The sequence below is a fragment of the Flammeovirgaceae bacterium genome (genome assembly GCA_015180985.1).
In the GTDB taxonomy this organism is placed as follows: domain Bacteria; phylum Bacteroidota; class Bacteroidia; order Cytophagales; family Cyclobacteriaceae; genus UBA2336.
Genome location: CP054185.1, coordinates 1,095,620 through 1,210,962 on the forward strand (window position 1 = coordinate 1,095,620; position 115,343 = coordinate 1,210,962).

At 46.8% G+C, this 115,343-nt stretch carries 107 protein-coding genes and 1 tRNA gene (1 of these 108 cut by a window edge); 55 read left to right on the plus strand and 53 right to left on the minus strand.

The annotated features are described in order from the left end of the window. The first annotated feature begins 3 nt into the window (after window positions 1-3). From HRU69_05220 to HRU69_05235, 4 genes are read left to right on the plus strand one after another with little or no spacing between them, the layout of a single operon-like run. On the plus strand, window positions 4-234 hold the full coding sequence (locus HRU69_05220) for a helix-turn-helix transcriptional regulator (protein ID QOI98830.1): 231 nt from the start codon (window positions 4-6) through the stop codon (window positions 232-234). Beyond that, the gene (locus HRU69_05225) at window positions 221-532 is read left to right on the plus strand and encodes a HipA N-terminal domain-containing protein (GenBank protein ID QOI98831.1); all 312 of its coding nucleotides are present in this window, start codon (window positions 221-223) and stop codon (window positions 530-532) included. The genes HRU69_05220 and HRU69_05225 overlap by 14 nt, the downstream gene beginning before the upstream one ends. Continuing rightward, complete coding sequence (locus HRU69_05230; protein ID QOI96930.1) at window positions 529-1,461, plus strand: HipA domain-containing protein; 933 nt, start codon at window positions 529-531, stop codon at window positions 1,459-1,461. The genes HRU69_05225 and HRU69_05230 overlap by 4 nt, the downstream gene beginning before the upstream one ends. After that, window positions 1,454-1,639 (plus strand): hypothetical protein, encoded by a 186-nt coding sequence (locus HRU69_05235; GenBank protein QOI96931.1) that lies wholly within the window; start codon window positions 1,454-1,456, stop codon window positions 1,637-1,639. Before HRU69_05230 ends, HRU69_05235 begins: the two co-directional genes overlap by 8 nt. Before the next feature lies 1 nt (window position 1,640). On the opposite strand, the gene HRU69_05240 is transcribed toward HRU69_05235, so the two are convergent. From HRU69_05240 to HRU69_05250, 3 genes are all read right to left on the minus strand, one after another. Beyond that, complete coding sequence (locus tag HRU69_05240; protein QOI96932.1) at window positions 1,641-3,074, minus strand: hypothetical protein; 1,434 nt, start codon at window positions 3,072-3,074, stop codon at window positions 1,641-1,643. Between the two features lie 76 nt (window positions 3,075-3,150). Continuing rightward, window positions 3,151-5,988: an excinuclease ABC subunit UvrA gene (uvrA, locus tag HRU69_05245; GenBank protein ID QOI96933.1), complete on the minus strand. Its 2,838-nt coding sequence runs from the start codon at window positions 5,986-5,988 to the stop codon at window positions 3,151-3,153. 89 nt (window positions 5,989-6,077) lie between these two features. Continuing rightward, window positions 6,078-6,464, minus strand: a complete 387-nt coding sequence (locus tag HRU69_05250; protein QOI96934.1) for a hypothetical protein — start codon at window positions 6,462-6,464, stop codon at window positions 6,078-6,080. Window positions 6,465-6,640: 176 nt separating this feature from the next. Between HRU69_05250 and HRU69_05255 the strand changes: the two genes are divergently transcribed. Both HRU69_05255 and HRU69_05260 read left to right on the plus strand, forming a co-directional pair. Further along, the gene (locus HRU69_05255; GenBank protein ID QOI96935.1) at window positions 6,641-7,294 is read left to right on the plus strand and encodes a sigma-70 family RNA polymerase sigma factor; all 654 of its coding nucleotides are present in this window, start codon (window positions 6,641-6,643) and stop codon (window positions 7,292-7,294) included. Continuing rightward, window positions 7,215-7,460, plus strand: coding sequence for a hypothetical protein (locus HRU69_05260; protein QOI96936.1), 246 nt, complete (start codon window positions 7,215-7,217; stop codon window positions 7,458-7,460). Before HRU69_05255 ends, HRU69_05260 begins: the two co-directional genes overlap by 80 nt. Before the next feature lie 6 nt (window positions 7,461-7,466). Here HRU69_05260 and HRU69_05265 read toward each other — a convergent pair whose 3' ends face one another. From HRU69_05265 to HRU69_05275, 3 genes are all read right to left on the minus strand, one after another. Next, window positions 7,467-8,906: a gliding motility-associated C-terminal domain-containing protein gene (locus HRU69_05265; GenBank protein QOI96937.1), complete on the minus strand. Its 1,440-nt coding sequence runs from the start codon at window positions 8,904-8,906 to the stop codon at window positions 7,467-7,469. A gap of 62 nt (window positions 8,907-8,968) precedes the next feature. Next, window positions 8,969-10,915, minus strand: coding sequence for a hypothetical protein (locus HRU69_05270; GenBank protein ID QOI96938.1), 1,947 nt, complete (start codon window positions 10,913-10,915; stop codon window positions 8,969-8,971). 24 nt (window positions 10,916-10,939) lie between these two features. Continuing rightward, window positions 10,940-11,284, minus strand: a complete 345-nt coding sequence (locus tag HRU69_05275) for a hypothetical protein (GenBank protein QOI96939.1) — start codon at window positions 11,282-11,284, stop codon at window positions 10,940-10,942. Between HRU69_05275 and HRU69_05280 the strand changes: the two genes are divergently transcribed. Beyond that, on the plus strand, window positions 11,271-12,449 hold the full coding sequence (locus HRU69_05280) for a glycosyltransferase family 4 protein (protein ID QOI96940.1): 1,179 nt from the start codon (window positions 11,271-11,273) through the stop codon (window positions 12,447-12,449). The two genes, HRU69_05275 and HRU69_05280, sit on opposite strands and share 14 nt — an antisense overlap. 8 nt (window positions 12,450-12,457) lie before the next feature. Then, complete coding sequence (locus tag HRU69_05285) at window positions 12,458-12,952, plus strand: hypothetical protein (GenBank protein QOI96941.1); 495 nt, start codon at window positions 12,458-12,460, stop codon at window positions 12,950-12,952. Between the two features lie 98 nt (window positions 12,953-13,050). Here the strand turns inward: HRU69_05285 and HRU69_05290 are convergent, their stop codons facing one another. Genes HRU69_05290 through HRU69_05325 form a run of 8 tightly spaced genes read right to left on the minus strand, consistent with a single transcriptional unit; the run spans window position 13,051 to window position 19,710 of the window. Continuing rightward, entirely contained in the window at window positions 13,051-14,028 is a 978-nt protein-coding gene (locus HRU69_05290) for a polyprenyl synthetase family protein (protein QOI96942.1), read from the minus strand. A gap of 23 nt (window positions 14,029-14,051) precedes the next feature. Further along, on the minus strand, window positions 14,052-16,256 hold the full coding sequence (rnr, locus tag HRU69_05295; protein ID QOI96943.1) for a ribonuclease R: 2,205 nt from the start codon (window positions 16,254-16,256) through the stop codon (window positions 14,052-14,054). Between the two features lie 4 nt (window positions 16,257-16,260). Continuing rightward, window positions 16,261-16,980, minus strand: a complete 720-nt coding sequence (locus HRU69_05300; GenBank protein ID QOI96944.1) for a 3'-5' exonuclease — start codon at window positions 16,978-16,980, stop codon at window positions 16,261-16,263. Then, window positions 16,977-17,381 (minus strand): hypothetical protein, encoded by a 405-nt coding sequence (locus tag HRU69_05305; protein ID QOI96945.1) that lies wholly within the window; start codon window positions 17,379-17,381, stop codon window positions 16,977-16,979. Before HRU69_05305 ends, HRU69_05300 begins: the two co-directional genes overlap by 4 nt. Then, window positions 17,378-18,097, minus strand: a complete 720-nt coding sequence (gene lipB / locus HRU69_05310; protein ID QOI96946.1) for a lipoyl(octanoyl) transferase LipB — start codon at window positions 18,095-18,097, stop codon at window positions 17,378-17,380. Before lipB ends, HRU69_05305 begins: the two co-directional genes overlap by 4 nt. Beyond that, a complete protein-coding gene (locus HRU69_05315; protein ID QOI96947.1) occupies window positions 18,098-18,433 on the minus strand; it encodes a DUF5615 family PIN-like protein in 336 nt (111 codons plus the stop codon). Then, on the minus strand, window positions 18,430-18,666 hold the full coding sequence (locus HRU69_05320; GenBank protein ID QOI96948.1) for a DUF433 domain-containing protein: 237 nt from the start codon (window positions 18,664-18,666) through the stop codon (window positions 18,430-18,432). The genes HRU69_05315 and HRU69_05320 overlap by 4 nt, the downstream gene beginning before the upstream one ends. A gap of 36 nt (window positions 18,667-18,702) precedes the next feature. Next, on the minus strand, window positions 18,703-19,710 hold the full coding sequence (locus tag HRU69_05325; GenBank protein ID QOI96949.1) for a bifunctional phosphoglucose/phosphomannose isomerase: 1,008 nt from the start codon (window positions 19,708-19,710) through the stop codon (window positions 18,703-18,705). Window positions 19,711-19,765: 55 nt separating this feature from the next. Here HRU69_05325 and HRU69_05330 point away from each other — a divergent pair, with 55 nt between their 5' ends. Continuing rightward, complete coding sequence (locus HRU69_05330) at window positions 19,766-20,122, plus strand: YraN family protein (GenBank protein ID QOI98832.1); 357 nt, start codon at window positions 19,766-19,768, stop codon at window positions 20,120-20,122. Between the two features lie 10 nt (window positions 20,123-20,132). Here the strand turns inward: HRU69_05330 and HRU69_05335 are convergent, their stop codons facing one another. Then, window positions 20,133-20,897, minus strand: coding sequence for a hypothetical protein (locus tag HRU69_05335; protein ID QOI98833.1), 765 nt, complete (start codon window positions 20,895-20,897; stop codon window positions 20,133-20,135). A gap of 336 nt (window positions 20,898-21,233) precedes the next feature. Here HRU69_05335 and HRU69_05340 point away from each other — a divergent pair, with 336 nt between their 5' ends. Beyond that, entirely contained in the window at window positions 21,234-22,706 is a 1,473-nt protein-coding gene (locus HRU69_05340) for an ATP-binding protein (GenBank protein ID QOI96950.1), read from the plus strand. A 12-nt stretch (window positions 22,707-22,718) separates the two neighbouring features. Here the strand turns inward: HRU69_05340 and htpG are convergent, their stop codons facing one another. Then, window positions 22,719-24,620 (minus strand): molecular chaperone HtpG, encoded by a 1,902-nt coding sequence (htpG, locus tag HRU69_05345; GenBank protein QOI96951.1) that lies wholly within the window; start codon window positions 24,618-24,620, stop codon window positions 22,719-22,721. An 85-nt stretch (window positions 24,621-24,705) separates the two neighbouring features. Next, on the minus strand, window positions 24,706-25,155 hold the full coding sequence (locus tag HRU69_05350) for a DUF4293 domain-containing protein (protein QOI96952.1): 450 nt from the start codon (window positions 25,153-25,155) through the stop codon (window positions 24,706-24,708). 71 nt (window positions 25,156-25,226) lie between these two features. Between HRU69_05350 and HRU69_05355 the strand changes: the two genes are divergently transcribed. From HRU69_05355 to HRU69_05375, 5 genes are read left to right on the plus strand one after another with little or no spacing between them, the layout of a single operon-like run. After that, the gene (locus HRU69_05355) at window positions 25,227-26,426 is read left to right on the plus strand and encodes an acetyl-CoA C-acyltransferase (protein QOI96953.1); all 1,200 of its coding nucleotides are present in this window, start codon (window positions 25,227-25,229) and stop codon (window positions 26,424-26,426) included. Between the two features lie 53 nt (window positions 26,427-26,479). Next, window positions 26,480-26,830 (plus strand): four helix bundle protein, encoded by a 351-nt coding sequence (locus HRU69_05360; protein QOI96954.1) that lies wholly within the window; start codon window positions 26,480-26,482, stop codon window positions 26,828-26,830. Between the two features lie 33 nt (window positions 26,831-26,863). Then, window positions 26,864-27,610, plus strand: coding sequence for a tRNA pseudouridine(38-40) synthase TruA (truA, locus tag HRU69_05365; GenBank protein QOI96955.1), 747 nt, complete (start codon window positions 26,864-26,866; stop codon window positions 27,608-27,610). A 46-nt stretch (window positions 27,611-27,656) separates the two neighbouring features. Continuing rightward, window positions 27,657-29,432: an ABC transporter ATP-binding protein gene (locus HRU69_05370; GenBank protein ID QOI96956.1), complete on the plus strand. Its 1,776-nt coding sequence runs from the start codon at window positions 27,657-27,659 to the stop codon at window positions 29,430-29,432. Between the two features lie 40 nt (window positions 29,433-29,472). Continuing rightward, complete coding sequence (locus HRU69_05375) at window positions 29,473-30,201, plus strand: hypothetical protein (protein ID QOI96957.1); 729 nt, start codon at window positions 29,473-29,475, stop codon at window positions 30,199-30,201. Here the strand turns inward: HRU69_05375 and HRU69_05380 are convergent. Beyond that, window positions 30,189-32,006, minus strand: a complete 1,818-nt coding sequence (locus HRU69_05380) for an ABC transporter ATP-binding protein (protein ID QOI96958.1) — start codon at window positions 32,004-32,006, stop codon at window positions 30,189-30,191. The genes HRU69_05375 and HRU69_05380 overlap by 13 nt on opposite strands. A 162-nt stretch (window positions 32,007-32,168) precedes the next feature. On the opposite strand from HRU69_05380, the gene HRU69_05385 reads away from it, so the two are divergent. The 10 genes from HRU69_05385 (at window position 32,169) to HRU69_05430 (ending at window position 43,028) form a co-directional block, all read left to right on the plus strand. Then, entirely contained in the window at window positions 32,169-33,269 is a 1,101-nt protein-coding gene (locus tag HRU69_05385; protein QOI96959.1) for a Glu/Leu/Phe/Val dehydrogenase, read from the plus strand. A 26-nt stretch (window positions 33,270-33,295) separates the two neighbouring features. After that, window positions 33,296-34,492 (plus strand): transcription antitermination factor NusB, encoded by a 1,197-nt coding sequence (nusB, locus tag HRU69_05390; GenBank protein QOI96960.1) that lies wholly within the window; start codon window positions 33,296-33,298, stop codon window positions 34,490-34,492. A 133-nt stretch (window positions 34,493-34,625) separates the two neighbouring features. After that, window positions 34,626-34,940 (plus strand): YtxH domain-containing protein, encoded by a 315-nt coding sequence (locus tag HRU69_05395; protein QOI96961.1) that lies wholly within the window; start codon window positions 34,626-34,628, stop codon window positions 34,938-34,940. A gap of 16 nt (window positions 34,941-34,956) precedes the next feature. Further along, a complete protein-coding gene (locus HRU69_05400) occupies window positions 34,957-35,484 on the plus strand; it encodes a DUF1573 domain-containing protein (GenBank protein QOI96962.1) in 528 nt (175 codons plus the stop codon). A gap of 99 nt (window positions 35,485-35,583) precedes the next feature. Beyond that, on the plus strand, window positions 35,584-35,892 hold the full coding sequence (gene yajC / locus HRU69_05405) for a preprotein translocase subunit YajC (GenBank protein QOI96963.1): 309 nt from the start codon (window positions 35,584-35,586) through the stop codon (window positions 35,890-35,892). Window positions 35,893-35,900: 8 nt separating this feature from the next. Further along, window positions 35,901-36,842: a hypothetical protein gene (locus tag HRU69_05410; GenBank protein QOI96964.1), complete on the plus strand. Its 942-nt coding sequence runs from the start codon at window positions 35,901-35,903 to the stop codon at window positions 36,840-36,842. 6 nt (window positions 36,843-36,848) lie between these two features. Next, window positions 36,849-37,448 carry a dephospho-CoA kinase gene (locus HRU69_05415; GenBank protein ID QOI96965.1) on the plus strand — a complete coding sequence of 200 codons (600 nt, stop codon included), beginning with the start codon at window positions 36,849-36,851 and terminating at the stop codon, window positions 37,446-37,448. A 15-nt stretch (window positions 37,449-37,463) separates the two neighbouring features. Further along, window positions 37,464-38,534, plus strand: coding sequence for an efflux RND transporter periplasmic adaptor subunit (locus HRU69_05420; protein QOI96966.1), 1,071 nt, complete (start codon window positions 37,464-37,466; stop codon window positions 38,532-38,534). Between the two features lie 10 nt (window positions 38,535-38,544). Then, entirely contained in the window at window positions 38,545-41,601 is a 3,057-nt protein-coding gene (locus HRU69_05425; protein ID QOI96967.1) for an efflux RND transporter permease subunit, read from the plus strand. Window positions 41,602-41,603: 2 nt separating this feature from the next. Then, window positions 41,604-43,028: a TolC family protein gene (locus tag HRU69_05430; GenBank protein ID QOI96968.1), complete on the plus strand. Its 1,425-nt coding sequence runs from the start codon at window positions 41,604-41,606 to the stop codon at window positions 43,026-43,028. 14 nt (window positions 43,029-43,042) lie between these two features. Here HRU69_05430 and HRU69_05435 read toward each other — a convergent pair whose 3' ends face one another. Continuing rightward, window positions 43,043-44,200, minus strand: coding sequence for an ATP-binding protein (locus tag HRU69_05435; GenBank protein ID QOI96969.1), 1,158 nt, complete (start codon window positions 44,198-44,200; stop codon window positions 43,043-43,045). Window positions 44,201-44,252: 52 nt separating this feature from the next. After that, on the minus strand, window positions 44,253-45,014 hold the full coding sequence (locus tag HRU69_05440; GenBank protein QOI96970.1) for a segregation/condensation protein A: 762 nt from the start codon (window positions 45,012-45,014) through the stop codon (window positions 44,253-44,255). Between the two features lie 150 nt (window positions 45,015-45,164). Between HRU69_05440 and HRU69_05445 the strand changes: the two genes are divergently transcribed. From HRU69_05445 to HRU69_05455, 3 genes are all read left to right on the plus strand, one after another. Then, window positions 45,165-47,093 (plus strand): 1-deoxy-D-xylulose-5-phosphate synthase, encoded by a 1,929-nt coding sequence (locus HRU69_05445; protein QOI96971.1) that lies wholly within the window; start codon window positions 45,165-45,167, stop codon window positions 47,091-47,093. Continuing rightward, complete coding sequence (locus HRU69_05450) at window positions 47,093-47,860, plus strand: alpha/beta hydrolase (GenBank protein ID QOI96972.1); 768 nt, start codon at window positions 47,093-47,095, stop codon at window positions 47,858-47,860. Before HRU69_05445 ends, HRU69_05450 begins: the two co-directional genes overlap by 1 nt. A gap of 159 nt (window positions 47,861-48,019) precedes the next feature. Next, entirely contained in the window at window positions 48,020-48,769 is a 750-nt protein-coding gene (locus HRU69_05455) for a hypothetical protein (protein ID QOI96973.1), read from the plus strand. 61 nt (window positions 48,770-48,830) lie between these two features. On the opposite strand, the gene HRU69_05460 is transcribed toward HRU69_05455, so the two are convergent. The 4 genes from HRU69_05460 to HRU69_05475 form a co-directional block, all read right to left on the minus strand. After that, entirely contained in the window at window positions 48,831-49,034 is a 204-nt protein-coding gene (locus HRU69_05460) for a hypothetical protein (protein QOI98834.1), read from the minus strand. Between the two features lie 97 nt (window positions 49,035-49,131). Then, window positions 49,132-49,992: a dienelactone hydrolase family protein gene (locus HRU69_05465; GenBank protein QOI96974.1), complete on the minus strand. Its 861-nt coding sequence runs from the start codon at window positions 49,990-49,992 to the stop codon at window positions 49,132-49,134. A gap of 125 nt (window positions 49,993-50,117) precedes the next feature. Continuing rightward, window positions 50,118-50,193 (minus strand) — tRNA-His (locus HRU69_05470). Between the two features lie 59 nt (window positions 50,194-50,252). Beyond that, entirely contained in the window at window positions 50,253-51,587 is a 1,335-nt protein-coding gene (locus tag HRU69_05475; protein ID QOI96975.1) for a dihydroorotase, read from the minus strand. Between the two features lie 13 nt (window positions 51,588-51,600). On the opposite strand from HRU69_05475, the gene HRU69_05480 reads away from it, so the two are divergent. Then, window positions 51,601-52,848, plus strand: coding sequence for a DEAD/DEAH box helicase (locus tag HRU69_05480; protein QOI98835.1), 1,248 nt, complete (start codon window positions 51,601-51,603; stop codon window positions 52,846-52,848). Between the two features lie 2 nt (window positions 52,849-52,850). Here HRU69_05480 and HRU69_05485 read toward each other — a convergent pair whose 3' ends face one another. The 6 genes from HRU69_05485 to HRU69_05510 form a co-directional block, all read right to left on the minus strand. Then, window positions 52,851-54,314, minus strand: coding sequence for a TolC family protein (locus tag HRU69_05485; GenBank protein QOI96976.1), 1,464 nt, complete (start codon window positions 54,312-54,314; stop codon window positions 52,851-52,853). Further along, window positions 54,301-55,605: an HlyD family efflux transporter periplasmic adaptor subunit gene (locus HRU69_05490; GenBank protein ID QOI96977.1), complete on the minus strand. Its 1,305-nt coding sequence runs from the start codon at window positions 55,603-55,605 to the stop codon at window positions 54,301-54,303. The genes HRU69_05485 and HRU69_05490 overlap by 14 nt, the downstream gene beginning before the upstream one ends. Window positions 55,606-55,607: 2 nt before the next feature. Further along, on the minus strand, window positions 55,608-57,785 hold the full coding sequence (locus tag HRU69_05495; GenBank protein ID QOI96978.1) for an ATP-binding cassette domain-containing protein: 2,178 nt from the start codon (window positions 57,783-57,785) through the stop codon (window positions 55,608-55,610). An 8-nt stretch (window positions 57,786-57,793) separates the two neighbouring features. After that, on the minus strand, window positions 57,794-58,471 hold the full coding sequence (locus HRU69_05500; protein QOI96979.1) for a TetR/AcrR family transcriptional regulator: 678 nt from the start codon (window positions 58,469-58,471) through the stop codon (window positions 57,794-57,796). 70 nt (window positions 58,472-58,541) lie between these two features. Further along, a complete protein-coding gene (trxA, locus tag HRU69_05505) occupies window positions 58,542-58,850 on the minus strand; it encodes a thioredoxin (protein QOI96980.1) in 309 nt (102 codons plus the stop codon). 58 nt (window positions 58,851-58,908) lie between these two features. Continuing rightward, entirely contained in the window at window positions 58,909-59,592 is a 684-nt protein-coding gene (locus HRU69_05510; GenBank protein QOI96981.1) for a septal ring lytic transglycosylase RlpA family protein, read from the minus strand. Between the two features lie 111 nt (window positions 59,593-59,703). Between HRU69_05510 and guaB the strand changes: the two genes are divergently transcribed. From guaB to HRU69_05555, 9 genes are all read left to right on the plus strand, one after another. Further along, window positions 59,704-61,176, plus strand: a complete 1,473-nt coding sequence (gene guaB, locus HRU69_05515) for an IMP dehydrogenase (GenBank protein ID QOI96982.1) — start codon at window positions 59,704-59,706, stop codon at window positions 61,174-61,176. 60 nt (window positions 61,177-61,236) lie between these two features. Further along, window positions 61,237-62,214, plus strand: coding sequence for a hypothetical protein (locus HRU69_05520; protein QOI96983.1), 978 nt, complete (start codon window positions 61,237-61,239; stop codon window positions 62,212-62,214). Window positions 62,215-62,289: 75 nt separating this feature from the next. After that, the gene (locus HRU69_05525) at window positions 62,290-64,383 is read left to right on the plus strand and encodes a SpoIIE family protein phosphatase (GenBank protein ID QOI98836.1); all 2,094 of its coding nucleotides are present in this window, start codon (window positions 62,290-62,292) and stop codon (window positions 64,381-64,383) included. Window positions 64,384-64,426: 43 nt separating this feature from the next. Then, window positions 64,427-64,765: an STAS domain-containing protein gene (locus tag HRU69_05530; GenBank protein ID QOI96984.1), complete on the plus strand. Its 339-nt coding sequence runs from the start codon at window positions 64,427-64,429 to the stop codon at window positions 64,763-64,765. After that, entirely contained in the window at window positions 64,762-65,181 is a 420-nt protein-coding gene (locus tag HRU69_05535; GenBank protein ID QOI96985.1) for an ATP-binding protein, read from the plus strand. Before HRU69_05530 ends, HRU69_05535 begins: the two co-directional genes overlap by 4 nt. Before the next feature lie 25 nt (window positions 65,182-65,206). Then, the gene (locus tag HRU69_05540) at window positions 65,207-67,147 is read left to right on the plus strand and encodes a peptidylprolyl isomerase (protein ID QOI96986.1); all 1,941 of its coding nucleotides are present in this window, start codon (window positions 65,207-65,209) and stop codon (window positions 67,145-67,147) included. 67 nt (window positions 67,148-67,214) lie between these two features. Next, window positions 67,215-68,027, plus strand: coding sequence for a peptidyl-prolyl cis-trans isomerase (locus HRU69_05545; protein ID QOI98837.1), 813 nt, complete (start codon window positions 67,215-67,217; stop codon window positions 68,025-68,027). A 7-nt stretch (window positions 68,028-68,034) separates the two neighbouring features. After that, the gene (locus HRU69_05550) at window positions 68,035-69,369 is read left to right on the plus strand and encodes a peptidylprolyl isomerase (GenBank protein ID QOI96987.1); all 1,335 of its coding nucleotides are present in this window, start codon (window positions 68,035-68,037) and stop codon (window positions 69,367-69,369) included. Window positions 69,370-69,441: 72 nt separating this feature from the next. Next, window positions 69,442-70,410 (plus strand): AAA family ATPase, encoded by a 969-nt coding sequence (locus tag HRU69_05555; GenBank protein QOI96988.1) that lies wholly within the window; start codon window positions 69,442-69,444, stop codon window positions 70,408-70,410. Between the two features lie 2 nt (window positions 70,411-70,412). Here HRU69_05555 and HRU69_05560 read toward each other — a convergent pair whose 3' ends face one another. From HRU69_05560 to HRU69_05595, 8 genes are read right to left on the minus strand one after another with little or no spacing between them, the layout of a single operon-like run. Next, on the minus strand, window positions 70,413-70,874 hold the full coding sequence (locus tag HRU69_05560) for a hypothetical protein (protein QOI96989.1): 462 nt from the start codon (window positions 70,872-70,874) through the stop codon (window positions 70,413-70,415). After that, the gene (locus HRU69_05565; GenBank protein QOI96990.1) at window positions 70,858-71,715 is read right to left on the minus strand and encodes a 3-hydroxybutyryl-CoA dehydrogenase; all 858 of its coding nucleotides are present in this window, start codon (window positions 71,713-71,715) and stop codon (window positions 70,858-70,860) included. Before HRU69_05565 ends, HRU69_05560 begins: the two co-directional genes overlap by 17 nt. Beyond that, window positions 71,712-72,734 carry a phenylalanine--tRNA ligase subunit alpha gene (gene pheS, locus HRU69_05570; protein ID QOI96991.1) on the minus strand — a complete coding sequence of 341 codons (1,023 nt, stop codon included), beginning with the start codon at window positions 72,732-72,734 and terminating at the stop codon, window positions 71,712-71,714. The genes HRU69_05565 and pheS overlap by 4 nt, the downstream gene beginning before the upstream one ends. 31 nt (window positions 72,735-72,765) lie before the next feature. Beyond that, window positions 72,766-73,845 carry an undecaprenyl/decaprenyl-phosphate alpha-N-acetylglucosaminyl 1-phosphate transferase gene (locus tag HRU69_05575; GenBank protein ID QOI96992.1) on the minus strand — a complete coding sequence of 360 codons (1,080 nt, stop codon included), beginning with the start codon at window positions 73,843-73,845 and terminating at the stop codon, window positions 72,766-72,768. Between the two features lie 49 nt (window positions 73,846-73,894). Then, window positions 73,895-75,010 carry a DegT/DnrJ/EryC1/StrS family aminotransferase gene (locus HRU69_05580; protein ID QOI96993.1) on the minus strand — a complete coding sequence of 372 codons (1,116 nt, stop codon included), beginning with the start codon at window positions 75,008-75,010 and terminating at the stop codon, window positions 73,895-73,897. Between the two features lies 1 nt (window position 75,011). Then, entirely contained in the window at window positions 75,012-76,031 is a 1,020-nt protein-coding gene (galE, locus tag HRU69_05585) for a UDP-glucose 4-epimerase GalE (GenBank protein ID QOI96994.1), read from the minus strand. Window position 76,032: 1 nt separating this feature from the next. Beyond that, window positions 76,033-77,283 carry a nucleotide sugar dehydrogenase gene (locus tag HRU69_05590; protein QOI96995.1) on the minus strand — a complete coding sequence of 417 codons (1,251 nt, stop codon included), beginning with the start codon at window positions 77,281-77,283 and terminating at the stop codon, window positions 76,033-76,035. 2 nt (window positions 77,284-77,285) lie between these two features. Beyond that, the gene (locus HRU69_05595; protein QOI96996.1) at window positions 77,286-78,308 is read right to left on the minus strand and encodes an NAD-dependent epimerase; all 1,023 of its coding nucleotides are present in this window, start codon (window positions 78,306-78,308) and stop codon (window positions 77,286-77,288) included. A gap of 89 nt (window positions 78,309-78,397) precedes the next feature. Here HRU69_05595 and HRU69_05600 point away from each other — a divergent pair, with 89 nt between their 5' ends. The 5 genes from HRU69_05600 to HRU69_05620 are packed head-to-tail and all read left to right on the plus strand — an operon-like array spanning window position 78,398 to window position 80,639. Continuing rightward, window positions 78,398-79,060 (plus strand): heme exporter protein CcmB, encoded by a 663-nt coding sequence (locus HRU69_05600; protein QOI96997.1) that lies wholly within the window; start codon window positions 78,398-78,400, stop codon window positions 79,058-79,060. Window positions 79,061-79,105: 45 nt separating this feature from the next. Further along, window positions 79,106-79,762, plus strand: coding sequence for a cytochrome c biogenesis protein CcsA (gene ccsA, locus HRU69_05605; protein QOI96998.1), 657 nt, complete (start codon window positions 79,106-79,108; stop codon window positions 79,760-79,762). 42 nt (window positions 79,763-79,804) lie between these two features. Continuing rightward, on the plus strand, window positions 79,805-80,035 hold the full coding sequence (locus tag HRU69_05610) for a hypothetical protein (protein ID QOI96999.1): 231 nt from the start codon (window positions 79,805-79,807) through the stop codon (window positions 80,033-80,035). Then, window positions 80,032-80,409: a type II toxin-antitoxin system VapC family toxin gene (locus HRU69_05615; protein QOI98838.1), complete on the plus strand. Its 378-nt coding sequence runs from the start codon at window positions 80,032-80,034 to the stop codon at window positions 80,407-80,409. The genes HRU69_05610 and HRU69_05615 overlap by 4 nt, the downstream gene beginning before the upstream one ends. Before the next feature lie 11 nt (window positions 80,410-80,420). Continuing rightward, window positions 80,421-80,639, plus strand: coding sequence for a CcmD family protein (locus HRU69_05620; GenBank protein ID QOI97000.1), 219 nt, complete (start codon window positions 80,421-80,423; stop codon window positions 80,637-80,639). Between the two features lie 13 nt (window positions 80,640-80,652). On the opposite strand, the gene HRU69_05625 is transcribed toward HRU69_05620, so the two are convergent. The 3 genes from HRU69_05625 to HRU69_05635 all read right to left on the minus strand — a co-directional run bounded on the left by HRU69_05625 (window position 80,653) and on the right by HRU69_05635 (window position 84,236). Next, window positions 80,653-81,117, minus strand: a complete 465-nt coding sequence (locus HRU69_05625; protein ID QOI97001.1) for a gliding motility-associated C-terminal domain-containing protein — start codon at window positions 81,115-81,117, stop codon at window positions 80,653-80,655. Window positions 81,118-81,341: 224 nt separating this feature from the next. After that, the gene (locus HRU69_05630; GenBank protein ID QOI97002.1) at window positions 81,342-82,112 is read right to left on the minus strand and encodes a hypothetical protein; all 771 of its coding nucleotides are present in this window, start codon (window positions 82,110-82,112) and stop codon (window positions 81,342-81,344) included. Between the two features lie 63 nt (window positions 82,113-82,175). After that, window positions 82,176-84,236 carry an SBBP repeat-containing protein gene (locus HRU69_05635; protein ID QOI97003.1) on the minus strand — a complete coding sequence of 687 codons (2,061 nt, stop codon included), beginning with the start codon at window positions 84,234-84,236 and terminating at the stop codon, window positions 82,176-82,178. Between the two features lie 305 nt (window positions 84,237-84,541). Here HRU69_05635 and HRU69_05640 point away from each other — a divergent pair, with 305 nt between their 5' ends. Together HRU69_05640 and ccsA (HRU69_05645) are read left to right on the plus strand one after the other, a co-directional pair. Then, the gene (locus tag HRU69_05640; GenBank protein QOI97004.1) at window positions 84,542-84,946 is read left to right on the plus strand and encodes a cytochrome c maturation protein CcmE; all 405 of its coding nucleotides are present in this window, start codon (window positions 84,542-84,544) and stop codon (window positions 84,944-84,946) included. A gap of 100 nt (window positions 84,947-85,046) precedes the next feature. Beyond that, on the plus strand, window positions 85,047-87,581 hold the full coding sequence (gene ccsA, locus HRU69_05645; protein QOI97005.1) for a cytochrome c biogenesis protein CcsA: 2,535 nt from the start codon (window positions 85,047-85,049) through the stop codon (window positions 87,579-87,581). 396 nt (window positions 87,582-87,977) lie between these two features. Here ccsA (HRU69_05645) and HRU69_05650 read toward each other — a convergent pair whose 3' ends face one another. The 7 genes from HRU69_05650 to HRU69_05680 form a co-directional block, all read right to left on the minus strand. Next, window positions 87,978-89,423, minus strand: coding sequence for an amino acid permease (locus HRU69_05650; protein ID QOI97006.1), 1,446 nt, complete (start codon window positions 89,421-89,423; stop codon window positions 87,978-87,980). Between the two features lie 98 nt (window positions 89,424-89,521). Next, window positions 89,522-90,187, minus strand: coding sequence for a lipoprotein signal peptidase (locus HRU69_05655; GenBank protein QOI97007.1), 666 nt, complete (start codon window positions 90,185-90,187; stop codon window positions 89,522-89,524). Next, entirely contained in the window at window positions 90,187-93,681 is a 3,495-nt protein-coding gene (locus HRU69_05660; protein QOI97008.1) for an isoleucine--tRNA ligase, read from the minus strand. The genes HRU69_05655 and HRU69_05660 overlap by 1 nt, the downstream gene beginning before the upstream one ends. 85 nt (window positions 93,682-93,766) lie before the next feature. Continuing rightward, window positions 93,767-96,184, minus strand: coding sequence for an MMPL family transporter (locus HRU69_05665; GenBank protein QOI97009.1), 2,418 nt, complete (start codon window positions 96,182-96,184; stop codon window positions 93,767-93,769). 52 nt (window positions 96,185-96,236) lie between these two features. Next, window positions 96,237-97,046 carry a zinc-dependent peptidase gene (locus HRU69_05670; protein ID QOI97010.1) on the minus strand — a complete coding sequence of 270 codons (810 nt, stop codon included), beginning with the start codon at window positions 97,044-97,046 and terminating at the stop codon, window positions 96,237-96,239. Between the two features lie 8 nt (window positions 97,047-97,054). After that, on the minus strand, window positions 97,055-98,611 hold the full coding sequence (locus HRU69_05675) for a glycine--tRNA ligase (GenBank protein QOI97011.1): 1,557 nt from the start codon (window positions 98,609-98,611) through the stop codon (window positions 97,055-97,057). Between the two features lie 41 nt (window positions 98,612-98,652). Then, window positions 98,653-99,939: a HAMP domain-containing histidine kinase gene (locus HRU69_05680; GenBank protein QOI97012.1), complete on the minus strand. Its 1,287-nt coding sequence runs from the start codon at window positions 99,937-99,939 to the stop codon at window positions 98,653-98,655. 162 nt (window positions 99,940-100,101) lie between these two features. On the opposite strand from HRU69_05680, the gene HRU69_05685 reads away from it, so the two are divergent. Together HRU69_05685 and HRU69_05690 are read left to right on the plus strand one after the other, a co-directional pair. Beyond that, on the plus strand, window positions 100,102-100,965 hold the full coding sequence (locus HRU69_05685) for a universal stress protein (GenBank protein QOI97013.1): 864 nt from the start codon (window positions 100,102-100,104) through the stop codon (window positions 100,963-100,965). Further along, window positions 100,958-102,196 carry a cation:proton antiporter gene (locus HRU69_05690; GenBank protein QOI97014.1) on the plus strand — a complete coding sequence of 413 codons (1,239 nt, stop codon included), beginning with the start codon at window positions 100,958-100,960 and terminating at the stop codon, window positions 102,194-102,196. The genes HRU69_05685 and HRU69_05690 overlap by 8 nt, the downstream gene beginning before the upstream one ends. A 3-nt stretch (window positions 102,197-102,199) precedes the next feature. Here the strand turns inward: HRU69_05690 and HRU69_05695 are convergent, their stop codons facing one another. Beyond that, window positions 102,200-102,535 carry an SdpI family protein gene (locus tag HRU69_05695; protein ID QOI97015.1) on the minus strand — a complete coding sequence of 112 codons (336 nt, stop codon included), beginning with the start codon at window positions 102,533-102,535 and terminating at the stop codon, window positions 102,200-102,202. 209 nt (window positions 102,536-102,744) lie between these two features. After that, window positions 102,745-103,557: a nucleoside triphosphate pyrophosphohydrolase gene (gene mazG, locus HRU69_05700; protein QOI97016.1), complete on the minus strand. Its 813-nt coding sequence runs from the start codon at window positions 103,555-103,557 to the stop codon at window positions 102,745-102,747. Between the two features lie 79 nt (window positions 103,558-103,636). Between mazG and HRU69_05705 the strand changes: the two genes are divergently transcribed. Genes HRU69_05705 through HRU69_05715 form a run of 3 tightly spaced genes read left to right on the plus strand, consistent with a single transcriptional unit; the run spans window position 103,637 to window position 106,479 of the window. After that, the gene (locus tag HRU69_05705; GenBank protein ID QOI97017.1) at window positions 103,637-103,873 is read left to right on the plus strand and encodes a hypothetical protein; all 237 of its coding nucleotides are present in this window, start codon (window positions 103,637-103,639) and stop codon (window positions 103,871-103,873) included. Between the two features lie 45 nt (window positions 103,874-103,918). After that, window positions 103,919-105,307: a phosphoglucosamine mutase gene (gene glmM, locus HRU69_05710; protein ID QOI97018.1), complete on the plus strand. Its 1,389-nt coding sequence runs from the start codon at window positions 103,919-103,921 to the stop codon at window positions 105,305-105,307. Between the two features lie 32 nt (window positions 105,308-105,339). Next, window positions 105,340-106,479, plus strand: coding sequence for a cysteine desulfurase (locus tag HRU69_05715; protein ID QOI97019.1), 1,140 nt, complete (start codon window positions 105,340-105,342; stop codon window positions 106,477-106,479). Here HRU69_05715 and HRU69_05720 read toward each other — a convergent pair whose 3' ends face one another. Then, complete coding sequence (locus HRU69_05720; protein ID QOI97020.1) at window positions 106,480-107,775, minus strand: acetyl-CoA hydrolase/transferase family protein; 1,296 nt, start codon at window positions 107,773-107,775, stop codon at window positions 106,480-106,482. 83 nt (window positions 107,776-107,858) lie between these two features. Between HRU69_05720 and HRU69_05725 the strand changes: the two genes are divergently transcribed. The 3 genes from HRU69_05725 (at window position 107,859) to HRU69_05735 (ending at window position 109,798) form a co-directional block, all read left to right on the plus strand. Beyond that, entirely contained in the window at window positions 107,859-108,653 is a 795-nt protein-coding gene (locus tag HRU69_05725) for a DUF2520 domain-containing protein (protein QOI97021.1), read from the plus strand. A 259-nt stretch (window positions 108,654-108,912) separates the two neighbouring features. Then, window positions 108,913-109,086, plus strand: a complete 174-nt coding sequence (locus HRU69_05730) for a hypothetical protein (protein QOI97022.1) — start codon at window positions 108,913-108,915, stop codon at window positions 109,084-109,086. 79 nt (window positions 109,087-109,165) lie between these two features. Then, entirely contained in the window at window positions 109,166-109,798 is a 633-nt protein-coding gene (locus tag HRU69_05735; protein QOI97023.1) for a hypothetical protein, read from the plus strand. Window positions 109,799-109,916: 118 nt separating this feature from the next. Here the strand turns inward: HRU69_05735 and HRU69_05740 are convergent, their stop codons facing one another. Together HRU69_05740 and rho are read right to left on the minus strand one after the other, a co-directional pair. Further along, window positions 109,917-111,068: an ATP-binding protein gene (locus HRU69_05740; GenBank protein QOI97024.1), complete on the minus strand. Its 1,152-nt coding sequence runs from the start codon at window positions 111,066-111,068 to the stop codon at window positions 109,917-109,919. A 215-nt stretch (window positions 111,069-111,283) separates the two neighbouring features. Beyond that, window positions 111,284-112,834 carry a transcription termination factor Rho gene (rho, locus tag HRU69_05745; protein ID QOI97025.1) on the minus strand — a complete coding sequence of 517 codons (1,551 nt, stop codon included), beginning with the start codon at window positions 112,832-112,834 and terminating at the stop codon, window positions 111,284-111,286. Between the two features lie 275 nt (window positions 112,835-113,109). On the opposite strand from rho, the gene serS reads away from it, so the two are divergent. Together serS and HRU69_05755 are read left to right on the plus strand one after the other, a co-directional pair. Then, window positions 113,110-114,384 carry a serine--tRNA ligase gene (gene serS, locus HRU69_05750; GenBank protein ID QOI97026.1) on the plus strand — a complete coding sequence of 425 codons (1,275 nt, stop codon included), beginning with the start codon at window positions 113,110-113,112 and terminating at the stop codon, window positions 114,382-114,384. 90 nt (window positions 114,385-114,474) lie between these two features. Next, a protein-coding gene (locus HRU69_05755) for a S9 family peptidase (protein QOI97027.1) crosses the window boundary here: on the plus strand, window positions 114,475-115,343 show its 5' end (the start). The gene runs 1,267 nt beyond the window's last position; the window shows 869 of its 2,136 coding nt (coding positions 1-869); its start codon is at window positions 114,475-114,477; the stop codon falls past the right edge of the window.

Genomic DNA, 115,343 nt, shown 5'->3' on the forward strand with positions numbered 1-115,343 from the left:
ATGATAAAACAGCCGGAATTAGGGAAGATAATTCGTTTTCATCGAAAGAAATCAGGGCTCTCTCAGGCTGACTTCGCCCGGATGATTGGTGTTGGAAAAACGGTGATATACGATTTGGAGAAAGGGAAAGAAACGATTCAGCTGAACACCCTGAATAAAGTTCTGATAGGATTAAATATTTCCGTGCAGTTAAACAGTCAATTGATGGATGAGTACAGGAATGCGAGCCGTTAACGTCTATATAAACGATCAATTAGCCGGGCGTTTACAGGAGACGGACGACCATCAATATATTTTTGAATATGAACCAAATTATACCGGCCTGCCCGTTTCGTTAACCTTGCCGCTTTCGCAGCGCGTTTTTCACTTCAACTCATTTCCTGCATTTTTTGATGGGCTGCTACCTGAAGGCCCGCAACTGGAAGGCTTGCTGAAGCAACGTAAACTCGATCGCGATGATTATCTGTCGCAATTGACTGCTGTAGGCAACGATATGGCCGGGGTGGTAACGGTTAAAGAAAGTGAACCATGAATCGTTGTCCGATTACGTATGTTCTATGTGGTGATTTGAAATATTCGCCAGAAGGACTCCGGATGTTATCGCCCCGCCTCACTCAACTGAACGATTTTCCTTATACAAAAGAAGAGCAAGTTCGTGAAGCAATTGCGCGTGCATCGAAGATATCAATTCAGGGAGTGCAACCTAAACTGAGTGCAAAACTTAATGTTTCAAAGGCCGTATTTGAGGTGGTTGATGTTGGTGGCATGTTTATTATTAAACCGCAACAGGATTATTACCCGGAACTCCCTGAAAATGAAGATCTGACCATGCGCCTGGCGGCAATTGCAGGCATTGATACCCCTTTGCATGGAATGGTATATTGTGCGGATGGCTCACGCTCATATTTCATCAAACGCTTCGATCGGTTACCGAGAGGTAAAAAAGTGCCTGTTGAGGATTTTGCACAACTGAGCGGCAATACGCGCGAAACTAAGTACCGGGCTTCTATGGAAAAGGTCGCTGGGTTGATTGATCAATTTTGCACCTTTCCGATTGTGGAGAAATTGAAACTTTTCCGGATTACGTTGTTCAGTTTTTTGTGCGGCAACGAGGACATGCATTTAAAAAACTTTTCGCTAATCAGGCGCAATGGAAAAATTGAATTGTCACCAGCTTACGATTTGGTTAACTCCACCATCGCCTTGCCAAATGCAACAGAAGAATTGGCCTTGCCCCTTGCGGGCAAAAAAAGCAAAATTGACCTAAAGCTGCTGGCCGATTTTTATGGAAAAGAAAAACTTGCCTTGAACAATAAGATAGTTGAAGAGGAGTTGGAAAAATTTAGAAGTGTACGCAAAAAATGGGAGGACATGATTACCATCAGTTTTCTCTCAGAACCCATGAAAGGAAAATATCAGGCGGTTGTAGACGAACGCTTTAAGCGACTTTTTAATGATTAGTAATACCGGAAGAGACAGCACCCACATGAAGCTGCCCTGCTGCGCCATTTCAGTACTCACCGATGACTGCGACCCGGATAATTTACAGCCGGTTGACCTGGCCACCATTGTGAAGGTAGCCGGCAAGGCTGAACCGAAACTGACGGAATTGTATGTGGAGTTGATTCCGTTGTTGTAAGTCAGTTCTTGATTACTTCTTTAAGATACTCCATCACCGGGTCGCGGCCCGAAACCTTATCAGCTGGTTCCGAAACGATTTCCACATCGGGTTTGACACCGCGAAGGGTGTCATCGCTGCACGGATGAATAAATTTTTTATAGCTGCAACCGGCAGCTAACCCGGTATTGGGCAATTGAATAGGAATAACATCGCCAAATGCGATAAGAACTCCGCCCGTTTCTTCACCAATAACGGTACCCATGTTGTAACATTTAAACGCATCGGCAAGCATATTGGCGCTTGAGAAGGTGTAATGGCTCACCAGTAAATATGTTTGGCCTTTGAATTTTAGCGACTCGTTTTTTGGTTTGATCAGTTTTTTCATTTCAACCACCTGGATTTTACCCGGTTTTCCGAACGCATAAAGGCGGGCTTGCTTATTAAAAACAGCAACGGGCATAAGCGGGTACATATACCATTTAACATAGCGCTGGCGAAAATAGTGTTTCATTTCTTTGCTGGCTTTTACTTCCATCCGGTCAACCTGGCGGTATGGTTTATCGGTTATGTAATTAAAGAGCAGGTCGCCCAATTGCGAGTTGCCGCCACCGTTGTTGCGAATGTCGATGGCCAGGTGCTGAATGGTTTCGTTGCGGATAACCTGAAAAGCCGAATCCAGAAACCGGGCGAAACGTTTTTTATCCGTCATCGAACGAAAATCAATAATTGCAAACCTTTCCGGAGTAATGGTGAGGGAATAGGGTTTGGCATTTTGGTTTACCAATCGATGAAGAGCCGCAGCCTGAAATTGTGCTGAGGTAATTCCCTCAACGTATTTCCTAACGGGCAGATCATTTATAACCAATTCAAGATCATAGCTATCAGCATATCCCAAAACATACCACAGCAGGCTTCTGAACGATCGCTGGATGCGTATATCCCGGTAAAAATCCAGTTCAGCACTTACATACGGCCGCAGTTGATTGAGTAATTCAGGTGTGCGCAATCCGTTTATCGAAATAACTTCAACTACTCCCGTTAAGGTTGAGTCGCTGCTGTAATTAGTCGTGATATACAGCCGGTTGTTGCGAATGAGCACGTCAAACGGAAATACCTTGCCGCCTTGTTTCAAAAATTCACTGCGTTCCTCCTGCGGAAAATAAACTGATGTGTGTCCATCGCCCAAGGCCGTTGTTAACGGAATGAGTTTTCTTGCAAATTCAAGACGGGTAATCGGCTCAGTGAGCCCCAGTTCCAGTGCTTCAACATCCTGGTAAAATTTTTCCTTTGAAGTAGCGGCATACAGGTTGGGATGGATGTTCTCCAGTGTGCTAACCAAAAAGCGGAGGTCGGTTTTCAGTTCATCCGGAGAGTAAAGTTTTTGGGTAATATCAACCTGACCAGGTAGCAGGGTTGAATTCAGCAGTAAACACAGGGTTAAGGCTCTCTGCATAAAACCAATTTTAAACCCTACAGACTTACGCCTGAACGGATGGTTGCTTCTGGGGTTAATGCTTTTGGTGATACAGTCAACCGCCAATCTTTTTTCGCAAAAATTCAGCGGTATAGCTGCCTTTAGCTTTCTTTATCATATCCTCGGGCGTTCCGGCAAACAGCAAGTGCCCGCCTTTTTTCTCGCCTCCTTCCGGCCCCAGGTCAATAATCCAGTCGGCACATTTTATTACTTCCAGGTTGTGCTCAATAACAAGTACCGTGTGCCCCTGATCCACAAGGGCATTGATGGCTTTTAACAATTTGGCGATGTCATGAAAATGGAGGCCGGTGGTGGGTTCATCGAAGATGAACAGGATCTGGCCGTCCGGTGAATTTTTGCCTAAAAAAGAAGCCAGCTTTACGCGCTGCGCCTCGCCACCGCTCAGCGTATTGGACGACTGACCGAGTTTTACATAGCCCATGCCCACATCGAAGAGCGGCTGAATTTTTTCGTGGATCGACTTTTTGTCTTTAAAGAATTCAAGCGCTTCTTCCACCGTCATATCCAGCACATCGGCTATGCTTTTGCCGTTGTAATCAACCTCCAGTATTTCCTGTTTAAAGCGCTTGCCCTGGCACGATTCGCATTTCAGAAAAATGTCGGCCATGAACTGCATCTCTACTTTTATTTCGCCTTCGCCTTCGCAGGTTTCGCACCGGCCACCCTCTACGTTAAATGAAAAGTGTGCGGGTTTGTAGCCACGCTGTTTCGATAACGGTTGCTCCGAATACAACTGGCGGATGGCATCGTAGGCCTTAACATAGGAGATGGGATTAGAACGGGAAGATTTTCCAATCGGGTCCTGGTCAACAAATTCAACCTGGGTGACGCGGGTTATATCGCCTTCCAGTTTATCGTATTTACCGGGTGTTTCGGCAACTGATCCGTTCATCCTGCCCAGGGCGGGGTAGAGTATCTTTTTCACCAGCGTTGATTTACCGGAACCGCTTACACCGGTAACCACAGTAAGCACGCCAAGCGGAAATTTTACCGTCAGGTTTTTCAGGTTATTTTCGCGAGCGCCAACAACGCTGATCGAATCTTTCCATTTTCTGCGCCTGGCCGGCACTTCAATTTTATCTTTTCCGGTTAAGTAGTTGGTAGTGTGCGAGACCACTTTTCCATTAAGTTCCTTCAGCGATCCCTGAAAAACGAGTTGCCCGCCATGCGTACCTGCATCGGGCCCGATGTCAATAAGCTGATCGGCTGCACGCATGATTTCTTCCTCGTGTTCAACCACAATTACGGTGTTGCCCAGGTTGCGCAGCGATTTGAGTACTTCTACCATCCGGCTGGTGTCGCGCGGGTGCAGGCCGATGCTGGGCTCGTCCATAATGTACATGGAGCCCACCAGTGCACTACCCAGCGAGGTGGCCAGTTTTATCCGTTGGTACTCGCCACCTGAAAGCGTTGAGCTTAAACGGTTTAACGTCAAGTAGCCGAGACCGACCTTTACCAAATAGTCCAGGCGCGTTTTTATTTCAGTAAGAATTCTATCCGAAATCTTCTGTTCAAAATCTGAGAGTTTTAGTTTGTCAAAAAAAACGGCAACATCCTCAACGGGCATCAGCACCAGATCGGTAATGGAGGTGCCGGCAATTTTTACATACTGGGCGTCTTTGCGAAGGCGGGTGCCTTTGCAGTCGGGGCAGGTGGTTCTTCCGCGGTAGCGCGACAGCATAACCCGGTATTGGATTTTATGAAGTTTGGATTCAACGTATCTGAAAAAACCGTTAATGCCATCGAAATATTCGTTGCCGGTCCAAAGAAGTTCCTGTTCCTTTTTGGTTAATTCATTATAGGGCCGGTGTATCGGAAAATTGAATTTGATACCGTGTTTCAGCAAAGGTTTTACCCATTCGCTCATGGCTTCGCTGCGCCAGGGGGCTACGGCCCCCTCATAAACCGAAAGTGATTTATCGGGTATAACCAGGTCTTCGTCAATGCCGAGGATTTTACCAAACCCCTCGCAGGTGCGGCAGGCGCCATACGGGTTATTGAAACTGAAAAAATTAACCGAAGGCTCAGTGAATTTTATACCGTCCAGTTCAAAACGATCGGAAAAATGCAGTGGGTTTTGTCCTTCGACATGTATCACGCACTCGTCATGTCCTTCGTAAAAAGCCGTTTGAACCGAATCGCCCAGGCGATACACAGTGTCATCATCATTGGGGTTTACGGCCAGGCGATCAATGAGGATGTGAAGATTCCCCTCACCCCCGGCCCCTCTCCCCAGGGAGAGGGGAGCTTTGATTAGATCTTCAATGAAGTTGGGTTCGCCATCAATCAACACCCTTGCAAAGCCTTTGCTCAACAGCAGGTTTAGTTCTTCTTTTAGTTTTTTGCCCTTCTTCAACGGCAGCGGTGCAGCAATCATCACCCGCGTTCCGGGTGCCAGGGCGTTAATGGTGTTCACCACATCAGTAACCGAATCGCGCTTCACTTCTTTTCCGCTAACGGGCGAATATGTTTTGCCAATGCGGGCAAAGAGCAGTTTCAGGTAATCGTACACCTCGGTAGTGGTGCCTACGGTTGATCGCGGATTGCGGGTATTTACCTTTTGTTCGATGGCAATGGCGGGCGAAACGCCACGGATGTAATCCACATCGGGTTTTTCCATCCGGCCGAGAAACTGGCGGGCGTAGGCGCTGAGGCTTTCCACGTACATCCGTTGCCCTTCGGCAAACAGCGTATCAAAAGCCAGCGAAGATTTGCCGGAGCCCGATAAGCCGGTAATAACCACCAGCTTGTTTCGTGGAATAGCAACACTCAGGTTTTTCAGGTTATTTACGCGTGCCCGTTTGATGATGATGTAATCCCTGGGATCGAGGGAATCAAGTTCAGAATCGGATAAAACAGGCTTCGGGGGCACAGGGCAATTTAACGGGTTTTACATTTCTGCCGAAAGCAAAACACCATCGCAACGGATGGTGTTTCGGCAGGTATTAAATTCTTTATGTATTAATTGTCAAAGTCGGGGTCATAGCTGGCTTCGCGGCCGCTTTTTCGGCTACTGCCTTCATCATCAAACGAATCGGCCTCCTCACCGGTTGAAAATTCGTCATCCGATGAGAAGTCGTCATCATCGTCTCCGGAATTATCAAATTCCTGCGGCCCGGTGGGCTCCATTTCGTATTCGCCCTCGCTGTTTTTCGTAATGGGAATTTTTACCAGGTAGGTAGCATCTTCCGTTTCGAGCGGGAAAACAAAAATGGGTTCCTTTTTGGCATTTGAGATGCGTGTTATGCTGGACTCGTAGCCGTTGGGATACTGCTTTTTGAGCAATTCTTTCAAATCATCGCTCAGGGTTTCAAGGCTTTTAATCAGGCGCTTTTTACTTACGGCCATAGGGGTTACAAACTCAAAAAATCGGGAACAAATACCAAAATAAAATCCCGATCAGGCAAGAATTTTAAAGATTTTTTTGCGCTGAATCGGAATCTGGTTATCTTTTCAACCTAATTATTAACCAAAACCCCCGCAATATCGAGCAGCACGTCTACGTTACCTAAATGTGAGACAGAATGATAGAGAACAAGTGCACCGACAGCGAGTTGCTGTCGCGCTATCAACAAGGTAACGAAGAGGCTTTCGCCATGCTGCTTCAACGCCACAAGTCGAGATTGTACACCGCCATTTACCTGATTGTAAAAGACCGGTATGTGGCCGAGGATTTATTGCAGGATACCTTCATTAAGGCGATCAACACCATCCGGGAAGGCCGCTATAATGAGGAAGGCAAATTTCTGCCGTGGATAAGCCGCATTGCGCATAACCTGGCCATCGACCATTTCCGTAAGGAGAAACGGTACCCCGAGATTGTTCTGGAGGATGGGAGCCGGTTGATGAACTCGCTGCAGTTTGCTGCCGAATCAATTGAAGATAAGCAGGTATGGCAGGACAACCGCAGCCGGTTGAGGACTTACATCAAAGAATTGCCCGTTGAGCAGAAGCAGGTGCTGATTATGCGCCATTACCTGAAGATGAGTTTTCAGGAAATAGCCGAACGTACCGGGGTGAGCATTAACACCGCGCTGGGCCGCATGCGCTACGCACTCATTAACCTGAGGAAAAAAATGAACATTAACCATAATGCCTATGACAAAGACCTTTACCCAAACCGATCTGATCAGGTTTCTGTACCACGAGATTACGGAGGAGGAGGAGCGCCAGATTAACCAGGCGCTGCTCACCGATGCCGGCCTTCGCCAGCAGTATGCCACACTGGTGGCCCTGAAAAAAGAAATGGACCAGGCCATGCTGGAACCTTCGAAGGAAACCGAAGAGTTCATTCTGAATTATGCCAAAAGCGGTGTAGCCGTGAAGAGTTCAACTGGTGTGTAAGGCCGCTCATCGAAGCAAATGTACCCAGCCTTTGGCTGTACCTTTTTTGCCGTTTTTGCCTTCGTAACGCAGTAGCCAATAATAGACCCCTTCCGATGCATTGTCCCCATCCCAACCGGACTTTACCTCGCGAGTGTAATATACTTGCTGACCCCACCGGTTAAAAATCGTTAAATCGGCATCCACCATGTGGTCAAACACAATTGGTTTAAACACGGGGTTATAAACATCTCCATTGGGGGTAAAAATATTGGGCATATCGATAACGGGATCTTCAAAACGAAAGTAAGACGCAATAAAGTTGGGCAGGCCTGATCGACTTCTTCCTGTAGTAGAAATCGCTTTTGATTGAAAGTTACAAGAATTTCCGTGGCGGTTCGGGTAATTAATAACAGCAATGGAGCCCGATTCACCGGCAATATCATTACAACTGGCTACATAGATCTTGCCATCCGGCCCAAGTTGCATTGCTCCGAGCTTTCCAATATAGTGTCCGACTTGTTTGAGGGTTTTATTTTCAAATGAGTATTGCCAGACAGTGCTTGGTTGATCGGGATCGTTCACTCCGCAGAAAGTATATGAAACAGTAAAATAAACAAACCTGGAATCAGGTGAGAATTCAGTTCCGTAGTGAGTCAAAACCTGTAGGCCCAGATTAATTCGGTCTATCAAATTGGTTACCATGCCCGATGAGGAATCAAATTCAAACAATTCAATAATACCACCTGCAGGAAAATCAGGGGTTGCATTCACAACCTTGGTTCCATCGGGCAAAATTTTTAACTGGCCTGCTGCATTAGCATTGGTACCATTCTTCTTTTGAAGAATAGACCCTTTGATGCTTGCAACTGGGCTGGTATTAATCCCGGTTTCAGTAATGAGGTATGCCAAGAAGCGGTTGCTGTTCCATTCGTGAGTGAGTACCCAGATGTCAGTACCGTTGGTGTGAAACACGGCCGCCATTTTTTCAGTAGTGTTTCTGTGCAACAAAATGTTTTTTTGAACGACTTCGCCCGCTCCACCTCTCAGGGCTTTGTTAACCACCGAATAATGAAACCCGACCGAATCAGAACCCGGCCCAAACCAAGTATCAAAAGAGGGAGAAGCGGTAAATATATAGTAAATGGAGTTGTCATTAGGCCTTTGAACTACTAGTGTTTGTGTGGTTGAAAAGTGTCCCCACAAATTTGTGCCGTTAGTCATTACTTCATGAAATTGATTGTAAACGGTAACACCATCTGTATATAAAAGCAAATTACCTTGGGCGTCACTAATTGTTGCTGTACCTTCTTCTGTTTTAAGGGCACCGTTGGGTAATAGTCTGGGCGATCCTTGGCGAAAATCAAGGCCTGCGTTTTCGCCAAAGTACCATATGGCGGCTTGTTTTTGAGCTGCAACCGGGTTAAGTATTACACAACAAAAAAAGGCAATCAGCAATGATTTCATCAATAAATAACGCCTGACTCCCTAAAAGATTGAGAGGGGCAACAGCCCCTCTCAAAGATACGCTAATCAATAACAATACGTTGCTCAATACGCTGGGTGGGCAACTGGACTTTAAAAAAGTAGGTGTCTTTCTTCAGGTTACCAACGTCTATAACAAGTGAGTTTTTATTGGTTGTTCCACTCCTTACGGCCACCGCGTTTTTGTCCAGCAACGCATACGAATAAGTAAATTCAACGGTTTCTTTACCACCAGGTTCTAACACGAAATTAATTTGCTGTTGTGTAGGGTTGGGGTACCCCATAGCAAATTGCTGTGACCCGCTGCAGTCGCTTGTGTAAAAAGTAGTACAGGCCATTGGACTCTCACCGCAGGAGTTGGCAACTGTTACACATAACGAGTGCTGTCCCGCTTGCAAGGAGTTAAGTATTAATGAAATATAGGCATTGTTTATTTCGGTAGTCATCGCCAGATTTCCATCAATATACCAATTGTAAGTTGGTCCGCTAATGCAGGTTTCTGCATACAGCGTTGCACACGGTTCAAGAATCAGGTTTGCCGGGGCACAAGGTGTTTCATCAGGTATACCTATAGTAAAACTGCGGTAAGCTGTTCCGGCACATTCACCACCATTTGCGGAGACACTGACAACACCATAGCCGGCTCCAGAAAGAACGTTGGTTGTAAATTGGAGACCGACACCGGTTACAGGTGATACCAATGTTTCGGGAGTGGCTGTCCAGTTAACCGATGCGCCTAACGGTACATTAAAAGCGCTGAATGTTACCGGACCTGAGTCACAGGCTTCTGAGGGGCCAGTAATATAGAAAGGCAACTCGGAAGTGTTGTAACCAACAAGGTACCCGTCTAACTGGGTAGAAGTAAATACAGTATGGTTTCCGCACGTAGTAAAGTCACCCGAACCGAATAAATTTCCAGCCAATACAAGTTTGTTATTTACTACCCTGATACCATTCATTTCAGGATCGATGTTTTCAAAAACAAAATCAACTCTTCTGGCCCACTGGCATGAAAGGTCAGTAAGAGAGTATTTGGCATAGAAAAAATCAATATTAAATGCAGTAAGTGGAATTGGTGGATTTTCTTGTGAATTGAAATTAACAGTGCCACTAAAAAGCCCCGTCAGATATAGGCTGCCTGAACCATCAAGGGTAAGTGCATGTCCGGCATCTTCAAAGGGACTTCCAATTGATTTTAATGCTACCTGGTTGCCCGATGAGCTAAACTTTGCAAGCATCGTATTACCGTTGCTGACATTTAATGTACCGGTTACGTACACATTGTTGGCGTTGTCAACTATAAGGCGCCTTCCAACATCTCCACTTTGCCCGCTAACCTGCGAAGACCAAACGAAATTACCATTACTGTTGAATTTACACACATAGGTACTGCCTGCAGAACTGTTCAGCACCGGAGAATTTGAAGAGGGATTAAAATCTGCTGAACCGCTAAAGAAGCCTGTTATATGAATATTATTTGAAGCATCTAAGGCCAGGTCGTTGCATATTGTGGTAATGCTATTTCCTGGTCCGACATTTTTCACCCAAGATAACGTGCCGGCACTGTTGTATTTCGCATAAAAGATCGAACCGTTAAATGTATTAACCACACCTGTTCCACTAAAAATTACATTCTCGGATTGAAAAGATAAAATTGTTCCTGCTACGTATACATTACCAGAACCATCTACTGCAACAGCGCTTGCCTTAGTTTCAAAAATTAAATTTGACCCACCAAATCTAACCCATTGAAACGCTCCGCTACTATTGTACTTGGCTACAAACATACTTTGCGGAGAATTGGTTGGAGGCGTTGCTACTCCAGTGCCTGGATTGAAGTCAACTGTGCTTTCAGATTGTATGAATCCTGAAATGTAAACATTACCGGCATTATCAACAGCAACATCTGTTCCTTTCTCATCTTTAAACAGTCCATTTAAAGCGTGTGCCCAAATAAGATTCCCTGTGCTTGAATACTTGCCGAACCACACATCGAACGATGAAGAATTTCTTATTTATGTGCCAGGTCCTGGATCAAGATCTATAGTGCCTTCGAAGTGTCCAACCATAAAGATGTTGCCACTACCATCTGAAGTCATCCCTTTAAGGTGATGCATGCCAGTTTGACCTGCGATACGCTTTACCCAGTTTAAATTTTGCGAAAAAACGAGTGGAGATTTTGAAAAATAAAATACACTCGCTAATAGTAATGAAACGTAATGAAACGTAATGAATTTTTCATAAGCTTGAGGGTTTAGGTAATAAAATCCGAAGTTAATTAAAACCCCTCTAAACTTTTTTAGCAGTTTTGAGACATTTATTACGCGGTTCTTACATAATTGATTAGTGACAATCCTCATCCTGCACCAGTTTTTTAACACGCCCCAGCACGGAGGTTCGCTCCGATCGTATTACCTCGCCAACGCCCTGCAGGATGCCGGACATAAGGTAGTGGTAATTACCACGCACAACCAGGCCAATGAATTGGTTGAGGAGGCAGAAGGTATTGAAATCCATTACCTGCCGGTAGCGTACAGTAACCATTATGGTTTTTTCAAACGGATTTATTCGTTCATCCAGTTTGTTTTGCGCATCGTGAATAAAGCGGGGCAGTTTAAAAATGCCGATGTATGCTACGCCATATCCGCTCCGCTCACTACCGGCCTGGCGGCCATCTGGATTAAAAGGCGATACACCATTCCTTACTACTTTGAAGTGGGCGACCTGTGGCCCGAGGCGCCCATTCAGGTAGGCATTGTTCGCAATTATTTTCTGAAGCGTCTACTCTATCGCCTGGAAGCATCCATTTATAAACGGGCTGTTATCGTGGTGGCGCTTTCTGCTGCCATTAAACAAAATATTCTTCAGCGTTTCCCAATGCTAACGGTTCAGGTTATACCCAATATGGCCGACACAGAATTTTTTAAACACGCTCATAAAAATCAGGAACTGCAAAAAGCATTCGATGTTTCCGGCCGGTTTGTGATTGCGTATATCGGCACATTAGGACTGGCCAACGGATTGCACTATATGCTGGATTGCGCAGCGGCTACACTACAGGAAAAATTGCCTGTTTCATTTTTATTGTGTGGTGATGGCGCCATGCGCGAAGAACTGAGGCATTCAGCAAAAGTCCGTAACCTCAGTAATGTAAGGTTTATTCCTCACCAAAACCGCGAAGGCGTTAATGCAATAATAAACGTAACCGATGCTGTTTTTGTGAGTTACCTGCCGCTGCCGGTTTTGGAAACCGGCTCGCCAAACAAATACTTTGATGGACTTGCGGCTGGAAAATTAATTGTAGTGAATACCGGTGGCTGGATGAAGGGAGAAGTTGAACACGAACAATGCGGAATAGCGGTTGATCCGAACGATGCCCGGGATTTTGTAAAAAAAATCACTCCGTTTGTTCGTGATTCGGGATTGCTGGCTGCTTATCAGGCAAGAGCGCGCCAGTTGGCTGAAACTTCTTATTCAAGGCAAATACTTGGAAGAGCATTTACCGGATTGTTCGAGAAATTGTAATTTTAGTCATGTTAAAATTCGTTACTTTTTTACTGATGGTGTTCGTGGCCTGTTCACCTTCTGCCAGGAAGGAACAGCCGGAAGAGAACCGATCGCAGGTAGTAACCGATTTACAGGGCGGGTGGGAGCGCCTTACCCGCTGGGAAGACGGCCAGTGGGTTGTCTTTCGTCCGTGCGATGCGGATAACATGTCAATGGAGATTTCGGGCGACACGCTGGTTATCGGGTGGGGGCAGGATGCTTCCTTTGGCATCATCCGGTCGGTGGCACAAAGCGAAGTGCCGGAAATTTATATACTTACCGTTGAACAGGATGAACAACAGGTTACCTACCGGATGCGGTGGGACGATGAGATGTACAACCGGGCTGAATGGTGGCTGTGGGAGGATGATGAATCGGTGATTCTGGTGCGCAGCGAGTTGCTTGACGACTATACACTTATTGAGCAACCCTGCCATGAGTGTTGGGAAGATTGTGAAGAAGAAGTAGAAGATATTGAATAAAAGGTCCTTCGCTAACGCTCAGGACAACAAGGTAGAGTTTTGATATGCTGAGCCACGTTTTGAGCGTGCCGAAGCATCTTTTGGTTGTTACAACTAATTTAATGTTGCCGGGCAATCAGGTCTTCGGCAAACTTTCGGAGAGTTTCAATAGCGGCTTTATTTGCCCTTACTTTATCAAGCGATCGGAATCCTTTGCGAAAGTATGAACTGATTTTTTTTTCGGTCTCCTGCCGGATGAGAAGTTGATCCCAGATGGTTTTAACCGCATCCACTTTTTCGGAAGGATTAAAATTTACTACCGAAAGCCAGTTGTCGAGTTCGTTGCGCTGTTCAGCGTTAGCAGCCTGAAGGGCCTTGATCATCAGGTAGGTTTTCTTATTCGCAATAATATCGCCCCCCGGTTGTTTACCGAATTTTTCCGGATCGCCATAAGCATCGAGCAAGTCGTCCATCAACTGAAATCCGAGGCCGATGTTGGTGCCGAAATCGCGCAAGGCTTTGCAGTTGGCCGGAGTAGCTTCAGCCAGTATGCCACCCAGCTCAAGGCTGAACCCAAGCAGTACTGCCGTTTTTTGCCGGATCATCTGCAGGTACTGCTTTTCGGTAACGTTTTGCATGGTTTCAAATTCCATGTCCCACTGCTGTCCCTCGCACACTTCGGCTGCACATTGATTGAAAAGCGCTAAAACCTTATTCAATTTTTTTGATGGTAAGCTCAGAAACAAATTGTACACATGCACCAGCATCACATCGCCTGAAAGGATGGCGGTGTTTACGTTCCATTTTCTGTGTACCGTTGCTTTCCCCCTGCGTAAGGGGGCGTTGTCCATAATATCATCGTGCATCAGCGTGAAGTTGTGAAAGGCTTCAACAGCAACGGCAAAGCGAACAACATTTTTAACATCGCGTTTAAACAGACTATACGCCAGCAACACCAGCAGCGGGCGTAAGCGTTTGCCGCCAAGGCCCATGATGTAGCGGATGGGCTCATACAGCGAAGCGGGCCGGCTGCCGAATTTAAGCCGCCTGATTTCGGATTCTATTAACGAGCGATACGCGGTTGTAGAATTTTTCATCAAATGCAAGTAAGCAGAAATTTTTACACCCCCTTAAATCGTTCTCCTTTGGCAGGTTTTTTTTTGAGTAGTTCTGATTTGGTATTGTCTTTTGCCAGTACCAGGTCAATCAGCCTGCGGTCGATATCGGTTTTCTTTACCTTCACCCGCACCTGGTCACCGAGGGTGTAAATTTTCCGGTTCCTTCTTCCGATGATGCAGTAGTTCTTTTCATCGTATTCATAGTAATCATCGTCCAGGTCGGCCATGCGAATCATGCCCTCGCACTTGGTTTCAATAATTTCCACGTAAATGCCCCACTCGGTTACTCCGGATATCAGGCCATCGTACACCGTATCCGCGGCCATCGTTGCCATGAATTCAACCTGTTTGTATTTGATGGACGCCCGCTCGGCATCGGCTGCCCGTTTTTCCCGCTCCGATGAGTGCACGCATTTTTCTTCATAGTCTTTTTTATTCACCGGTTTTCCTTCATCCAGGTAGTGCTGCAGCAGGCGGTGCACCATCATGTCGGGGTACCTGCGGATGGGTGAGGTAAAGTGTGTGTAGTGATCGAAAGCCAGCCCGAAATGACCTTTCGGGTCGGTGGAGTATTTTGCCTTGGCCATGGCCCGCACGGCAATCTGCTGAAGCACGTTTTGTTCGGGTTTGCCTTCAATCTCATCCATCAGTTTATTGAGCGAGCGCGAAATGGATTTTTCATCAACGCTTATGCGGTGGCCGAATTGCCGCGCAAACAGGGCAAAGTCTTTTACCTTTTCCGGGTCGGGGTAATCGTGGATGCGGTACACAAACGTATTTTTATCGGTGCCCTTTCGCTGGTTGTAAACAAACGTAGCCACCCGCTTGTTGGCCAGCAGCATAAATTCTTCAATAAGTTTGTGGGCATCTTTACGCACCTTGGGCACAACAGCCAGCGGCCGGCCTTTCTCATCGAGTTTGAATTTTACCTCGGTGGTTTCGAAGTTAACCGCGCCTTTGGCAAAGCGATCTTTGCGCAGCTTGTGTGCGAGTTCATTCAGTGTTTTCAATTCTTCGGCAAACAAGCCCGTGCCACTTTCCAGTACCTGCTGGGCTTCTTCATATGTAAACCGGTGGTCAGAATGAATAACGGTACGGCCGAACCACTCCTTTAGTATTTGTGCGTGTTTATCCAGTTCAAAAACGGCTGCAAAGGTAAGTTTGTCTTCTTTGGGTCGCAGCGAGCACAATTCGTTCGACAGCCTTTCAGGCAACATGGGGATGGTGCGGTCCACCAGGTACACCGAGGTGGCGCGGTCAAGCGCTTCTTTTTCCAGGTTTGACTGTTCGCTTACATAGTGCGTAACATCGGCAATGTGAACGCCCACCCGGTAATTGTCGTTGGGCAATACTTCAAACGAAAGGGCATCGTCAAAATCTTTGGCGTCTTCCGGGTCAATGGTAAAGGTGGTAACCTGGCGGAAATCCCACCGCTTTTTAATTTCGGCCGGTGTAATGCCTTCGTCTATTTTTTTAGCTTCCTTTTCTATCTGCGGAGGGAAGCGGAAGGGCAGCCCGAACTCAGCCATGATGGAGTGAATCTCGGCTTCGTTTTCACCGGCTTTACCCAGAATTTCAACAATGCGGCCTACCGGGTTGCGGTCGCCTTCGGCCCAGTCGATCACCTCAACAATTACTTTGTCGTTGGTTTTGGCGCCATTAATGTCTTCTGGGTACACGTAAAAATCCTGGTGTATTTTCCGGAAGTCGGGAACCACGAAAGCGTAGTTTTTCGAAAGTTCAACTTTGCCCACAAAGCGTGTGCGGTTGCGTTTAACAACCTCCACCACCTTGCCTTCGGGGTGCTGGCCGTGCCGCGAGGGAAAGATCACCAGTTTTACGGTATCGCCATCTACAGCCGATTTCAGATCAGCCGTGCGCACGTACACATCGGGCCGGCCTTCGCCAATGGCCACATAGGCAAAGCGTGAGCTAACATGGTCAACAATGCCGGTAAGCGTTTCTTCCTTGGTTACGCTGGTGTAAGTGCCGTTGCTCAGTTGCTTGATAAGCTCTTTCTCTTCGAGGTCGTAAATGGTAAATGTGGCCGCCTTAATGTCATCACGTTTTTTCAGGCCGATTTTTTTGGCGATTTGTTTGACGCTGTAGGCGCGGCCGGGGTGCTGATTTAAAAATGCAAGGATAGCCTCCCTGAATTTGGCCTCGTACGGATTTGCTTTCGATTTGTTTTTATTGCGTTTGCTCATGCACTTAGCCGGCCGGCAGGATTTGTTTTTCACTGAGCAGCGGGTTCCCTTTTAAGCGAAGGTAAAGCTGCGTAAGTACCACTACATCGCTGAGGCAATAGTTTTTAATGCGCTCCAGGTCTTTGTCTTTATAATACACAGCATTTACCTGGCTGCCGTCCATCCCGTTTTTACTGGAAGGAATGTTGAAGATGGCTGCCAGCAAATCCAATGACGTGTAATGTTTGTAGTCGCCAAATTTCCACATCTCCAGTGTATCGAGGTGAGGCACTTCCCAGGATTTGCGGCCGGATAGGTTGAGCAGGGCGGGTAGTTGAATACTGTTTACCAGCATCCTGCGGCTCAGGTAAGGAAAGTCGAACTCCTTGCCATTGTGGGCGCAGAGTTTTGTTGAAGTCGGATCAAGCCGTTCGAGCATGGTTTTGAATTCGGTTAATACGGCATGCTCATCGTGGCCGTAGTAGGCTTTTGTTTTTAATGCAGGTTCACCCGTTTCGGTGGCGATGATTTTTCCAACGGCTATGCAGATGATCTTTCCGAACTCGGCATAAATGCCGGCCCGCTGGTGGAAGAGTTGTTCATCGGTTACGCCTTCTTCGCGTTTCAGGAAAGAAGCTTTGCGCGACCATTGTACCTTCAGCCGTTCATCGAGCGTTGAAAAATTATCGGTGCATGCAACCGTTTCAATATCCAGAAACAAAATGTCTTTCAGTTCGGCTGTCATGAGTGCAGTATTCCTTCCATGTCAATTTCCCTGATAAAAGTTATGTTGTCTTCGCAGATAGAGTCGGGTACAAAAACAAATCGCTTATCAAAGATGGTAGTGCCAATGTAATAGCTTACCCAGTATTCGTTGGTGAGGTGGAAAACGGCCGGATCAATGGGCTCAACCAGTGCCGCGCTTTGCGGAGGCACGGTTTCCAGATAATGGCGCAGGACAGACGTACGTTGCTCCTCACCGTTTTTTGTACCATACCCCTTGCTGGCCACCAGCGTGTTTTCAATCGGAAAGGCGTTGTTGTTAATCAGGTACACGTTCCAGGTATCTTGTTCACCGGGTTGTTTTTTTCGCACCACGGCCAGCGTTACATTTTTAACTTCCGGTATTTCAATGTCGCGCATCATACCCACTCCAGTTCAAAAAGTTGTTTCAGTTTATCTTTCAGCACCGCTTCAACCTGCTTCATATCCTGTTGTGCGTTCATTTCTGCGGCCATGGAAGTAACGGCTTTGTCGTGAATGCCGCACGGTACAATATAGTTGAAATACTTCAGGTTTGTGTTAACGTTAAAGGCAAAGCCGTGCATGGTAACCCAGCGGCTGGTCTTAACGCCCAGCGCACAGATTTTACGCGCCTTATCGGGATGGTTTTCATCCAGCCACACCCCGGTAAGTCCGGGGATCCGGCCCGCCTGTATTCCATACTCCTGTAACGTCAGGATAACGGCTTCTTCCAGCGTGCGCATGTAGCGGTGGATATCGGTAAAAAAATTTTCAAGGTCCAATACCGGATAGCCTACAAGTTGCCCGGGGCCGTGGTAGGTGATGTCGCCCCCGCGGTTGGTGTGGATGTAGGAAGCGTTGATGGTGGGCAGGTCTTCTTTTTTTATTTTCAGGTTTGCTTCATCACCGCTTTTTCCGAGGGTAAATACGTGGGGGTGTTCACAAAAAATCAAAAAGTTTTCGGTAGCCTTTTGCCTGTCAGCCGGCAACTCGCGGTTTTCTTTTTTAACCTCCAGGGTTTTTGAAAACAGCGAAGCCTGGTAATCCCAGGCTTTTTGGTAATCGATGAGGCCGAGGTGGATGAATCGGGTTTTTTTGCTGTGTGCGTAAGGAGCCATTTAAAATTCCCGTTGCCTGAACTTTGTTTCTGATAAAATGGAAATCTTTTTCCTGAAATTCCATCCCGACCGGAGTGTATTTACAAGTAAGGTCCCGGTTTCTTTAGGCGTAAGATGACTGATCCCTTCAACCGGTATGATGTTGTTCTTAAAAATAAGTTTGCCAAAGTCGCGATCGAATGTAATAATGAGTCGTCTTTCGCTGTTGGCTATATGAATGACAGCTGCATCGGAAATACCCGGTGAACTTATTAAAATGGATCGGATGTCATGTCCGGCCTGTTCAAGAATTCGAATAATACCCAAGCCTATGTTTTCATCAAGCAGCAGGTTCATTTGCGGGGCGGTAGTTCAAACAGAAAATCATCCTGTACACTTTCCTTTGCGTAAGCAAAAAGTGCCTGGAGATCTTCTTTTTTGAGCGTAGGGTAATTCTCGAGTATTTGGGTTTCAGACCAACCGGAAGCAAATAAATCCAACAGGAATTCAACAGAAAGGCGGGTGCCTTTAATTACCGGCTTGCCTCCCAGAATTTCTTTATCCGAAACAATATGGTTTCTCCAATCCATAGCTTAAGGTATTCAATCCATATTGCTTTAACAACATTACTTTGTCTTCTCCAGTTCTTCCTTCAGTTGTACGATGGGCTCAACCGGATCAGGATCGATGCCGTTTTCTTTGGCCAGGTAGTACGACACCCAGTCGGTAAGGTGGATGAGGTAATAGTATTGCTCCAGCAGCGAGGCGCCCTCACCGATGATGTCGATTATCGGGTTGGACCTGCGTTCAAAAAACTCGCGGCATATTTCCATGCGCTTCTCCACGCGCTCGTGGTCGTGGTCGGAATACATGTATACCACCTGCAGCAGCGGTAAAATATTCTCCGGGAACCGCCAGCCCACAATTTCGTTGTGGTTCATTTCGGGGAAGGTGTTTACGTGCGCCAGTTGCTTGGCATTTTCGTTAAGTTGTTGCTGAAAACGCAGCGCCATGGCATGCAGGCGGCTGTCGCAGTAAATTACCGGCAGCTTGCCTTTTAACTTTTTGGCAATCAGTTCGGCCTCGCTTTGTATTCCCTTTTCACCGCGATCCAGAAACTGGATAGCGTTTTCGGTTTCTTTAATGAAAGCCGCGCCTATCAGGTTGGTGTGGTACAGTACTGAGAGCAGCGCAATCATGTTGTAGGCCAGCATGGCCCGCGGGCTTTCGGAGCCGGCCGGCAACTGAATGTAGAACAGGTTATACTCTTTGGCGATCTCGAGCAGTTTGCCGCCCGAGGCGATGGCAATAACATGCGAACGCTTGAGCATGGCCTTGTTCAATGCGGCAATGGTTTCTTCGGTGTTGCCGCTGTACGAGCAGGCGATAAACAGTGTATGCGGACTGACAAACTGGGGGATGCTGTAGCTCTTGCACACCGTAATGGGGATGGGTATGCGCCCGAAGGTGAGCGACTCCACCAGGTTGGCACCAATGCCTGAGCCGCCCATGCCGGCAATTACAATGTTGCGGATGTCGCTGCCGGGGCGCACCAAATCAAGCGATTCGCCCAGGCGCAGCGCCTCGGCCAGCTGGCGTGTAAAGCCTTCGATGTATTTTTTGGTTGTAGACATAGTGGTAATTTCCGGTGCAAAGGTATTACAAATACCCGCCAATTACGATACGCGCATGGCCCCGGAAAACAAACAGACCATCGGCAAACAAGGCGAGGAACTGGCTGCGGCTTTCCTGGAACGCAAAGGCTTTACCGTGGTGGCCAGGAACTACCGGCATAAAAAGGCCGAGGTGGACCTGATTGTGAAGAAGGATGACTTCCTTGTATTTGTTGAAGTGAAAACCCGGACGTCATCGGCTTTTGGCGAGCCGGAGGCCTTTGTGGACGGCAAGAAAGCCCGGATGATCCTGAGCGCGGCCGAGGAATTTGTTTTTGCCAATAACTGGCATGGCCATGTTCGGTTTGATGTGGTTTCGGTTAAGCTGGGGCGCGAAACTGAAATTGAGCACTTTGAGGATGCGATTAATTAATTGGCAGTAATCATGTGCCCGCCATCTTATTATTCCGGTAAATCTCCTTGCCCTTGTCGTTCCACTCGGTTTTAACATAGGGCTTTCCGTTTTTATCGAACGGTTCTTTGGGGTAAGCGATTAACTTTTTTCTGCGGCCGTTGGGGTAGTACTCGTACCAGTCGCCCACGCGCTGGTTCCAGTGGTACTCACCGGTAACGGCCACCTGCCCGTTTTCATGAAACATGTAGTAGTTGCCTTCCTTTTCGCCATATTCAATGGGGATGATTTCTTTCGGTTTGGTTTTTTCAACCGGATCCCAGTAGCTGATGAGCGATTCTTTCGGCCAACCGCGGAAGTATTTTTCTTTATCCACCAGCACGCTGTCGCGGTTGTATTTCATCCAGCGGCCGTGTTTAAGGCCTTTGTAAAAGATGCCGGTTTCGAGCGTAATGCCGTTTTGAATTTTCTGGTACGGCCCGTGCACGAGCACGCCTTTTTTGGGGTCGAACCGGCTGGTGCGCATCACTTCCCTGCGGGCGTAGTCGTAATAATAAATGTCGCGCACCAGGGTTTGCGTGGTTTCGGGTTTCTTCAGGTAGTGAAAGAGTTCGTAGGTGGTGCGTTCGCCAACGCCTTTGCGCACAAATCCTTTTTTGGTTTTAACGCCATAGAAAACGTTCTTCTTCGGCTTTTTCTTTTTAGGCGTATTGATGGGTTCTTCCTCGCGCAGAAAGTCCAGGCTGGCCGGTGTATCAATGGTAAAGAGCTGGTCGGGCTGTTCTTCCTGCGCCAGCAACGGAAAACAACCGACAATGACCAGTAACGTGATTATCAAGCCCGGCTTCATACTACCTGAAACGAACCGAAAGTTCAAAAATTATGGATGTACTTTCAAGGTGGGTGGTAATATGCAGGAGGAAATTATTCCGGGTATCTGGCTGGGTATTTTCTGTTGTCCGCTATTGGGTTAAGCAAGGAGTGGGCTACAGGAAAATATCCTGGTGCCAACCCATCCTGATTAGTAAGGTTCATTTTTACTAATTATTTCATTATTTACTAAAATAATACGAATATAATATTAGTATAGTAATCTTATTTATAATAAATTAGTATAATAAAATTAATTAAAATGGCTTTATTACGATATTCTGAAGAGCAGGTTCTGGACCGGCTAAGGTTTGAGAATCCCTGGTGGGTGACAGGAACAGTGGAAGATTATTATAACTCCATGCAAAGGCGATTGTATTTTGACTTGTTCATGCCACTTGTTACAGAGACAGGCGTTAGGCGTGCTGTTGTTCTTATGGGACCCCGAAGAGTTGGGAAAACCGTAATGATGTATCATGCGGTTCAAAATCTTCTTGAAAGCGAAATTGACCCGCTGAAGGTAGCTTTCATATCTGTTGAAACGCCCATTTACAACAGTATCAGCTTAGAGCAACTTTTTAGTTTTTGCAGAAAAGCAACAAAACAGGGAAACCCCAAAGGGTGGTATATCTTCTTTGACGAAATACAGTACTTAAAAGATTGGGAGGTGCATCTAAAGTCTTTGGTTGATAGTTATCCTCACACCCGTTTTGTCGCTTCGGGCTCTGCCGCAGCTGCTTTGCGGCTAAAAAGTAATGAGAGCGGAGCAGGACGCTTTACAGATTTTATGCTGCCACCGTTGACGTTTAATGAGTTTCTTCATTTGAAGCAATTAAACAGACTCATCACAGAAACCAACATGGAGTGGCATGGTAGTTTGACAAAATTTTACGGCACCAATAATATCAACGAGCTTAACAAGCATTTTCTTGATTACATTAATTATGGTGGTTATCCCGAAGTTATTTTTTCGGAGAAAATTCAGAGTAATCCCGGACGATATATCAGAAGTGACATTATTGACAAAGTATTGTTGCGCGACCTGCCCAGCCTATACGGTATCAGGGATGTGCAAGAACTCAATTCGCTATTTACAGCAATAGCATACAATAGCGCAGGTGAAGTCAGCCTTGAAGAATTAAGTAAAAATTCAGGCGTTCAGAAGAATACAATTAAACGTTACATTGAATATTTAGAAGCAGCCTTTTTAATAAGGGTTGTTCATAAAATTTCAAACAAACCCAAACAGTTTCAACGGGCGACACAGTTCAAGGTTTACTTAACCAATCCTTCGCTGAGAAGTGCACTATTTGCTCCGTTACAACCGACTGACCCTTTCGTAGGAAACATGGTTGAGACGGCAATTTATGCTCAATGGCTGCACAGAGGTTGGTTCACTCCGTACTATGCAAGATGGCAGAAAGGAGAAGTGGATATGGTAAAACTTGACGACAAAAATTTTAAACCGCTATGGGCTGTGGAAATCAAGTGGACTAATCAGTTTTATGAAAAACCAGGAGACTTAAAACCGCTATTAAGATTTCTTAGAGACAATAACCTGCAAACCGCTCTAATTACAACAATTGATAAAGAAGGAACGAAGGAAATAGATGATTTAAAACTGAAATTTATTCCTGCTTCAGTTTATGCGTACACGGTTGGCAAGAACACAATCTTACAATCAAAGACGGAACCTATGAGAGCAGTACGGCAGCCACCAGCATCAAGACGGTGATTGGTATTCCGCCTATGAAACAAACTCCAGGCTCCGCCTGATGAAGTTGGTGAGGTCAGGCCCGGTGAGCATGTTTTGCGAAAGCAAGGCCAGGTCGAACGCCTGCTTGGCCAGTTTCAGTTTCTCCTCTTCCGTGCCGGCTTTTACAATGCGTTGTATCAGCGCGTGGTTGCCGTTAACGGCTACGCTGTACGCATCGGGCATGGCGCCCATAAACGGATAACCACCACCGCCCACTTTGGCCATGTCTTTCATCCTGCGCATGAACTCGCTCATGGTTATCACCACCGGAAACTCATCGGGCGACATGGGCTCAACCGCCACCGTCATGCTTTTGTTGTTGATGGCCTTTTCAAAAACGGATTTCAGTTGTTCCTGTTCGTCCTTGCTCAGCACGCTTTCCATTTTCTCATCTTTGTGGATGAGCTTGTCAATCGGGTCGCTGTCCACGCGCTTGATGTGCACTTTGTCGAGTTTCTGTTCCAGCGCGTTAATGAAGTGGCTGTCGAGTATGCCGTCCAGCACCAGCACATCGTAGGCTTTGTTTCTGGCAGCCTGGATGAAGCTGTCCTGCTTGCCGGCATCGGTGGTGTAGAGGTAAATAACTTGTTTGTTTTTGTCTTGCTGGGTTTCTTTTACTTTGTCTTTGTACTCATCCAGCGTAAAGCAGTTGCCTTCGGTGTTTTTAAGCAGGGTAAACTCTTTGGCGCGGTCGTAAAACTTTTCATCGCTGATGATGCCGTACTTCACGAAGATGTTGATGTCGTCCCACTTCTTTTCAAAATCAGCGCGGTCTTTCTTAAACATTTCCTGCAGCTTGTCGGCTACTTTTTTGGTAATGTGCTGGCTGATCTTCTTTACGTTCGAGTCGCTTTGCAGGTAGCTGCGCGAAACGTTCAGCGGGATGTCGGGCGAATCGAGCACGCCATGCAGCAGCATGAGGAAGTCGGGAACCACATCCTTTACCTCATCGGTAATGAACACCTGGCGCGAGTAGAGCTGGATTTTGTTTTTCTGAAGCTCAAAGTCATTTTTTACTTTCGGGAAGTACAGGATGCCGGTAAGGTTAAAAGGATAATCTACATTGAGGTGAATCCAGAAGAGCGGGTCCTCGCTGAACGGGTAGAGCTCCTTGTAAAACGTCAGGTAGTCTTCATCCTTTAAGTCGCTGGGCGATTTGGTCCACAGCGGCTGCGTGTTATTGATGATGCGGTCAACGGTAACGGTTTTGTATTTTTTCTTGCCGTCTTTGTCTTCACCGTCTTCAACGCTTTCTTCTTTGGTGCCGAACTTGATTTCAACCGGCAGGAATTTGCAGTACTTTTCCAAAATTCCTTTCAGGCGCCATTCATCCAGAAATTCTTCACTGTCTTTGTTGATGTGCAGAATCACATCGGTACCCCGTTGCTTTTTTACAGCCGGGGCCAGTTCAAATTCGGTAGAGCCATCGCACGCCCAGCGGGCAGCTTCTTTTTCAGCGGCTTTGTACGAACGCGAGATCAGTTCAACCTTATCGGCCACCATAAAGGCCGAGTAAAAACCGAGGCCGAATTTCCCGATGATGTCTTTCGCATCGGTTTTGTCTTTGAATTTTTCGATGAACTCAGTAGCGCCTGAAAAAGCTATCTGGTTGATGTATTTTTTGATTTCATCGGCTGTCATGCCGATGCCTTTATCGGAAACGGTGATGGTTTTCTTCTTCTTGTCAAAGCTTACTTCAATTTTCAGGTCGCCCAGTTCTTCGGAGTACTCGCCCAGCGAAGCCAGCTTTTTGAGTTTCTGGGTGGCATCCACCGCGTTGGATACCAGTTCACGCAAAAAGATTTCGTGATCGGAATAGAGAAATTTTTTGATAATGGGAAAGATGTTCTCGGTATTGATGGAGATGGTGCCTTTTTCCTGTACTTCTGCCATGACTGTCCGGTTTAAAAACAAAAAAATCCTGCAGGCGGCAGGATTCAAGTTTTATTCCAAAACACTTTTTATGACAGGTTGGCAGTTATCGAAGTCTATCAGAATCCCGTACCAGCCGTTCATCGCGCCTGATAAACCGGATGGCCAGCCAGTTGGCGATTACGGCCACAAAAATCATGTACAGTCCCCAGCCGTACTTAAAGTTACCCGGGTTTTGTTCGGTTACCTTGTTGGCAAACCACACCGCGCAAATCATCATGCCTGCAAGCAGCACCGAGTTCAGGGCACCCAGCTTTATCTGAAGCATCCGGTTGTCGTACCGCTTTATTTCCATTACTGTTACAGTTATTGAGGCAATGCCTATTACCGCTGTGATGGAGTACGGCATGTATAAAAAAGTATCACCATTCACATAATAAAAGGGGGTAAGCGCCCTAACAATGTTGTCGGTGCTCAGCCATATCGGCTGTACCAGCGATATGACCAGCGCTATCACGGTGATTACAAGAAATACGGTTTGGATTCTTTGCCACATAGGGGGGTTCGCGTAACTTGCCTCAAAACTACTAATTTATTTTCAGCAGGAAGCTGTTTGTAAATACGCCCATGAAACCCACCTTCATCGTTGATATTCTCCGAACTCCCATAGGCAAGTACGGGGGTGCATTGGCCTCTGTACGACCGGATGACCTGGCTGCCCATGTTATTAAAAAATTAATGGAGCGAAATCCTTCGGTTGATGGTAACCGGATTGAAGATGTTGTGTTTGGCGCAGCCAACCAAAGCGGTGAAGACAACCGCAATGTGGCGCGCATGGCCTTGTTGTTGGCCGGCCTTCCGAAAGAAGTGGGCGGTGTTACCGTTAACCGGTTGTGCGCCTCCGGCCTGCAGGCCATTATGGATGCTTCGCGTGCGGTGATGCTCGGTGAAGGTGACCTGTATGTAGCCGGTGGCGTTGAAAGCATGAGTCGTGCACCGTTTGTCATGGCTAAAGCACAGGAAGCGTATTCGCGCAAAGCCGAAGTGTATGACACCACCATGGGCTGGCGGTTTATTAATTCAAAACTTTCCAAATTGTATTACCCATACTCTATGGGGGAGACTGCGGAAAATGTTGCGGAGAAATGGAAGATAAGCCGGCAAGAGCAGGATCAGTTCGGACTGGCCTCCCAGGAAAAATACCAGCGTGCGCACGAGGCCGGAAAATTTAAAGATGAGTTGGTTACGGTGCCTGTTCAGCAAGGAAAAGAGATCATCGAATTCGCAAAAGATGAACACCCTCGGGCAACCACGCTTGAAAAGCTTGCTGCACTTAAACCCGCATTTAAGGAAGGCGGAACTGTTACGGCCGGCAATTCATCGGGCATTAACGATGGCGCTGCAGCCTGTTTGCTGGCTGGCGAAGATGCTATAAAGCGGATGAACCTGAAGCCCATGGCACGCGTAGTTTCGTTTGCGGTAGCAGGCGTTGACCCGGCTTACATGGGTGTGGGCCCGGTGCCGGCTGTGCAAAAAGCACTGAAGCGTGCAGGATTAAAAATTGCCGACATTGATTTAGTGGAGTTGAATGAGGCTTTTGCTTCGCAGTCGCTGGCCTGCATCCGCGATCTTCAACTTGATCCGCAGATCGTGAACGTTAACGGGGGCGCAATTGCCATAGGTCATCCGTTGGGGTGCAGCGGGGTGCGGATTAGCGCTACGTTGCTGCATGAAATGGTTAAACGTAACGCACGCTACGGTGTAGCAACCATGTGCATTGGTGTGGGACAGGGGGCGGCTGTGGTTTTTGAGAATATGAGAATTTGAGAAGATGAGGAGGTAAGGAGATAAGTAATTATCTAAATACCAAAGTATTGTTTATGGAAAAGACAAAAAGTTTTGAAGAATTGATTGTTTGGCAGAAAGCCCATCAGTTTGTATTGAGTGTTTATGAAGTGACTAAATTTTTTCCAAAAGAGGAGCAATTTGGTTTATCCAGTCAATTCAGACGGGCATCCGTTTCCATAGCCTCCAATATAGCAGAAGGTTATTCCAAGCGAGGCATTAAGGACAAGCTCCGGTTTTTCAATATTTCGCAAGGGTCAGCCTCGGAATGTCGGTATTACCTTAGGCTTACAAAGGACCTGAAGTTTGCCGATGTTACCCAACTCGAAATCGATTTGGAAGTAAACTTCTCAATGCTTACTCACGCGGAGCATCAAGAAATGTAAAACTTCTTAACTCCTAACCCCCGATCTCCTCAAATGCCCCGCTACTTCTTCGAAATAACCTACAACGGCTCAAACTATGCCGGCTGGCAAAGCCAGGCCAATGCGTTGGGCGTGCAAACTGTTGTGGAAAATGCGTTGACGAAACTATTCCGCACACCGGTTAAGATCATCGGGAGCGGAAGAACCGACACGGGTGTGCACTGCCTGCAGCAGTTTTTTCATGCCGATATAGAAAAGCCGTTTACGAAGGAAGATCTGATTCACCGGCTCAATTCATTTCTTCCGAACGACATTGCCATACGGTCTATTTGTAAAGTAAAGCCCGATGCCAGCGCGCGGTATGATGCCGTTGAGCGAACGTACGCGTATCATATTACTACCGTTAAGGATCCGCTGCTCATCGGGCTGGCGCTTCATTATTTTAAACCGCTTGATATGCAAACCATGAATCGGGCCGCTGCGTTACTATGCGGGGAACAGGATTTTACCTGTTTCAGCAAAGTGAAGACAGACGTAAATCATTTCATTTGTCACGTGAAGAAAGCCAGGTGGAGAAGACAAGGTGCACGGTTGGTTTTTACCATTACGGCCAACCGGTTTTTACGGGGCATGGTGCGGGCTATTGTAGGCACCCTGCTGGATGTTGGAACCGGTAAACTTTCGGTGAAATACGTTGAGCAGATTATTAAGAGTAAAGACCGCAGGAAGGCTGGCGCCAATGTTGATCCGCACGGCCTGTACCTGGTACATGTGAAATACCCCAAATCGATATTCTTATAAAAATGAACCCCACCTCTCCTTTGGTGAGGGGATGGGGGTGAGGTCTATGGAAAAGGAACAAGTAAGCAGCGGTAACATCATCGACTTTAAAGTACTCAGGCGCCTGATGGAGTTTGTGCGCCCGTACAAAGCGCGGTTTTATTTTCTGGTTTTCCTCACGTTGGCAATAGGTATTCTTTCGCCTTTGCGTCCACTGCTCATTCAACACACACTGGATAATGAGGTAGCCTCCGGTGATTACAACGGAATGGTGTGGATGATGCTTATACTTTTGCTCCTGCTGTTCGCCCAATCAGCCCTGCAATATGTACACACGTACCTTTCCGGTTGGATGGGCCAGCAGGTTATCCGCGACATCCGCACTAAACTGTACCAGCACCTGGTCAATCTGCGGCTGCGGTTTTTTGACAAAACACCTATCGGCCGGTTGGTTACCCGCACCATTTCGGATGTGGAGACCCTGGCTGATGTTTTTAGTGAAGGATTGGCGGCCATGGTAAGCGACCTGCTGCAGTTGATTTTCATTCTCGCTTTCATGTTTTACCAGGATTGGCGGCTGGCCCTGCTGAGCCTGGCCACCCTGCCCCTGTTGCTTATCTCTACGTATATCTTCAAAGAAAAAATCAAAGTGGCCTTTAACGATGTACGCAATGCAGTGGCCAACCTCAACACGTTTGTGCAGGAACATATCACCGGCATGAACATCGTACAGATCTTTGCCAGCGAAAAGCGCGAGTTCGAAAAATTCAAGGCTATTAATGAAGAGCACAAGCAGGCCAACCTGCGTTCGGTGCTGTATTACTCTATTTATTTTCCGGTGGCCGAAATCATCGCGGCTGCCGGCATCGGCTTACTGGTATGGTATGGTGCAAAGGGGGCCATCAATTTTGAAGAAACAGGTATTACCATTGGCAAACTCATAGCCTTTATCATGTATATCCAGATGTTCTTCCGGCCCATTCGCATGATAGCCGACCGGTACAACACCTTGCAGATGGGTATTGTGAGTTCCTCACGCATCATCAACTTGCTTGATAACACCGAACATGTGCAGGAAACCGGAACCCACAAACCCACCCATATTGAAGGCAAGGTGGAATTTGATCACGTTTGGTTTGCGTATACCGATGAGCAATATGTTATAAAGGATATCAGTTTTTCTGTAAAGCCGGGTGAGATGATTGCCCTGGTGGGCGCCACCGGTGCCGGTAAGTCCTCTATCATTAATTTATTAACCCGCTTTTATGAACTAAACAAAGGATCAATCCGGATTGACGGTACCGATATTCGTGATTTTGATTTAGGGAATCTCAGAAGAAACATCGGTGTGGTCTTGCAGGACGTTTTCCTTTTTTCCGACACTATTTTCAATAACATTACACTAGGTAATACTGACGTGACCGAAGACATGGTGTGGCACGCGGCCGACCTGGTGGGGGCCAGGAAGTTTATTGAGCGATTGCCGGGGCAATTCAATTACAATGTAATGGAGCGGGGCGCCACCTTATCGGTAGGACAACGCCAACTGATTTCATTTATTCGCGCAATGGTGTACGACCCGAAAATTCTGGTATTGGATGAGGCCACCTCTTCGGTTGACAGCGAAACAGAAGAGATGATACAACTTGCGATTGATAAGATGATGAAAGGGCGTACCTCTATCGTAATCGCTCACCGCCTTTCAACTATCCAACGAGCCGATAAAATTCTGGTGCTTGACCACGGCCACATCATTGAATCGGGCCGGCACGAGGAACTTCTTCAACACCAGGGCGCATACGCCCAACTGCATAAAATGCAGTACAAAGAGATTGCCTTATAGGGCCGTGGGGCGCTCCGGTTAAAGCATTATATTTGCCTTAATGCGCCTGAACCTCACAGTTTGTTTTGCCCTGCTTTTACTTACCCCGGCTGTTTTTGCCCAACAACCCAGGGTGCATCATGGCGGCCGTGTGGTACACCATCGCACCAACCATAATTATAACGTCATTAAAATTTCCCGCTCCAAAGCCAAAACGGTTTGCCCCATTTTTGAAGATACCGGCTACCCTTACCATGGACTGGGTATTAAACTCGGAGATCCTTTTGCTGTTTCGTATAAGTTCTATGCCAACAAACATTTCTCAATTGGTGCTGATGCAGGCACATCAGCCAGCGGTTTGTACAGCAAGTATTACCGTGAAATTTTTCCGGAGTACATCAATACCGATACCCTGAGCCCGACACAAAGTTTGGAGTACATGACACATAAGGTTAACTCCGACTGGGTAGCTGAAATAAGGGCGCTTTACCATATTAAGGCCGACCGGCTGAGCCGCGGGCTTCAGCTCTATGCCGGACTTGGTTGGGAGTTCAGAAAACTGAATATTTCATATGACTTTTTTGTTAATGACGGGCCGTTGGAAAATAAAATCGAACGAATAACGGTTAACCGAGCCACTTACGGCATTCAGGCCACCTTTGGCATCGAGTACTCTTACTTTAGTTTGCCCATTTCGGCTTTTATGGAATTGGACCTGTATAACGACCTGCTCAAAGATCCGGGTTACAGGCGTATTCAGGGCGGGGTGGGCCTCCGCTATGTGTTCTGAACGGTGTTTCCCTCGCTAACCTGCGCCTCATCGCCAAGAATTTGTTTTTCATACAGTTCGCGGTACACACCGTTGTTCTTTAAAAGTGTTTCGTGGGTGCCCTGCTCAACAATACGGCCATCAACCAGCACAATGATTTTAGTAGCCAGTTTGGCTGAAGAAACCCGGTGCGAAACAATAATGGTGGTACGGTCTTTCATAATCCGCTTCAGGCTGTTGAGAATATTGTTCTCTGTTTTTGTATCCACAGCCGAGAGGGCATCATCCAGAATGAGGATGCGTGGCTCATGAACAATGGCCCGCGCAATACTTACGCGCTGTTTCTGCCCGCCCGAAAGGGTAATGCCCCGCTCGCCCACTCGGGTGTCCAACCCTTGCGGAAACGCCAGAATATTGTGGTATACATCAGCATCTTTGGCGGCCTGAATAATTTGTTCTTCGCTAAGGTGTTTTGTTCCGCCAAAGGCAATGTTATTGCGGATGCTTTCGCTGAACAGGAATACATCCTGAGGAACGTAGCCAATCTGGCTTCGCAAACTGGTCAGGTCATAATCAGCAATCGGAATATCGTCAATTCTGATTTCACCTTCACGCACATCGTACAGGCGGGCGATAAGGTTGGAAACGGTGCTTTTACCCGAACCGGTGGTGCCGATAATGGCCAGTGACTCACCTGGGTTGATCACGAACGAAACATCAGTTAAAGCTTTTATGCCCGTGTCGGGGTAGGTAAAGCTAACATGGTCGAACTCAACTTTACCTTTTATCTCACGCTGCAGGTTTTTTGCCGAAACAATAGTAGGCTGTGTGTTTAAAAATTCGTTTATCCGTTTCTGGCTTGCTTCGGCCCGTTGCACCAGGCTGCTGGTGTAGCCCAATGATGTAACCGGCCAGGTAAGCAGGTTAACATAAATGATGAACTCGGCAATATGACCGAAGGATAAGTTCCCTTTGATGACTTCGGTACTGCCTGCATAAACCGTGAGGATAGTGCTTAGCCCGATAAGCCCCATGATAAGCGGAAAGAAGAGCGCCTGAACACGGGTAAGTCCGAGTGACTGCGTTTTATATTGATCGCTTGCTTTGGCGAAACGGGCTATTGATTCCGCTTCGCGATTGAACGATTTAAGCACCCGGATGCCGCTAAATGCCTCCTGCACAAAAGTGGATAACCGGGATTGGCTTTGCTGAATTCGCTCCGACCGCCTTTCAATGGTATTGTTCACCAGGTAAATACTGAGCGATAGCAGAGGTAATGGAAGGAGTGCATACCAAGTCAACTTAGCGCTGATGGTAAACATTACCGGAATTAGAATAAGAAACAGGGTAATAAGCTGCAGGCCATACATAATAGCGGGCCCCAGATACATCCGCACACGGCTCACATCTTCTGAAATACGATTCATCAAATCGCCTGTATTATTCCTTCGGTAGAAACTTAATGGCAGTGCCTGGTAGTGTGCGAAAATTTCATTCTTCAAATCGAACTCAATCAGGCGTGACATGACAATTAAGGTTTGCCTGACCAGGTATAGAAATAATCCGCGAAGCAGCGCCATCAATAATATGAGCCCGGCATATAGCAATATGCCCCGGGCAAAAATTCCGTAAAAATTTTCTTGCAGTGAAAGATTAGCAAAGGAGCGGTAGATACGGACGTTATCAATAACCAAATCGATAGCATGACGCACCAATTGTGCAGGAATAATCTGGAAGATGTTGGAAATAATTACGAACACAATACCCCACAGCAGGTAGTACTTGTATTTGAACAGGTATTTATTGAGGTATTTGAGTTCTTTCATTCAAAAAAATTTTGCCAATGCACCTAAAAACGAAAGAAACACGTTAAAGTTCATGCAACCGTTTGTTTTACATGGAAAAGCCGGTCAAAGCAAGTAATTTTGTGCCGTTCCGGGCGAACCAAAATTTAAAAGTACTATCAATCATCCCTAAAACAAATCCCGATGGAAGTAAAGGAACTGAAAAAAGCCGCTCAACCTGATTTATTCACTTCGCTCTCAACTCTTGGTCATGAACAGGTAGTGTTTTGCCATGACGAGGCCACCGGCTTGAAGGCCATTATCGGTATTCACAACACAACCCTTGGGCCGGCACTTGGCGGAACGCGCATGTGGAATTATTCAACCGAACAGGAAGCGCTTACCGATGTGCTGCGCCTGAGCCGGGGGATGACGTTCAAAGCGTCCATCAGCGGATTAAATCTCGGTGGTGGCAAGGCAGTAATCATTGGCGATGCGAAAACCATGAAGACCGAGGCGTTTTTGCGCAGGTTCGGCAAATTCGTAAACAGCCTGGGGGGTAAATACATAACAGCCGAAGATGTGAATATGAAAACGGCTGATATGGAGTACATTGCCATGGAAACCAAACATGTTACCGGCTTACCCGAATCCGCTGGCGGTGGAGGAGACCCTTCTCCGGTTACAGCTTATGGAACCTACCTGGGCATGAAGGCCAGCGTTAAAAAAGTGTTTGGTTCCGACAGTCTTTCCGGAAAAAAGGTGGCTGTTCAAGGTGTGGGTCAGGTAGGTATGCACCTGGTAGAATACCTTACCAAAGAAAATGCAGTCGTTTATATCACCGATATTTCGGAAGAGAAAGTAAAACAGGTGGCCACAAAATACGGAGCAACCGCTGTTTCACAGGATGCGATCTATGATTTGGATGTGGATATTTATGCGCCCTGTGCATTAGGGGCTACGCTCAATGACAACACCATTCCCCGGTTAAAATGCAGCATCATTGCCGGTGCCGCCAACAACCAGTTGAAAGATGAAGTGAAGCACGGGTATATGCTGATAGACCGCAGCATTACCTATGCGCCCGATTTTCTGATCAATGCCGGTGGCTTGATTAATGTGTATAATGAATTTCTGGGCAACTATAATCGTAATCGTGTTTTCGAACAAGCTGAACGAATTTACAGCACGTGCCTGAATATTTTTGATTTGGCTTCGAAAGAAAAAATAAACACCCAGGAAGCAGCCATTAAAATTGCCGAGAAACGGATTGAAGACGTAGGCCGGGTACGAATACCCCGGTAAGGTACCGCAAAAGCCCGCATACCAGCATGCGGGTTTTTTATTTTAACCGAATCAACCTGTATCTTTGGCCGTTCTTTGAAACCATGCTCAACCGCAGAAGCCTACGGATAAAAGTAATGCAGAATCTCTTTGCACTCCAGCAAAGCAAGGATGCCAACCTGCAGCTTTGTTACGACCGGATTGAAGAAGCCTTTACCCCCGACCTCAATTCAATGGAAGTGCAGGACAAGAAACTTCTTAATCAGCAAAAAATGCAGGCATTAAAAGTTTTTAAAAAGGCTTTTGAAAAAAAGGAAGATTTACCAGCTGATCTGGACGACAAAATCAAAAAAGCCGTAGCTGATTCACTTGATTTTTACATAAAAAATGAGCGTAAAGATTTTACTTACTTTAAAAAAAATCTGGTTACCGAAGTTGAGTGCATCTATGATCAGTACCTGGCCGTATTAAACCTGGCCGTTGCCCTGGCTGATGCAGCCGCAGACGACAAAAAGATCAACCACAAAAATTTTCTGAACAACGCCTGGATAACAGCCTTTCGTGAAAGCGAAGATCTGAAAGCCCGAAACTCAAAAGCAGCTAGCCAGTGGGCATCGCGCGCAAACCTGGTTAAACTTTGGCTTCGCGATGTGGTTAAACAGGATGCCGACTACATGGACTATCTGGATAAGAAAAATCCATCGGTTGACGAGCAGAAAAAACTAATCAACCATTTATTTAGAAAGGTCATCCTCGGTAAAACCGTGATTAACGAATTCTTTGAATCGGAAATATTACGGTGGGCTGAGGATCGGGATATTGTGAAAGGCATGGTAGAGAAAACAGTTAAATCATTCGACCCGCAATCGCAAAAACCACTTCATCTGCACGAACTTTCTCTAAACTGGGATGATGACCGGGAGTTCATCGAAAAACTGTTTACCGATTCGGCTAACCTGCCCGAAGCTCTTAAACAGCAGATAGCCAAAAACACCCGCAACTGGGAAGTGGACCGCCTGCCGCTTACCGACCGGATAATCCTTGAAATGGCCCTGGCCGAACTTACCGGCTTTCCAAGCATACCCGTTAAAGTAACCATTAACGAGTACATCGAACTGGCCAAAAACTACAGCACCCCCAAAAGCCGGCAGTTCGTTAACGGCATCCTGGATGTCATTTCAAAAGAGTTGAAATCGGCCGGAACACTGAAGAAGAGCGGCCGCGGCCTGATTGACAATAAGTAATCCGTTTTAAATGTGTAAACTTGTAGCCCCTTGGGTTACAATAAACCGTACAGTGGTATTTTTACGCGGTTTTCGAACCGATTTAGCCCCCACACGTTGTAATCGTGAGGTTTGTTTAGAAATTTGTACAATTATGAGTAAACGCGGAGGAAATACACTACTGGCCTTTCTGGCGGGCGCAGCAGCCGGGGCGATCATCGGCATTTTGTACGCGCCCGATAAGGGAATTAACACCCGGCAGAAATTGTCGTTCCAACTGGAAAAGTACAGAAACATGCTTCAAAATCTGGTTAACGACCTGATTGACGGTAAAGAAACACCGCTTACCAGCGAGGCCAAATCGCAAGGCCAGCGCGTGGTGGACGATGCCAAATTAAAAGCCGAAAAACTACTGGAAGATGTGGATGAACTTTTGGGGCAGATTAAAGGTAAAAAAGGAAAAGGTTAATAAACGTTATAGCGATATGAAAACACGATGGATAGTATTTGTTGCAATAGCCGGTGCGGCCGTGGCTTGTAAAGACAAAGACGCTGAGAAAAAGATAGCCGCGCTCGAAGCCAGGCTTTCGCAACTGGAGGGAGGCAAGAGTCAATCGCCTACCTTTACGCCAACTGAACAGGCGGCCCAGCCCGAACAAAAACCGGAAGGCCCGCTGCCGGTAATCACCTTCGAGAAAACCGAACACGACTTTGGTACCATTAACGAAGGACAAAAAGTAACCTATACGTACAAGTTTAAAAACACAGGCGAAGCCCCGCTCATCATCCAAAGCGCCCAGCCGTCATGCGGTTGTACCGTGCCGGAGTGGTCGAAAGATCCGATACCGGTAGGAGGCGAAGGCTTTGTGAAGGCCGAGTTTGACAGCAATGGCAAGCCCAACATTCAGAATAAAACCATTACGGTAACGGCCAACACCTGGCCTAAAACAACAACGCTTCGGTTTAAAGCCATGGTTACCCCCAAAGATCAGGCAACCGGTCCGAAGCAGTAATTTTTATTAATATCATCAGGTAAGCATCCCAGGCCCTGCAGGTTTGGGATGCTTGCTTTTATGGCCTAACTTTGCCAGCCTGAATTTTAACGATAATCCATGAACGCCATTATTCTTCAAGCAACGGCCCAGGGTAGTAACTACAGTTTCTACATTATGATGGGCCTGATGATCCTGATCTTTTATTTCTTTATGATCAGGCCGCAACAGAAAAAAGCAAAAGAGCAGAAAAAATTTATTGATGAGATTAAAAAGGGCGATTATGTGGTAACCATTGGCGGTGCCCATGGCCGGGTGGCTGAACTCGAAGGCGATACCTTTATCCTCGAAGTTGAAAAGGGCGGACGCATCCGGTTCAACAAGTCGGCCATTTCGCTGGAAGCCAGCCGTGCAGCCAACAAGAAGTAAAAACCCGGATGGGATTTGTAAACTCGATATTCAACCTGTTTCGATTCAACAAAAAAAACTGGAAGGCGATTTTATTGTGCGTTTTTGCCGCCACGGTATTTTGGTTCTTTAATGCACTCAATAAAAATTATTCGGCTAACATCGGGTTTCCTATCGTGTTCGATTATGATCACGGTAAGTACATTCCGGTAAAGGATCTCCCTGAAAAAATCCGACTCAATGTGAGTGGCAACGGATGGGACCTCTTTCGGAGAAGCTCCGGTCTTAAAGTTCCACCACTCGTAATCCCATTGGAGCGACCGGCCGAAGTGAAAAAAATAGTTGGATCCAGCTTACCACCGTTGTTCTCCACCCAGTTGGAGGGACTTCAGATTAACTATGTGTTAACCGACACCATTTACCTGGATATAAACCATAAATCCAAACGGATTATAAAACTGGCAGTTGATTCAGCCGATAAATTTATTCAACGAAATTACGGAATAGCCGGCCCCATTACAATTATTCCGGACTCGGTGCTGGTTGAAGGCCCTGAAAGCGCCATCAATGCCTTGCCTGCCACCTTGTCGTTGGTATTGCCCGATGAACGGATAAAGACTGATTTTGATGATCTTATAGAAGTTGATACCGGCACGGAATTTATTACGCGTACTCCGCCTGTTGTACGTGTAGCGTTTCGGGTTGAGAATATGGAGGAAGTAACGCATACCTGCCCGCTTAAGTTGATTCATGTGCCTGACCGGTTACGTGTGGCAGCAGAAGCCAGCCAGGTTAGTGTTACTTTTTTAACACCGGCATCGCTGGTAAAATTAATGCGTGCCGATTCGATGTATGCAGTAATTGACTTACAGTCAGTACCTCCGGGCCATCATAAAATTGCGCCACGCATTGCCGGCCTGCCTAAGTACAGCCGGGTAGTAAGGGTTGATACAGTTTCCGTATCCTATTAAGTAATTATGCCCCTGCAAATTGGTATAACAGGTGGAATCGGGTCGGGTAAAAGCCTTGTATGCCGGATCTTTAACTTGTTGGGTGTGCCCGTTTACGAGGCCGACAGCCGTGCGAAATCCGTAATGACCTCCGATGGAATACTCATCGCAGCCATTAAGAAAGAATTCGGAAGTTTGTCGTACCGGCAGGATGGCAGCTTAAACAATGAGTACCTGGCTCAAACCGTTTTTGGTAATGCCGACAGGTTATCCTTGTTGAACAGCCTGGTTCATCCTGCGGTTGGTGCCGATTATAGGAGGTGGGTTGAGCAACAACGAAACAGCCGATATGTTATCAAAGAAGCTGCGCTGTTGTTTGAGGCCGGTTCATACACCGCGCTGGACAAGGTTGTAGTGGTTTATGCGCCTGAAGAGGTAAGGATTAAACGCGTGCTTAAACGCGACCCGCACCGAAGCCGGCAGCAAATTTTAAATATTATCGCAAGCCAACTTAGCGATGAAGAGAAACGAAAACGTGCTGATTTTGTTATTGTGAATGACGAAACACAATTGGTTGTTCCGCAAGTGATAGCCTTGCATGAGCACTTTCAGAAGTTGAATGGATAGATTCCCTGTGAGTTAATGAAGAAGAAAATCCTTACTATAGTAATTGTACTGGCCATTATTTTTCTGGTGGCGCTTCCTAAACTGAATTTATTCAGCGAAAAAGAAAAAGTGCCCCAGGCAGGCGGCCCGTCCCAGGGTCCGGTGGCGCTTCAGGTGAATGCAGTTATACTTAAACCCGAAAAACTGGATAACAAGCTGGTTTTTACCGGTTCAGTCTTGCCGAATGAGTCGCTTGAATTGCGGGTTGAATCGTCAGGTAAAATATCAAAAATTTATTTTGAAGAGGGAAAGCCTGTAAAAAAAGGACAGTTGTTGCTTGAAATAAATGATGATGAACTCGTTGCTCAACTTCAAAAACAACGCTACAACCAAAAGTTAAATCAGGATAATGAATACCGGCAGCGCAAGCTGCTGGAGAAAGATGCCATTAGCCAGGAAGAGTACGACAACGCGTTAAACAGACTCAACACCACCATTGCCGATATTAAACTGCTCGAGGCCCAACTTGCCAAAACCCGCATCATTGCACCGTTTGATGGTGTTATCGGGTTACGGTTTGTGAGCGAAGGAGCTTATGTTAACTCCAACACCACGGTAGCTACATTATATAGCCTCACTCCGGCAAAAATTGATTTCAGCGTTCCGGGCCGGTACAGTACCCAGGTGCGCAGCGGGAAAAAAATAAGGTTTACCATCGAAAACGATCCACGTGTGCTGGAAGGCGAGGTGTATGCCGTTGAGCCACAAATTGATTTAAATACCCGTACGCTGAAAGTGCGGGCACTGGCCGATAACCCCGAGGGCCTGCTGTTGCCGGGGCAGTTTGTTCGGGTTGAGTTGATTTTGGAAACGATTGATAACGCATTGCTGGTGCCGTCAGAAGCACTGGTGCCCGAAATGCAGGGACATAAAGTTTTTGTTGCTGCTTCGGGCAAGGCCAACGAATCAAAAGTTGAAATTGGTTTGCGAACTGATCGGTATGTAGAAATTGTTAACGGCCTGAGAGAAGGCGATACGTTGATTACTACCGGCATCCTGCAATTACGTCAGGGGCTTCCGGTACAGGTAAATTTAATCAACCAGTAGTGTAATAGCAGTGGCAAGTCTGTCAACCATAAGCATTAACCGCCCGGTGTTATCCATTGTGATGTCACTGGTTATCATCCTTTTCGGATTGATTGGGTTTTCTTACCTGGGTGTGCGCGAGTTTCCCAGCGTTGACCCGCCCGTAATATCCGTTTCAACAACGTATGTCGGGGCAAATGCCGATATCATCGAGTCGCAAATAACCGAGCCGCTCGAAGAAGCCATCAACGGCATTCAGGGTATTAAAATGATAACATCAACCAGCCGGGAGGGCAGAAGCAATATTTCGGTTGAGTTTGAACTGGGCATTGACCTGGAGGCTGCGGCAAACGATGTACGCAACAAGGTTTCAGGCGCATTAAACCGCCTGCCACCCGATGTGAACCCACCTGTGGTTGAAAAGGCCGATGCCGATTCAAGCCCGATTATGTTTTTAACAGTAATGAGTGACAAGCGCGACCCGCTGGAACTTTCGCGTATCACCGAAAATATTTTCAAAGAGCGGTTACAGACTATTCCGGGTATCAGCTCGGTTCAAATCTGGGGGCAGAAGCGTTACTCCATGCGGCTGTGGATGGATCCGATAAAACTGGCTTCGCTTAAGTTGGCCCCGTCTGATGTACTTCAGGCGGTGAACCGCGAAAACGTTGAACTTCCCTCAGGCCGCGTAGAGGGCCAGGCTACCGAATTAACCGTACGTACCATGGGGCGCCTCACAACGGTTGAAGATTTCGATAACCTTATTATTAAGGAAAGCGGAGACCAGGTTGTGCGCTTCCGCGATGTGGGCTATGCGCAACTTTACCCTGAAAATGAACGGACTATCTTGCGCAGAGACGGGGTACCCGGTGTGGCCCTGGCCGTAGTAGCCCAACCCGGTGCCAACAATATTGATATTGCACAACGGTTGTATAAAAAACTGGATGAAATCAAACGCGACTTACCGGGTGACATTACTTACCAGATGAGCTATGACTCAACCCAATACATACTTGCATCAATCGCTGAAGTACAGGAGACTATCCTTATTGCCTTCATTCTTGTGCTTTCCATTATCTTTATTTTCCTTCGCGACTGGCGCACCACGTTAATCCCTGTAGTTACCATTCCCATTTCGCTTATCGGTGCATTCTTTGTTATGTACCTGCTTGGGTTTACCATTAACGTGCTTACGTTGCTGGGTATCGTGCTGGCCATCGGATTGGTGGTTGACGATGCCATTGTGGTGCTTGAGAATATTTACACCAAAGTGGAGGAAGGTGAGGATCCGGTGAATGCCGCAAAACGGGGCTCCACGGAAATTTATTTTGCAGTAATTTCAACAACTGTAGCCGTGGTGGCCGTGTTTTTGCCGGTTATCTTTCTGCAAGGTTTAACCGGCCGGTTGTTCCGTGAATTCGGACTTGTGGTGGCGAGTGCTGTTGTTATCTCGTCCTTTGTTTCGCTTACACTTACGCCCATGATGAGCTCAAAACTGCTCAAAAAACGCGAAAAGCAAACATGGCTGTATGTGGTTACTGAACCCTTCTTTAACTGGCTTACCAACGGATACAGCAATGCACTGAAATCATTTATGAAATTCCGCTGGCTGGCCTTTGTCATCATCCTCATCGCGGGCGGGCTGATTTACTACTTCGGCATGATACTCCCCTCTGAACTGGCCCCGATGGAAGACCGCAGTGAATTCCGCCTTCAGGCACAAGCTCCCGAAGGCGCCACCTTTGAATACATGGATACCTATGTGCGTGAACTAACCAGCTTTGTTCAACAGGAAGTGCCCGAGTACCAGGGACTGGTGAGCGTTACGGCTCCAGGCTTTGGCGGCTCAGGTGTAAATTCCGGATTTGTGCGGGTAATCTTAAAAGATCCACAGGAACGTACCCGCACCCAGCAAGCCATTGTTGACGAAGTAACCAAAAAGGTGCGCAAATACAGTGGCGTGCGCACATTTGTAACCCAGGCCCAAACCATAGGCGACAGGCGCGGAGGATTTCCGGTGCAGTTTGTTATCCAGGCTGCTGAACTGGAAAAGCTAAAGGCCGTACTGCCCGAGTTTATGGCGAAAGCAAGCGCCAGCCCGAAGTTTGCTTTTGTTGACCTCGATTTGAAATTCAACAAGCCTGAGATCAACATCAACATTAACCGCGAAAAAGCCCGTAACCTTGGTGTAAACATTATTGATATAGCGCAAACGCTGCAATTAGGACTGAGCGGCTCACGCTTTGGTTATTTTATTATGGATGGCAAACAATACCAAATCATCGGCCAGGTTGAACGTGCCAACCGGGATGAGCCACTGGATTTAAAAACATTGTACGTAAAAAACAGGCGTGGAGAACTGGTGCAGTTGGATAACCTGGTTACCATGCAGGAGAGCAGCAACCCGCCCCAGTTATACCGGTTTAACCGATACTCTTCAGCCAAAGTTAGTGCACAGTTGGCCAATGGGGTGGCGTTGGGAGATGGTATTAAAGAAATGGAGCGCATTGCCGGTGAAGTGCTGGATGAGACCTATACCACAAGTTTGGATGGCGCTTCCCGGCAGTTTGTAGAAAGTTCATCAACTATATACCAGGCGTTTTTTATTGCGCTTGCAATTATTTACCTGGTATTGGCGGGGCAATTCGAAAGTTTTCGCGACCCGTTTATCATTATGTTTACTGTGCCGCTGGCGCTGGCGGGAGCTTTGTTATCGCTTTGGTATTTTAACCAAACACTCAACATTTTCAGTCAGATTGGAATCATCATGCTGATTGGGCTGGTTACCAAAAACGGTATTCTTATCGTTGAGTTCGCCAATCAGCGCAAGGAGCAAGGCATGAATCGGTTCGATGCGGTAATTGATGCGGCTGAATCGCGCTTTCGGCCCATCATCATGACAAGCCTGTCAACCATCCTTGGTATTTTGCCAATAGCCTTGGCCCTGGGTGCCGGTTCAGAAAGCCGGGTATCCATGGGCCTTGCGGTTATCGGTGGAATGTTGTTTGCAACCGTGCTCACCTTATTTATCATTCCGGCCATTTATTCCTACTTCAGCAGCAAACAAGGAAGAGTTTCAATTGCATGATCATGAGAAGCATTTTTGTTGCACAACTGCTTGCCTGGAGTTTGATGGTAAATGCGCAAGAGCAACTAAGTCTTGCCCGGGCTATTGAACTGGGCTTACAAAATAACCTCGATGTTCAGATTCAAAAACTGGAGATTGATATTGCTGATCGGAACAACAACTGGGGTCAGGCGGGCGCTTTGCCTGCAATAAACCTGAACGTGAACCAGAACAACAGCGTTACCGAGCGAAAGCCGGCCAACCCGTTTGCTGTTCCTGGCCGGAATATTTCAGATAACGTGAATGGCCAGCTGGATGTACAATTTGTGCTGTTCGATGGATTTTTCATCCGGTTGTCAAAGCGAAGGCTGGAGCAACTGGAACAACTCAGCTACGGAAATGCAACGCTGGTCATTGAGCAGGTTATTCAGTCCATTATACTATCATACTACCAATCGTTGCTGGAGCGCGAACGTACCTTGGTGCGTAAGCGTGTAATGGATTTTTCGCGCGAGCGGCTGGAATATGTTAAACTGAGAAAGGACCTTGGCGGAGCTATTACCTTCGATGTTTTACAGGAGCAGAACAATTACCTAACCGACTCGACCAATTACCTGTTGCAGGAGCAGGTATATGTCAATTCGCTGCGCAACCTTAACCTGTTGTTAAACGAGCCCATCACGAAAGAATACATGCTCACCGACTCGCTGCAGTTTATTGATGAAACGTACGACCTGCCCACCATGACCGCCAAGATGAGCAGCACCAATACAAATTTGCGTAATCAATACATTAACCAGGAGTTGCTGCGCATCGCAACCGGTTCGGCTCTTTCTGACAGATATCCCACCATATCGCTGAATGTGGGTGCTAACGGATCGCTCGATCGATTGAACGCTAATTTCGGTTCAAACACAGGCCCGCTGGTTACCAACACGGTAGGGTATGTTAATGGCGATCCGGCCTTTCCGGTAACGAACACCGTACCTTCCCGTATACTGGTCAACCAAACCAACGATGGTTATTCGTATGGTGCTTATGGCAACTTTAGTTTGCGTTATACTTTGTTTAATGGAGGCCAGATTCATCGCAACGTAGAGAATGCACGGGTACGGGAGCGAATTGCCCAATTAAGTGTTGACCAACTCAAGCTGTCCCTGCAAAATGATTTGCTGATCACCTATGATAACTACAACCTGTTGCGCCAGTTGGCGCAGATTGCCCGGATAAAACTGCAGGCGGCCGAACTCAACCTGTCCCTTGCCAACGAACGGTACAAAAATGGCGCCCTCAGCGCCATTGACCTTCGGATTGTACAAGAAAATTACCAGAACGCTGCGCTGGAAAATTACCTGGCCGTGTTTTCGGTATTGGCCAGGCGTACCGACCTGGTGCGCTTAACAGGGGGGTTGGTTGATGAATACAATGCCCGGCCGGGTAAAGAGTAAAAACTGCAAGGTCATCAGCCTTTAAGTTGGTTGAGGGTATGCCAATTCAACACTGTGGTGCCGTTAAATTGAGCCGGCTTGCCTGTGTAAATCAGGTAGCTGTCTTTGGTTTTGGGGTTGATATTTTTCCAATAACGGATTCCCTTTAAGAAATCGGTATGAAAAGTAGACGCGGTTTTTATTTCAACCGGAATAACCTGGGTGGGTTGATCGATGAGGACATCAATCTCATTTCCGGTGCGGTCTCGCCAGTAATACAAATTACTGCGCAGTCCATTATTAAACCGTTGTTTTAATAACTCCAGGATTACGGCATTCTCAACTAAAGCACCGGTAAGCGGATGATTAGCAACTTGTTTTACATTTTCAATTTCAAGCAGCGAACAGCAAATCCCGGTATCGTAAAAATATAATTTAGGCATTTGCAACAGGCGCTTCCCAAGGTTATTATAAAACGGTTGAAGCCTGAAAGCGATGAAACTAGCTTCCAGAATACCCATCCAGTTTAGAGCAGTTTTTTGATCAATGCCGCAATCGTTACTGATGGATGCGTAGTTTACAACCTGCCCCACCCGGGTGGCGCATACTTTGAGAAAGCGCTGAAAAACACCAAGATTATTAATGTTCTTAATCTGGCGTACATCCCGCTCCACATAGGTTAGCAGGTAGTTTGGGTAATAGTCCGAAGGCTTTATTTTCTTATCGTATAAACGCGGGTAACCACCATTTAAAATAAATTGATACAACTCTTGACGGGCAAATGGTGTTGTTCCAAGTTCAGTCTGGCTAAAAGGCAGCAGGTTAATAAAGGCTACCCGTCCAGCCAGGGTTTGAGTTACTTTTTCGAGCAGCAGCAAGTTGTGTGAACCAGTTAATACAAACCGGCCCGTTGTTGCCGACTCATCAATTACTTGTTGCAGGTAAGCCAACAGCGAAGGAACCCGTTGTACTTCATCGAAGATGGCACCGGTTTTAAATTGCCGGAGGAAGGCGCGTGGATCACCGGTGGCAAATAGTACGTTATCCTGGTTTTCAAAACTGATGTACGGTTTTTTTGGAAACAATGATTTAGCCAACGTTGTTTTGCCGGATTGACGTGGACCCAATAAACCTACCGCAGGAAATTTACGGGCAAGGGCCTTTAGTTTTTTTTGTGCAGCGCGGGGGATCATGGCCTTGATACTACTTGTCAAATATGGAATTAAATTCCGTATTTGACAAGCATTAGCCCACGCCCCCTTCGGCCCGCGAAATCCAGAAATTATTATAGCCTTCGCCTACCTGGATGTTCAGGTCACCCAAAGCAAGCAATTCCAATATGGCCAGGAAGTTAAAGATCAGCGCTATGCGGGTGTTGTAGGCGGCAATAATATCAGTAAACGAAACGCGCTCCTTGCGTGTAACTTCATTAAGGATATACTCCTTTTGTCCTTCCAGTGTATACGGGTACTGAATAACCTGGTGTACAGGCCGGTTTTTTTCGTACTCGTACCGCCTGAGCACTTTTTCAAACACCGTCATCAATTTAAAGAGGTCCACATCCTGCAGTTCGGCCTCCACATTGCTGCTGGCAGCCAGCGATTTGATTTCTTTCATCAGGTTGCCGCGCTTTTCTTTGGCCAGTTCGGCTTCTTCCATTTTCTGGAAGGAGTCGATTACGGATTTGTATTTTTTATATTCCAGCAGATGTTTTACCAGTTCTTCGCGAGGGTCAATTTCATTTCCCTGTTCATCAAGTTGCGGGCGTGGTAACAGCATTTTCGATTTAATGCGCATGAGGGTAGCCGCAACCAAAATAAACTCACTGGCTACTTCAATATTAAGGTTCTCCATGTGGTGGAGATAACTCAGAAAATCGGTAGTGATTTTGGAAATCGGGATGTCATAAATATCCAGTTCGTCCCGTTCAATAAAGAATAGCAGCAGGTCAAAAGGCCCCTCAAAAAGCGGGAGTTTAATCTCAAAATTCTCGGCAGTGGTCGTCATGCGTAGCAAAGGTATTGATAAAATAGGCCCGAAGCGCAGCATCCGGCTAATTATCTATCTTTGCAGGCTGAATCGGAACTTTTTGTTGCTTAAAATCAAACACTTACCTTCATTCTGTTGTTTTAACCGGTAAATCGAACCCAAACCTGTATGCTGATAACACCCGGACCGCTGCTGGCCAAAATCAACAGTCCTGATGATCTGAAAAAACTCGATCAGGAAAAACTCGTTCAGCTTTGTGATGAGCTTCGGCACTTTATCATTGATAATGTATCTATTTACGGAGGTCATTTCGGTGCCAGTCTTGGTGTAGTGGAGCTAACCGTTGCCCTTCATTATGTTTTCAATGCACCGTATGATCAGTTGGTATGGGATGTGGGCCACCAGGCCTACGGCCATAAAATACTTACAGGCAGGCGCAATGTATTTCATACAAACCGCTTTTATGGAGGTATATCGGGTTTTCCAAAGCGATCAGAGAGCATCTATGATGCGTTTGGCGTGGGTCATTCATCTACTTCGGTTTCGGCAGCGTTGGGCATGGCCGAAGCTTCAAAATACCTGAAACTCGATAACAAACAACACATTGCGGTTATTGGTGATGGTGCTTTAACCGGTGGCATTGCCTTCGAAGGACTAAACAATGCAGGGGTTTCCAACACGAACCTGCTCATCATCCTGAACGACAATTGCATGTCGATTGACCCGAATGTGGGTGCACTTAAAGATTACCTTACCGATATCACAACCTCGAGAGCATACAACAAATTAAAGGACGAAGTTTGGAACCTGCTGGGAAAACTATCAACCTTCGGAAAAAGCGCACAGGAGATTGTCTCCAAAGTGGAGAACGGAATTAAGTCAACGGTGCTGAGCCAGAGCAACCTGTTTGAATCACTTAACCTGCGGTACTTCGGCCCGGTTGACGGACACGATGTGAACCACCTGGTAGGTGTGCTCAACGATCTGAAAGAAATAAAAGGCCCTAAAATACTCCATTGTATAACCGTAAAGGGTAAAGGCTATGGTCCGGCCGAGAAAGGTAATGCAACTACCTGGCATGCCCCGGGCACGTTCGATAAAATTACCGGTGAAATCCATAAGAAAGTTCACGATTCACCGCAGCCCCCCAAGTACCAGGACGTGTTCGGCCACACCTTAGTTGAACTGGCCAGGGCCAACGATAAAATTATGGGTATCACCCCGGCTATGCCATCAGGGTCATCCATGAACATCATGATGAAGGAAATGCCCAACCGGGCATTTGATGTGGGCATTGCCGAGCAACATGCGGTTACATTTTCGGCCGGGCTTGCTACGCAGGGCCTGATACCGTTCTGTAATATCTACAGCTCGTTTATGCAACGAGCGTATGATCAGGTGGTGCATGATGTATGCATTCAGAACCTGCCCGTTAATTTCTGCCTCGACCGCGCAGGATTTGCCGGTGCAGATGGCCCTACTCACCACGGTGCCTATGATATTGCCTACCTGCGGTGCTTACCCAACATCATCGTATCTGCTCCGATGAACGAAGCAGAACTCCGTAACCTGATGTACACCGCATCGTTGCCGCGAAGCAAACAGGCCTTTGCCATCCGGTATCCGCGTGGGCAAGGGGTTATGCCCAACTGGAAAACACCTTTTGAAGAAGTGAAGATCGGAACCGGGCGAAAGATCCGTGACGGAAAAGATCTGGCCATCCTTACCATTGGGCACATCGGCAATTATGCGGTAACAGTATGCGAAAACCTGGCGAAGCAGGGGCTGGATATAGCGCATTATGATTTGCGTTTTGTAAAGCCTTTAGACGAAGCGATGTTGCATGAAGTATTCACCACCTTCAAAAAAGTTGTTACCGTTGAAGATGGCTGCATTCAGGGAGGGTTTGGAAGCGCGGTACTTGAATTTATGGCCGACCATCAGTACCAGGCGGAAGTTAAGCGCCTGGGTATACCCGACAGGGTTGTTGAACACGGTGAACAACTTGAATTGCATAATGAGTGCGGCTTCGGACCAGAGGGTATCCGGCAGGCTGTACTCCACATGCTTGAGCGCGTCAATACGCCTGTTGGATAATGTTGCCTGTTTATTTCACCGATCAGGGTAAAGGGTTTCCGGTTGTATTTCTTCATGGCTTTTGTGAGACTAATCAGATCTGGCAAGGTGTTGTAGCTCACCTGCAGGATTCATGGCGCCTGCTGGCCGTTGATCTGCCTGGCTTTGGGAACAGCAAACTTTCAGCCGTGCCGGAATCACTTGATGAAATTGCTGATGCAATCATCCAGTGGTTAGAATCAATCCGGGTTTCCAGGTGCATCGTATTTGGCCATAGCCTTGGTGGCTACATTACACTGGCTATTGCCCAAAAAAGACCAGACTTGCTGGCAGCATTTGGATTAGTACACTCCACAGCATATGCCGATACGGAAGAGAAAAAAGCTAACCGTAACCGCGTTGTTGAATTTGTTAAAGAGCATGGGGTTAATCCTTTCATTGAGTCATTTATCCCTCCGTTATTTGCCAATCTCCAACACCCCCGGATTGCCGAAGTTGTAAGCATGGGTAAGACAACTCCGCTGCAAACCCTTATTGCTTACACACATGCTATGCGCGACCGGCCCGACCGGACCGATCTGCTGGCTGACTTTAAGGGCAAGGTATTGCTGCTTGCCGGTGAACACGACCGCCTGATTTCGGTAGAGAGTATTGCCGAACAGGCTCAACGTTGTCAGCAACCTGTGTTTACTGTGCTTCAGGGTGTTGCGCACATGGGCATGCTGGAAGATGAGGCCGGAATCATTCGTGTGCTTAGGCTTTTTTTAGATAGCGTGGAGGATATTTAGCCCGCAAGGCTCAAATAGGCCGGAAAAGAGGCTGTTTTTTTGATTTTTTTACTAAAAGTGTATTAAATTGTGATGCTTTTGGCCTTTTGGAGGCTTGTCCTACTTGTGAAGTGACGTGGCAATTCTATATTTGTAAGATATACTAAAACCAATACCCTTATGGTGGAAGAACTTGTACGAGAATACGAACCATGGAACAGACTGGCACAAAACATCGCGTTTGGATGCTGGGCGCTTGCTTTACTGATTGTTCTCGGTCATATCGTTAAGCTGGGGATAACGAAGGACCCGAAGCTTAAATATGATTACATCAACAAGAGCGAGATTAATCTGCTGTGGATTGCCTCCATTATTCTTATTGTGGGTTGCTGCTTTTACGCCAACTCAAATATTGAGGAACTGAATGCCCTCTGGATATTTGTTAGGGTATTTACTACGGTTTCCATGGGGCTGATTGTTGCCCTGATTATTCAGAACCTGCTTAAGTTTTACTATCCCTTCTTTATTGAAAAACGCCTTAAAGCGCTGCGGTACCAACCGCGTATTTCGCCTAAAACCGGTAAGGCCATGAAGCTGCTCAGCGAAGAAGAAGAGGATGCTTACCTGGATGAAGGTATGCAGGCTGAAGAAAATGTTTTCTCCATTGATTATGATGTATGGAAAGATGAAGAAACAGGGTACATTAAAATTGAAAAATACGCAGGCCACCTACATGCTTTGGAATGCCCCGAGTGCAATTACCAGACATTTAAAGTGGTAAAAGAAGAGATTTTAAAAACACCTACGCCTACCGAAGAAGGTGAATTGTTAAAGCATTACCAGTGCACCTACTGCGGATACAAAGCCAAGAAAACAGTTACCCTTAAAACCTCCACCAAGTTTGAAGAGTCAACTGCGGCCACCGCTTAAAGCATAGATAAACACAAAGTCAGTTAGTAGAACCCCGATGGAATCATCGGGGTTTCTTTTTTTATTGAATTTCAACCGGCAGTTTAATCTGGTCCGAATAAAATTTCATCCGGCTGTGGGAGGTGTCCAGTAGCGTAACCTTTTCAATACAGGCGTGCTTGTGGTTAACAAACACCTCTACAAAAAAATTATTAAGCAGGTATAAGTTTACCTTATAACCGTAGTAGCGAATGGCCATAACAAATGACCCATGCTCATAGAGCATTTTTACTTTCCGGTCAACCGGCCAGGTGTCAAATTCTGTGCAGGTAATCACCGAATAAACTTACAGAAAAAAAGTACGGGGTCAAATCAAACGGAGATTACTTCAGTTTTTCTTTCAAGAATGCAATGGTTCTTGACCAGGCCAGTTGGGCCGCTTCGGCATTGTAGCGTGTAGGAGCCGTGTCGTTATTAAAAGCATGTTGCGCACCTTTGTATATGTGGATGGTGTAGCTGACACCGGCCGTTTTTAACGCTTCTTCGAATGCCGGTATGCCGGCATTAACCCGCTCATCCATTTCGGCATAGTGCAACAGTAAAGCCGCTTTAATTCTGGGAACATCGGTAACTTCAGGCTGGCGCCCGTAGTAGGGCACGGCTGCCCGCAGCGTGGGTACATGCACCGCCATGTTGTTGGTCATGGCACCGCCCCAGCAAAAACCAATGCACCCGAATTTACCGTTGCAGTCTTTACGGGTTTTCAGGTAATCAAAGCCCTTGGCAAAGTTGGTAATGGTTTTTTTTGCGTCCAGTTTTTGAAAAAGTTCACGGGCTTTGTCGGCATCTTCGGGCGTTCCGCCAAGGGGCGCCAGGGCATTGGGCGCAAAAGCTAAAAACCCTTCCAGTGCCATCCTGCGGGTTACATCTTCAATATGCGGGTTGAGGCCCCGGTTTTCATGAATAACCATTACTGCGGCATATTTTCCTTTCTTTTTTGGCCGGGCCACATAAGCCTGCATTACATCGGTATCAGCCCCTGCATAGTTAACATATTCGGTAAAGAGCCGGTCGTCCTGCAACGGAACGGTAGCGGCATGGGCATAATTCACTTCCAGCAGCGGCAGGGTAGCCATGGCGGCAGCCGTGCTGCCCGTAAGCAGGGTTAGTTTTTTAATGAATTCTTCGCGCGTAAGCGGTTTGTGCGTGTATTCATCAAACAGGTTAATGATGCGTTGATCCATAAAATCTCGGGCTAGTACACGAGGTTATGTTTTTTTTGTTTACTCAGCTATTAAAATGTTTTGAGTGGCAGAAGAGTAAACTAATAGGTGCAAATCGTAATTATGCACCACTGGTTTGAATAGAAGGGTGGAAGATGGGACTCGAACCCACGACCCTCAGAACCACAATCTGATGCTCTAACCAACTGAGCTACGTCCACCATCATCCCGCCAAGGCGGGAAGGACGGCAAAGTTAGCCAGCTTGCTCAGAATTACAAAGTCACCGGTTAAAGGTAAGCCGCATGCCCTTCTGCGATTCGTTAAACGTACCCTGTGCATAAGCCAAATGTCCCGATACCCACGTATGCGTTACCTCTGAGCGAAAAGTGGTTCCTTCGAAAGGCGACCAGCCGCATTTAGCCAAAATATTGCTCTTTTCAACTTTCCAGGGGGCATCCGGATTAACCAGTACCAGGTCGGCAAAATAACCCTCCTTGATAAAGCCACGCTTTTCAACAGCAAATAGTAAAGCCGGGGCGTGGCACATTTTGTTCACGATCCAATCCAGCGAAACTTTCCGCTGATGATAAAATTCCAGCATGGCCACCAGGCTGTGTTGAACTAAGGGGCCACCGGAAGGTGCATTGAAATAAGAATTGTTTTTTTCTTCTATGGTATGCGGGGCATGGTCGGTAGCGATTACATCAATCCGGTTTTCAAGCAGGGCCTGCCAAATAGCTTGCTGGTCGGCCACAGTTTTGATTGCCGGGTTCCACTTAATGAACATGCCCAGCCGATCGTAATCAGAATCATTAAACCATAAGTGATGAATGCAGGCTTCGGCTGTTATTTTTTTACCGGTTATTGGGCCGGCATCAAACATCCTGGCTTCCTGGGCTGTAGAAATATGCAGGATGTGCAGACGGGTGCCGTGCTTGCGGGCCAGTTCCATAGCAAGTGTTGATGATTTAATGCAACCTTCAGTGCTGCGAATTTTCGGGTGCAGGTTAACGGGAACCTGCTCACCATATTTTGCACGGTAATCTTCTGAATTTTTTCTGATAGTTGGCTCGTCCTCGCAATGCGTGGCAATGAGCAACGGCACATTGGCAAAGAACTGCTCCAATACCTTTGGATCATCTACCAACAAGTTGCCGGTTGATGAGCCCATAAAAATTTTCAACCCGCATACATTAGCCGGATTTGTGTTTAGAACTTCTTCCAGGTTGCTATCAGAGGCACCGATATAAAACGAATAATTGGCCAATGAATGCCGGGCGGCAATTTGATACTTATCCTCAAGGAGTTGTTGGGTAAAAACCGGTGGGTTGGTGTTGGGCATTTCCATGTACGAAGTAATGCCACCGGCAACAGCCGCTTTTGCTTCGGTGTAAATGGTGCCTTTATGGGTTAAGCCGGGTTCGCGAAAGTGCACCTGGTCATCGATAACTCCGGGCAACAGGTACTTGTTTTTTGCGTCAATAACGGCATCGGCCCGCAGGCTTTGCAAATCGCCTCCGATGCGTTCAATGAACGGACCTTTAATCAAAACATCACCCTGAACGACCTTACCTTCGTTAACTATATTTGCATTAACGATTAGTGTTGATTTCATGGCGCCAAAGGTAATGAAAGAAGTTTCATTTGCGGATTTGAAACTGAACCGGCAATTGCTGAACGCGGTAGCTGCCCTGGGCTATGAACAACCTACTGAAATACAACGAAAATGTATTCCGGTAATTCTCTCCGGTCAACAGGTAATTGGCATTGCCCAAACCGGAACCGGAAAAACAGCTGCTTACCTGTTACCGATTTTGATGAACGTAAAATTTGCGGCAGGTATTGAACCGCGTGCGCTTATTCTGGCCCCCACAAAGGAACTTGTTGTGCAGATTGCCGGGCATGCCCGGCAGCTGGCCGTACATACCGATTTGCGGATACTGGCCCTTTATGGCGGCATCGGGCCTAAAAGCCAAATTGAGGTACTTCAACAAGGAGTGGATGTTGTGGTAGCTACCCCGGGCAGGTTTATGGAGTTGTACCTAAAGGGAGAACTGCCCACTAAACAGATTAAAACCCTTGTTTTGGATGAGGCCGACCGGATGATGGATATGGGGTTTATGCCGCAGTTGCGGAAAATTTTTGAGGTGATACCCCACAAGCGACAAAACCTGCTGTTCTCGGCTACATTTCCGGAAAAAGTTGAGCGACTGGCCGCGGAATTTTTGGTATTCCCGGTGCGGATAGAAGTTTCGCCACCGGCAACTCCGGCTTCTCAGGTAACGCAGGTGTTGTATCAGGTTCCTAATCTGAAATCGAAAATTAATTTTCTGGAATATTTACTTGGGCAACCGGAGTTTAGCCGGGTGCTGATTTTTACACGTACGAAAGAAAATGCCGATAATGTATTTAAGTTTATTGAGCGGAAAAAACTGGGGCCCGTTCGTGTAATTCATTCCAACAAAGGCCAGAACAGCCGTATCAACGCGGTTAATGAATTTAAAACAGGTGCCTTGCGTGTACTGGTTTCTACCGATGTAACCGCCAGGGGCATTGATGTAACGCAGGTATCGCATGTAATCAACTTTGATGTACCAATTGTATATGAAGATTATGTGCACCGGATTGGACGCACCGGAAGGGCCTTTCAAACCGGTACGGCTATTACGCTGGCCACTGAAGCAGAAATTTATCACATCCGTAAAATCGAGTCGCTCATTCGCGAGCAGATACCGGTAAAGAAATTACCGGCTCAGGTGGTAATAGCCGAAACACCGAAGGAAGAAAAGCTGGCTATGGCCCGTGAAATTGATCGGCAAAAGAAGAAAGAAGATCCGTTGTATAAAGGTGCTTTTCACGACAAGAAGAATGATTAAAGTCAGAGTCCTTCACGGCCAAGGTTGCGCACTCCGGCCGCCCAATACAACAGCGCTTTTTGTTTTTCATAGTCGGCCAGCAACTTGGCCCATTTGGTTTGCGCCTGCAGCAGGTATTCAAGCTGAATATTGATCTTAAACAGATCGCTTTCGCCATTTTCAAAATTTAAAAGTTCAGCCTGCAACAGGCGTTCATAATTTTCGACCATGGCCTGCTGGTTGGTGATGATGGTATTGGTGGCCATCAGGGAATTATAGGTAGCCTGTATGGCGTTGACTACTTCGCGTTCGGCAAGGCCTCGTTCATATTGCGTAGCATTGATTCTCAGTTTTACCTGGGCCAGCCGGGCTCTTTCTTTACGCAGAAACAGGGGCATGCTAAAATCCAATCCGAATTTATAATCTTCGGTGTTCGGTGTATTCCAGTTCCATTGCGGGTCAAAAGGTTGATTGAGCCAGTAATAGTTCAGGTCGAGTCGTGGCTTGAGGTATTCGGCTGCGAGCCTGCGGCTTACATCCAGTTGCATAAGGGTTATGGAAAGTTTACGTAAGTCAGGGTGGTTTTGACGAGCCTGGTCTGCCAGTTCTTGGAGTTCGGCCCCTGTCATCATCAGTATTTCTTTTTCAGGAACAGGTACCCATTGGAGATTAAGTAAAGCGGGTTGACCAATGCTATCCCACAGGTAGGTGCTTAATTGCACTCCGGCATTTTTAAAATTGAGAAGAGCCTCTTGTTGCTGTATAAGGCGGTTTTGCCAGGTTATTTTTGCCTGCACTGAATCAATGGGTGCGTTCTCGCCAAGTTCTACATTTAGTTTGGTTCGCCTGAAAATTTCCTGCGCCACTACTACCCCACGGTTCATCAGCCTGAAATTGTAATAACTGTAAAACCAGTTCCAGTAATCGTAAGCGGCATCCAGCATCAATTTGTTAATTATTTTAACCTGTTCGGCTTCGGTTAAACTTTTAAAAAGCTCGGCTTGTCGTAAGGCGGCCCTGCGATCATCGGTTATGAGGCCCCTGCCCAGGGGTATTGAAAGGCCGGCATAAAATTGCCGGTAGTTAAACTGGTTTGAAATGTACCGTTCGGGATTCAGAAATTCTCCGAGGTTTTTTTCCACGCCAATTTTCGGGTCAAGCGGAAAGACCGAATTAAACGTAATCGATCCGTTGAAAACGGAATAGTATTCTTTATCGGAGAAATTTTTTGTCAGGTAAGTAACCTCGGCTTTTGGGTCGAAATTACCGCGAGCCAGACGTATCTCCTGTTTAGCTACATCACTTAACAATCCCGCTTGCCGGGCTACCGGGTGGTAGCGTGTTACCAGTACATAAAAGTTTTCGATGGTAAATACTTTAGCCGTATCTGGAATACGAAAAAGTGTATCGCTGGGTGTTTGTCCTTGTGCGGAGGCCAAAATACCTGCTAATAAAATGAAGCACCAATTCCGATTACTTTTCTTCATCCTTTTGCTGGTTAACCGGAACTTGTTTTTTCTGGAGCACCTCATCAAGCGGCTCCTCGTACAAACTGGGCGGGAAACCGTTAAGTTGTCGCCATATTTCGTACCACACCGGTACATCATCAAGCATCACCCAACCTTTAATACCTGAACCCAAACGTAGTTGCCTGGGCCATGCCGTATCGGTAGAGTCAGGTACAACCAGGATGCGGAACTCACCGGGTTTAGAGTTTACATAGTCAATTACCTTAACGGTGCCGCCAAATGTTCCAACCGAAACACTGGGCCAGCCTGAGAATTGGATGGCGGGCCAGCCGTCAAAAATTATACGCACCTTGCGGCCTTTGCTCACCAGCGGTACGTCCATGGCACGGATATACATTTCAGCAGCCATATCGGAAGTGGCCAGTGGCATAATGGTACACACGGCATCCCCTTCTTTAATGGTTTCGCCAATACCGGCTTTCATGGCCTTAACCACAACGCCATTTTGCGGGGCGATGATTTGATATTGCTGGTTTCGGATTTCCATATTGGCGTATTCGTTGCGCAGTTTGGCCAGGTCGGCCTGTGTTTCAAAAATCTCGGCCTCGGCATTACTCCGGTCTGATTCGGCCTTGCTGATTTTATCAAGGTATTCGGCCTGAACGCGATCGAGTTCAATCTGGACATTCAGGTATTCAGCCTGGGCATTTTGGTATTTGTATTCAATTTCCTGGAATTTGGTTAGCGGGATGTTGCCAGCCTCGAACAGCTTTTTATTTCGTTGAAACTGGTTTTCCATATTTAAATACCGGACGCGTTCAGCCTCCAACTTCGCTTTGGTCTGCTCTACTTTATTAGTAAGGGCTAAGCGCAAGGCATTTATCTGGCGTGATAAGGCCTGGGCTTTTTCGATTTTAGCAGCTACGCTTTTTTCTTTTGCGTTAATCTGCTCGGCCAATCGTTTCAGCAGCTCGGGGTCAAAGAATTTTTCGCGCACTTCACTAAGCGTGATGATGGTATCGCCCTTGTCTACATACTCACCTTCCTGCACGTGCCATTGTTGAATTCGTCCGGCAATTGCGGTCTCTACGGTTTGCGGCCGGTTACCCGGATTGAAGGCCGTAACTTTACCGGTACCCCGTATATTTTGCTGCCAGGGTACAAACAGGATTACCAGGAACAATAAACCGATGACAGCCAGAATCCGCGCAAGCACTTTGCCGGCTTTTGGCACTTTAATGGCGCGCAGCGAGTACAGTTTTTCCTGCTCAATAATTTTATTAACCCGGTTTGGCGAGAGGTTCAGCATAGTTAATCGAGGTATCGGTTTATAATGCCGTCTTTTAACAATTCATCAAATTTTCCTTCTGCTTCAATGATGCCGTCATTTAAAACAATCACCCGGTCGCAGGCAGCCATAATCAACGGGTCGTTTGAAACGGCCAACACGGTCCATTTGCTTTTCCGGTCAACCAGGCACTGAATCAACTCGATTTTGGCAGCCCGTTTTAATCCGGTAAAGAAGTCGTTCAGAATTACGAGCTCTGGTTTTTTAGCCAGGCAGCGCGCTAAAATAAGCCGGTGAACAGCGGTGTTGGAAAGATTTTTACCACCACTGGTTAGGTGTGTATTCAGCCCATCGGGTAACCGGTTAATTTCATCGGTCAGGCCAACCATGTTAATGGCTTCGATGGCATCTTCAACGCTTTCCATGGGTTTGCCAACGGTAACGTTGTCAAGAATGGTTCCATCAAAAATATCTTCCTGCGAAATGTTTTTCCCGATTTTGTTGCGCAGGTGAGTAAGGTCCAGGTCGCGTATGGAGTAATTGTTTATAGAAACAGCACCTTCAAAATCGGTGTAGATGCCTGAGATAATGTTCATTAACGTTGTCTTTCCCGATCCGCCCGGCCCTGAAATGCAAATGTGCTCTCCTGCCCGGATGTTCATATCAATACCCTTAAGCATATAATCATAGTGCCCGGGGTACTTGTATCTAAGGCCTTTTACCTGGATGCTGTACCCCAAGCCCTGCTGGCGACTCGGGAAATCCAGGCCACCAACCCGCTCAAGTGGAATATCGGTTACATGGGCCACCTTATCAACAGCTGTAAGCAGATCGTAGATTACATCCATGTACATGACAATCTTTTCCACCGAGGAAAGCAGCAGGATGATAATTACTTCGGAAGCAACAAACTGCCCCAGCGTAATCTGGCGGTCAACCACCAATATTGTTCCTACAATCAGCAGGCCTCCGGTAACCAGCGCCTTGAACAACAGGATGAAACTAAACTGGCCGATTAACACCTGGAAATGGATCTTACGGTACTTCAGGTAATTGTTTACTGTGTAGTCGGTTTTCTTAATGGGTAAATCGGTTGTGCCGGCCAGTTTAAACGAGTTAATGGCGCGAGCCAGTTCTTCAAGCCAATGCACCACTTTGTATTTGTATTTGGATTCTTCGATAGACGACCGAAGACCTTTAGGGCCGGTGGCAGTGAATAATATAGCGAGAAGACTCAGCAGACCTACGCTGAAAAAGACAAAGAACGGGTGATACAGCGATAGCAGAATTAAGCCAAATATGATTTGAACAATGCCGGCTGTAAAATCAATTAACAATTTTGGCAAGCCTTTTTGAATGGTGATGATATCGAAGAACCGGTTCACCAGTTCCGGGGCGTAGTTGCTGATGATGGCCTCGGCTTTAAGCCGGGGTATGCGGAAAGCAAATTCAAGCGCTGCTTTAGTAAAAATTCTGCGCTGCAGAAATTCAACCAGACTTATCTGAATTAGTTGCAGTACCCCGCCAACAATAACACCCAGAATAACAATGCCGATAAGTACATACACCGAACTGAAAAATACACCTCCCGAGATCAGTTCAATGGTTGCCTGTATACCTAAAGGCAATACCAGGCTAATTAAACCGGCTACCAATGCATAAAAGAAAATATAGTTAATCTGGCTGCGTTCGGCATGGAGTAACCGGAACAGCCGGGTTACCGGATTAAGCCGCTTGCCTCCGGCCGTTTCGTCAAGGCCATAATCGCTCACCAGGCTTTCCTGCGGAAACAGCACAAAAAACAACACCTCATTACCCGAAGGCGAAAACCAGGGTACAGCTGTGCTAAAGTCGGTTTGCTCCCAACCCTTATCACGAAGTTGTGACATGTTGCGGTTCTTTCCTGTGGGTTGAATGAGTACGGGTGTTAGCCCTTTTTCGGTTTTAGAAAAAGCCAGCACGTATTGCTCTTCTTTTTCGAGGAATGATGCAAATTCATCTGCGCTCAACTCGTATTGCAACATCATCAGTTGCATTTTACTGGCCGCTTCAAACAAATCCTGTTTGAATTCATCAAACTCAGCATCGCTGTACGTACGGTTGTTAATTTCGGTAAAGCGAAGGCTTTCCGGATCATACTCGTGCCCAAGTTGCAGGGCTGCCTCCCGGAGAATTCGCACAATATGATGGTTCCGTAACATAACGGGTATCAGGGTTGAATAACTTTATTTAATATCAGGCTGATGAACTCATTGAGTTGCTGGTAATGTTTTTCCGGATTGAATTGAATTTCTGTAAGCGAGGGCAAGTGCTCGGCATAAAACAGTTGATGATTGGCGGATAAAACCAATGTACTGACCAGCGCATGGGGATACGGAAATGCAGGATTGATTTGCCGGATAAGGCCTGCAATTTTTTTGCAAACCGACTTAAACGGAAGAAACACCCCTTCCTGATTGTCTTTATCCACTTGTTTAGTCAGGTAGGTCTTTTCAAACTCAGCCATCATAATGCGATTAAGGGCCTGGCCATCAATTCCGTTGGAATAAAGATCGCCCTTCTTTTCAGACGTTAGCAGGGTAATGTAAACTTTCAGTTTCTCCCGGGGATCATGGATATTCGTTGTGAAGTAGTCAAACTGGTATTCCAGCCAGGTCCAGTACCAGTCAATCAGGTAAAGCAATAGCCTGTGTTTGTTTTCAAAGTAACGGTATACCGAAGCCTCCGTTGAACCGATTTCTTCAGCCAGCTTTTTAAAGGTGAAATTTTCAAAGCCTAAACGGTCGATAAGCCTTATGCCTTCGGTAACGATGCGCCACCCCAATGCCGATTGCTGCGGATCTTTAAGATAAAGCGAGGCATTCAGCCGGATTGATAGTGAAACCATAAGAAATAATAGTAATACTATCAAAAAACGGTCAAACTACCCGAAGGTTTAAAAGAAATTAAAAAAAATTTTAAACGAGCTGGTTCAGGGCATTTCGCAGGTTCATCAGGGGTACTACACCTGCCTGCCGCCACAGGATTTTACCCGCTTTAAACAGCATCAAGGTAGGAACACCCTGTACCTGGTATTGGCTGGCCAATGCCGGATTACGGTCAACGTCTACCTTAATTACCTTTAGCTTACCGCTGAATTCCCGGGCAATTTCTTCAACAATGGGGGTACTCATTTTGCAGGGCCCGCACCAATCTGCATAGAAATCAACCAACACCGGTTTTTCACCGGTAATCAAATCAGCAAAAGACGGTTTTGAGGTACTCATGGCTCAACAAACAAAAATACGGCCTGCCATTACACAGAGTAGTGATAAAAATCACTAATCAGAGGCGCGCATATTCAACAATAAAGGCATCCGGAAATTTTTTGCGTAACTCTTCACGGAGGGTCTCTGCTTTGTCTCGATTTGGAAATTGTCCAAGGATAAGGGAGTAATATTTTATGCCGTTGATAATCTTAACCTGAACCGTAACTTTTTTCTGGTACGATTTCTTCAGGTTATCTGTCAGGCGCATCAGGTTAACCAGCTCCTGATAGGTGCCTACCTGTACACCAAAGCCCGAAGGCCGGGCACGGCTTATTTCAAAATTGTAAAATTCCTTCTCGTCTACACTAACGTTGCCGATAACGCGCACCGGATCGGAGGTCTTGCCATCGCCCGGATCGATAACTTCAATTTTAACTTCGGCTAAACCCTGTGTAATAAACTCCAGTTTTTCGGCTGCCGATTTTGACAGGTCAATAATCCGGTCTTCAACGTAAGGACCGCGATCGTTTATAATAACCTCTACGCTGTTATTATTAGCAAGGTTGGTTACCCTTACCTTGGTTCCGAAGGGTAAAGTTTTGTGCGCAGCGGTTAACTTGTTGTGCCGGTATTTTTCTCCGCTGGCCGTAGGTTGTCCTTCAAATTTATCGGCATAATACGAGGCCTTTCCGGTTTGAACTTGAGCGAATAAGAGGGCAGTTAAAAAAACAAAACACAGACTAAAAAACAGTTTTTTCATAAAACCAGGCTTGTTTACAAAGGTACGACCAATTTTGCTTGGATTCGCTCGGTTAATCCTCAATTTAGCTTACCTTTGCCCGGCAAATAATGGTTCGTAAATTATTTGCCCATGCCCCTCGATAATTCAAAGTTTCTTTTTGAAGCCCTCACTTACGATGATGTACTGCTCGTGCCGGCCTATTCCGAAGTGCTGCCCCGCGAGACCAACATTACCGGTAAGTTAACCCGCAACATCCGCCTCAATATTCCGATTGTTTCGGCAGCCATGGATACCGTTACCGAAGCGGGCCTGGCCATCAGCATGGCACTGGAAGGCGGCATCGGGTTTATTCATAAAAACATGCGGATTGATCAGCAGGCCGAACAGGTGCGTAAAGTAAAGCGCTCGCAAAGCGGCCTCATCCTCGACCCGGTAACGCTTAGCATTAACTCAACCGTGCAGGATGCCGAAAACATAATGCGCGAATTCAAAATCGGTGGCATACCGGTTGTGGATGGCCATGGTAAACTGCTGGGCATTATCACCAACCGCGATCTTCGCTTTCAAAAAGATTTGAGCGTACCGGTGGAGAAAATTATGACCAAGGAAAATCTTATTACGGCATCAGAAGGGATTACGCTGGAGAAGGCCGAGATTGTTCTTCAGAAATACAAAATTGAAAAACTCCCGATTATCAATAAAAAAGGGAAGCTTACCGGGCTGATTACCTTTCGGGATATTCAGAAGAAAAAAAATAAGCCCTTTGCCTGCCAGGATAAGTTCGGAAGGTTACGGGCGGGTGCGGCCGTTGGTGTAACAGCCGATATTCTTGATCGGGTGGAAGCCCTAAAAACTGCGGGGGCTGATGTCATCACCATCGATACTGCGCATGGCCATTCCAAAGGGGTTATTGATGCCTGCAAAAAAGTAAAACGAAAATTTCCTGAACTGGACGTGGTGGTAGGAAACATCGGCACGGGCGAAGCGGCAAAAGCATTGGTAAAAGCCGGAGCAGATGCTGTAAAAGTAGGTGTTGGGCCTGGCAGTATTTGTACCACGCGCATTGTGGCCGGTGTTGGCCTTCCTCAACTTTCGGCTGTGTATGAGTCGGCCAAAGCATTAAAGGGTTCTGGCGTGCCGGTTATTGCCGATGGCGGTATCCGATTTTCCGGAGATATTGTGAAGGCCATTGCTGCCGGAGCTGACAGCGTAATGATCGGCTCACTGCTTGCCGGCACCGAAGAAGCTCCGGGTGAAGTGATTATTTATGAAGGTCGCAAGTTTAAATCGTACCGCGGCATGGGTTCCATTGAAGCCATGGAAGAGGGATCCAAGGATCGCTACTTTCAGGATGTTGAAGATGATATTAAAAAGTTGGTGCCTGAAGGAATTTCGGGGCGGGTACCCTATAAAGGATTGGTAGCCGAAGTGCTTTACCAACTGGTTGGCGGCTTGCGGGCCGGCATGGGGTATTGCGGAGCCAAAAATATTGAAGCACTCAAAAAAGCCCGCTTTGTTAAAATAACCAGTGCCGGTGTAACCGAAAGCCACCCGCACGATGTAACCATAACGCGCGAGGCCCCCAATTACAGCAGAAAGTAGCACACCGATCCAACTCCGGTGCCGGTTTGTGTGTCTAACGCATCAGTAACCTTACTATTTATGATAAAAAAAATCTTTTTTGGTGTACTGGTTGCCTTACTCGCGTTGGCATTCAGTTGTTCAGATACTGACGAAACGGCCGGATTTGATGAACTAAGCGATTTTGCAAAAAGTTTTCTTTCGCTCCGCAGTAATTCGGCAGCAACGGTCGGGGGCCCGGTAAGTGGAGCCATTAACCGATCATTTCAAAATCTTAGCGGGTTTGCTTTTTCGGGAGGCCGCAAGAAAGATGGCCCTAACGAAGGCGACACAACTATTGTTGACCCCTTGCCCTGGCAAAGTTGTGCGCAGATTACCGAGTTCGATAATGAAGACGGCAGCCATACGGTAATATACGACTATGGTGAAGGTTGCGAAGAAGGCTGGGGCGAATACACCTGGCTGATGTTCGGAAAATTTACTGAGACGTATCGTTACCTGTTTAATCAAAGCGGAAGCGAATTTATCGATGATTACTACTATAATGTTGATTACAACAATTACGGTGGCCGGTTTAGTTTTGACAGCATCAGTTGGAAATTAAATGGCACATCAGTTTATCAGGGTACCTCAACGTACGATACGGCCACAAGTAAATTTTCGGGATCATTTAACTACGATAGCGAAACCGACTATAACTATGGCGATTGGTCATACGCGTATGCGGCTTCGGGTGCAACTGAGTATAACGAAAAGCAGTACGCGATGAAATCCGGTGAATACCGGTATACCCAAGGCACAGATTTTTATCATTCCGAGGTGCTTAAACCGCTGGTATATCGGTATGATTGTTTTTCCTTATCGGTTTTTGAGGGTTGTTTTATGATGACGTATGTGTCGGGTCAGGAGCGTATAACCTACAGGCAGGGCGATAAGGAGGGCAGCTTTATAATTGATTACGGCAACGGTGAGTGCGATAACGTTATCATCATCATTGAAAACGGTCTGCGTATTAAAGTTGATTTAAACAGGGATCCCTGGTTGATTGCACATAACTAAAGGCCCGAAATCCTTTATTTTTGCCTATACTTGCAAAGCCGATCATAACCTGATTGGCTTTTTTATTTTTCGGTAATCATGCGCACCAAGGCCCTTACCCGTTTGTTTTTTGTTATTACCGGCATTGCCTGGGTAGCCTTGTTCTTCACCGATCTGTCGGTGGTGTTTAGTATAAAAACGGGCATTCAGCCGGATATGCCCACATGGGTGCCCGGTTTGTTGTTTAACATTTTTCTGATAGGGCTTTATTATTACTACAAACTCAAAATCGATCGGGATGAAATACTGAATTTTGTTGACCTGCTGTGGCGTGTATTTGCAACGGGGCTTGTAGCCACGGTGGTGTCGCTGGCATTAAGGCTTATTGAATTTTTACCCGGTACCTCCAGGCTGGTTAGCCATTTTTTATACCTGGAAACAACCTACCTTATCACCATGCCCCTGATGGCGGGCTTTCTGATAATGTGCTTCACGGCCTGGAAGCGACTGATACTTTATCAGAAATCAAAATGGTTGTTGCGATTGTGGCAGGTATTTGAGTATGGCTTATTCATCGCACTTATTTACAGTAGTGTTTCGTTGTCCGAGTTGGACTGGCTGTACGATGTGTTACTGGCATCGTTTGTTGTAATCGGTTTAGTGCTTTCGGCTAATACCAAATGGGTCGCTTACCTCAACTTTAAACAAAAATGGACGAGCCTGCTTTTGCTCTTGCTTTCCGTATTTTATCTAATCTATCTGTTTTACACCAGCAATGCTCAGATTGTAGCCGCTTTTAATGATGAGCGGGGCATCGTTGACCACCGCTACCACCTTTACTTTCTATCGGTGTTTGTTTTTGTGGTTATGTACTGTTCATTTTCCTTTTTGGTGATCTTGTTCAACTTGCCCACCACTTCGGTTTTTGAGCAAAAGCTCGAAGAAGTAGTCAACTTTCAGCGCATCAGCCAATCCATTCAAACAGAGCAAAGCGAAGAAAGTGTTTACAAAATTTTGCTCGAAACCTCGGTAAGCACGGTGTTTGCCGATGCCGCCTGGCTTGAAATAAAAAACAACGAGCACCATCACCGGCTGTTTACCTATCGCATTTCTGAAAAGGAGGCCAACGATATCATTAGCCACCTGAAAAATAACCACATTACCGGTATTCTTGACCAGGCACCGGATAAAACAAAAAACCTATCAAAACACCTCAGTACGTTACGCGGTTCACGCTTCCGGTCCATTTTGGCATTTCCGATTTATGTTAAGGGCGACAACATCGGTACGCTGGCACTACTCAAAGAGTTGTCAGACGGCTTTAATAAAGAAATGACCAAAATCGTCAGCACGTTTGCAAACCAGGCGGGCATCTCCATCGAAAACTTCAGGCTGATGGAAGAAGCCCTTCAAAGCGAGCGATACAAGGAGGAACTTAAAATTGCCAAGATGGTACAAAAGAGCCTCCTCCCTGAAGTACTTGAAAGCGATATTGATTTTGAAATGGCCGCCTTTTCCGAGTCGGCCGATGAAGTAGGAGGCGATTATTACGATACCCTACGTGTTACTGACAAGGAGGTAGCTTTGGTTATAGCCGATGTTTCGGGCAAGGGTACTACAGCAGCCTTTCATATGTCTCAAATGAAAGGCATCTTTCACAGCCTGGCGCAGCAAGGCATCCGCCCTGAAGAATTTATGATACGGGCTAATAATGCGCTAACCCGCTGCCTGGAACGCGGTTCATTTATATCGGCTACTTTTTTTATTATTGATACACACAAAAAAGTAATACGGTACTCCCGTGCCGGTCATTGCCCTGTATTATACTACAGGGCACGCACAGGTAAAGCCGAATACCTGAAAGACCGGGGCGTTGCCCTGGGTATGGTACGAAACACCAGCTACAGCAATTTTATCGGGGTTAATGAACTACACTATGAGCCCGGTGATATTATGGTGCTCTACACAGATGGTATTACTGAGTCGAAGAGCAATAAGGGAGAAGAATTTGGTTACGACCGGCTGGTAACCTGCCTGCTGGAAGTGCGGGAAAAACCAGTCCGTGAAATCATTGACTGCCTCATCGCCAGGCTTTATGAATTTTCAGGAAGCGATAACATTAATGATGACTACACAGCTTTGATAGTAAAATTTGTCAAACAGGATAATCCGCAGATTAGTTCGTCATGAAAAAAGAACTATATAAAACTAACACCGTTAAAAATTATACGCCATGGTTCAAATAAAACGAATTCAGGAAGATGGTATGGACATTATTGTTCCCATCGGTGAGGTGGACGCCAGTTCCTCCATCGAACTGGACCTGGTCATTGCCAAAAGTGTTGGCGAGGGCTTTACCAGGATACTGGTGGACTGCACTGCGCTGGAGTACATTTCATCAGCCGGATTGGGGGTGTTCATGTCGTACATCGAAGAATTCAGGGATAAGAAAATCCGGATGGTACTTTTTGGCATGAACGAACGCGTGGCCAATACGTTTGAAATATTGGGCCTGAAAGAACTGTTAACGATAGCCGGTGATAAAGCACAGGCCAAACACCTGGTGGCATGAAGAAAGTATATAAAGTAGGCTGCAGCATCGAAAACCTCAGGGGCATTCGGGACTTTATCCGGAATGCACTGAAGCCTTACGGGGTTCGAGAGTTGGATATCAGCGAGATGGTGTTGGCCATGGATGAAATGTGTTCAAACCTGATGATTCATGCCCATCAATGCAACCCCGATGACCTCTTTGAACTCTCCGTTAACCTGGATAAGCGCAAAGGAGTGGTGTTTGAAATCGTTGACGATAAAAGCGTGTTTGATATCAACGCTTTTCAGGAGCCGGCCCTGGATCACATCGTGCATGAAAAACGAAAAGGCGGTTTGGGCATCCGCCTGGTAAAAGCCATTATGGACGAAATTGAATACTACCAGCAAAACGGCAAAACCATTTGCCGCCTTACAAAAAAAGTTCAATTCATTTAACTTTGCCGGTTTACCTGCATGAACAATGAGAGGAAGATTGATTTTTCTGCTCGTAATAAGTTTTATTGCCGTTAACGCCCAACCCAGGAAACAGGCAGCCCCCGATTTATTTGTTATTAATAACCACCCGGTATCTTCTGATGAATTTATTTATATCTACAGGAAGAACCACCCGGATAAGAGGACTGAATACACCAAAGAAAAAATCAACCAATACCTTGAGTTGTACATCAACTTTAAATTAAAAGTGGAGGAGGCCCGTGCCCGCGGCATGGACACCACGGCAACTTTTTTGCGCGAGTTCAATACCTACCGGGATGAGTTGCGCAAACCCTATTTACCCGAAAGCAAACTGGTGGACAGCCTGGTAATGCTAACCTACAAGCGGCTGCAAGAAGAAGTAAGCGCCTCGCATATTATGATAAGTATTAAACCCGATGCCACCCCTGCCGATACCACAGCAGCATGGAAGCAAATTATGGAAGTTAAAAAGCGAATTGATGCAGGCGAAGATTTCTACAGGCTGGCCAATCAGCTTTCTGATGACCCTTCGGCACGTCAGAACAGCGGTCGCCTGGGGTACTTTACCGCCATGCAAATGGTTTACCCGTTTGAGACAGCCGCTTACGCTGGCAAACCCGGTGAGGTTGTCGGGCCTGTGCGAACCCGCTTTGGGTATCATCTGATAAAAATTGAAGATCGCAAGCCCGCCCGGGGCGAAGTGGAGGTGGCCCACATTATGCTGCGAACCGGCACCGGCCGGGACGATGCGAAAACCCGTGACCTGATTTTTGAAATTTATGATCAACTGAAAGGCGGAGTTCCCTGGGCCGAATTGTGTTCCCGTTACTCGGAAGACCAGAACTCCAAAGGCAATGGGTGTAAACTCCGCCCCTTTGGTGTAGGTGCTATGGCTTCGGTGCCCGAGTTCGATCGGGTGGCCTTCAGCCTGCAGAACCCCGGGGAGTTTTCCGATCCGTTTCAAACGGCTTACGGCTGGCATATTGCTTTGCTTGAACGAAAAATTCCGCTGCCATCATTTAAAGATCTTGAAACCTCGCTGCGTAACCGGGTTCAGCGCGATGAGCGGGTGCAGGTATCGCGCCAGCAATTGCTTGAAAAACTTAAAAAACAATTTTCATTTACAGAAAATCCGGATGTGAAAGTAAAGGTGTTTCAGCAAGCCGATTCAACACTTACAGCCGGCAACTGGCATCTGTCTTCGTGGCCGGCCCGGGAATCAATCTTTACACTCTCCGGCCAGGCAATGCCGGTCCGGGAATTTTTGTCGTTTGTAAAAATTCATCAGCAAAAAACAGCCATGAAGCCCGATGTGTACCTGGGTGATCTGTATAACCGGTTTGTTGAATCGGTGATTAACATGGAGTTTGAAGAAAAACTAAAACGTACAAATCCTGAATTTAACAGACTGCTGAACGAATACTACGAAGGTATCTTATTGTTCGAGATCATGGAGCGTGAGGTATGGAATAAAGCCAGCGAAGACTCCATCGGGCAACGAAAGTATTTTGAAAGAAACCAGGTAAAGTACACAGCCGGTGAGCGTGCCCGTGCGGTTATCTATTCCTCAACTGATGAAGAACAACTAAAAACGCTGCAGGCTTTATTTGAAACGGCCGACTCGGCAGCCATAGCAAATCATGTGCAGACAAAACGGATAAGACGGGAGTCGGGCACCTTTCAACAGACCGACAGACCAGTTTTGGCTCAAATACCCTGGCAGCCGGGCAGCCATACGCACCAAAACAACGGAATGTATTACCTTGCGCGGATTTTTGAGATACTGCCGGCCGGCCCTGCAACGTTTGAGGAAGCGCGCCCGGCCGTCATTTCGGATTACCAGAATGACCTGGAACAGCAATGGGTGGCCAGTCTGAAGGCAAAATATCCGGTAACAATAAATGAAAAGGGTAAAAAATACATTACGAAAAAACTGGCTCAGTAAAGGCGAAAAAATACTGCTCTACTGGTTAACCTTTTCGGTATTACTTACCGGCTGTGATTTTATCAGGATGAAAAAGGAAAAGGCCCCTGCTGACAACACCCTGCGCCAGCCCGTGGCCCGGGTAAATAAAACGTATCTGTATAAAGATGAACTCATGGGTATCGTGCAGCCGGGTACCAATCCGGATGACAGCACCACCCGCGTAGAGGCGTACATAAACAGCTGGATAAAAAAACAACTGCTGATTCAGGAGGCTTCACGAAAAATAAACATCAATGAAGCTGAAGTTGAGCGTAAAATACTCGATTACCGGTACAGCCTCATTGCTTATGAATACCAGGCCTACTACATCCGCCAGCGGCTCGACACGGCTATTCAGGAAGCCGCTATTGAAACGTATTACAAAGAGAATATCGACAACTTCATATTAAAGCAAAATATCGTGCGGGCAACATTCATTAAAGTTCCAAAAACAGCTCCCCGTACCGGTAAGATCAAAGATTTGATCTTTTCAAAAAAAGAAAACGATAAGACCGAATTAAAATCATACTGCCTCAGTTTTGCAGCTGCCTATCACCTGGTTGATTCAACCTGGATGGTATTTGATGAACTTGTCAAAAATTCACCATTAATTGAAATACCCAATAAAGTTCAGTTTTTAAAGAGCAACCCGTATTACGAAACCGCTGACGAAAACTATCTTTACTTCTTAAAGGTTGAAGAATACCGTATTTCAGATAATATTTCACCGCTGGAATTTGTACGGGATGAGATAAAAAATATTTTACTGAATAAACGCAAGGTTGAGCTGGCCAAACAACTCGAAGACGAGGTTTACTCAACCGGCATGAAAAATCAGGAATTTGAGATTTTTAAATAGCAAGCAAATGCGCCACCAACTACTTGGCATTGTATTTATTCTAACCGCACTAATTATCCGGGCACAGGAATCCGATGGATTTGTTGTTGATAAGATTATCGGTAAAGTAGATAACTACATTGTGCTCAAGTCGGAACTCGATAAGGCGTATCAGGAATACGTTTCAAACGGAGGCCGGCCGGGCGAAGAAACACGGTGCCAGTACCTGGCGCTGCTCCTGCGGAATAAACTGATGATGGCCAAAGCCGAAATTGATTCTATTGTAGTGAGCGATTCGGATGTTGATGCCAACACCAAGCAGCGGATGGACATGATACTGGCTCAGTATGGCGGCTCACAGGAGGATCTCGAGAAAAAGTTCGGCAAAACCTTCGAGCAGTTCCGTGTTGAACTGCGCGACCAGGTGCGCGAGCAAATGGTAATAAGCGAAATGCAGAAGCACTTAACCAAAGGGCTCACGGTAACCCCGGCCGAAGTAAGACGCTTTTTTAACAAGATACCGAAGGACAGCCTGCCGTACTTTTCGGCCGAAGTGGAAGTAGCCCAGATTGTTCGCGTGGCCAAAGTGAGCAATGCGCAGAAGGAGATAACCAAACGCGAATTGATTGACATACGCAACCGGATACTGGCTGGTGAAGACTTTGCCACACTGGCCCGCAAGTACTCCTCCGATCCGAGTGTAACGGTAAATGGTGGCGACATGGGCTTTGTGGGACGAGGCGTGATGGTGCCCGAGTTTGAAGCCATGTCGTTTAAACTCAAACCGGGGGAAATTTCCATGCCGGTAGAAACACAGTTTGGCTTTCACATCATACAATTGCTGGAGCGCAGGGGCAACGAATATCATTCGCGCCATATTTTAATGGCGCCCACACCCTCCAAACAGGATGTTGAAAATGCCAGCCGCTTTTTGGATAGCCTGCGCACCTTGATATTAAAAGATACAGTTTCGTTTCAGCGGGCTGCCAAGGAGCATTCGGATGATATGCGCACCAAAGGTAATGGCGGTTTTTTTACCGATGATGACGGAGGTACCCGCCTGTCGGTGGATGAACTGGACCCGGTGGTGTTTTTTGCCATTGATACCATGAAGGTGGGCACCGTATCAAAGCCCATGGCTTACCGTACTGATGATGGAAAGGAGGCTGTTCGCATCTTACTTTATAAATCCAGAACCCCTCCCCATTTAGCAAGCCTTGAACAGGATTGGGACCGGATACGCACGGCCGCCCTCAATGAAAAGCAAAGCCGCATCCTGGAAAAGTGGTTTAACAAAGCCCGCAAAGATGTGTTCATCAGCATTGACCCGGCTTATAATTATTGCGGTATTCTCGATGATTAGAGTCGCTCGTGTAAAACAAGAACCACCTGAACGCGTTTACCGTTAGGTTTACCAAGTAATTTGAAAAAACCCATGACCCGATTCACAAACGATGTGGAGGCAGCCGATGCCCTGGCGGTTACCTACAAAAACCTTACCCGCGAAATTGCCAACGTAATTGTTGGCCAGGATGATGTGGTGCGGTTAGTCCTTACCGGGATATTTTGCCACGGCCATTCACTGTTGGTGGGTGTACCCGGACTTGCCAAAACATTGTTGGTACAAACCATTGCCACTTCGCTTGACTTACAGTTTAAGCGGATACAATTTACCCCCGACCTGATGCCATCGGACATCCTGGGAGCTGAAACCATGGACAAGGAACGGAACTTCAGGTTTGTAAAAGGACCGGTTTTTGCCAATATCATTTTGGCCGATGAGATAAACCGAACACCCCCAAAAACACAGGCCGCGCTGCTCGAATCGATGCAGGAATATGCCGTAACCATTGCGGGCGTACGGTATGAATTGCCCAAGCCATTTTTTGTGCTGGCAACCCAAAATCCCATTGAGCAGGAGGGCACTTATCCATTGCCCGAAGCGCAACTCGATCGGTTCATGTTCAACATTCTGCTTACCTATCCTTCCATGAAAGAGGAAATAGAGGTGGTGAAGAACACCACTACTGACGAACCTCGAAAAGTGAACACCATTCTTACAGCCGATGACATCAATGCCTACCAGCACCTGGTACGCAGGGTGCCCGTGCCCGATAATGTGATTGAATATGCCGTAACGCTGGTTAACAAAACCAGGCCCAATACACCGGCCGGTTCAGCCGTTGCTACCGAATACCTGGAGTGGGGTGCCGGCCCGCGCGCTTCGCAGTTCCTCGTGCTGGGCGCCAAATGCAACGCCTTACTTAACGGCAAATATTCACCCGATATTGAGGATGTACAGGCCATTGCCAAACCTGTGTTGCGCCATCGCATGGTGCGCAACTTCAAAGCCGAAGCCGAAGGGATTACCATTGATGAGTTGATAGAGAAGATGATGAGTTGAACTCAGTTCACTACCTCATCGGTAACCGTTAGCTCATTACCGCTCAGAATGGTCTGGTATTGGCGCAGCGGCCGCCAGGCCGGACCGCCTGTGGGGTCGCCATTGAAGTTGAAGGTAGAGCCACAACAGCTATCTTCCATATACAATGTTGAAATGTGTACGCCTACTGTTGCGCACGCCTCGTTGGGTTGAAACGAGCAGTTACGCTCAAATGCCCGGTAGGTTGATGCATTAACTCGGTGCACAATAATTCCCCTCACCCCGCCATTGAAATATTTTGAATTGCCATCGGTATTCAGCACCAGGTTTTCGGGTAGGTTCAGATTAATAAAAATATCAGCAAAGGTGGCCGGTGGTATAGGGTCGTCTGTAAGGTCCGGGGAGCAATTTAAAAATGCAGCCAATGCCAGTACGCTCGCCCTTGACTTCGAAAGTTTCAGCCCCAACTTACTTGCCGTAATCATAAAATCCTTTCCCGCACTTCCTGCCGTGATGCCCGGCATCTACTTTTCGTTGTTGTATACGGCTGGGCCGGAATTTTGACTCTTGATGAAAAGCGTTGTAGATGGAGGTGGTTACGGCAAAATTGGTATCCACGCCAATCAGGTCCATCAACTCGAACGGACCCATTTTAAATCCGCTGGACTTCATCAGCGAATCGATAGTTTTAATATCGGCAACCTGCTCTTCAAGCATCTTCAGCGCCTCCACATAATAATGCCGGGCTACCCGGTTAACGATAAAGCCCGGACTATCTTTTGCCAGAACGGCAATTTTTTGAATGCTTTGTGAAAAGGCCAGCAGGTGTGAAACGGTTTCATCCGATGTCAAAGTTCCGCTTATTACTTCAACCAGTTTCATTACAGGTGCCGGGTTAAAAAAATGAAGACCGGCAAACCGGGTTGGATTTTCCAACACGGAAGCAATTTGAGTAACAGGTATGGACGAGGTGTTTGTGGTAAGGATAGCAGCCGGGCCATTAACTTCGTCAAGGGTTTTAAAGAGCTGCTGCTTCACCTCCAGATTTTCAGCAACAGCTTCGATGATCAAATCGGCTCTCAGGTCATTCAGCTTTTCAACTGCCAGTATTTTGGTGAGGGCCTGACTTTTTCCCTCCAGTTTCAGTTTACCTTTGTTCACCAGGTTATCCAAAACCTGCTCTATTGCTTTCAACCCCTTTTCAGCGAGTGGTTTAGAAACATCATACAACAAAACCGTATACCCGTTAAGTGCACACACCTGGGCAATTCCCTGCCCCATGGTACCGGCACCGGCTATGCCAACCGTTTTAATGGTAATCGTCATCCGATAACTGTATGAAATTGTTTTAAAAACCGAACATCATTTTCAGAAAACAAGCGCAGATCATTTATCTGGTAGCGCAGCATGGCCACCCGTTCGATGCCCATGCCGAAGGCAAAACCGGTAAATTCTTCCGGATCGATGTTACAGTTGCGCAATACGTTGGGATGGACCATGCCGGAACCGGCAATTTCTACCCAGCCGGAATATTTGCACACATTACAGCCTGTGCCTTTACAGATAAGGCAGGTAATGTCAATTTCGGCACTCGGTTCAGTAAACGGAAAAAAGGACGGACGAAAACGAATCCGGATGTCCTTCCCGAACATCTCTTTGGCAAAATGATAGAGCGTTTGCTTCAGGTCGGCAAAGCCCACGTTTCTATCAACGTACAGTCCTTCAACCTGATGGAAGAAACAATGCGCCCGAGCCGAGATGGCTTCGTTGCGGTAAACCCGCCCCGGCATGATAGCGCGGAGGGGAGGTTTTTCATTTGTCATCAGGCGTATCTGCACATTGGATGTATGTGTGCGCAACAGCACATCCGGATTTTTGCTGATAAAAAACGTATCCTGCATTTCGCGGGCCGGGTGATTCTCCGGAAAATTAAGTGCTGTAAAGTTGTGCCAGTCGTCTTCAATCTCCGGCCCATCGGCCACATTAAACCCCAGCCGTTCAAAAATTTCAATAATCCGGTTACGGGTAAGGCTTAACGGATGCAGGTTACCGATTTTGTTGGGGATGGGCGGAAGCGTGAGATCGGGAATGCTCAGGTCCTTCACCTGGCTTTCAAGTGCGCTGGTCAGTGCACCAAATTTAGCTTCGGCTGATTGTTTGAGGTCATTCAGTATTTTACCGACTTTCTTTTTTTCTTCGGCTGGCACCTTTTTCAATTCATCAAACAATTCCGCGATGGCACCTTTCTTACTGATAAACTTTAACCGGAAATTTTCAACGGCATCGCGGCTGGTGGCGGTAAACTGTTGTACTTCCTTTAGCAGTTGCTGTATGCGTTCTTCCATCGTTAAAAACTCAAAAGTACAATTTTAAGGTTTACGTAATTACCCGGTCATCATCCGCATCGGTTTTTTGTACACGCTTGCTGATGAGGCGGTCCAGCAAAATACTTAGTAAAACAGAAGCCAAAACAATACCCGGTAACAGGTAATTATCATTGGTGTTCCTGAAGAAAACGCTGATGACGATAAATAACCATTGCACCAGTCCAAGTAAAAGGGTTGTGCCCCTGTGCGATAAACCCAGGCGCATAATGCTGTGATGAATGTGGCTCTTATCGGGTGTAAAAGGCGATTGCCTGCGGGCGATGCGGATGAGAAAAATACGTAACGTATCGGCCAGAGGAATGATCAGTACACTGACAGCGGGTGAAACCGAGCCTGTAAAACGAACCGGGTGCGAAGCTGGTAAATTGAAATTGTAATCAATAAAATGAATGGCAAAAATGGCCAGTGTCATACCGATTACCAAGGCTCCCGTATCGCCCATAAACACCTCCGAGGGCTCCCAGTTAAAAATCAGGAAAGCAATAATTGATCCGAACAAACCGAATGCGAGAATGGCATAGGTGGTATCACCGGCAATAAAAAACCAGGTACCGAAAGCAAGTAATGCAATAGCCGCGATAAAACCGGCCAGACCGTCTAAACCGTCAATCAGATTGAAAGAGTTGGTTATAACTATAATGGTAAAAATCGTAATCAAATAGCTCAAAGCTTCCGGAATGCCGTACAGCCCAAAAATGCCGTAGAACGATTTCAGCCGGAGGTCAAGTAAAAAAACCAGGGTGCCTGCCGCCAGCAGTTGCCCGAGTAATTTCATATACGGTTTTAGCGGAACCAAATCATCGCGTACGCCAATAAAGAAAATTACAAACTGGGCGATGAGGATGTAGCGGATGTCTTTCCAGAGACTGATATCAACCCAGATTAATGATGCAATGGTGAAACCAAGGAAAATGGCAATGCCTCCCATGGAGGGAGTAATTTTTTTATGGATTTTGCGCCTGCCCGGAATATCCACCAGGTTTTTTTCCAGCGAGTACTTGATGATCACGGGAATGATCAGAAAGCAGATGACAAAGGAGGTGACGGCAGCCGCTAACAGAATGGCCATAAACAGGTTACAGGTCTTCGCTCAAAAGTAAGGATTAAATCGGAGGGGGCTACCGGCTGTGCCGGTTAAAAAAATCGGATATAGCTGAACAGACAGCGGTTACCTCTTCGGGAGTTAGTTCCGGGAAAACCGGCAGTGAAAGCACTTCGTGCTGAAGTGCATGTGTAACCGGGAAGTCCGCTGGCTTGAGCCCGAAGTGACGGTAAGCCGGTGTAAAGGGCAGGCCAAGCGGATAATGAACAGATGTTTCAAAACCTTTTTCTTCAAGAAATTTCTTTAACGCATCACGGAAGGGTGTGCGCAAGCAATAAATATGAAAGACATGGTTAGTGCCTGGTCGGATTTGTGGCAGGGTCAATCCGGTAATTTCACGCAGGGTGTTTGTGTAGAGCGAAGCAATTGCACTTCTTTGGTTATTCCACTTGCTGAGGTGTCGGAGTTTTACCGATAGGAAAGCGGCTTGCAGGGCATCCATCCGGCTGTTGGTTCCTTCGATAAGGTGAACATCTTTTTCAAGGGCGCCATGATTGGCTAATCTCCGGATGCGCCCGGCCAGTTGCGGGTCGCGTGTAAGCACACAACCGGCATCGCCATAGGCGCCCAGGTTTTTGGTGGGGTAAAAACTGTATGCTGCTGCAATACCAAAAGTTCCTGCCAAAGATCCATTTTCTAATGTGCCATGTGCCTGGGCACAATCTTCAATCAGGCAGAGGCCATGTTGATCACAGATTTTTTTCAGTTCATTTACCGGGGCTGCCTGCCCGTACAAGTGTACCGCAATAAGGGCTTTTGTTTTGGATGTGATTTTTTGTTGAACTGTTTCCGGAGTCAACGTGTAGTAGTGCGGGTGAACATCGCAAAAAACAAGGTTTAATCCGGCCAGCGTAACAGGCTCTGCGGAGGCAATGCACCCCCAAGCGGGAACAATAACTTCTGAACCGGCCGGTAAATCCAGTGCCTTCAGTATCAGAAAAAGTGCATCGGTGCCGTTGCCGGTGCTGATGCAGTGTGGCACTCCGGCATACTCAGCAAACTGCTTTTCAAAATTGATTACGGTTGTTCCGCCAATGAAGCGTGAAGAGGCAAACACATGGTTTATAGCTTCATCAATTTCATTTTTGATGGACTGGTATTGCCGTTGCAAATCGAAGAACGGGATGCGCATATCAGCGGCTTAGTTTCTGTTGCCAGGCCCAGGCATGAACCAATGCATCTTCGGGTGTGAAGCGCGGCTTCCAGTTCATCATCCGGTTTATTTTTTCGGGGTTGGCGTACACTTTCTCCACATCGCCCGGCCTGCGCGGCCCGATGCGGAACGGAAGTTTGGCCCCGGTTTTACGAATGAATGCGTTAACCAATTGAAGCACGGATACCCCGATGCCGGTACCCACATTGAATGCTTCGTATAAGGCAGCGGTTTTTGTTGCCTGGAGCCAGGCCAGTGCCTTTACGTGGGCTGCGGCCAGATCAACCACGTGAATGAAATCGCGGATGCACGAACCATCGGGTGTGTTGTAGTCGTTGCCAAAAACAATCAGTTTATCGCGCAAGCCGGCAGCGGTTTGTGTAATGTAGGGCACCAGGTTGTTGGGTGTGCCGATGGGCATTTCGCCAATGAGGGCCGAAGGATGAGCGCCAATGGGGTTGAAGTAACGAAGTGAGATGATGCGAAAGCCGGTTTTATAAACATCTTCCAGAATCTGTTCGCAGATTTGCTTGGTTAGCCCATAGGGTGATTCGGCTTTTTTAAAAGGCGCCTGTTCGTCCACCGGTATCCTGTCGGGCTGGCCGTACACGGTACAGGATGAGGAGAAGATAAAATCTTTTACATGCTGTTCGCGCATCACCTGCAACACGGTAATCAGTGAACCGATGTTGTTTTCGTGGTATTCAAGCGGCTTTTGTACCGACTCGCCCACGGCCTTTAGAGCGGCAAAGTGCATCACACCGGCAATGCTTTCTTTACGAAACAGGTCGGTGAGAAACGTTTTATCGCGGCAATCGCCTTTATAAAAGTTTACTTGTTTACCGGTAATTTTTTCAATCCCGTTAATCAGGGTCATGTCGCTGTTAAACAGATTGTCGATTATTGCAACCTCATAGCCTGCATTTATCAGTTCAACAACGGTATGAGCCCCGATGTATCCGGCCCCGCCTGTAACCAGTATTTTTTTTGAACCGCTCATGTCAGAGTCGTTCTGTAACTGCAGCCTTGTCTAAAAATCCTTTTACATCGTACACCACCGCACCCTGGGTTTTTATGTCGTTCAGGTTAAGCGATTTGAAATCGCTGTGACTTACCGTAAGTACAATGGCGTGGTATTTTTTTGTTGGCGCTGGAATTAACTCAAAGCCGTATTCGTGTTTAACTTCTGCAGCATCGGCCTGCGGGTCGTACACATCAACGTGGGTTCCAAAACTCTTCAGTTCATTGATTACATCCACCACTTTGCTGTTTCGGATGTCCGGACAGTTTTCTTTAAATGTTATGCCCAGTACCAGGATGTTGCTGCCGTGAATCGGGAGTTTGTTTTGAGCCATCAGTTTAATTACGGTGTTGGCCACGTGTGCACCCATATTGTCGTTGATGCGCCTGCCGGCATTGATTACTTCCGGGTGGTAGCCCAGGCTTTCGGCTTTGTGGGTAAGGTAGTAGGGGTCAACGCCAATGCAATGGCCACCCACCAGGCCGGGTTTAAAGTTGAGGAAGTTCCACTTGGTGCCGGCTGCTTCCAGCACTTCGTGGGTATCAATGCCCATTTTTTCAAAAATCAGGGCCAGTTCGTTGACAAACGCGATGTTAATATCGCGCTGGGCATTTTCAATCACCTTGGCGGCTTCCGCTACTTTAATTGATGAGGCTTTGTGTGTACCGGCTTTAATAATCTTGCGGTAGAGCTGATCAACCTTTTCTGCCACTTCGGGGGTACTGCCGCTGGTGATCTTTTTTATAGTTGTAACACGGTGCTGCTTGTCGCCCGGGTTAATCCGCTCGGGCGAGTAGCCACAATAAAAGTCGATGTTATACTTAAGCCCGCTTTCTTTTTCCAGAACAGGCACACAATCTTCTTCGGTGCAGCCCGGATACACGGTTGATTCGTAGATGACAATATCGCCTTTCTTCAATACGCTGCCTACTGTTTTGCTGGCGCTGATGAGCGGCCGCAGGTCGGGTTTTTTGTATTCATCTACCGGGGTGGGTACGGTTACGATAAAATAGTTTACCGGCTTCAGATCATCAATGGAATGACTGTAGGTAAGTCGCGAGGCTTCCTTTAGTTCGTGGGGCTCTACTTCGCGGGTGCGGTCGTGGCCGGAGGTTAATTCGTCAATTCGCTCTTTATTGATATCAAAACCCACCACGTCCATTACTTTGCCGAACTCTACCGCCAGGGGCAAACCCACATAACCCAAACCTATAATTCCGATTTTCTCCATGTTCACGTAACGTTATAATACTCTTTATACCAGGTTACAAATTTTTCAATACCCGCTTCGATGGTGGTGTTTGGCTTAAAGCCGGCATCGCGCATCAGGTCGTTCACATCGGCAAAGGTTTCGGGCACATCACCATCCTGAATAGGTAAAAAGTTTTTAACGGCTTTGCGTTGCAATTTTTGTTCGAGCACCTCAATAAAATGCATCAGCTCTACCGGCTTGTTGTTGCCGATGTTGTACAGCCGGTACGGAGCGAAGCTGGAGGAAGGATCAGGGTGCTTGCCTGTCCACGATGTATCAGGTGTTGGGATTCGCGGCATCAACCGCACCATCCCTTCAACAATGTCGTCAATATAGGTGAAGTCGCGCTTCATTTTGCCGTTGTTATATACATCAATCGGCTTGCCTTCCACAATGGCTTTGGTAAAGATAAACAAGGCCATATCAGGCCGGCCGTAGGGGCCGTAAACCGTAAAAAACCGAAGACCTGTTGTTGGCAACTTATAAAGTGCTGAGTAGGTATGCGCCATCAGTTCGTTCGCTTTTTTTGAAGCAGCATACAGCGATATGGGATGGTCAACATTATCGTGAACCGAGAAAGGCATTTTGGTATTGGCTCCGTACACCGAACTGGAGGAGGCGTAGAGGAGGTGTTCAATTTGTGTATGTCGGCAGGCCTCCAGGATGTTGAGAAACCCGTGCATATTGCTTTCGAGGTAAGCATACGGGTTAATGAGCGAGTAGCGTACACCGGCCTGGGCAGCCAGGTTTACCACGTAGTTAAAACGGTTTTCAGCAAAAAGCCTGTCAATGTTTTTCTTGTCGCACAGGTCAATGGCTTCGAAGCGAAACCCGGGAAGTGTTAAAAGGATGTCCAGACGGGATTGCTTGAGTTGCGCATCGTAGTACGTGTTCATGTTGTCGATGCCGGTTACGGCATACCCATCGTTTACCAGGCGTTTGCACAGGTGGAACCCGATGAAGCCCGCAGCCCCGGTAACCAGAATTGTTTTTTCAGAAGCCATGTGCCTTTTAAAAAGGAGTGCAAAGCTAACAATTTATGGGCTGGAACCGCTATTTTGGGCTTAAATTGGCATATAGGCCAACCTCCGGCATGAAGAATATCATCACCCTGTTGCGCAAAGAATTTATTCTTGAACTGAGGCGTAAATCGGTTGTGGCCGGACTGGGCCTTTACCTGTTCAGCCTGATTTTTATCTGTTACCTCACCTTTAGTTTGCGGCAACAAGCCATTAATGAAAACACCTGGGCTGCGTTGTTCTGGCTGGTCATTCTTTTTTCGGTGGTCAACAGCGTAGCCAAAAGTTTTATAGGCGAGCGCAAGGGTGTTTTTATTTACCTGTACTCGGTGGCCAGTGCGCAACAGATTATCTTATCGAAGATGATATACAACAGCCTGCTGGCCTTCTTGCTGTCGGTTACCGGGTATCTTCTTTTTGCGGTGTTCATTCATAATCCGGTAACCGATCAACTGCTTTTTGTTGTACTGTTGTTACTTGCATCAACCGGTTTTTCTGTTTCGCTCAGTCTTATTTCGGGCATTGCATCAAAAGCCAACAACAGCAACGTGCTGATGGCCGTTTTAAGTTTTCCGGTGGTTATCTCCATTTTATTAATGGCTGTTCGAACTACCGGCAATGTGCTGAACGGAATGGAGCGTGCGGCAAGCTATGATGAGTTGCTGAATTTGCTGGCAATAAATTGTATTGCCGGTGCGTTGGCGTACATCCTGTTCCCGTATATTTGGCGGAGTTGACCTCACCCCTCCCGGTAGAAGGGAGTAGAAAAAAGTTCCGGTTTAATGAAAACATGGCTTAAAATAACTGCGATTGTTTTGCTCGGTTACGTTCACACAGCCGGCTTACTGATGGACGTACCGCGGCTGAATATTTTGAATGAAACCATTCGGGCACTGTACTTTCATGTGCCCATGTGGTTTGGCATGGTGTTGTTGTATATCGGTTCGGTTTATTACGGCATACGGTACCTTCGCAATCCTGTTCATGAGTTCGACATCAAATCCGAAGCCTTTGCGCATGTGGGCACTGCGTTTGGCGTGCTCGGTATGATTACCGGCATGCTGTGGGCCAACTACACGTGGGGTTCGCCCTGGCATGGCGACCCGAAGCAGAACGGTGCGGCCATCGCCCTGCTGGTGTACCTCGCTTATTTTGTACTGCGCGGCTCGCTTGACAACCCCGAACAACGCGCGCGGCTGAGCGCAGTGTACAACATCTTTGCGTTTGCCGCGATGATTCCTCTGATTTTTATTATTCCCCGGCTTACCAGCAGCATGCACCCGGGCAGCGGGGGCAATCCGGGCTTTAATGCGTACGACCTCGACAGCCGGATGCGTTGGGTTTTTTACCCCGCTGTAGCGGGATGGTTTTTGGTGGGGTTGTGGATTACTTCCATTCGTGTGCGACTACGCTGTATTGCCGAAGAGGTGAGTAATTGAGGTGGTTTCGAATTTTATTAATTTGCAGTTTGTTTTCAAGCCATGAGTAATTCAATAACCATAAAAATAAAGGAGAACGGTAAATTTGCCAGGCTGATAACATTATTGAAAGAGCTTGATTATATCGAAATTAAGCCGGTAAATAAGATGGAGAGAAGATCTAGAAATAAAGCAGAGTCTATCAATGCTGATTTTTTTTCGATTGCAGGGTTATGGCACAACCGTAAAATATCCGCCACGGAAATCCGTAAGCGAGCATGGCCGGCAAGGTGATTCTTTGTGATACGAACATTATTATTGAGTTGCTTAAGGGTAATTCGGTAATCACGAATGAGTTAAAAAAAATTGGTCAGGCCCGTATCGCAGTAAGTTCGGTAACGGTAGCCGAGTTGATGTTTTGGGCGTTAAACCAGAGCGAACTTAAAAAGATAATGCGGGCAATACATGCAATCCAGACGTTCCATGTGGATGAAGAGATATCTGTGAAGTCGCTGGACTTAATTATGGCATACGGACTTAGCCATAAGTTGGATGTGCCCGATTCATTGATTGCGGCAACTGCACTGATGAAGGGATGTAGATTATTTACATTGAATGTTAAAGATTTTCGTTTTATCAAATCGTTAAACCTGTATTCATCGTCTTAATGCTAACTACCATGAGGTTGTTCCGAGTATTTTTTTTGATCATTTTATTAATTCGTGTAGGTACGGGCTATGCCCTTTCTCAATCAGAAGTTGAAATGGCCGACACGATGCGTGCGGAAGGGAAAATTTATGTCATTGTAGGAATTATTCTGATTGTGCTGGCCGGTTTGTTTGTGTACCTGTTTATGTTGGACAGGAAGGTAAGCAAACTGGAGGATAAAGTTAAATAATGTAAAGAGAGGGCTACCTCAGCAAGTGCACCCATCCTTTAGCTGTTCCCATCTTTCCGTTTTTGCCCTCATAGCGCAGAAGCCAGTAATAAACACCCGCAGGGGCGTCACCTCCATCCCACCCGGTTTCCACATCGCGGGTGTAAAATATGCGCTGACCCCACCGGTTAATGATGGTTAAATCGGCATCGAGCATGTGGTTAAACAGGATAGGTTTAAACACGGGGTTGTAATCGTCACCGTTGGGCGTAAACACATTGGGCATGTCAATAACGGGGTCTTCAAACCGGAAGTAGGACGCGATGAAGTTGGGCAGTCCGAGCTTGTTTTTACGCCCCCCAAGCGAAACCCCTTTACTGATGAAATTGCAGGCTGTGCCTTCGCGGCCGGGGTTGTTGATTACAGCCAGGTAATCCGATTCATTGGTAATGTCATTGCAGCGCGAAATGTAAATACGTCCATCCGGGCCCAGTTGCATGGCGTTGAGCGAGCCAACGAATTCCCCAACTTTCGTTAGGTTTTTCGAACGAATTGAATATTGCCAAACTTCACTCGGATCTTCTGCGATATTAACACCACAACCAGAAGCGCCCCAGAAACCATAAGAGTAATAAAGTAACTTATTGTTTGTAGAGAACTCAAGGCCATAAAGCCTTCCGATACGATTACTGGGAGTTAACGAAAAGGAATCAAATAAGGTTGTTATCCGGCCGGTTTGGTTGTCAAAAAAAAAACTTCTACCCTTCGTGAATCTGTTAATACAAGAGCCAGTAATGAACCATCAGACGAGATTTTCATTTGTCCCGCAGCATTGAAGTTTTCGTTTATTCCGGGTGCCGGACCTCCACCCTGATGGATGGACCCGATACAACTTACCACCGGAGGGAATTCAATACCGGCTGCTGTAACGAGATAGGAGCGAAAGCAATTACTCTCCCATTCATGAAATACTACCCAGATATCGGTACCATTTACATGGTGTACTGCTGCTACCTTTTCTGTTGTTTTCTTAAAGAGTAATGTATTTTTTTCGATAACCGCACCCAGTCCATTATTATTTGCCAGATTAACAATTGAATAATGACAACCAACCGAATCAGTGCCGGCAAAAGTATTGTATTGGGGCGAGTTTGTAAAGATATAAAAAATGGAATCATTTCCGGGTTGCGGCACAATCAGGGTTTGTGTGGTGGAGGGGTGGCCCCATAAGTTAGTACCGTTTTGCATGGGTTGATGTGAACGGTTGTAAACTGAAACCCCGTCCGTGTAGAAAAGTAAGTTGCCCTCATCGGAGGATATCGTTGCTGAACTTTCACCATCAATAGAATTTAATTGACCATTCAGTAGGGCTAATGGAGGAGCCATTCTAAAATCAAGTCCGGCAAACTCACCAAAATACCAGATGGAAGTTGGATTTTGCGAAAAGGTGGTAAGAGTAATGCAAGAAACAGCTACAGCAATTAAAAACTTCATGGAGTAAGAACTCAAAGGCATGTAAAAAATTGAGAGGGGTAGATACCCCCTCTCAAAATTAAGTTATTCAATAACGATCCGCTGCTCAATACGCTGGCCTGGTAGCTGCACTTTAAAGATGTACGTATCCTTCTTTAAATCACTCACATCAATTACCAATACATTCTTACGGGTAGAGCCTTTTTTAACAGTGGCCCCGTTTTTATCCACCAGGCTGTAGCTGTACTCAAAATCAACGGTTTCTTTATCTCCCGGCTCCAACACAAAATTAATTTCGTACTGCGTTGGATTAGGATAACCTACTGAATATTGTTGGCCTCTCCCGGCTCCTCCGGTACAGCCAATATAGACATTTTGATTGTATCGTTGAGTAACCCCGCAAATATTCACACCTTCCGTACTGATGGTGTACCAACCCGGGGTGGTAATTTGCGTAATTAACGAGATTTCCACTGTATTGTTGGAAGTAGAGGTGAAAAACACTCCATTAATATACCAATTATATGAGGAGGCATTAGAGCCCAGGGCTATTGCCTGAAGTGTTTCACAGGGTTCAATGGTTATTTGCATTGACGTTATTGGCTGCGGAATACCCACCCATATCGGCATGGATGCATTACCGGCACATTCACCTAACACAGAAGCCGAAACTGTAACACTACCGGAAACACCGGCTACAGCATTGGTGGTAAAAGTAGGTCCTGTGCCGGAGGAAGGATTAAGCAAGTTGCCGGGTGTTGTAGTCCATTGAACAACGGCATCGGGAGGTACATTTTGAGCGCTAAATACAAATGTGCCCTGATTACAAACAGTATTGGGCCCTGTAATTGACAGGGGGCCATCAGCGGTGTTATGTCCAATCAGGAATCCATCCAGCGTTGAGGCATTGAACACACTCGATTCGGCACAACTGTTAAAATCGCCTGAACCCTTAAAATTACCGGCAATTACAAGTTTGTTGTTAACAAGCCGGATGGCATTCATTTCATAATCGGGTGCATCAAGATTGAAGTCTACTCTTCGAACCCATTGACAACTGAGGTTCGATAATGCGTATTTGCCATAAAAAAAATTATGAAAACTGCCGTTTGAGGTTAAAGCTTTTTGGGAACCTCCCGGATTAAACTCAACATTTGTACCATTAAAGAAACCTGTTAAGTAAAGATTGCCTGAGCCATCCAACGTAAGGGCGTGACCCGCATCGGAATTGGTGCCGCCAATGGATTTAAGTATTTGCTGGGTACCTGAAGAATTGAACTTGGCAAGGAAAATATTTTGTCCGTTGGTGTTATAGGTGCCTGTTACATATACGTTGTTGGATCCATCTACCACTACCCGGTTGCCCCAATCTCCATTTTGGCCGCCAACCTGTTTCGTCCAGATATAATTACCACTGCTGTTATATTTGCACACATAAGCAGCCCCTGCTGAACTGTTCAACACGGGGGAGGTTGAGGAAGGATGAAAATCAGCCGAGCCGTTAAATGTGCCGGTTATATAAACATTGTTTGATCCATCCAGAAATAAATCCCGGCATTCGGTTGAGGCGGTGTTTCCGGGCCCCACATTTTTGGCCCATAAGTAGTTGCCGGAACTGTTGTACTTGGCATAGAATATAGATCCATTATTCGTGCTTAGGTTATTTACACCCGTTCCGGGATTGAAGTCAATATTTTGAGGGGTAGATGACCAGATGGTTCCTGCTATGTACACATTGCTTGAATTATCTATGGCTATGCCGTGTGAGCGTGTTGTTACAAAGTTAGTACCAATGGTCTTCACCCATTGAAAGACTCCACTATTGTTATACTTAGCAAAAAACAAACCATGCGAGACGGTAGGAAAAGCAGTACCAGCGCCCGGGTCAAAATCGAGTTGGGACGTGGTAGTACCGAAGTAACCGGTAATGTAAACATTGCCTGAATTATCAAGGGCAATGTCCCACCCAAAATCATCATCACCTCCGATCAAACCGTGCGCCCAAATCAGACTACCAGTGCTGGAAAACTTACCAAACCAGATATCGCTACCTACAGCAGGGCCGGCACTTGCGCCCGAACCGAAATTGATGGTTCCGGTAAATGCACCGACCAGATAGATGTTACCGTTAGCGTCTGAAGTCATACTTTTGATGTAGTCGCTGCCGGTGCCCGGGATTTGTTTTACCCAGTTTAAATTTTGCGAAAAAGCGAATGGAGATTTGGAAAAATAAAATACAATCGCTACTAGTAATGAAACGTAATGAAACGTAATGAATTTTTCATAAGCTTGAGGGTTTTGTTAATAATAGCCGAAGTTACTGAAAAGAAGAGCAAACTTTTTTGGCAGTTTTAGGGCAATTATTACGCGGTTCTTACATTGTAATTCCAGGCGTAGTAAATACTTGCCTGTTAATTTTCTTTAATTTTGAGCCTGACTTGAATCCATTCATGAAAAAATCGCACATCTTCATCATCGTTATTATTGCGGCAGCGGTGGCCATCATTTTATCAACGGCCGAAGATGCCAGCACCTATGTATCATTTTCGGAAGCGTATCAGATGGCCTCATCCGGAAACCGCAAGCCCATTCACGTGGTGGGCGAATTGAAGAAAGATGATTCGGGTAATGTGGTAGGCATTGAACCCGGTGAGGATAAAGTTTCTTTCTCGTTTATTATGGTTGATGATAATGGCAAAGAGCAGAAAGTATACTATAATCAGCCCATGCCGCAGGATTTTACCCGGTCCGAAAAAGTAGTGGTCATCGGCAGTTACATGGGCGATAATTTTTATGCGGAGAAAATCCTGCTTAAATGTCCTTCCAAATACCAGGAAAACACAGTTAATGTTTGAAAAATGTGTTGATGTGCTAATGTGTTAACGTGCCCGTGCGCTTAAGTATTACTTTTGTACATTAACACACGAGTACGTTAACACTTAAGATTATCCACGAATGCACTATTTAATCGGTAACCTCGGCCATTTTTTTGTCATCACCTCGTTTGTAGCGGCCATTGCCACGACATTCACATACTTTAAGGCAACAACAGCAACCGACTTAGAAAATATGAACGGCTGGCTGGTTAACGGGCGGGTTGGGTTTTACATTCATGCTTTTGCAGTGCTCGGCATTGTTATCAGTCTTTTCCTCATCATCTACAACCATTATTTTGAATATCATTACGCCTACAGCTATTCTGATAAAAAATTACCCGCGCACTACCTGTTCTCAACCTTTTGGAACGGCCAGGAAGGCAGCTTTCTGCTGTGGATGTTCTGGCATGCCGTGCTGGGCATTGTACTTATTCATACAAACAGGTTCTGGGAGGCTCCGGTGATGACAGTGTTTGCAGCTGTGCAGGCTTTTCTTGCTTCAATGATTCTGGGCGTTGTGCTGCCTGTTATTGATTTTAAGATTGGCAGTTCGCCTTTTATTCTGTTACGAGATGCGCTGCCCGATCCAATTTTTACGGTACAACCTGATTTTATTCCGGCCGATGGCCAGGGATTAAATCCGCTGCTCCAAAACTACTGGATGGTGATTCACCCGCCCACGTTGTTTCTGGGCTTTGCCGCTACGCTTGTTCCGTTTTCGTTTTGCCTGTCGGGCTTGTGGCTGAAGAAATACCGGGAGTGGGTGCGGCCTGCCTTGCCGTGGTCGTTGTTTGCCGGTGCCGTACTGGGCCTGGGTATTTTAATGGGCGGCTACTGGGCTTATGAAACGCTGAACTTTGGCGGGTACTGGAACTGGGACCCGGTAGAAAATGCGGTGTACGTTCCCTGGCTGGTGCTCATCGCTTCCATTCACACCATGATCACGTACAAGAACAGCGAAACCGCGTTGAAGGCTTCCATCATTCTGGTAATAAGTGTTTTCATTCTCATTTTATACTCCACCTTCCTTACCCGCAGCGGTGTACTGGGCGATGCTTCGGTACACTCGTTTACCGATTTGGGGTTATCGGGCCAGCTGCTTCTGTATATGTTTTTCTTTATGATAATAGCCGTAGTGTTTGCCGCTATTCGCTGGAAAGAAATACCCTCATCCGAAAAGGAATCCTCCGTGTACTCGCGCGAGTTCTGGATTTTCGTGGGAGCTTCGGTACTCTGCTTAATGGGTTTCCAGGTGTTGGTCCCCACGTCATTTCCTGTGCTGAATAAAGTGGTCGAATTTTTCGGGGGCACCTCCAACCTGGCGCCCCCGGCCGACCAGGTGGGATTTTATTCCCGGTTTCAATTGTGGTTTGCGGTGGCCATCGGGTTGCTATCGGCCATCGGCCAGTTTTTCTGGTGGAAAAAAATTGATCGGGATAAGCTGTTAAAAGAACTCTACAGCCCGGCCATCCTGTCGCTTGTGCTGGTGGCGGTTATCATAACGGCCGGCAAGGTGTATAAACCCACGTACATTTTACTTACGCTGGCGGGTGTATTTACGGTGGTGGCCAATTTAAAAATACTCTGGTCGGTAATGAAAAACAGCCCGGCACTTTCGGGCGGAGCGGTGGCCCATATTGGTGTGGGCTTGATGCTGATCGGCATTATGTTTTCATCCGGTTATTCAACCGTTGTTTCGCTCAACAATACAGGCATGCTCATTTCGCGCCAGCTTAGCGAGGAGTTTAACCGTGAAAACCTGCTGCTGTTTGTAAACGAACCGCGCGAGATGTTTGGGTATGAGATTGAATACAAAGGCGAACGGGTTGAAGCGCGCAGCAAGTCCGGCTATATCAGCAAGCGCGACATTGAATACACGGCCGATCCGTACACGGTTATTGCCAGGCGCGACATTGTATTTAACGGTCGCAAACTTTATGCAAAGGGTGATCGGTTTGAGATTTATCCGGAGAACACGTTTTATGAAATTGAGTTTCGGAAGAACGGTGAAGTGAAGTTTGTTCAGTATCCGCGGGTGCAGGTTAATCCCCGGTTCGGCAACATGGCTTCACCGGATATTAACCGCACGGTTTCGCTGGATTTATACACGCATATTTCCGCACCCATGACCGAGGAGGCCAAGGAAGACTGGGTAGGCCGTGAAGAAGTTACCGTAAAGCGCAATGCCGATTTTTTTGCCAACGATTATGTGGCACGCATCGAAGAGCTTTCGCGGGTTACCGAAATTGGCGGCACCCCGCTCGATTCAACATTTGTAGCCGTGCGGGCGCGCATCCGGGTACAAGCCGAAAATGCTGACTATACTGCGGAGCCTGTTTTAATTTTGAGTACCACCATGCAGGGCGGACTGATCCCTGAAGAGATACCGGAACTTGGGCTAAAGTTTACCCTCCTGAATGTTCATCCGCGAACCGATGAACTTACCCTGCGTATAGAAAACCGCCAGAAAGATTGGGTGGTTATTAAAGCACTTGAAAAACCGTTTGTTAACGTGCTTTGGATTGGCACCGGCCTGTTGATGATGGGCTTTGGTATAGCCATGGTGCGCAGGTTCCGCGAGTTCAGCAAGATGAAAGAGAAAGGTCAGGAGTAATACCGGTTAGATCCCTTTTTTTGATAGTCCGGAAATTTACCACTCAATGTAAAGTTTTATCCCGTCAGAGCCCTTCGCAAGCTCAGGGCACCACGGTGAGGCCGCTTTATGAGCGGGCAAAGCATCTGCTGATATAAACAAATTTATATTGTTACATCGGTGATGGCCATATGTAGTAATAAGATTGCGGATTATCAGGTTCCTTTAAAATAAAAAAGGGACATATGCCCCTTTTTATTTACCAGGTTAGAGGTCATCTCAAAAATAAACTTAACCACAAAGGCCACTAAGTACACACAAAGGATACGGAGAAACACAATATACTGACCTCTTTCTTTGTGACCTTTGTGCTTTCTCTGTGCTACTTTGTGGTTATCCTGATTTTTGAGATGGCTTCTAGTATCTCGCGTGACTTCGTCCGTAAGCCAGGTAAATCAGTACACCGATAACCAGCCAGATACCGCAGATAATAAACGTGAGTTGATTCAGAAAGGACATTACTGCTCCGCAGCAGATAACACCCAGTATCGGAACCACCGGGAACAACGGAGTTTTAAAAGGCCGGGGGATTTCAGGCCTTTTGTAGCGGAGTATCAGGATGCCAAGGCAAACGATGATAAAGGCCAGCAGCGTACCGATTGAAACCAGTTCGCCCAACACACTGATAGGCAGCAATCCGGAGGCTACCAAAGCCACGGTACCCGTAACCAGTGTTGATACATGCGGGGTGCCATATTCAGAGTGGACTTTTGAAAACGGGGTAAAGAACAACCCATCATTAGCCATGGAGTAAAAGATGCGGGTCTGGCCCATCAGCATCACCAGGATTACAGAGGTTAAGCCGGCAATGGCTCCGATTTTAATGAATGGGCTAAGCCATTGCAAACCGCTTCCGGCTTTGTCGATGGCAACGGCAATGGGTGCTGCGGTGTTCAGTTCGGTATAAGGAGCAATGCCCGTCATAACCAGCGAAACCAGAATGTACACAATTGTGCAAATAAACAGCGATCCTAATATTCCCCACGGCATATCTTTTTGCGGATTCTTTGCTTCCTGGGCAGCCGTTGACACGGCATCGAAGCCGATGTAGGCAAAAAAGATAACAGCCGATGCACGCAAAATGCCACTGACTCCATATTGTCCGAATGTTCCGGTGTTCTCCGGAATAAACGGCACCCAGTTGTCGGCCACAATATATTGCCAGCCGAATATGATGAACAGGAATATTACGGTTAGCTTAATCAAAACAACCAGGTTGTTAAAGGTTGCCGACTCCTTTATTCCCCGGAACAGCAACATCGTTACCACCGTTACGATAAAGGCAGCCGGCAGATTGAATACAGCCCCTGTTGCAATAAGATTATGATCCTCATCAAACGTATAGGGTGCATTGGCCAGTTCCGGTGGGATGTGAATGCCCACGGAGTCCAGAAAGTTGACCACATATCCTGACCAGCCCACTGCCACGGTTGAACCGGCAAAGAGGTATTCAAGCACCAGGGCCCAGCCGATAATCCAGGCCACACCCCGGCCCATGGTAGCGTAGGCATAGGTGTAGGCGCTTCCGGCAATGGGTATCATCGCAGCAAACTCAGCATAACATAATCCGGCAAAGGCACAGGCCAGCGCAGAAACGATAAAGGATAGTGCTACTGCCGGGCCGGCATACTGTGCGGCTGCCTGGCCGGTAAGTACAAATATACCCGCACCAATTACGGCACCAATGCCAAGTGCAATGAGGTTAACTTTTCCGAGTGTGCGCTTTAATCCGTGTGATGATTCGCCCGCGGCCTCTTTCATCAGAACATCCATGGGCTTTTTGGTAAACAAGCTGTTGGCCATCAGAATTTCTTTTAGGTTTCAGGATTGGTAATAAACCTAAAAGTAGTAAGATTCCTGAATTTGCCCGATGGATCGTAACCCTGCAGGCAGAAACTTATTTAAGCGGCCGGAGGCTGATTTTCGGAGGAGTTGTTCAAAACCGGTTGTTGGTTTTCGGCAGCCGCGGCATCGGCCGGGTCTTTGGCAATTTCGTTGTGTTTGAAGAACCGCTTTTGCATAATCAGGATGGTGACTACGCCAATAAAAATGGAAGAGTCGGCAATGTTGAACACCGGGCTGAAAAATAAAAAGTGCTGCCCACCCACAAACGGCACCCATTCGGGCCAGAAGAATTCGAACAGCGGGAAGAACAGCATATCAATAACCTGCCCGTGAAACCACGGAGTGGGCGCATCGGCAGGCGCATTGTTCAGCAATACGCCAAAAAAGGTGCTGTCAATAACGTTGCCCACGGCACCACCCAGTATCAGGCCCATGCACCACAAAAAGCCGGGGTGGGCGTTGCGTTCGGCCATCTTCCATAGGTAATAGCCGATACCAAACATGGCGCCTATGCGGAAGATAGTCAGGGCCAGTTTACCAAATTCATTTTCCCAACGGATGCCGAAGGCCATGCCGGGGTTGAGCAGGTAATGCAGCCGGAACCAGTCGCCAATAACGTTGATCTCTTCATGTAATTCCATGTTGTTAAACACCAGCATTTTGGATGTCTGATCGATGACAATCACAACAAAGGCCAGCAGAAAATATTTTTGTGCTTTCATTACCTGATGAGGCTGATTTTTATATTGAGTTTAAATTCGTCCAAGTCCACTTCTGCCGCATCCGGTATGCTGTCTTTTAATTCTAACCGGATGGCCTGGGTTTCGGTGCGGATGTAATCACTGTATTGTGTTAATGCCGAGGCAACCGTTTCACCGTTCCGCTCTACTTCAATGGCTATTTTATCCAGTACGGCAAAGCCCAAGTCTTTGCGCAGGTTTTGTACGCGGTTTACAAAGTCGCGCGCAAGGCCTTCGCGCTTCAATTCGTCAGTAAGGGTAATGTCAAGGGCTACCGTCAGGTCGTTATCGGTGGCAACCGACCACCCCGGAATATCTTCGGAAGAGATGAGCACATCGTCAAGCGCCAGGTTGAACCCATCTTTCACCAGAGCACCTTGTTTTTCGATTTGCTGAATATCAGCCTGGGTAAAGGAATTGATCACTGCCGAAACCTCTTTCATCCTGGAGCCATACTGCTTGCCCAGTTTGGCAAAGTTGGGCTTCACCTTTTTTGTAATCAGGCCGGAAGTATCATCAATGTACTCGATGTGCTTGATGTTCACCTCGGCTTTAATAATTTCTTCCACGCTGCGGATGCGGTCGGCAAAACGCGGGTCAAGCACGGGTAAGAGAATTTTTTGCAGCGGGGTACGCACTTTTATCTTGCTGTTCTTGCGCAGCGAATGCACCAGGCTGCAGATGCGCTGGGCATAATCCATGGAGCGTTCGAGGTCCTGATCCCTGAAGCGTAAGTCGGGTTTAACCAAATCAGTAAGGTGAACTGACTCATGCTGTAACGGAGTTTTGTTAGCCTTCGCTTTATCGCGGATATTATCCGACAGGTTTTTATACAACCACTCAGCGAAAAATGGCGCAATTGGCGACATGAGTTGCGCAGTAACCAACAGGCATTGGTACAGGGTTTCGTAAGCCGCTTTTTTGTCTTCAGGCAACTCACCGCGCAGGTTGGGCTGCCAGAAGCGCTTGCGGTTTAACCGCACGTACCAGTTCGACAGATGATCGTTTACAAACTCCTGGATGGCGCGGGCTGCGCGGGTAGGTTCATAGTCGGTATACGCTTCGGTAACTTCGGCAATCAGCGACTGCAGTTTTGAGATGATCCACTTATCGAGATGCGTTAGTTTTTCGAACGACACATTGTTCATTTCATCTTTCACAAAGCCATCAATGTTGGCATACAGTGCAAAGAATGAATAGGTGTTGAGCAGGGTACCAAAGAATCTGCGTTGTACTTCTACAATACCGTTCAGATCGAATTTCAGGTTTTCCCAGGGCGGGGCATTCTCAACCATGTACCAGCGCACCAGGTCGGGCCCGAATTGGTTGAGCGTATCGAACGGGTTAATAACGTTGCCCAGCCGTTTCGACATTTTGTTGCCGTCTTTATCGAGCAACAGGCCGGTGGAGATAACGTTTTTGAAGGCGATGCTGTCGTACAGCAACACAGCAATAGCATGGAGGGTAAAGAACCACCCGCGGGTCTGGTCAACGCCTTCGGAAATAAAATCGGCCGGGTAGGCGCCTTTCCAGCCGTCATTGAACGGCATCGGGTCACCTTTCTTCAGCAGTTCATGGTTTAATCCCCACTGGGCATAGGGCATGGCGCCTGAATCGAACCACACGTCAATCAGGTCGGGCTCGCGGTACATGGGCTGGCCGGAGGGGCTGACTAATACAATTTCATCAACGTAAGGGCGATGCAGGTCAGGTTGCGAGTTACGTGTTGCGTGTTCCGGGTATTTGACTCCTGCTCTCTTTGCTTTTTCAATTTCTTCCTGAAGTTCCGCCAGCGAACCGATACACGTTTCTTCTTTACCATCTTTTGTACGCCAGATGGGCAGCGGGGTGCCCCAGTAGCGTGAACGCGACAAATTCCAATCGACCAGGTTTTCAAGCCAGTTGCCGAAGCGCCCGGTGCCGGTTGATTCGGGTTTCCAGTTGATGGTTTTGTTCAGTTCGGCCATGCGATCTTTCAGCGCAGTGGTTTTGATGAACCACGAGTCGAGCGGATAGTACAGCACGGGTTTGTCGGTACGCCAGCAGTGCGGGTAGGTGTGCTCGTACTTTTCTACTTTAAAAGCTTTGTTCTCTTCTTTCAGGATGATGGAGATGATCACATCGGTTGATTTATAATCCGGGTGGCTCTCATCTTCATCGGTATAGTTTTTTACATAGAAGTCGTTTTCGGTAAGGGGTTTATGGGTTTTGATTTTATACCGCTCAACACCCTCTTTCAGTTTGGTGCCGATTTCTTTTACAAATTTCCCTTTTCTGTCAACCGTAGGCACCTCATTACCTGTTTCATCCTTCACCGTAAGCGGAGGAATACCGTATTGTTTGGCTACCCGGAAGTCATCAGCACCAAAAGTAGGTGAAGTGTGTACCACACCGGTACCGTCTTCGGTGGTTACAAAATCACCGGCTACAACCTGAAAGGCCTTGTCGGCATCGTACAACGGCTGGATGTACGGCATGAGTTGTTCGTACGAAATACCGACTACTTGTTTACCGGCAAACGCCTGAGCAACCTTCCACGGAATAACCTTGTCGCCCGGTTTGTAGGTTTGCAGATCAAGGTCTTTTCCTTTTTCTGAAAAGTATTTTTGGACTAAATCCCTGGCCAGCACAACACTTATTGGCTGGTGGGTGTATGCGTTAAATGTATCAATCTGTACGTATTGAATTTTTTCACCAACGGCCAAGGCTGTGTTTGAAGGAAGTGTCCAGGGTGTTGTAGTCCAGGCCAAAACATACACCCCCCTCTGTCCCCCTTCAAGGGGGGGTGTTACCGGGGTGAATAAAAACTCCGATTTAGCATCCCGCTTTACTTTAAACTGCGCGACCACCGAAATGTCCTTTACGTTTTTGTAAGTGCCGGGCAAATTCAGTTCGTGCGAGCTTAATCCGGTGCCGGCTGCGGGCGAGAAGGGCTGGATGGTGTACCCTTTATACAACAGGCCCTTGTCATAAAACTGTTTGAGAATCCACCAAAGTGTTTCAATGTAGTTTGAGTCGTAGGTGATGTAGGGATCGTCCAGGTCAACCCAGTAGCCCATCTTCATAGTCAGGTCATCCCACTGATCTTTATACATCATCACCGTTTCTTTGCACTTGCGGTTGTAGTCTTCAATGGAGATTTTCTTGCCGATGTCGTCTTTGGTAATGCCCAGTTGTTTTTCAACCTGCAGTTCAACGGGCAGGCCGTGGGTATCCCACCCGCCTTTGCGTTTTACCTGGTAGCCCTGCAGCGTTTTAAACCGGCAGAAGATGTCTTTAATGGTACGCGCCATGACGTGGTGAATGCCGGGCGTACCGTTGGCTGAAGGGGGGCCTTCGTAAAACGTAAAAGTGGGGGCGCCTTCGCGGTTTGCTACTGATTGCTCAAATATTTTTTCGGATTTCCAGAAATTCAGGATATCGGAAGCCAGTTGGGCGTAGTTCAGGTCTGCAGGTTCCTTATAGGTTTTTGCCATTGTTAAAATGCCGCTACTACCGGTTGATTTTCAATAAAATAAGGCAGCAAAGATAATGACGAAATCCGAATGGCGATGCGGGCCGCTATTCGGCAGCCGGGTGGCGGTTATGGATTTTTATTTTGCTCAGGTCAATGGATTCGTCTTCCTCTTCGGTATAGAAATTGGCATCCACATCGTCAATCAGCAGGTGTTCACCGGTTTTGGGTTTCGATTTATCGAACGTTAAGATCAGCACCGGAAGCAATATCAGGTTGGTTAACATGGAGATAAGCAGGGTAGTGGATGTAAGCAGCCCCAACGCGATTGTTCCGCCAAAGGAAGAGAAAGCAAAGATGATAAAACCGGCAAATAGAACTACCGATGTATAAACCATACTCTTACCAATTTCCAGGATGGTATTGCTTACAGCTACCGGAATAAAGAATTTCCGGGCATGTAACTCCTGGCGGTACTTGGCCAGGAAGTGGATGGAATAGTCAACCGAGATGCCGAATGTGATGCTGAAGATTAGCACCGTGCTGGGCTTTAGCGGGATGTTGAAGTACCCCATCAGCCCCGCGGTAATCATCATGGGAATGATATTGGGGATGAGTGCGATGAAAATCATGCGGAGGTTGGCAAAGAGAAACCCCATGGTGATGGCAATAAGGGCGAAGGCAAGTAACAAACTACCTTTGAGGTTGGTAATCAGAAACGAATTGCCTTTGATGAAGAGCGGAGTGGTGCCGGTTACTTTAACGGAAATGCCGGTACCGGTAAAGATGCTGTCAATTTCCGGCTTAATTACGCGGTTGATAAGCGAATCCATTTTATCCGATCCGATATCAGCCACCTGCAGCGAAATACGCATAACCTGCAGCGAGGAGTCAACAAACGAATTGAACAACCCGCTGTTGTCGCTCTGGCCTTTCAGGTAGGGCAGGATAAAATTCCGCTCGCGGTTGTCGGGCAAAGAATACCGTGCGGGATTGTTGTTGTAAAAAGCCTGCTTGGCCGCTTTAACAAAACTCACTATGGATACCGGTTTGGAAAGCGCTGGCTGTGCTTCCAGAAATTTTTCAAATTCATCAATCTTTTGCAGGTTTTTTACATCAATAACGCCCCTGCGTTTACCGGTGTCCACCACCATTTCCAGCGGCATTACTCCGCTGAAGTTTTCTTCAAAAAAGAGGAGGTCCTTTTTAACCACGCTTTCTTCGGGCAGGTCATCCACCATGTACGATACGCTGTGAATGCGCATCATGCCCACCCCGGCAAAGAATACAATCACTACCGTGGAGATTGAAATCCCAAGTCGCTGCCGGTGTACCTGCACGTCAATAAAGTTGAGGGCCTTATCCAGCACCTTCAGGTCAAGGTGCTTAAGGTGTTTTTCGGATGGCGGGGGCATCCACGAAAAGAAACCCGGAATCAGAATCAAACTCACCACAAAGGTTGCCATCACGTTAATGCCGGCCACGATACCAAACTCGCGCAGCACGGTTATGTCGGCCGTAAGCAACACCAGAAAACCGATGGCGGTAGTCAGGTTGGTGAGGAAGGTGGCCATGCCGATTTTACGGATAACCCGGCTGATGGCGAGTAATTTATTGCCATGTGCAGCATATTCGGCATGGTACTTATTGGTAAGGTAAATGGCGTTGGGGATGCCGATAACCACAATAATAGGCGGCAGCATACCGCTAAGCAGGGTAATTTTGAATCCGAGCAGTTCAATGCTTCCTAATACCCACACTACCACGATACCAATAACCACCAGCGGAAATATCATGGCGCGGACCGACCGGAAGAAGAGCAGCAGGATGATGCCTGTAACAACAACCGAAAGTGCCAGAAAGAGTTTCAGTTCATTGTTTACCTGCTGGGCAATTACCGAGCGTACAAACGGCAGGCCGGCATAGTGCAACTGTATTCCTGTAGCGCGTGTAAATTGTTCGCCCTTTTCTACAATTTCGTTGGTAAGGCCTATTCGCTTATCGGAGTTTAAGGTTTCTTTCTTAACCGATATAAGTACGGCAATGGCTCCGTTGGTTTCGTTTACAATCTGGCCGATATAAAATCTTTGCTTTTCAGCTTCTTTCAGCAAACTATCCAGTTCGTGCTGGCTGGTGATTTTACGCTGAAAGATGTCTTGAAGAACAAATTGTTTGCGGGCCGTGTCTTTCACCATCATTTTAATCTGCGGCAACGAAATCACTTCGTTCACACCGTCAATCCATTTTACGGCAACACAAAATTCGCGGAGCTTCTCGAACTTCCTGTACTCAAAAATGCTGCTGTCTTTAAGGCCTACGGCTATAATGTTGCCGTCTTCCCCAAACTGCTTTCTAAATTCGTTGAAATAAATCTGCTCCGGGTCGTGGGCGGGCACCGTTCCCCTGAAATCATAACTAAGTTCGGCTTTGCGGGCATGAAATGCCATGAATACAGTAATAACCAGAATGATCAGGCTAAGCGGAAGCTTGTATTTAATGATAAAATGGGCAATGACAGTCCACATGGGTAGGCAATAAAGGTTTCAAAACTAAGGATTTTTAAACGAGGAGGTTAGGTTATTTCTGATCACCGGTTAATACCAGCGGATCCTGGTTAAGCAGTTTGGCCAGTACTTCATAAAGCTGGGGCAGGGCCGTTTTAAATTCCTGCGGGCGTTCAAAAAAATTTTCAACGGCTACCGAAAAAAATTCATGTTCATTGGTGCAGGCATAGGGCCTGAAGAAAAGCAATTCCGGATCGGCCTCATGACAGATACGGTATGCATACGCATCAAACTTGTTGAGTAACTCCTCATCAAAAAACCGGTATTCATCATTGCGAATCAGGTTTTCCAGGCGCAGGGCATGGGCCAGTTCGTGCAGGCCTACGTTAATGGCATCGGTAGGATGAACCAGGTAGCCATCCACAAAACTTTTCCACGACAGTACAATCAGATGATAGGCGGGGTTTACCTCTCCTTTATGGAAGCGCTTGGTAATGGAAGAATAATAGTTATCCGGATAGATAACGATGCCGATAAAGTGCTGCAGGTAAACACGAGGCAGGCCGAACGTGAGTTGCACCGCACAGGCGCTGATCATCACCTTCATCTCATCGGTTACGGTGTCGAACTGGCGGGGTATCCATTTTTTCGAAAGGATAAAATAGAGCAGTTTTTGTTCGAATGAATGGCGATTTCCGGAAGATAGCTTTTTATAGTATGGAAAATATCTGTTCAGTATGTCACGGTATCCGGCCGGAAAGGGTAAAACGGCCGAACGCAGGGGTGCAGCCGCCCGGCCAGCCGCCCGGTAGGCCTCTTCAACCTGTGTGCGATATTGATAGATAATGGATACAACACCAACCAAAATGATGATGGTAATCATTGGTTGTTTTAAATCTTTTTCAGAATGGTGTTAATAGAACATGCCTCGGTGAGTTTCGCTTTCAAGGCAGCGACCGGAATCCGTTCCTGTTGCAGGGTGTCGCGATTGCGAATGGTAACGGTGTCATCCTGCAAGGTTTGGTGATCAATGGTAATGCAATACGGTGTGCCGATGGCATCCTGCCTGCGGTACCTGCGCCCGATGGTGTCTTTGTCTTCGTAGTAACACCGAAGGTCAAACTTCAGGTCATTCATAATGGCTTGTGCTTTTTCGGGCAGGCCGTCCTTCTTCACCAGGGGCAATACCGCCACTTTATTCGGAGCAAGTGCCGGAGGTATGCGCAGCACAACCCGCTCTCCGCCTTCTTCGCCATCGCGGGTAACCCTTTCTTCTTTGTAGGCGGTTGACAGCACCGCAAGGAACATCCGGTCTAACCCTATGGAGGTTTCAATTACATAGGGTATATAACTTTGATTGGTTTCCGGATCAAAATACTGAAGTTTTTTACCGGAGAATTTTTCGTGATTTTTTAAATCGAAATCGGTGCGCGAGTGTATTCCTTCAAGTTCCTTAAAGCCCATCGGGAAGTTAAACTGGATGTCGCAGGCGGCATTTGCGTAGTGGGCCAGGTTGAGGTGGTCGTGGAAGCGGTAGTTAGGGTCACCCAGTCCCAGCGCTTTGTGCCAGCGCATCCGTTTTTCTTTCCAGAATTCATACCATTGCATCTCTTCGCCCGGCTTTACAAAAAACTGCATTTCCATCTGCTCGAACTCGCGCATGCGGAAGATGAATTGCCGGGCAATGATTTCGTTGCGGAAGGCTTTACCGATTTGTGCAATGCCGAACGGGATTTTCATCCGGCCGGTTTTCTGCACGTTTAAGAAGTTTACAAAAATGCCTTGGGCGGTTTCGGGCCGCAGGTAAATTTTATTGGCGTCTTCGGCCAGCGAACCCATTTCGGTGGAGAACATCAGGTTAAACTGCCGCACGTCCGTCCAGTTGCGTGAGCCTGATACCGGATCGGCAATCTCCAGATCGATGATTAATTGTTTGAGTTCAGTCAGATCAGATTTTTCCATGGCCGCCTTAAGCCGTTCGTTGAAAGCATCGGCTTTCTTTTGGTTTTCAACCACCCGCGGGTTGGTGGTTACAAACATCTGCCGATCGAATGATTCGCCAAACCGTTTGGCGGCTTTTTCAACTTCTTTTTCAATTTTCTCTTCCAGTTTGGCAATGCCGTCTTCAATCAACGTATCGGCACGGTACCTTTTTTTCGAATCCTTGTTGTCAATCAGCGGATCATTAAAGGCATCCACGTGGCCGGAGGCCTTCCAGGTGGTGGGGTGCATAAAAATAGCGGCATCAATACCCACAATATTCTCATGCAGCATGGTCATGAACTTCCACCAGTACTCCTTAATGTTGTTTTTCAGCTCGGCTCCGTTCTGGCCGTAGTCATACACTGCGCTCAGACCATCATAAATCTCGCTGGAAGGAAAAATAAACCCATACTCTTTGGAATGGGAGATGATGTTCTTAAAAAGGTTGTCCTCTTGGCTTGCCATAAGGACGCAAATATAAGACTTGGCCGAAGAACGAAAGGAGGTTACCCTTCCACCTGCCGTACAGGCAATGTAACCGAGAAGGTGCTTCCCTGGCGGGGTACCGAGTGGAGTTGCACAGAGCCCGACAGTTTGCCGACCGTTTCTTTTACGATATAAAGGCCAAGTCCTGAACCCTGCGATGACTCGTTGCCGCGGTAAAACATATCGAACACCCGTTTTTGAATTTCGGGAGCAATGCCCTGCCCGTTGTCTTCAATGTGGAAGGAGAATGAATCCTGGGTAACCTGGTGATAAAGCCTGATGTGCCGTTGCTCTTTACGGTAATCGTGGTACCGGATGGCGTTGCTGAGCAGGTTGGTTAAAACCACACGAAGCCTCCGTACATCGTTTTCAATGGTCAGCGATTCGGGCAATTCGTTGATAAACCGGATGCCCTGTGCTTCGGTGCTGTATCGGAGCGATTCCCAAACCTCTTGCGCAAGCTGGTGCATGTTGATTGTTTCGAAAGCAATTTTCAGCCGGTTGTTCCGGGAATAATCGGTTATATCTTTAATAAAACTATCAAGCGATTTAACCCGTGCATTCATCATGCCGAGGTACTTGCGTACTTCCTCCGGATTGGGGTTGTTAACAGACAAGTTTATCAATCCGCTTACGGAAGCCAACGGAGCGCGCAGATCATGCGAGGTGCTGTACACAAACCGGTCGAGTTCTTCATTGACTTTCTGAAGCAGGCGGTTGCTTTCGCGCAGGTCCCGGCCATATTGGTGGTTGATGCTGATCATCAGGTAAACGGCAACCAGCGTGGATGGAAATGCAAACGAAAAATTAATGGCGATGCTCATTTGAATGCCCTCCTCAGAGTAATCGCGGTAAGGCAACAACGTAAAGTCCGTTCCGAAAGAAATAGCAAAAAGAAGGAAGCTGAAGGTGCCGAAGGCAAGCGCAATGTTACGCTGGTTGTAATTGAAAACAGCAAAGGCACCAATGGCCACCGGAATGAAATACACAAACGCTCCGGTTGCATTGCTTTCGCTTGAAGCAAGCAGAAAAACCAGCACATTAAGCGTTGGAAACAAGAAGTAGTTGGCTACGCAGTGATCGCCAATCCGATGGAGGTATAATACAATAGTTAGCATGCCCAACGCACCAACATATAATGGAGTTACTATAAGTACTCCAAAGTAAACATCAAGTATCAGGTAAATTGAAATGACTACCATAGCCAGCAGGGCGAACTGTCCGGAAAGCATTACTTGCCGGTATTCACCCCACGATTCGATGTACGTGTTTTTGCCGATTATGAAATTGCGGATGGCGCGCTTCATACTTTTTAACATGCTGCAAAAGTACCGGGCTGTTTCCAGTGGGATGAACGGTTCTTGGGCCGGATATAAGGGATGCAAGATTTTATGCAGCTTTTACTAAAACCGTAAAATGGCCTTTATTCAGCCTGTTTTGGAAGGTAAAAAGCCTTATTTTGTCGGTCTATGAGGTCGGTTTTTAAGCGTATAGGCTTGGCGGTTGCCTTTTCTCCGCGTATTGAAGCGCTGCTGGCTGAGGCAACCCGGCTTAAGCGGCTTTGGGGTTCTGAACTGGTGCTTATTCATATTGGCGAGAAAGATGAAAGTGGCAGCCAGCGGATGAGTGCCTTGGTTCAGCAGGTTGGGCTTCAGCCGGATGAAGTGCGTGTTTTCTGGGAATCGGGCAAGCCTGCAAAAACCATTCTGCAGGTGTGCAAACGAGAAGGCATTGATTTGCTGATTGCCGGGGCCCTGAAGAAGGAAAACGTGCTTCAATTTTATCTTGGATCGATCGCACGTAAAATTTTACGCAAAGCCGATTGTTCGGTGCTGATGCTCATTGAGCCATCCGTTGAAGAAAAAGGATTTAAAAACATTGTGGTAAATGCCGATGATGACAGCCCGTACATGATGCAGGCGCTTCGCCTGGCTTTTAAAATCGGCATGCTCGAAAAGGCAACCTGGCTGCATATTGTGCGCAAATTAAAACTGTATGGTTTCCTTTCGGCAGCCGAACAGTACTCCGAAAGAGAATACGAATTGAACAGAAATAATCTTGTGCAATCCGAAATTGAGGATGTACAGCAACTCATCAGCACCATTCCGCACGAAGGAATTAAAGTGAACATCAAACTGGTATCGGGCAAGTCCGGTTTTGAGTTAACACAATTTGCACAGCGTAAACATGCCGATCTGCTGGTAATCGGGGGCTCGCCCATGCGGCTTTCTATTCTCGATCGGGTTTTCCCTAACGATCTGGAGTATATTTTTTCTGACCTGCCCTGCAACATGTTAATTGTTCATCCCGGAAAGGAGGAGGCTTATGAATAAACTCACTCAAATGGAAGTTATGGGCCTCCTTCTCCAATTGGGCGTTATGCTCATAGCCGGGCGGATTTTTGCCGAAGGGGCCAGGAAGTTTAAGCAACCCGCGGTAGTTGGCGAAATCCTGGCTGGTATTATCCTGGGCCCCACTATTCTGGGCATGATTTCGCCTGAAAGTTTTCACTGGTTATTTCCGTTAGGTGCCTCATCCATTGCGCTTGATGGATTTGTACAGGTGGCTGTGGTGATGCTGCTGTTCATTGCCGGGCTTGAAGTTGACCTGCACATTGTGTGGCAGCAGGGTAAGCAGGCTATGTTTACCAGTTTGTTTGGCCTGATTGTGCCGTTTTTTACAGGCTTTGCCTTTCCGTATTTATTTCCTGATTTCTTTGGTTATGCCGATGAAGGCAAACGGCTTGCCTTTGCGTTGTTCATGGGTACGTCAATGGCTATTACTGCGTTGCCCGTCATTGCGCGTATTTTAATGGACCTGAATATCTTCAAGTCGCGCATCGGCATGTTGATCATTTCATCGGCTATGATTAACGACCTGATCGGCTGGCTTATATTCTCGGTGGTGCTGGCCATGATCGGCAAGGGCCATCAAAACATCAGCATCTGGTACACCATTATGCTTACCGTGGGGTTCACGGCATTAATGCTCACCTTAGGCCGGGGTATTATTAACCGCACCTTGCCGTGGGTAAATAAACGACTGGCCTGGCCGGGCGGGTTGCTTTCACTGTCGCTGGCTTTTTGTTTTATCGCAGCTGCTTTTACCGAATACATTGGCATCCATGCTATTTTCGGAGCATTTATACTTGGTGTTGCCCTGGGCGACTCCGAACACATGAGCGAACGGGCCAAAGAAATTATTCACCAGTTTATCAACAATATTTTTGCCCCGCTGTTTTTTGTAGCCATCGGGCTAAAGGTAAACTTTCTTGTAAATTTTGATTTCTGGTTAACGCTGGTCATTCTTATCATCGCTTTTACCGGTAAAATTATAGGCAGCGGCTTGGGTTCCCGACTCGGTGGCTTTAAATGGAATGAATCGCTGGCGGCCGGTTTTGGCATGAATGCGCGGGGAGCCATGGAAATCATCCTGGGATTGATTGCCCTTGAAAATGGATTAATTAACGAAAAGGTTTTTGTTTCGCTGGTTATTATGGCACTGGTTACCAGTATTACCAGCGGGCCGTTGATGAAATGGAGTTTGAGCCGGAAGTGGAAGTAGGTATCAGGTAAACCCTTTTTTATTCAATTGAATTTCTGTAAGCGGAATAACGGCAAGTAAAGCTACCGACAAAAAGATGGCCGAGACGATGATGGCTGATTTGAAGGTCATTAAGGAATAGGTGATAACCTGAACCAAGCAAGTCAACCCTGAAACAATAACCAAGGCATAGCTGCTGTACCGGTTGGCGAAATCCCACGCCTCCTGGCTGCGCATTGAGCGGGGTGTACGGTAGCCGTACCAATGGTTTATTTTCTTGGGAGGAAACTGTTTAAATAAAAACGACAATACCAGCATTAGTGGTCCCAGCATGAGGTGCATCCATAGGGTTTTGCTCATAAGTTTAACTGATAATCCGTAAAGATACCTAAGACGAATATGCTCCCGGGCCGCAAGGCCCCGTATACTCATCCAACGCTGTGCCCAATCCGCACCTGCCCGGGCAGTCCAAAGATTGGCCAAGGCGTTGTCTGAGTATACTGAAAATAAAACTCACATTCAAATAGTTTGTAAAGTAAAGTGGTATGATTGCGGACTATCAAATAAGTTTATAATGTTTTTGCCTTTTCCCAATAGATATCCATCTCGGCCAACGTCATTTCACCCAGTTTCTTTCCGTCTTTAGCCGATTCGTTTTCAAGATACTGAAAACGCTGAATGAATTTTTTGTTCGTCCGTTCCAGCGCTTCTTCCGGATCAATGTTTATAAATCGGGCATAGTTCACCAGCGAAAAAAGTAAATCACCAAACTCAGCCGTTGCTTTTTCTTTGTTGATTTTTTCAGGTTCTACTGCGTTAAATTCCTTTTTGAATTCGCGCATCTCTTCCTCCACCTTTTCCCAAACCTGCTCCTTTTTCTCCCAGTCGAATCCAACGCCCCGGGCTTTGTCTTGTATGCGGATGGCTTTTACCATGGCCGGCAACGATTTGGGCACACCCTCCAATACCGACTTGTTGCCTCCTTTAAGTTTCAATTTTTCCCAATTGGCTTTTACGGTTTCTTCATCGGTGGCCACTACATCGCCATATACATGCGGGTGGCGTTCAATCAGCTTATCGCAGATGGCATTCATTACATCGGCTATATCAAAAGCGCCTTTTTCTGAAGCAATCCGCGCATAGAATACGTTGTGCAGCATTAAATCGCCCAGCTCCTTTTTTATTTCCTCCAGATTACCGTCCAGAATGAAATCCGAAAGTTCATAGGTTTCTTCAATGGTTAAATGGCGCAGGCTTTCCATGGTTTGCTTTTTATCCCACGGACAGTTTTCGCGCAGTTCATCCATAACGGTAAGCAACCTGTCAAACGCTTTCAGTTTGGCCTGGCGGTTTAAATCGGGTTTTACGGGCGGTTTTTTCATGAATTTTGAACGTAATGGTGAGCAACCCTGTTATCTTTGCGCAAGGTAAAAAATCACCTACGCTTTACGATACAATTACATGACTGTTCTGCTCTTATCCATTGGTATTCTCGCCCTTTTTTTTGTGCTGATGTCTGTGCGGCTTTTCCTTGTAAAGGATGGCGAGTTTAAAGGAACGTGTGCATCGCAAAGCCCGTGGCTGAACAAAGAAGGCGCTACCTGCGGGTATTGCGGAAAAACGCTAACCGCTACGGATACCGCCTGCGGGAACCCGGAAAGTAAAGCCGAACCGCTGCCACGGGTTAAGAAGAAGTAGATTCCGGTTTATTTCTATTTTTGATTCAATCAATCTCTTACTTGCGTGTCGTTAATCAAATCGATTTCGGGTATTCGCGGAACCATTGGCGGTAAGCCCGGTGAAAATTTAACTCCGGTTGATGTTGTAAAGTTTGCAGCCGCGTTTGGCGAGTGGATTATTTCGCGCAAAGGCCGCAAGGTGGTGATTGGCCGCGATGCACGCCTGTCGGGCGAAATGGTCAGTTCGCTGGTGTGCTCAACGTTGCAAGGCCTGGGGCTTGATGTAATTGATCTCGGATTATCCACCACGCCAACGGTAGAGATTGCCGTTCCGCTTGAAAAGGCAGGCGGTGGCATAATCCTTACGGCCAGCCATAATCCGATACAGTGGAATGCACTGAAGTTGTTGAATGAAAAGGGTGAGTTTATCTCAGCCGAGGACGGTACACAGGTTTTAAAACTGGCTGAAGAAGAAAATTTTTCGTTTGCCGAGGTTACTAAACTGGGGAGCTACTCCCGCAACAACAAGTACATTAACAGGCACATCGAACTTATACTGAAAAGCAAGTGGGTGGATACAAAGGCCATTAAGAAGGCCGGGTTTAAAATTGCGATTGATGCCGTTAACTCAACCGGTGGTATTGCCGTACCGCTGTTACTGAAAAAACTTGGGGTGAAAAAGGTTGTGGAATTGTACTGTAAACCAAACGGAAAATTTCCGCATAACCCCGAGCCGCTTCCGGAAAACATTACCGAAATCTGCCGCGTGGTGAAGAAGCAAAAATGCGATCTGGGCATTGTGGTTGACCCGGATGTTGACCGGCTTGCGCTGGTGCAGGAAGACGGCAAGCCGTTTGGCGAAGAGTACACGCTGGTGGCGGTGGCAGATTATATCCTGCGCAAGAAAAGAACCAACACTGTTTCAAATTTGTCCTCTACACGTGCCCTTCGGGATATTACCGAAAAGGCAGGGGGCCACTACACAGCCGCAGCCGTAGGTGAAGTGAATGTGGTGCAGGCCATGAAGCAAACAAAGGCGTTGATTGGTGGCGAGGGAAATGGAGGCGTCATCTTTCCTGAACTGCACTACGGGCGCGATGCGCTGATGGGAATAGCCTTGTTTTTAACACACCTGGCGAAGTCGAAGATGAAAGCCTCGGAGTTGCGAAAAACGTATCCGGATTACGTCATATCAAAAAACAAAATTGAACTTACTGCGGGCATTGATGTGGATGCAATCCTCGAAGCCATCAGGCGCAAATACAATCACGAAAAAATCAATACGGCTGATGGCGTTAAAATTGATTTTGAAAACACCCGGGAGTGGATTCATCTGCGCAAGTCGAATACTGAGCCGATCATTCGCATCTATGCCGAATCGCAAAATTCAACAAAAGCGGATACCTTGGCCCAACGAATAATTTCGGATATCCGGGCTTTGATTTCGGGCTAAGTATTTAATTTTACATCAAAATCATTCAGACAGTGCGCATCTACCTCGATAACGCTGCCACTACCCCGCTCGACCCGGAAGTGTTTGAGGCCATGAAGCCTTTCATGCTCGAAGATTACGGCAACCCGTCATCCACCCATGCGCACGGCCGCAAAGTGCGGGCAGCCATTGAAACCGCGCGTAAAAAAGTGGCCGAGTTGATGAACTGTACCCCAGGCGAAATCATTTTCACCTCAGGCGGCACCGAAGCTGATAACGCCATTCTGGTTTGTGCAGCCGAAACCTTCAACATCAAACACCTGATTTCATCACCTATTGAACATCATGCGGTAACCCATACCTGTGAAACGATTGCCTCTAAAGGCGATCTGGAGTTGCACATGGTTAAACTGGATGAGAAGGGTCATGTTGATCTGAATGATTTGGAAGCCCTGTTGAAGAAATACCCCAATGCGATGGTGTCGCTCATGCATGCCAACAATGAAATCGGCAACCTGCTCGACATTCAAACCGTGGGCGATTTGTGCGAGCAGCACGGGGCCTTTTTTCATTCCGATACCGTGCAAACCGTGGGTCATTACCGTCATGATATGAAGCAACTGAAGGTATGCGGCATGACGGCCGGGGCACACAAATTTCACGGGCCGAAAGGCGTGGGCTTTATGTACATCCGCAAAGACAAAAAAATTCATTCATTCATTCATGGCGGTGCGCAGGAGCGCAACATGCGGGGAGGAACGGAAAATGTTTACGGTATCATCGGCCTGGCCAAAGCACTCGAGATTGCGTACCGCGATATGGATGACCATGTACGGCACATTACTTCATTAAAATCGCGTATGGTTGAAAAGCTGAAAGAGCATATTCCGGGTGTGCTGTTCAATGGCGACTCGGCTAATCTGGAACGCAGCCTGTACACGGTTTTAAATGTAAGCTTGCCGGAAACAGACGACAGCAATCTGCTGCTGTTCAATCTTGATTTGCACGGGGTTTCGGCTTCAGGCGGCAGCGCCTGTTCCAGCGGGGCATCAACCGGCTCGCATGTGTTGGCAGCACTGTATCCGGAATCAAAACGGGCAGCCGTACGGTTTAGCTTCAGCAAATACAATACTTTTGAAGAAGTTGATTACGCGGTAAACACGCTGGCCGAACTATTTAAGGTGGAGGCCTGATCAACTCACTGCATATACGTTGCTTCCAAACCGTTTGATGATTTCCTGCTCCAGCGACTCGCGGTGATTGGGGTGGGCAATGCGCATCAGCGCGTATGCACGTTGGCGTAAATTTTTTCCATACAGGTAAGCCACCCCGTATTCGGTAACCACATAATGAACATGGGCACGGGTGGTAACCACACCGGCTCCTTGTTTCAGGTAAGGAACAATTTTGGTAGCTCCTTTTTTAGTAACCGATGCCATCGCAATGATGGGTTTACCTCCTTCGGATAGGGACGCTCCGCGGATGAAATCCATTTGCCCGCCCACACCGGAATACTGGTACGTACCGATGGAATCGGCACATACCTGACCGGTCAGGTCAATTTCAATGGCGCTGTTAATGGCTACCACTTTCGGGTTGGTGCGGATAATGCGACCGTCATTTACATACTCGGCTTCCAGAAAAGCAAACTGGGGGTTGTCGTCTATAAACGAGTACAAGTGGTGTGAGCCGATGGCAAACGAAGTAACTGTTTTTCCGCGGTGCTTCTTTTTGTACTTGTTGGTGATTACACCTTTTTTGATCAGGTCAATCACACCGTTGGAAAACATTTCGGTATGAACACCCAAATCTTTGCAATGGGTTAAACTTTCCAGTACAGCATCGGGTATGGCGCCAATACCCATTTGCAACGTGCTCCGGTCTTCAACCAGCTCGGCCACATACGTACCAATGGTCCGGTCGCATTCGGTGATTTGCGTGGCATAGTTAACTTCCGGCAGGTCATCATCCGTTTCAACCAGTGTATGAATCTTGTGAATATCAATAAATCCATCGCCATGGGTGCGGGGCATTTTCGGGTTTACCTGGGCGATGATGTGTTTGGCATACTTGGCGGCTGCGCGGGCTACATCAACCGATACTCCCAGTGAACATAATCCGTGTTTATCCGGAGGCGATACATGCAGCAGGGCTACATCCAGCGGAAGGATGTCTTTTTCAAAAAGTTTTGAAATCTCGCTGAGGAATATCGGTACATAATTTCCACGGCCCGAATTGATGGCCCCCCGGATGTTTTCAGAAACAAACAGCGAGTTGATGTAAAAACTATCGGCATATTCGGGTTTGGCCAGCTCCAGTTCGCCCAGCGTGCTCACGGCAACCAGCTCTACATTTCGTAATTCGTGCGCCCTTTTGGTAAGCGCCCTCAGCAACAATTGGGGTGTTGCCGCGCTGCCGTGAACAAACACCCGGTTATTGGATTGAATTATTTTTACGGCTTCGCGGGCGGATACGATACGGGGATACATACATTTAATTTATCGCTCGAAATAATATACCAAGTTAAGGCGACTGCATGATAAACGTCAGGTAATTCTCTAATTTTAATCGCATGAGTTTGTCGGTATCGTTTGCGGGGGCAGGCAACCTGGCGTGGCACCTGGCGCCTGTTTTGGATAATGCCGGTTACCCGGTGCGGGAGGTGTATAGCCGCAATCCGCAACATGCTCAACAATTGGTAGCAAGGCTATACGATGGTGAGGTAAAAGCATCACTTGATTTTTCGACCAGTCCATCGCAGGTGTTTATCCTGGCGGTTGCCGATGATGCCATTGAGCAGGTGGCTCGTGAAATTATATTGCCCGATGGCGCCCTGTTGCTGCACACATCAGGCAGTCAGCCGCTGGATAAACTTTCTTATGCAGCCGCGTCAGGCACGGGTGTTTTCTACCCGCTGCAGAGTTTTACCAAAGGGGTTAAAGTGGATTTCAGGCAGGTGCCTGTTTTTATTGAAGGCGATTCAGCTGAAGTTGAACGCGAACTGATGAAGATGGCGGGGGCCATCAGCAGGCAGGTTTTTCGACTTGATTCAGAAAAACGGCTGGCCCTGCACCTGGCAGCGGTTTTTGCTTCCAACTTTACCAACTACATGCTCACCCTGGCGCATGATGCAACTCAAAAGCATCAGTTGGATTACAACTGGTTAAAACCGCTGATAGCTGAAACCATTAACAAAACATTTCAGGTCGGCCCGGAACAATCGCAGACAGGCCCGGCCAGGCGTGGCGATTTTGAAACACTCGATCGGCACATGAAGTTGCTTCAGGAAGATTCGCAGGTGGCCGAACTGTACCGGCTAATCAGCCAACAGCTTGTGGACCGGTATGGTGAAGAGACGGAGGAATAGTAACGTTATGCCATTGAAGAAGGATAACGGATGAAGCTAATGACAGGTTACTGCAAACAGTTGGAAATATGGTCTATGTAATTGTACTGACTTTTACTACACTTTTGTTAACCGGTTATTTTCTTTTCCGGGTAAAAAATTTACAAAGGACTGCGACTAAATTAAACAGGACACTACCACATAAATGGGGGGGTGTATTGATTTAATAGTGCATGCTGCATTAAGTTGGAGGCATGTTTAACTTAAATCCATAAAAATTATGAAAACATTAAGTTTAGAGAAAATGGAAGGGGTTGAGGGTGGTATGCCAACTATAGATATATGCGGTATTTTAGCATGGGCAGTTCTTGTTTCAAACGACATACCATTTGGCACTGTTGAAGCTGTTATCATTTTTGAACTTGCTTATAATTCTTGTTTATACCAATATTGACATTATCAAGCAAGATCGTTGGTTATAGGTTTAGCAACTTAAATCTATGTACCCACATTCATTTTAAGACCTTTGATTTATGGGAAGATTTATTTTTAACCTGCTTATTATTTTACTTATATACACAGTAGCCCCCGCCCAAACCACAATTGATTTTATCTCCAGCTATAACAACCATATAGATCCGTTCGGCAAATTGGACAGCATTAAAATTTTGAAGATGAAAATCATCGCTGAAATAAAATACACGATGAATTCTCAATATGCTGAAATGAAATCGGAGCAGGTGTGCGAATTTTTTGCTGACGCCCCCCGTAATTGCAGTTATACAAACGGAAAAAAAATAAGTTATTGGGATATGTTTCCTGTTCCAATCGAGTTTAACGGCAATGGAATCAAGCATCAGTTAAATTATGTTTTAAGTGAAGAGTCCATTCCGTGGTTGTTGAAATCTAAGACTGATTCAATAGTTGTAATCGAAAAACAGGTTAGTGCTGCTACGAAGCATATTTTAACTTTTGACAGAAAGTCATTGAATTTATTGCAGCAATCAACTGTGGCTGAAGAACGGGACTACATTGGCTATACCAATTTCATCAGCTACCAAAATATTCATGGTATTGTCGTTCCTAAAGAAGCAGCACTGGAGCTAAAGTTTGCCAATAATGTTGCAAAGGCAATAGTGCGTTATGAGGAGGTTGAGTTTCAGTAGTCTGCTATAAAAAACATTCAACAGATTTCTCCATTGGCTAATCAAATCATTGACAATTGACTCTATCAATTCATTAATAACAAAAGCTCCTGGCTGTTACGTGTGCCTGAATTAACAATTACATGTTTGAGAGAAAGGCATCTAATGAGCATACGGTTATCCCTTTTTCTGCCGGAAACGAGATGCCTGTACCGGGTATAATGATGCTGGCTTGCTTCACACCCAAGTCTGCCATACTGTTCAACAGGCTTTTGCTTACCCTGGGTTCACTGCCTATTTTTATTTCCACAATATGCATGGGCTTGTTATAGCGGGCAATCACCAGGTCTGCCTCGGTGCCGCCTTGCGTGCGGTAGTGGTAAAAGTTGTTATCACCCTCATAGTGATTCACGATTTGCTCGATCACATATCCCTCCCATGAGAATCCGGCCTTGGGATTAGCCAACAGGTCTTTCGTTTGACTGATGCCTAGTAAATGATGCAGCATCCCACTATCGCGAATATAAACTTTAGGAGATTTTACAATCCGCTTCTTTACGTTTGTGGCATAGGGTGGTAAAAAGCGGATCAGGTATGCATACGATAAACAATCCAATATATTACTCACCGTTGGTACGGAAACACCCAATGCCTTGGCGTACTCACTTTTGTTTAGTATTTGTCCCTGGTTATACGCCAGCATTTGAAACAACCGTGTAATCATCAGCGCAGGTGAAGCCAGACCCAAAGCGGGTAAATCCCTTTCTACATACGTGCGTAAAAACGAAGCGTGCCAGGTATTCCACAGGGCAACAGTTTTTTGCTTCAATGCTTCGGGATAACCGCCCCGCAACCAGTGTTTTTCATAGCCGATGGAGGGATACACTTCGCTTATCAGTAAAGGGGAGAGTTCTTTGAACACAATCCTTCCTGCCAGGGTTTCTGAACTCTTCTTCAGTAAATCAGGGCTTGTGGAGCCTAATAATAAAAAACGTCCGGCTTTTCTGCGGGCGTCAATTTCAGCCCTGAGCGCGGGAAAAAGTTCGGGCATCCGTTGAACCTCGTCAATTACCACCAATGCGTTCCTGTAGTTTTCAAAGAAAAATTTAGGGTTTTGCAGTGCATTGAAATCATCACGGTCCTCCAGATCTAAGTACACCGTATTTTTTGTTTTAGCCATAATGGTTTTGGCAAGGGTGGTTTTGCCCACTTGCCGGGGGCCGAGCAACGCAACAGACGGAAATGCAGCAATAAGTTTTCGCATGCTTTCTTCTATGTTTCTCGTAAACATAATAGTGCAAATTTAAAATTTTATTTTAAAATTGCACTGTTCATTTTGAAGAATGTATTAGCGTCAATTTTGATTGGCTGGAAGGCAGTTGCTTATTCAGCAACGTACTGCAGTTAAAAGTGGCAATCAGCAGGAGACAATACTTAATAAAAAAAAAATCAGCCAACAGATTGCTCCGTTGGCTGATTGATTCACTAATGATTGTCTATTGAGGATTATCCGTTCATGGATAATAAAAACTCTTCGTTGTTGCGTGTTCCTTTCATCTTCGACTGCAGGAACTCCATAGCTTCGATGGAATTCATGTCGGCCATAAACTTGCGCAATATCCAAACGCGCTGCAGTTCTTCTTCTTTCATAAGCAAATCCTCGCGCCTGGTGCCCGATGCCGGCACATCAATGGAAGGATAAATCCTGCGGTTGGAAAGTTTGCGGTCGAGTTGTAATTCCATATTACCGGTACCTTTAAATTCCTCAAAAATCACCTCGTCCATTTTCGAGCCGGTGTCAATCAGGGCCGTAGCGATAATGGTTAGCGAACCGCCATTTTCAATATTCCGCGCGGCACCGAAAAAGCGCTTGGGTTTGTGCAGTGCGTTGGCATCCACACCACCGGAAAGAATTTTTCCGGATGAGGGCACCACGGTATTGTGCGCACGAGCCAAACGAGTAATGGAGTCGAGTAAAATAACCACATCGTGGCCACACTCCACCATGCGCTTTGCTTTTTCCAGCACAATGCTCGCCACCTTAACGTGGCGCTCGGCCTGCTCATCGAAAGTAGAGGCAATCACCTCGGCTTTTACGCTGCGGGCCATGTCGGTAACTTCTTCAGGCCGTTCATCAATCAGCAACACAATCAGGTAAACTTCCGGATGGTTTTCGGCAATCGCGTTGGCTATGTTTTTCAGCAGCACGGTTTTACCGGTCTTCGGCTGGGCCACGATCATCCCGCGCTGGCCTTTACCGATGGGGGCGAACAAATCCAGAATCCGAGTCGACATATTATCCGGAGTTGTGCTGAGTTTAAGCTTCTCTTCAGGGAAGAGCGGGGTAAGGTATTCAAATGCAACCCGGTCCCGGATTTCTTCTGTTGTTTTTCCGTTTACCGACTCAACCTTCAGCAGGGCAAAGTACTTCTCGCCTTCTTTCGGAGGCCGGATGGTTCCCTTTACCGTATCGCCTGTTTTGAGGCCGAAAAGTTTTATCTGAGAAGGGGATACGTAAATATCATCCGGACTGGCCAGGTAGTTATAATCAGATGAGCGCAGGAAGCCATAGCCATCTTGCATAATTTCCAAAACGCCTTCGTTGGCGATAACGCCATCAAAATCTTTAATGTTGATTTTTGCGACCGGTTGCCGCTCCTCGCGGTTAACAGCGGCAACGCCTTCTGTTTCAGGCATTGGCATCGGTTCACTAACAGCAACCGGAATTGGTTTGGGTTCAGCCGGTTCATCACCGAAGCTGGTAACTGTAGAATCGAAACTAACATTGAGTGAATCAATCAGCTCGTCAGCTGACAATTCTTTTTCCGGCTTCGGGGCTACATTTTCGCGCCTGCGGGGTCGCAGGGTGCGTCCTTCAGCCGTTACAGTAGAGGATTTTTTGATTCCGGGTGCTTCGCCTGTAATGGCCTGCTGGTCGAGGATTTTATAGACAAGCTCCTGTTTGGAAAGTTTTTTGGCGTTTTTAACGCCCATTTGTTCGGCTATATCTTTCAATTCAGAAAGCAGCCTGACATTTAAGTCATCAATGGTGTACATGTTGGGAAATAAAAAAAGTTGCTGTGTGGTTTACGTTCTATAGGTTGTTATCAGATTAGTTCTGAAACGAGTTCAATACGAATCACAAGTGAAGAATAATCAGTAAGGAAAAGCGATTTATATGTTTAGTCGGGCGCTGGAGTGCCCGTTTGACCCTGCAAGTATAGGCCAAATTTACACACAAACAAATAGGCGGGTATAATTTGTTCGTTTAAAACCTGTATGGTTCGGTCAAAAACCTAATTTTACACCTCCGTATTTTATCTGTTACCATTATGCTTCAGGTTTCTGTTATACGTGAACAACGCGATGCCGTGATTGCCGGCCTGGCCAAGCGTGGGTTAAAAGAGGCTGCTGCCATGGTTGATAAGGCCGTTGAACTGGACCAGCTGCGAAAGCAAACCCAGCAAAAAGCCGATGACCTGAAGGCCCGTTCGAATGCCAAAGCAAAACGGATTGGTGAACTGATGAAATCGGGCCAGACAGATGAAGCTGCCAAACTGCGTGCTGCTGTAACCGCTGATAAGGAAACGCTGAAGAAACTGGAAGAGGAACTTGCCGCTTACGAAGAACAACTTAAACAGCATCTTTATAAAATACCCAATGTGCCGGCAACCCGGGTACCGGCAGGCGGAGGGCCTGACGATAACCTGAACGTTCACCAACACGGCACCATACCCCAACTACCCGGTGATGCGTTGCCGCATTGGGAGTTAATAAAGAAGTATGACATCATTGATTTTGAACTGGGTAACAAAATCAGTGGCGCGGGTTTTCCGGTGTACAAGGGCAAAGGCGCAAAACTGCAACGGGCACTGATAAGTTTTTTCCTAGATCAAGCCGAAAAAGCCGGCTATCGCGAAATGATGCCTCCCATTGTGGTAAATGAAGCGTCAGGGTATGGAACGGGCCAGCTTCCGGATAAGGAAGGGCAGATGTACCACATCACCGTTGACAACCTTTATCTGATTCCAACTGCCGAAGTGCCTATTACCAACCTGTACCGCGATATGATCTTGAATGAAGACGATCTGCCGGTGCTGAATGTTGGCTACACTCCGTGCTTCCGAAGGGAAGCCGGAAGCTGGGGTGCCCATGTGCGGGGCTTAAACCGGTTGCACCAATTCGATAAAGTTGAAATTGTACAGATCAGAAAACCCGAAGAATCGTATCAGGCCCTGGACGAGATGTGTGCCTATGTACAAGTCCTTCTCGAAAAACTGGAACTGCCGTACCGTAAATTGTTGCTTTGCGGTGGCGATATGGGTTTTAACTCAGCCATGACGTTCGACATGGAAGTATTTGCGGCCGCCCAGCAACGCTGGCTCGAAGTGAGTTCGGTAAGCAACTTCGAAACCTACCAGGCCAACCGGCTTAAACTTCGGTATAAGAGTAAAGAAGGGAAAATTCAGTTGCTGCACACGCTCAATGGCAGTGCGCTGGCGTTACCGCGCATTGTGGCGGGCATCCTTGAAAACAACCAAACCGGCAAGGGCATAAAGGTACCGCCCGTACTCGTTCCTTACACCGGATTTGACCTGATTAACTGAGTTTATTACACCACCCAGCCACTTATCACAAGTTGACCGGGTGCGATCGGGCTTGTTTAGTAAACTTGTATTGAATTAAGTTTATCGATCATGAAAATAAAAGGCCACTATTTATTGCTGCTACTTGTTTGGGCTGCCTGTAACCGCGAGCAAAAGGTTTCGCTGGTTTACCCGGAAACCCGAAAAGTTGATACCGTAGATACCTATTTTGGAACACCAGTACCTGATCCCTATCGCTGGCTGGAAAATGATACAGCCAACGAAACAGCCGGCTGGGTAGCCCGGCAAAACGAAGTAACCTTCGGCTATCTCAATAACATTACGTACCGCGATAAAATCCGCAGGCGGCTGGACGAGTTGCAGAATTACGAGCGCATCAGCGCACCGGTAAAACACGGGGATTACTATTATTACTCACGCAACTCCGGTTTGCAAAACCATAATGTGCAGTACCGTAAAAAAGGAGAAGACGGAGCTGAGGAGTTGTTTCTTGATCCCAACACCTTTTCGGCCGATGGTACAACGGCACTGGCCGGCATGTTTTTCAGCAATGACGGTTCGCTGGTAACCATGCTTATCCAGGAAGGCGGTTCCGACTGGCGCAAAGCCGTAACCCTGCGGGCCAGCGATAAAACTGTTATTGGTGATACGCTTACCGACATGAAATTTACCGGCATTGCCTGGAAAGGCAACGATGGGTTTTATTATTCACGGTACGATAATCCAAAAGGGAACAAACTTTTTTCGCAGGTAAATTTTAACAAGGTGTGTTACCATAAACTCAATACCCCGCAAACCACCGATAAGGTAATTTACGATGGCGGTGCACAGCAACCCCAGCGGAGGGCGGGTGCCTATTTAACCGAAGATGAACGGTACCTGATTCTTACCACCAGCATCAGCACCACCGGCAACGAACTGTATATACAGGATTTGAACGACCCGAAAGGGAAGCTCAT

Coding starts and splice junctions, on each gene's coding strand:
- HRU69_05490 (QOI96977.1), bottom strand. CDS start 55,605: ATGCTGAACCTCTCGCCAAACCGGGTTAATAAAATTATTGAGCAGGAA.
- HRU69_05235 (QOI96931.1), top strand. CDS start 1,454: ATGATTAGTAATACCGGAAGAGACAGCACCCACATGAAGCTGCCCTGC.
- HRU69_05655 (QOI97007.1), bottom strand. CDS start 90,187: ATGAAAGCACAAAAATATTTTCTGCTGGCCTTTGTTGTGATTGTCATC.
- HRU69_05290 (QOI96942.1), bottom strand. CDS start 14,028: ATGAAAAATTCTACAACCGCGTATCGCTCGTTAATAGAATCCGAAATC.
- HRU69_05610 (QOI96999.1), top strand. CDS start 79,805: ATGAGTAATTCAATAACCATAAAAATAAAGGAGAACGGTAAATTTGCC.
- htpG (QOI96951.1), bottom strand. CDS start 24,620: ATGGCAGAAGTACAGGAAAAAGGCACCATCTCCATCAATACCGAGAAC.
- HRU69_05410 (QOI96964.1), top strand. CDS start 35,901: ATGGGATTTGTAAACTCGATATTCAACCTGTTTCGATTCAACAAAAAA.
- HRU69_05325 (QOI96949.1), bottom strand. CDS start 19,710: ATGTCTACAACCAAAAAATACATCGAAGGCTTTACACGCCAGCTGGCC.
- HRU69_05255 (QOI96935.1), top strand. CDS start 6,641: ATGATAGAGAACAAGTGCACCGACAGCGAGTTGCTGTCGCGCTATCAA.
- HRU69_05315 (QOI96947.1), bottom strand. CDS start 18,433: ATGAACCTGCTGCTTGATGAAAACATAGGCTTGGGTATTATTCGAATT.
- HRU69_05375 (QOI96957.1), top strand. CDS start 29,473: ATGCGCCTGAACCTCACAGTTTGTTTTGCCCTGCTTTTACTTACCCCG.
- mazG (QOI97016.1), bottom strand. CDS start 103,557: ATGAAAAAACCGCCCGTAAAACCCGATTTAAACCGCCAGGCCAAACTG.
- HRU69_05250 (QOI96934.1), bottom strand. CDS start 6,464: ATGGCCGTAAGTAAAAAGCGCCTGATTAAAAGCCTTGAAACCCTGAGC.
- HRU69_05635 (QOI97003.1), bottom strand. CDS start 84,236: ATGACTTCAGACGCTAACGGTAACATCTATCTGGTCGGTGCATTTACC.
- HRU69_05230 (QOI96930.1), top strand. CDS start 529: ATGAATCGTTGTCCGATTACGTATGTTCTATGTGGTGATTTGAAATAT.
- nusB (QOI96960.1), top strand. CDS start 33,296: ATGCGGGTTTTTTATTTTAACCGAATCAACCTGTATCTTTGGCCGTTC.
- HRU69_05555 (QOI96988.1), top strand. CDS start 69,442: ATGACCCGATTCACAAACGATGTGGAGGCAGCCGATGCCCTGGCGGTT.
- HRU69_05565 (QOI96990.1), bottom strand. CDS start 71,715: ATGACGATTACCATTAAAACGGTTGGCATAGCCGGTGCCGGTACCATG.
- HRU69_05560 (QOI96989.1), bottom strand. CDS start 70,874: ATGATTACGGCAAGTAAGTTGGGGCTGAAACTTTCGAAGTCAAGGGCG.
- HRU69_05415 (QOI96965.1), top strand. CDS start 36,849: ATGCCCCTGCAAATTGGTATAACAGGTGGAATCGGGTCGGGTAAAAGC.
- HRU69_05685 (QOI97013.1), top strand. CDS start 100,102: ATGAGGTCGGTTTTTAAGCGTATAGGCTTGGCGGTTGCCTTTTCTCCG.
- HRU69_05445 (QOI96971.1), top strand. CDS start 45,165: ATGCTGATAACACCCGGACCGCTGCTGGCCAAAATCAACAGTCCTGAT.
- HRU69_05485 (QOI96976.1), bottom strand. CDS start 54,314: ATGAAGAAAAGTAATCGGAATTGGTGCTTCATTTTATTAGCAGGTATT.
- HRU69_05225 (QOI98831.1), top strand. CDS start 221: ATGCGAGCCGTTAACGTCTATATAAACGATCAATTAGCCGGGCGTTTA.
- HRU69_05340 (QOI96950.1), top strand. CDS start 21,234: ATGGCTTTATTACGATATTCTGAAGAGCAGGTTCTGGACCGGCTAAGG.
- HRU69_05590 (QOI96995.1), bottom strand. CDS start 77,283: ATGGAGAAAATCGGAATTATAGGTTTGGGTTATGTGGGTTTGCCCCTG.
- HRU69_05260 (QOI96936.1), top strand. CDS start 7,215: ATGACAAAGACCTTTACCCAAACCGATCTGATCAGGTTTCTGTACCAC.
- ccsA (QOI96998.1), top strand. CDS start 79,106: ATGAAAACATGGCTTAAAATAACTGCGATTGTTTTGCTCGGTTACGTT.
- yajC (QOI96963.1), top strand. CDS start 35,584: ATGAACGCCATTATTCTTCAAGCAACGGCCCAGGGTAGTAACTACAGT.
- HRU69_05740 (QOI97024.1), bottom strand. CDS start 111,068: ATGTTTACGAGAAACATAGAAGAAAGCATGCGAAAACTTATTGCTGCA.
- HRU69_05385 (QOI96959.1), top strand. CDS start 32,169: ATGGAAGTAAAGGAACTGAAAAAAGCCGCTCAACCTGATTTATTCACT.
- HRU69_05330 (QOI98832.1), top strand. CDS start 19,766: ATGGCCCCGGAAAACAAACAGACCATCGGCAAACAAGGCGAGGAACTG.
- rho (QOI97025.1), bottom strand. CDS start 112,834: ATGTACACCATTGATGACTTAAATGTCAGGCTGCTTTCTGAATTGAAA.
- HRU69_05400 (QOI96962.1), top strand. CDS start 34,957: ATGAAAACACGATGGATAGTATTTGTTGCAATAGCCGGTGCGGCCGTG.
- HRU69_05595 (QOI96996.1), bottom strand. CDS start 78,308: ATGGCTTCTGAAAAAACAATTCTGGTTACCGGGGCTGCGGGCTTCATC.
- HRU69_05720 (QOI97020.1), bottom strand. CDS start 107,775: ATGTATCCCCGTATCGTATCCGCCCGCGAAGCCGTAAAAATAATTCAA.
- HRU69_05630 (QOI97002.1), bottom strand. CDS start 82,112: ATGAAGTTTTTAATTGCTGTAGCTGTTTCTTGCATTACTCTTACCACC.
- HRU69_05735 (QOI97023.1), top strand. CDS start 109,166: ATGGGAAGATTTATTTTTAACCTGCTTATTATTTTACTTATATACACA.
- HRU69_05380 (QOI96958.1), bottom strand. CDS start 32,006: ATGAAAGAACTCAAATACCTCAATAAATACCTGTTCAAATACAAGTAC.
- HRU69_05535 (QOI96985.1), top strand. CDS start 64,762: ATGAAGAAAGTATATAAAGTAGGCTGCAGCATCGAAAACCTCAGGGGC.
- rnr (QOI96943.1), bottom strand. CDS start 16,256: ATGAGCAAACGCAATAAAAACAAATCGAAAGCAAATCCGTACGAGGCC.
- HRU69_05285 (QOI96941.1), top strand. CDS start 12,458: ATGTTAAAATTCGTTACTTTTTTACTGATGGTGTTCGTGGCCTGTTCA.
- HRU69_05275 (QOI96939.1), bottom strand. CDS start 11,284: ATGAGGATTGTCACTAATCAATTATGTAAGAACCGCGTAATAAATGTC.
- HRU69_05665 (QOI97009.1), bottom strand. CDS start 96,184: ATGTGGACTGTCATTGCCCATTTTATCATTAAATACAAGCTTCCGCTT.
- HRU69_05460 (QOI98834.1), bottom strand. CDS start 49,034: ATGCTCTATGAGCATGGGTCATTTGTTATGGCCATTCGCTACTACGGT.
- HRU69_05395 (QOI96961.1), top strand. CDS start 34,626: ATGAGTAAACGCGGAGGAAATACACTACTGGCCTTTCTGGCGGGCGCA.
- truA (QOI96955.1), top strand. CDS start 26,864: ATGCCCCGCTACTTCTTCGAAATAACCTACAACGGCTCAAACTATGCC.
- guaB (QOI96982.1), top strand. CDS start 59,704: ATGCCCCTCGATAATTCAAAGTTTCTTTTTGAAGCCCTCACTTACGAT.
- HRU69_05705 (QOI97017.1), top strand. CDS start 103,637: ATGACTGTTCTGCTCTTATCCATTGGTATTCTCGCCCTTTTTTTTGTG.
- HRU69_05730 (QOI97022.1), top strand. CDS start 108,913: ATGAAAACATTAAGTTTAGAGAAAATGGAAGGGGTTGAGGGTGGTATG.
- HRU69_05480 (QOI98835.1), top strand. CDS start 51,601: ATGAAAGAAGTTTCATTTGCGGATTTGAAACTGAACCGGCAATTGCTG.
- HRU69_05690 (QOI97014.1), top strand. CDS start 100,958: ATGAATAAACTCACTCAAATGGAAGTTATGGGCCTCCTTCTCCAATTG.
- HRU69_05370 (QOI96956.1), top strand. CDS start 27,657: ATGGAAAAGGAACAAGTAAGCAGCGGTAACATCATCGACTTTAAAGTA.
- HRU69_05620 (QOI97000.1), top strand. CDS start 80,421: ATGAGGTTGTTCCGAGTATTTTTTTTGATCATTTTATTAATTCGTGTA.
- trxA (QOI96980.1), bottom strand. CDS start 58,850: ATGAGTACCTCAAAACCGTCTTTTGCTGATTTGATTACCGGTGAAAAA.
- HRU69_05520 (QOI96983.1), top strand. CDS start 61,237: ATGATAAAAAAAATCTTTTTTGGTGTACTGGTTGCCTTACTCGCGTTG.
- galE (QOI96994.1), bottom strand. CDS start 76,031: ATGAGCGGTTCAAAAAAAATACTGGTTACAGGCGGGGCCGGATACATC.
- HRU69_05500 (QOI96979.1), bottom strand. CDS start 58,471: ATGGTTTCACTATCAATCCGGCTGAATGCCTCGCTTTATCTTAAAGAT.
- HRU69_05300 (QOI96944.1), bottom strand. CDS start 16,980: ATGACAGCCGAACTGAAAGACATTTTGTTTCTGGATATTGAAACGGTT.
- serS (QOI97026.1), top strand. CDS start 113,110: ATGCTTCAGGTTTCTGTTATACGTGAACAACGCGATGCCGTGATTGCC.
- HRU69_05680 (QOI97012.1), bottom strand. CDS start 99,939: ATGAAGCGCGCCATCCGCAATTTCATAATCGGCAAAAACACGTACATC.
- HRU69_05465 (QOI96974.1), bottom strand. CDS start 49,992: ATGGATCAACGCATCATTAACCTGTTTGATGAATACACGCACAAACCG.
- HRU69_05440 (QOI96970.1), bottom strand. CDS start 45,014: ATGACGACCACTGCCGAGAATTTTGAGATTAAACTCCCGCTTTTTGAG.
- HRU69_05475 (QOI96975.1), bottom strand. CDS start 51,587: ATGAAATCAACACTAATCGTTAATGCAAATATAGTTAACGAAGGTAAG.
- HRU69_05510 (QOI96981.1), bottom strand. CDS start 59,592: ATGAAAAAACTGTTTTTTAGTCTGTGTTTTGTTTTTTTAACTGCCCTC.
- HRU69_05450 (QOI96972.1), top strand. CDS start 47,093: ATGTTGCCTGTTTATTTCACCGATCAGGGTAAAGGGTTTCCGGTTGTA.
- HRU69_05495 (QOI96978.1), bottom strand. CDS start 57,785: ATGTTACGGAACCATCATATTGTGCGAATTCTCCGGGAGGCAGCCCTG.
- lipB (QOI96946.1), bottom strand. CDS start 18,097: ATGGCTCCTTACGCACACAGCAAAAAAACCCGATTCATCCACCTCGGC.
- HRU69_05350 (QOI96952.1), bottom strand. CDS start 25,155: ATGTGGCAAAGAATCCAAACCGTATTTCTTGTAATCACCGTGATAGCG.
- HRU69_05675 (QOI97011.1), bottom strand. CDS start 98,611: ATGGCAAGCCAAGAGGACAACCTTTTTAAGAACATCATCTCCCATTCC.
- HRU69_05695 (QOI97015.1), bottom strand. CDS start 102,535: ATGAGCAAAACCCTATGGATGCACCTCATGCTGGGACCACTAATGCTG.
- HRU69_05625 (QOI97001.1), bottom strand. CDS start 81,117: ATGCAACTGGGCCCGGATGGACGTATTTACATTTCGCGCTGCAATGAC.
- HRU69_05545 (QOI98837.1), top strand. CDS start 67,215: ATGAAAAAGGAAAAGGCCCCTGCTGACAACACCCTGCGCCAGCCCGTG.
- HRU69_05550 (QOI96987.1), top strand. CDS start 68,035: ATGCGCCACCAACTACTTGGCATTGTATTTATTCTAACCGCACTAATT.
- HRU69_05640 (QOI97004.1), top strand. CDS start 84,542: ATGAAAAAATCGCACATCTTCATCATCGTTATTATTGCGGCAGCGGTG.
- HRU69_05360 (QOI96954.1), top strand. CDS start 26,480: ATGGAAAAGACAAAAAGTTTTGAAGAATTGATTGTTTGGCAGAAAGCC.
- HRU69_05305 (QOI96945.1), bottom strand. CDS start 17,381: ATGATGCGCGACATTGAAATACCGGAAGTTAAAAATGTAACGCTGGCC.
- HRU69_05540 (QOI96986.1), top strand. CDS start 65,207: ATGAGAGGAAGATTGATTTTTCTGCTCGTAATAAGTTTTATTGCCGTT.
- HRU69_05650 (QOI97006.1), bottom strand. CDS start 89,423: ATGGCCAACAGCTTGTTTACCAAAAAGCCCATGGATGTTCTGATGAAA.
- HRU69_05600 (QOI96997.1), top strand. CDS start 78,398: ATGAAGAATATCATCACCCTGTTGCGCAAAGAATTTATTCTTGAACTG.
- HRU69_05725 (QOI97021.1), top strand. CDS start 107,859: ATGAGTTTGTCGGTATCGTTTGCGGGGGCAGGCAACCTGGCGTGGCAC.
- HRU69_05240 (QOI96932.1), bottom strand. CDS start 3,074: ATGCAGAGAGCCTTAACCCTGTGTTTACTGCTGAATTCAACCCTGCTA.
- HRU69_05670 (QOI97010.1), bottom strand. CDS start 97,046: ATGATTACCATCATCATTTTGGTTGGTGTTGTATCCATTATCTATCAA.
- HRU69_05420 (QOI96966.1), top strand. CDS start 37,464: ATGAAGAAGAAAATCCTTACTATAGTAATTGTACTGGCCATTATTTTT.
- HRU69_05530 (QOI96984.1), top strand. CDS start 64,427: ATGGTTCAAATAAAACGAATTCAGGAAGATGGTATGGACATTATTGTT.
- HRU69_05430 (QOI96968.1), top strand. CDS start 41,604: ATGAGAAGCATTTTTGTTGCACAACTGCTTGCCTGGAGTTTGATGGTA.
- HRU69_05455 (QOI96973.1), top strand. CDS start 48,020: ATGGTGGAAGAACTTGTACGAGAATACGAACCATGGAACAGACTGGCA.
- HRU69_05265 (QOI96937.1), bottom strand. CDS start 8,906: ATGAAATCATTGCTGATTGCCTTTTTTTGTTGTGTAATACTTAACCCG.
- HRU69_05320 (QOI96948.1), bottom strand. CDS start 18,666: ATGGATTGGAGAAACCATATTGTTTCGGATAAAGAAATTCTGGGAGGC.
- HRU69_05660 (QOI97008.1), bottom strand. CDS start 93,681: ATGGCAAAAACCTATAAGGAACCTGCAGACCTGAACTACGCCCAACTG.
- HRU69_05355 (QOI96953.1), top strand. CDS start 25,227: ATGAAACCCACCTTCATCGTTGATATTCTCCGAACTCCCATAGGCAAG.
- HRU69_05580 (QOI96993.1), bottom strand. CDS start 75,010: ATGCGCATCCCGTTCTTCGATTTGCAACGGCAATACCAGTCCATCAAA.
- pheS (QOI96991.1), bottom strand. CDS start 72,734: ATGGAAGAACGCATACAGCAACTGCTAAAGGAAGTACAACAGTTTACC.
- HRU69_05435 (QOI96969.1), bottom strand. CDS start 44,200: ATGATCCCCCGCGCTGCACAAAAAAAACTAAAGGCCCTTGCCCGTAAA.
- HRU69_05575 (QOI96992.1), bottom strand. CDS start 73,845: ATGGCCATTCTGTTAGCGGCTGCCGTCACCTCCTTTGTCATCTGCTTT.
- ccsA (QOI97005.1), top strand. CDS start 85,047: ATGCACTATTTAATCGGTAACCTCGGCCATTTTTTTGTCATCACCTCG.